The 115343-nt window shown below is 59.1% G+C and carries 93 protein-coding genes and 1 pseudogene (1 of these 94 running past the window's edge); 54 read left to right on the top strand and 40 right to left on the bottom strand.

The genetic code is table 11. The features are described from left to right. Together GTU76_RS20570 and GTU76_RS20565 are read left to right on the top strand one after the other, a co-directional pair. Positions 1 to 1488, top strand: partial view of an LTA synthase family protein gene (locus GTU76_RS20570; protein ID WP_180699453.1) — the 3' portion only. The gene continues 462 nt to the left of window position 1, outside the view; the window shows 1488 of its 1950 coding nt (coding positions 463-1950); its start codon lies off the left edge, out of view; its stop codon occupies positions 1486 to 1488. A 54-nt stretch (positions 1489 to 1542) separates the two neighbouring features. Continuing rightward, on the top strand, positions 1543 to 2286 hold the full coding sequence (locus GTU76_RS20565; protein ID WP_180699452.1) for a phosphatase PAP2 family protein: 744 nt from the start codon (positions 1543 to 1545) through the stop codon (positions 2284 to 2286). Between the two features lie 13 nt (positions 2287 to 2299). Here GTU76_RS20565 and GTU76_RS30435 read toward each other — a convergent pair. The 5 genes and pseudogenes from GTU76_RS30435 to GTU76_RS20545 all read right to left on the bottom strand — a co-directional run. Then, positions 2300 to 2422 (bottom strand): annotated as a pseudogene (locus tag GTU76_RS30435) (metal ABC transporter ATP-binding protein); the annotation flags it as partial. A 56-nt stretch (positions 2423 to 2478) separates the two neighbouring features. After that, positions 2479 to 4125, bottom strand: coding sequence for a chaperonin GroEL (gene groL / locus GTU76_RS20560; RefSeq protein WP_175553332.1), 1647 nt, complete (start codon positions 4123 to 4125; stop codon positions 2479 to 2481). A 50-nt stretch (positions 4126 to 4175) separates the two neighbouring features. Beyond that, positions 4176 to 4469, bottom strand: a complete 294-nt coding sequence (locus GTU76_RS20555; protein ID WP_007916610.1) for a co-chaperone GroES — start codon at positions 4467 to 4469, stop codon at positions 4176 to 4178. Positions 4470 to 4717: 248 nt separating this feature from the next. Then, positions 4718 to 5194: an FxsA family protein gene (locus GTU76_RS20550; protein ID WP_016986669.1), complete on the bottom strand. Its 477-nt coding sequence runs from the start codon at positions 5192 to 5194 to the stop codon at positions 4718 to 4720. A 65-nt stretch (positions 5195 to 5259) separates the two neighbouring features. Beyond that, a complete protein-coding gene (locus tag GTU76_RS20545; RefSeq protein WP_180699451.1) occupies positions 5260 to 5991 on the bottom strand; it encodes a HugZ family pyridoxamine 5'-phosphate oxidase in 732 nt (243 codons plus the stop codon). A gap of 163 nt (positions 5992 to 6154) precedes the next feature. On the opposite strand from GTU76_RS20545, the gene GTU76_RS20540 reads away from it, so the two are divergent. After that, positions 6155 to 6913: an SDR family oxidoreductase gene (locus GTU76_RS20540; protein WP_180699450.1), complete on the top strand. Its 759-nt coding sequence runs from the start codon at positions 6155 to 6157 to the stop codon at positions 6911 to 6913. 131 nt (positions 6914 to 7044) lie between these two features. On the opposite strand, the gene apbC is transcribed toward GTU76_RS20540, so the two are convergent. Continuing rightward, positions 7045 to 8139 carry an iron-sulfur cluster carrier protein ApbC gene (gene apbC, locus GTU76_RS20535; protein WP_180699449.1) on the bottom strand — a complete coding sequence of 365 codons (1095 nt, stop codon included), beginning with the start codon at positions 8137 to 8139 and terminating at the stop codon, positions 7045 to 7047. Between the two features lie 155 nt (positions 8140 to 8294). On the opposite strand from apbC, the gene metG reads away from it, so the two are divergent. From metG to GTU76_RS20495, 8 genes are all read left to right on the top strand, one after another. Next, positions 8295 to 10346, top strand: a complete 2052-nt coding sequence (gene metG / locus GTU76_RS20530) for a methionine--tRNA ligase (RefSeq protein ID WP_180699448.1) — start codon at positions 8295 to 8297, stop codon at positions 10344 to 10346. Positions 10347 to 10460: 114 nt separating this feature from the next. Further along, a complete protein-coding gene (locus GTU76_RS20525) occupies positions 10461 to 11030 on the top strand; it encodes an electron transport complex protein RnfA (protein WP_180699447.1) in 570 nt (189 codons plus the stop codon). Next, positions 11027 to 12235: an electron transport complex subunit RsxB gene (gene rsxB / locus GTU76_RS20520; RefSeq protein WP_016986664.1), complete on the top strand. Its 1209-nt coding sequence runs from the start codon at positions 11027 to 11029 to the stop codon at positions 12233 to 12235. The genes GTU76_RS20525 and rsxB overlap by 4 nt, the downstream gene beginning before the upstream one ends. Further along, entirely contained in the window at positions 12222 to 13205 is a 984-nt protein-coding gene (locus tag GTU76_RS20515) for an RnfABCDGE type electron transport complex subunit D (protein ID WP_016986663.1), read from the top strand. The genes rsxB and GTU76_RS20515 overlap by 14 nt, the downstream gene beginning before the upstream one ends. Further along, the gene (locus tag GTU76_RS20510; protein WP_180699446.1) at positions 13202 to 13807 is read left to right on the top strand and encodes an RnfABCDGE type electron transport complex subunit G; all 606 of its coding nucleotides are present in this window, start codon (positions 13202 to 13204) and stop codon (positions 13805 to 13807) included. The genes GTU76_RS20515 and GTU76_RS20510 overlap by 4 nt, the downstream gene beginning before the upstream one ends. Next, positions 13804 to 14385: an Rnf-Nqr domain containing protein gene (locus tag GTU76_RS20505; RefSeq protein WP_180699445.1), complete on the top strand. Its 582-nt coding sequence runs from the start codon at positions 13804 to 13806 to the stop codon at positions 14383 to 14385. Before GTU76_RS20510 ends, GTU76_RS20505 begins: the two co-directional genes overlap by 4 nt. Further along, positions 14382 to 15020, top strand: a complete 639-nt coding sequence (gene nth, locus GTU76_RS20500) for an endonuclease III (protein ID WP_016986660.1) — start codon at positions 14382 to 14384, stop codon at positions 15018 to 15020. Before GTU76_RS20505 ends, nth begins: the two co-directional genes overlap by 4 nt. A 106-nt stretch (positions 15021 to 15126) precedes the next feature. After that, entirely contained in the window at positions 15127 to 15300 is a 174-nt protein-coding gene (locus GTU76_RS20495; protein WP_175553325.1) for a PA3496 family putative envelope integrity protein, read from the top strand. 89 nt (positions 15301 to 15389) lie between these two features. Here GTU76_RS20495 and GTU76_RS20490 read toward each other — a convergent pair whose 3' ends face one another. Then, positions 15390 to 16016, bottom strand: a complete 627-nt coding sequence (locus tag GTU76_RS20490) for a response regulator transcription factor (protein ID WP_016986658.1) — start codon at positions 16014 to 16016, stop codon at positions 15390 to 15392. A gap of 440 nt (positions 16017 to 16456) precedes the next feature. On the opposite strand from GTU76_RS20490, the gene GTU76_RS20485 reads away from it, so the two are divergent. Further along, positions 16457 to 17173 carry a hypothetical protein gene (locus tag GTU76_RS20485; RefSeq protein ID WP_180699465.1) on the top strand — a complete coding sequence of 239 codons (717 nt, stop codon included), beginning with the start codon at positions 16457 to 16459 and terminating at the stop codon, positions 17171 to 17173. A 132-nt stretch (positions 17174 to 17305) separates the two neighbouring features. On the opposite strand, the gene GTU76_RS20480 is transcribed toward GTU76_RS20485, so the two are convergent. Both GTU76_RS20480 and GTU76_RS20475 read right to left on the bottom strand, forming a co-directional pair. Then, positions 17306 to 18523 (bottom strand): argininosuccinate synthase, encoded by a 1218-nt coding sequence (locus tag GTU76_RS20480; RefSeq protein ID WP_016986656.1) that lies wholly within the window; start codon positions 18521 to 18523, stop codon positions 17306 to 17308. Between the two features lie 129 nt (positions 18524 to 18652). Continuing rightward, the gene (locus GTU76_RS20475) at positions 18653 to 19564 is read right to left on the bottom strand and encodes a flagellar protein MotY (protein WP_175553324.1); all 912 of its coding nucleotides are present in this window, start codon (positions 19562 to 19564) and stop codon (positions 18653 to 18655) included. Between the two features lie 160 nt (positions 19565 to 19724). Here GTU76_RS20475 and pyrC point away from each other — a divergent pair, with 160 nt between their 5' ends. Together pyrC and rnt are read left to right on the top strand one after the other, a co-directional pair. Next, on the top strand, positions 19725 to 20771 hold the full coding sequence (gene pyrC / locus GTU76_RS20470; RefSeq protein ID WP_180699444.1) for a dihydroorotase: 1047 nt from the start codon (positions 19725 to 19727) through the stop codon (positions 20769 to 20771). Further along, positions 20768 to 21445 (top strand): ribonuclease T, encoded by a 678-nt coding sequence (rnt, locus tag GTU76_RS20465; protein WP_007916667.1) that lies wholly within the window; start codon positions 20768 to 20770, stop codon positions 21443 to 21445. Before pyrC ends, rnt begins: the two co-directional genes overlap by 4 nt. 78 nt (positions 21446 to 21523) lie before the next feature. Here rnt and GTU76_RS20460 read toward each other — a convergent pair whose 3' ends face one another. Then, positions 21524 to 22126: a peroxiredoxin gene (locus tag GTU76_RS20460; protein ID WP_003227723.1), complete on the bottom strand. Its 603-nt coding sequence runs from the start codon at positions 22124 to 22126 to the stop codon at positions 21524 to 21526. 314 nt (positions 22127 to 22440) lie between these two features. Between GTU76_RS20460 and GTU76_RS20455 the strand changes: the two genes are divergently transcribed. Further along, on the top strand, positions 22441 to 22659 hold the full coding sequence (locus tag GTU76_RS20455) for a bacterioferritin-associated ferredoxin (protein WP_003227725.1): 219 nt from the start codon (positions 22441 to 22443) through the stop codon (positions 22657 to 22659). 201 nt (positions 22660 to 22860) lie between these two features. Further along, on the top strand, positions 22861 to 23334 hold the full coding sequence (gene bfr / locus GTU76_RS20450; protein ID WP_016986653.1) for a bacterioferritin: 474 nt from the start codon (positions 22861 to 22863) through the stop codon (positions 23332 to 23334). Positions 23335 to 23466: 132 nt separating this feature from the next. Here bfr and grxD read toward each other — a convergent pair whose 3' ends face one another. The 3 genes from grxD to GTU76_RS20435 form a co-directional block, all read right to left on the bottom strand. After that, positions 23467 to 23808: a Grx4 family monothiol glutaredoxin gene (gene grxD, locus GTU76_RS20445; protein WP_016986652.1), complete on the bottom strand. Its 342-nt coding sequence runs from the start codon at positions 23806 to 23808 to the stop codon at positions 23467 to 23469. A 97-nt stretch (positions 23809 to 23905) separates the two neighbouring features. Beyond that, positions 23906 to 26011: a molybdopterin oxidoreductase family protein gene (locus GTU76_RS20440; RefSeq protein WP_180699443.1), complete on the bottom strand. Its 2106-nt coding sequence runs from the start codon at positions 26009 to 26011 to the stop codon at positions 23906 to 23908. Between the two features lie 134 nt (positions 26012 to 26145). Continuing rightward, entirely contained in the window at positions 26146 to 26436 is a 291-nt protein-coding gene (locus GTU76_RS20435; protein WP_016986650.1) for a hypothetical protein, read from the bottom strand. A gap of 403 nt (positions 26437 to 26839) precedes the next feature. Between GTU76_RS20435 and argF the strand changes: the two genes are divergently transcribed. Then, on the top strand, positions 26840 to 27760 hold the full coding sequence (argF, locus tag GTU76_RS20430; RefSeq protein WP_026000713.1) for an ornithine carbamoyltransferase: 921 nt from the start codon (positions 26840 to 26842) through the stop codon (positions 27758 to 27760). Next, positions 27757 to 28866 (top strand): ABC transporter ATP-binding protein, encoded by a 1110-nt coding sequence (locus GTU76_RS20425; protein ID WP_102901027.1) that lies wholly within the window; start codon positions 27757 to 27759, stop codon positions 28864 to 28866. The genes argF and GTU76_RS20425 overlap by 4 nt, the downstream gene beginning before the upstream one ends. Before the next feature lie 78 nt (positions 28867 to 28944). Here the strand turns inward: GTU76_RS20425 and GTU76_RS20420 are convergent, their stop codons facing one another. Further along, positions 28945 to 29727, bottom strand: a complete 783-nt coding sequence (locus tag GTU76_RS20420) for a PhzF family phenazine biosynthesis protein (RefSeq protein ID WP_180699442.1) — start codon at positions 29725 to 29727, stop codon at positions 28945 to 28947. 95 nt (positions 29728 to 29822) lie between these two features. Then, positions 29823 to 30293 carry a Cys-tRNA(Pro) deacylase gene (gene ybaK / locus GTU76_RS20415; RefSeq protein WP_003227741.1) on the bottom strand — a complete coding sequence of 157 codons (471 nt, stop codon included), beginning with the start codon at positions 30291 to 30293 and terminating at the stop codon, positions 29823 to 29825. Positions 30294 to 30655: 362 nt separating this feature from the next. On the opposite strand from ybaK, the gene GTU76_RS20410 reads away from it, so the two are divergent. The 4 genes from GTU76_RS20410 to glpD all read left to right on the top strand — a co-directional run bounded on the left by GTU76_RS20410 (position 30656) and on the right by glpD (position 35718). Then, positions 30656 to 31507: an MIP/aquaporin family protein gene (locus tag GTU76_RS20410; RefSeq protein WP_016986645.1), complete on the top strand. Its 852-nt coding sequence runs from the start codon at positions 30656 to 30658 to the stop codon at positions 31505 to 31507. Positions 31508 to 31584: 77 nt separating this feature from the next. Beyond that, on the top strand, positions 31585 to 33087 hold the full coding sequence (gene glpK, locus GTU76_RS20405; RefSeq protein ID WP_122606844.1) for a glycerol kinase GlpK: 1503 nt from the start codon (positions 31585 to 31587) through the stop codon (positions 33085 to 33087). Positions 33088 to 33182: 95 nt separating this feature from the next. Beyond that, complete coding sequence (locus tag GTU76_RS20400) at positions 33183 to 33938, top strand: DeoR/GlpR family transcriptional regulator (RefSeq protein WP_016986643.1); 756 nt, start codon at positions 33183 to 33185, stop codon at positions 33936 to 33938. A gap of 244 nt (positions 33939 to 34182) precedes the next feature. After that, positions 34183 to 35718, top strand: coding sequence for a glycerol-3-phosphate dehydrogenase (glpD, locus tag GTU76_RS20395; RefSeq protein WP_180699441.1), 1536 nt, complete (start codon positions 34183 to 34185; stop codon positions 35716 to 35718). A 255-nt stretch (positions 35719 to 35973) separates the two neighbouring features. On the opposite strand, the gene GTU76_RS20390 is transcribed toward glpD, so the two are convergent. Further along, positions 35974 to 36861 carry a LysR family transcriptional regulator gene (locus GTU76_RS20390; protein ID WP_026000712.1) on the bottom strand — a complete coding sequence of 296 codons (888 nt, stop codon included), beginning with the start codon at positions 36859 to 36861 and terminating at the stop codon, positions 35974 to 35976. Between the two features lie 105 nt (positions 36862 to 36966). Here GTU76_RS20390 and GTU76_RS20385 point away from each other — a divergent pair, with 105 nt between their 5' ends. The 15 genes from GTU76_RS20385 to GTU76_RS20315 all read left to right on the top strand — a co-directional run bounded on the left by GTU76_RS20385 (position 36967) and on the right by GTU76_RS20315 (position 53203). Then, positions 36967 to 38334, top strand: coding sequence for an MFS transporter (locus GTU76_RS20385; protein ID WP_016986639.1), 1368 nt, complete (start codon positions 36967 to 36969; stop codon positions 38332 to 38334). Then, on the top strand, positions 38315 to 38731 hold the full coding sequence (locus GTU76_RS20380; RefSeq protein WP_016986638.1) for a hypothetical protein: 417 nt from the start codon (positions 38315 to 38317) through the stop codon (positions 38729 to 38731). The genes GTU76_RS20385 and GTU76_RS20380 overlap by 20 nt, the downstream gene beginning before the upstream one ends. Beyond that, positions 38728 to 39660, top strand: a complete 933-nt coding sequence (locus tag GTU76_RS20375) for a flavin reductase family protein (protein WP_016986637.1) — start codon at positions 38728 to 38730, stop codon at positions 39658 to 39660. Before GTU76_RS20380 ends, GTU76_RS20375 begins: the two co-directional genes overlap by 4 nt. Positions 39661 to 39674: 14 nt before the next feature. Beyond that, on the top strand, positions 39675 to 40973 hold the full coding sequence (locus GTU76_RS20370; protein ID WP_180699440.1) for a Rieske 2Fe-2S domain-containing protein: 1299 nt from the start codon (positions 39675 to 39677) through the stop codon (positions 40971 to 40973). Beyond that, positions 40954 to 41439: an aromatic-ring-hydroxylating dioxygenase subunit beta gene (locus GTU76_RS20365; RefSeq protein WP_016986635.1), complete on the top strand. Its 486-nt coding sequence runs from the start codon at positions 40954 to 40956 to the stop codon at positions 41437 to 41439. Before GTU76_RS20370 ends, GTU76_RS20365 begins: the two co-directional genes overlap by 20 nt. Positions 41440 to 41459: 20 nt before the next feature. Then, positions 41460 to 43169: an FAD-dependent oxidoreductase gene (locus tag GTU76_RS20360; RefSeq protein ID WP_016986634.1), complete on the top strand. Its 1710-nt coding sequence runs from the start codon at positions 41460 to 41462 to the stop codon at positions 43167 to 43169. 30 nt (positions 43170 to 43199) lie between these two features. Next, positions 43200 to 44528: an amidase family protein gene (locus GTU76_RS20355; protein WP_016986633.1), complete on the top strand. Its 1329-nt coding sequence runs from the start codon at positions 43200 to 43202 to the stop codon at positions 44526 to 44528. 149 nt (positions 44529 to 44677) lie between these two features. Beyond that, on the top strand, positions 44678 to 45937 hold the full coding sequence (gene mtr, locus GTU76_RS20350) for a tryptophan permease (protein ID WP_175553313.1): 1260 nt from the start codon (positions 44678 to 44680) through the stop codon (positions 45935 to 45937). Between the two features lie 262 nt (positions 45938 to 46199). After that, entirely contained in the window at positions 46200 to 47126 is a 927-nt protein-coding gene (locus GTU76_RS20345) for a glutamate/aspartate ABC transporter substrate-binding protein (RefSeq protein ID WP_016986631.1), read from the top strand. A gap of 193 nt (positions 47127 to 47319) precedes the next feature. After that, entirely contained in the window at positions 47320 to 48066 is a 747-nt protein-coding gene (locus tag GTU76_RS20340) for an amino acid ABC transporter permease (RefSeq protein WP_016986630.1), read from the top strand. Further along, a complete protein-coding gene (locus tag GTU76_RS20335) occupies positions 48066 to 48737 on the top strand; it encodes an amino acid ABC transporter permease (RefSeq protein ID WP_003227756.1) in 672 nt (223 codons plus the stop codon). The genes GTU76_RS20340 and GTU76_RS20335 overlap by 1 nt, the downstream gene beginning before the upstream one ends. After that, positions 48734 to 49468 (top strand): amino acid ABC transporter ATP-binding protein, encoded by a 735-nt coding sequence (locus GTU76_RS20330; protein WP_007963947.1) that lies wholly within the window; start codon positions 48734 to 48736, stop codon positions 49466 to 49468. Before GTU76_RS20335 ends, GTU76_RS20330 begins: the two co-directional genes overlap by 4 nt. A 170-nt stretch (positions 49469 to 49638) precedes the next feature. Beyond that, positions 49639 to 51540 carry a two-component sensor histidine kinase AauS gene (gene aauS, locus GTU76_RS20325; protein ID WP_016986629.1) on the top strand — a complete coding sequence of 634 codons (1902 nt, stop codon included), beginning with the start codon at positions 49639 to 49641 and terminating at the stop codon, positions 51538 to 51540. Beyond that, a complete protein-coding gene (aauR, locus tag GTU76_RS20320) occupies positions 51537 to 52865 on the top strand; it encodes a two-component response regulator AauR (protein WP_016986628.1) in 1329 nt (442 codons plus the stop codon). The genes aauS and aauR overlap by 4 nt, the downstream gene beginning before the upstream one ends. Next, a complete protein-coding gene (locus tag GTU76_RS20315; protein WP_016986627.1) occupies positions 52865 to 53203 on the top strand; it encodes a GlpM family protein in 339 nt (112 codons plus the stop codon). Before aauR ends, GTU76_RS20315 begins: the two co-directional genes overlap by 1 nt. 214 nt (positions 53204 to 53417) lie before the next feature. On the opposite strand, the gene GTU76_RS20310 is transcribed toward GTU76_RS20315, so the two are convergent. Together GTU76_RS20310 and GTU76_RS20305 are read right to left on the bottom strand one after the other, a co-directional pair. Next, positions 53418 to 54083, bottom strand: a complete 666-nt coding sequence (locus tag GTU76_RS20310; protein WP_016986626.1) for a DsbA family oxidoreductase — start codon at positions 54081 to 54083, stop codon at positions 53418 to 53420. Positions 54084 to 54260: 177 nt separating this feature from the next. Continuing rightward, positions 54261 to 55295, bottom strand: a complete 1035-nt coding sequence (locus tag GTU76_RS20305) for an alpha/beta fold hydrolase (RefSeq protein WP_175553311.1) — start codon at positions 55293 to 55295, stop codon at positions 54261 to 54263. A 207-nt stretch (positions 55296 to 55502) separates the two neighbouring features. Here GTU76_RS20305 and GTU76_RS20300 point away from each other — a divergent pair, with 207 nt between their 5' ends. Continuing rightward, positions 55503 to 61061 carry a hypothetical protein gene (locus GTU76_RS20300; RefSeq protein WP_246376092.1) on the top strand — a complete coding sequence of 1853 codons (5559 nt, stop codon included), beginning with the start codon at positions 55503 to 55505 and terminating at the stop codon, positions 61059 to 61061. Between the two features lie 63 nt (positions 61062 to 61124). On the opposite strand, the gene metE is transcribed toward GTU76_RS20300, so the two are convergent. After that, positions 61125 to 63437: a 5-methyltetrahydropteroyltriglutamate--homocysteine S-methyltransferase gene (gene metE, locus GTU76_RS20295; protein WP_180699438.1), complete on the bottom strand. Its 2313-nt coding sequence runs from the start codon at positions 63435 to 63437 to the stop codon at positions 61125 to 61127. A 112-nt stretch (positions 63438 to 63549) separates the two neighbouring features. On the opposite strand from metE, the gene metR reads away from it, so the two are divergent. Continuing rightward, positions 63550 to 64467 carry a transcriptional regulator MetR gene (gene metR / locus GTU76_RS20290; protein ID WP_016984735.1) on the top strand — a complete coding sequence of 306 codons (918 nt, stop codon included), beginning with the start codon at positions 63550 to 63552 and terminating at the stop codon, positions 64465 to 64467. 110 nt (positions 64468 to 64577) lie between these two features. Here metR and GTU76_RS20285 read toward each other — a convergent pair whose 3' ends face one another. From GTU76_RS20285 to nosR, 4 genes are all read right to left on the bottom strand, one after another. Then, entirely contained in the window at positions 64578 to 65075 is a 498-nt protein-coding gene (locus tag GTU76_RS20285; RefSeq protein ID WP_016984734.1) for a GNAT family N-acetyltransferase, read from the bottom strand. Positions 65076 to 65077: 2 nt separating this feature from the next. Then, positions 65078 to 65716 carry a LysE family translocator gene (locus tag GTU76_RS20280; protein ID WP_016984733.1) on the bottom strand — a complete coding sequence of 213 codons (639 nt, stop codon included), beginning with the start codon at positions 65714 to 65716 and terminating at the stop codon, positions 65078 to 65080. Positions 65717 to 65739: 23 nt separating this feature from the next. Beyond that, positions 65740 to 66174 (bottom strand): NUDIX hydrolase, encoded by a 435-nt coding sequence (locus GTU76_RS20275; protein WP_016984732.1) that lies wholly within the window; start codon positions 66172 to 66174, stop codon positions 65740 to 65742. A gap of 67 nt (positions 66175 to 66241) precedes the next feature. Further along, on the bottom strand, positions 66242 to 67603 hold the full coding sequence (gene nosR / locus GTU76_RS20270; RefSeq protein WP_180699437.1) for a response regulator c-di-GMP phosphodiesterase, NosR family: 1362 nt from the start codon (positions 67601 to 67603) through the stop codon (positions 66242 to 66244). Between the two features lie 251 nt (positions 67604 to 67854). Between nosR and GTU76_RS20265 the strand changes: the two genes are divergently transcribed. From GTU76_RS20265 to GTU76_RS20245, 5 genes are read left to right on the top strand one after another with little or no spacing between them, the layout of a single operon-like run. Further along, complete coding sequence (locus GTU76_RS20265; RefSeq protein ID WP_180699436.1) at positions 67855 to 70113, top strand: GGDEF/EAL domain-containing response regulator; 2259 nt, start codon at positions 67855 to 67857, stop codon at positions 70111 to 70113. After that, positions 70110 to 71984, top strand: a complete 1875-nt coding sequence (locus GTU76_RS20260) for a putative bifunctional diguanylate cyclase/phosphodiesterase (RefSeq protein ID WP_180699435.1) — start codon at positions 70110 to 70112, stop codon at positions 71982 to 71984. Before GTU76_RS20265 ends, GTU76_RS20260 begins: the two co-directional genes overlap by 4 nt. Before the next feature lie 40 nt (positions 71985 to 72024). Beyond that, on the top strand, positions 72025 to 72978 hold the full coding sequence (locus tag GTU76_RS20255; RefSeq protein WP_180699434.1) for a cytochrome-c peroxidase: 954 nt from the start codon (positions 72025 to 72027) through the stop codon (positions 72976 to 72978). Then, positions 72975 to 74789, top strand: coding sequence for a DAHL domain-containing protein (locus GTU76_RS20250; protein ID WP_180699433.1), 1815 nt, complete (start codon positions 72975 to 72977; stop codon positions 74787 to 74789). The genes GTU76_RS20255 and GTU76_RS20250 overlap by 4 nt, the downstream gene beginning before the upstream one ends. Further along, positions 74786 to 76189, top strand: coding sequence for an ATP-binding protein (locus tag GTU76_RS20245; RefSeq protein WP_180699432.1), 1404 nt, complete (start codon positions 74786 to 74788; stop codon positions 76187 to 76189). The genes GTU76_RS20250 and GTU76_RS20245 overlap by 4 nt, the downstream gene beginning before the upstream one ends. A gap of 7 nt (positions 76190 to 76196) precedes the next feature. Here the strand turns inward: GTU76_RS20245 and GTU76_RS20240 are convergent, their stop codons facing one another. After that, complete coding sequence (locus GTU76_RS20240; RefSeq protein ID WP_180699431.1) at positions 76197 to 77522, bottom strand: APC family permease; 1326 nt, start codon at positions 77520 to 77522, stop codon at positions 76197 to 76199. 341 nt (positions 77523 to 77863) lie between these two features. Continuing rightward, positions 77864 to 78685, bottom strand: coding sequence for a carbon-nitrogen hydrolase family protein (locus GTU76_RS20235; RefSeq protein ID WP_180699430.1), 822 nt, complete (start codon positions 78683 to 78685; stop codon positions 77864 to 77866). A 126-nt stretch (positions 78686 to 78811) separates the two neighbouring features. On the opposite strand from GTU76_RS20235, the gene GTU76_RS20230 reads away from it, so the two are divergent. Beyond that, positions 78812 to 79612, top strand: a complete 801-nt coding sequence (locus GTU76_RS20230) for a helix-turn-helix transcriptional regulator (RefSeq protein WP_175553299.1) — start codon at positions 78812 to 78814, stop codon at positions 79610 to 79612. A gap of 171 nt (positions 79613 to 79783) precedes the next feature. Next, complete coding sequence (locus GTU76_RS20225) at positions 79784 to 81403, top strand: FMN-binding glutamate synthase family protein (protein ID WP_016987559.1); 1620 nt, start codon at positions 79784 to 79786, stop codon at positions 81401 to 81403. Positions 81404 to 81433: 30 nt separating this feature from the next. On the opposite strand, the gene GTU76_RS20220 is transcribed toward GTU76_RS20225, so the two are convergent. From GTU76_RS20220 to GTU76_RS20205, 4 genes are all read right to left on the bottom strand, one after another. Continuing rightward, complete coding sequence (locus GTU76_RS20220) at positions 81434 to 82948, bottom strand: glycosyltransferase family 39 protein (RefSeq protein WP_016987558.1); 1515 nt, start codon at positions 82946 to 82948, stop codon at positions 81434 to 81436. After that, positions 82945 to 83307 (bottom strand): GtrA family protein, encoded by a 363-nt coding sequence (locus tag GTU76_RS20215; protein ID WP_026000789.1) that lies wholly within the window; start codon positions 83305 to 83307, stop codon positions 82945 to 82947. Before GTU76_RS20215 ends, GTU76_RS20220 begins: the two co-directional genes overlap by 4 nt. 236 nt (positions 83308 to 83543) lie before the next feature. Further along, on the bottom strand, positions 83544 to 84965 hold the full coding sequence (locus GTU76_RS20210; protein WP_016987556.1) for an amino acid permease: 1422 nt from the start codon (positions 84963 to 84965) through the stop codon (positions 83544 to 83546). A 338-nt stretch (positions 84966 to 85303) separates the two neighbouring features. Then, entirely contained in the window at positions 85304 to 88429 is a 3126-nt protein-coding gene (locus GTU76_RS20205; RefSeq protein WP_180699429.1) for a dermonecrotic toxin domain-containing protein, read from the bottom strand. A 292-nt stretch (positions 88430 to 88721) separates the two neighbouring features. Between GTU76_RS20205 and GTU76_RS20200 the strand changes: the two genes are divergently transcribed. After that, positions 88722 to 91868, top strand: coding sequence for a transglycosylase domain-containing protein (locus GTU76_RS20200; protein ID WP_180699428.1), 3147 nt, complete (start codon positions 88722 to 88724; stop codon positions 91866 to 91868). Positions 91869 to 92061: 193 nt separating this feature from the next. Further along, the gene (locus GTU76_RS20195; protein ID WP_180699427.1) at positions 92062 to 97203 is read left to right on the top strand and encodes a dermonecrotic toxin domain-containing protein; all 5142 of its coding nucleotides are present in this window, start codon (positions 92062 to 92064) and stop codon (positions 97201 to 97203) included. A gap of 41 nt (positions 97204 to 97244) precedes the next feature. Here GTU76_RS20195 and GTU76_RS20190 read toward each other — a convergent pair whose 3' ends face one another. The 8 genes from GTU76_RS20190 to GTU76_RS20155 all read right to left on the bottom strand — a co-directional run bounded on the left by GTU76_RS20190 (position 97245) and on the right by GTU76_RS20155 (position 105911). After that, positions 97245 to 98504, bottom strand: coding sequence for a hypothetical protein (locus tag GTU76_RS20190; protein ID WP_150729678.1), 1260 nt, complete (start codon positions 98502 to 98504; stop codon positions 97245 to 97247). A 69-nt stretch (positions 98505 to 98573) separates the two neighbouring features. After that, entirely contained in the window at positions 98574 to 99815 is a 1242-nt protein-coding gene (locus tag GTU76_RS20185; RefSeq protein ID WP_180699426.1) for a hypothetical protein, read from the bottom strand. Between the two features lie 46 nt (positions 99816 to 99861). Continuing rightward, positions 99862 to 100362, bottom strand: coding sequence for a hypothetical protein (locus GTU76_RS20180; RefSeq protein WP_016987551.1), 501 nt, complete (start codon positions 100360 to 100362; stop codon positions 99862 to 99864). Between the two features lie 34 nt (positions 100363 to 100396). After that, positions 100397 to 101140 (bottom strand): molecular chaperone, encoded by a 744-nt coding sequence (locus GTU76_RS20175; protein ID WP_180699425.1) that lies wholly within the window; start codon positions 101138 to 101140, stop codon positions 100397 to 100399. Positions 101141 to 101186: 46 nt separating this feature from the next. After that, positions 101187 to 102401 (bottom strand): hypothetical protein, encoded by a 1215-nt coding sequence (locus GTU76_RS20170; protein WP_175553289.1) that lies wholly within the window; start codon positions 102399 to 102401, stop codon positions 101187 to 101189. Positions 102402 to 102405: 4 nt separating this feature from the next. Continuing rightward, the gene (locus GTU76_RS20165) at positions 102406 to 104928 is read right to left on the bottom strand and encodes a TcfC E-set like domain-containing protein (protein ID WP_180699424.1); all 2523 of its coding nucleotides are present in this window, start codon (positions 104926 to 104928) and stop codon (positions 102406 to 102408) included. A 104-nt stretch (positions 104929 to 105032) separates the two neighbouring features. Beyond that, the gene (locus tag GTU76_RS20160; protein WP_016987547.1) at positions 105033 to 105524 is read right to left on the bottom strand and encodes a CS1 type fimbrial major subunit; all 492 of its coding nucleotides are present in this window, start codon (positions 105522 to 105524) and stop codon (positions 105033 to 105035) included. Between the two features lie 57 nt (positions 105525 to 105581). Beyond that, positions 105582 to 105911: a hypothetical protein gene (locus tag GTU76_RS20155; RefSeq protein ID WP_180699423.1), complete on the bottom strand. Its 330-nt coding sequence runs from the start codon at positions 105909 to 105911 to the stop codon at positions 105582 to 105584. Between the two features lie 112 nt (positions 105912 to 106023). Here GTU76_RS20155 and GTU76_RS20150 point away from each other — a divergent pair, with 112 nt between their 5' ends. Together GTU76_RS20150 and GTU76_RS20145 are read left to right on the top strand one after the other, a co-directional pair. Further along, the gene (locus GTU76_RS20150; protein ID WP_180699422.1) at positions 106024 to 106599 is read left to right on the top strand and encodes a PadR family transcriptional regulator; all 576 of its coding nucleotides are present in this window, start codon (positions 106024 to 106026) and stop codon (positions 106597 to 106599) included. Continuing rightward, positions 106596 to 107381 (top strand): siderophore-interacting protein, encoded by a 786-nt coding sequence (locus GTU76_RS20145; RefSeq protein WP_093430617.1) that lies wholly within the window; start codon positions 106596 to 106598, stop codon positions 107379 to 107381. The genes GTU76_RS20150 and GTU76_RS20145 overlap by 4 nt, the downstream gene beginning before the upstream one ends. A gap of 102 nt (positions 107382 to 107483) precedes the next feature. Here the strand turns inward: GTU76_RS20145 and GTU76_RS20140 are convergent, their stop codons facing one another. Together GTU76_RS20140 and GTU76_RS20135 are read right to left on the bottom strand one after the other, a co-directional pair. Continuing rightward, positions 107484 to 108125: a Pr6Pr family membrane protein gene (locus GTU76_RS20140; protein WP_175553285.1), complete on the bottom strand. Its 642-nt coding sequence runs from the start codon at positions 108123 to 108125 to the stop codon at positions 107484 to 107486. Between the two features lies 1 nt (position 108126). Beyond that, positions 108127 to 108357, bottom strand: a complete 231-nt coding sequence (locus GTU76_RS20135; protein ID WP_016987543.1) for a VF530 family protein — start codon at positions 108355 to 108357, stop codon at positions 108127 to 108129. Between the two features lie 300 nt (positions 108358 to 108657). Here GTU76_RS20135 and GTU76_RS20130 point away from each other — a divergent pair, with 300 nt between their 5' ends. The 3 genes from GTU76_RS20130 (at position 108658) to GTU76_RS20120 (ending at position 113534) form a co-directional block, all read left to right on the top strand. Next, positions 108658 to 110019: a carbohydrate porin gene (locus GTU76_RS20130; RefSeq protein ID WP_180699421.1), complete on the top strand. Its 1362-nt coding sequence runs from the start codon at positions 108658 to 108660 to the stop codon at positions 110017 to 110019. A 217-nt stretch (positions 110020 to 110236) separates the two neighbouring features. Continuing rightward, positions 110237 to 112648: a glucose/quinate/shikimate family membrane-bound PQQ-dependent dehydrogenase gene (locus GTU76_RS20125; RefSeq protein ID WP_180699420.1), complete on the top strand. Its 2412-nt coding sequence runs from the start codon at positions 110237 to 110239 to the stop codon at positions 112646 to 112648. A gap of 520 nt (positions 112649 to 113168) precedes the next feature. After that, on the top strand, positions 113169 to 113534 hold the full coding sequence (locus tag GTU76_RS20120) for a DUF6124 family protein (protein WP_180699419.1): 366 nt from the start codon (positions 113169 to 113171) through the stop codon (positions 113532 to 113534). Positions 113535 to 113629: 95 nt separating this feature from the next. Here the strand turns inward: GTU76_RS20120 and GTU76_RS20115 are convergent, their stop codons facing one another. Further along, on the bottom strand, positions 113630 to 114028 hold the full coding sequence (locus GTU76_RS20115; RefSeq protein WP_180699418.1) for a hypothetical protein: 399 nt from the start codon (positions 114026 to 114028) through the stop codon (positions 113630 to 113632). Between the two features lie 292 nt (positions 114029 to 114320). Here GTU76_RS20115 and GTU76_RS20110 point away from each other — a divergent pair, with 292 nt between their 5' ends. Continuing rightward, positions 114321 to 114773, top strand: coding sequence for a hypothetical protein (locus tag GTU76_RS20110; protein ID WP_095122458.1), 453 nt, complete (start codon positions 114321 to 114323; stop codon positions 114771 to 114773). The last annotated feature ends 570 nt before the right edge of the window (positions 114774 to 115343 follow it).

Here is a 115343-nt window from a genome sequence, read left to right as displayed (position 1 = left end):
GCCCTGCGCAAGCCGTTCAACTCTGCGCTGGACGCTCCGCTGCCGCCGTTACGTGGACGTCTGCTCAATGCATTGGCGTTGCTGGTGGTCGCCGGCCTGAGCCTGCAACTGCTCAGTCAGGATGCGCCACGTGCGCAGGGCGGCAACGCCTATCAGAACGAACTGGCGAGCAATGGCCCGTATCAGTTCTTCGCCGCGTTCCGGAACAACGAACTGGACTACACGCAGTTTTACGGCAGCCTGGCGCCGGAAAAAGTCGCCCAGCAGATTCGTGCCGAACTGAATGAACCCCACGCGCAGTTCATCGGCAAGGACCCGCAGGACATCCGCCGGATGATCGACAACCCCGGCACCCCACGCAAACCGAACATCGTGCTGGTAACCATCGAAAGCCTCAGCGCCAAGTACCTGGGCAGCAATGGCGACGAGCGTAACCTGACACCGAATCTGGATGCCTTGCGCAAACAGAGCCTGTACTTCAACAACTTCTACGCCACCGGTACCCGTACCGACCGCGGCCTGGAAGCCATCACCCTGGCCATTCCACCGACCCCGGGCCGTTCGATCGTCAAACGCATCGGTCGTGAAAGCGGTTTCGCCAGCCTCGGTCAGCAACTCAGCGCGGTGGGCTACGACAGCGTGTTTGTCTATGGCGGGCGCGGCTACTTCGACAACATGAACGCGTTTTTCAGTGGCAATGGTTACCGCGTGGTCGATCAGAGCAGCGTTGACGAAGCCGAGATTCATTTCAAGAACGCTTGGGGCATGGCCGACGAGGACCTGTACAAACAGACCCTGAAACTGGCCGATGCCGACTATGCCAAGCAGCAACCGTTTCTGTTGCAGTTGATGACCACCTCCAACCATCGCCCCTACACCTATCCGGACGACCGGATCGACATCAAATCCGGTAACGGTCGTGATGGCGCGGTGAAATACACCGACTACGCGATTGGCCAGTTCCTTGAGCAGGCGCGGCAGAAACCGTGGTTCGACAACACGATCTTCATCTTCGTCGCCGACCACACAGCCGGTAGCGCCGGTAAAGAAGACTTGCCGATCGCCAACTATCAAATCCCACTGTTTATCTATGCGCCGAAACTGGTCGAGCCGCGTGAAAGTGGCCAACTGGCCAGCCAGATCGATCTTGCGCCGACGCTGCTGGGCCTGTTGAACATGGATTACCAATCGACGTTCTTCGGTCGCAACCTGTTGCAGGACAACCCACTGCCACCGCGCGTGGTGGTCGGCAACTACCAGCATCTGGGCCTGTTCGACGGTAAGGATCTGGCGATACTCAGCCCGCGCCAAGGCTTGCGTCGACATGACGATGCGCTGACCGAGAGCCGCGAATCCCGCGCAACCAGCGATGACCCGCTGATCAGCCGCGCCATCACCTATTACCAAACCGCCAGTTATGGCTTCAAGCAACAGCTGCTTGGCTGGAAAGCACCCAAGGAGGGTGCTCCGCAAGTCAGCGAACGTTAATCGAAGCGCCCCGGGCTGATGCCCCGGGGCGTGTTCTTTTATTCAGGAACCAACATGTCATCAAGTGTTGTACGCCCCACCCCTCGCCCGCTGAATCTGTGGCTGTATCTGGGCATTCCCCTCATCGCGGCGATCAGCCTGATTCTGCTGGAAATGACTGACCTGGACATGGTGCTGGCGCGGTTGTTCTATGACCCGGTGGCTGGCGACTTTATCGGACGCCACAGTTTTTTCCTTGAAGACATCCTTCACGACCGTGCCAAACAGGTGGTGATCGGCTTCTCGGTGTTTGCGGTACTGGGCTTTATCGGCTCGTTTTTTATCGCAAGACTGAAGCCATTCAAGCGTGAGCTGGGCTGCCTGGTGCTTTCGCTGGGCCTGGCGACCTCGTTCGTCACCCCAGTCAAAGCCGTGACGGCGGTGCAATGCCCCTGGAGCCTGGAACAATTCGGCGGCCATGAAACCTACAGCAAACTGATGGAACATCGTCCACAGACCAACAAGCCCGGCCGTTGCTGGCCCGGTGGCCATGCGGCGACGGGGTTCACCTTGTTTGCTTTGTTCTTTGTCTTGCGTGATCGGCGGCCGCGCCTGGCGCGTCAGGCTTTCATCTTTGCCTTTGCACTCGGCTCGGTGTTTTCGATCAGCCGGATGATGCAGGGCGCGCACTTCTTCTCGCACAACGTGTGGACGGCGATTTTCTGCTGGCTGATTTGTCTGGGCTCGTATTACTGGGTGCTGTATCGCCCGGCGGTGAAAACCGAGGCCGTCATCAAGGCACAACCGGTCAGCGCCTGAAATATAGATCTCATTGTGGGAGCGAGCCTGCTCGCGAATGCGGTGTGTCATTCAACATTAATGTTGGCTGATCCGGCGCCTTCGCGAGCAGGCTCGCTCCCACAGGGGATTGGTGTACCGCTGAAATACAGGCAATAAAAAACCCCGCTGACTTTCGCCAGCGGGGTTTTGCGTTACAGGGACAAGGCTGGCTTACATCATGCCGCCCATGCCACCCATGCCGCCCATGTCTGGCATACCGCCGCCAGCGCCGCCGTCTTTCTTCGGCGCGTCAGCTACAGCTGCTTCGGTGGTCAGGATCAGACCGCCGATCGACGAGGCCGCTTGCAGAGCGGAACGGGTTACCTTGGTTGGGTCCAGGATGCCCATTTCGATCATGTCGCCGTATTCGCCAGTCGCAGCGTTGTAACCGAAGTTACCTTTGCCGTTCTTGACTTCGTTGACCACAACGCTTGGCTCGTCGCCGCTGTTGGCAGCGATCTGACGCAGCGGCGCTTCAACAGCGCGACGCAGAACTGCGATACCGACGTCCTGATCAGCGTTGTCGCCTTTCAGGTCAACCAGGGTTTGCAGAGCGCGAATCAGCGCAACGCCACCGCCAGGTACCACGCCTTCTTCAACGGCTGCGCGAGTTGCGTGCAGGGCGTCTTCAACGCGGGCTTTCTTCTCTTTCATTTCTACTTCGGAACCAGCGCCAACCTTGATCACTGCAACGCCGCCGGACAGCTTGGCCAGACGCTCTTGCAGTTTTTCACGGTCGTAGTCGGACGAAGTCTCGGCAACCTGAGCACGGATCTGAGTGATGCGCGCCTGGATGTCGGATTCTGCACCGGCACCGTCAACGATGATGGTGTTTTCCTTGGAGATGGTCACACGCTTGGCGCTGCCCAGGTTTTCCAGGGTAGCGGCTTCCAGGCTCAGGCCGATCTCTTCGGAGATAACGGTACCGCCGGTCAGAACAGCGATGTCCTGCAGCATGGCCTTGCGACGGTCGCCGAAGCCTGGTGCCTTGACGGCTGCGACTTTAACGATGCCACGCATGTTGTTCACGACCAGAGTCGCCAGGGCTTCGCCTTCAACGTCTTCGGAAACGATCAGCAGTGGACGGCCGGCTTTGGCAACGGCTTCCAGCACTGGCAGCATTTCGCGGATGTTCGAGATCTTTTTGTCGACCAGCAGGATCAGCGGGCTGTCCAGCTCGGCAACCATGGTCTCTGGCTTGTTGACGAAGTACGGAGACAGGTAGCCACGGTCGAACTGCATGCCTTCAACAACCGACAGTTCGTTTTCCAGGCCAGTGCCTTCTTCAACGGTGATCACGCCTTCTTTGCCGACTTTTTCCATGGCTTCGGCAATGATGTCGCCGATGGAGTTGTCGGAGTTGGCCGAGATGGTGCCGACCTGAGCGATGGCCTTGGTGTCAGCGCATGGCTTGGACAGGTTCTTCAGCTCTTTGACGATAGCGATGGTCGCTTTGTCGATACCGCGCTTCAGGTCCATCGGGTTCATGCCGGCAGCGACGGCTTTCAGGCCTTCGTTGACGATCGACTGAGCCAGAACGGTAGCGGTAGTAGTACCGTCACCAGCGTCATCGTTGGCACGGGAGGCAACGTCTTTGACCAGCTGCGCGCCCATGTTTTCGAAACGGTCTTCGAGTTCGATTTCTTTGGCGACGGAAACGCCGTCCTTGGTGATGGTCGGAGCGCCGAAGCTCTTCTCGATGATCACGTTACGGCCTTTCGGGCCCAGGGTCGCTTTTACTGCGTCAGCCAGGACGTTGACGCCCTTGAGCATTTTTTTACGGGCGGAATCGCCAAACAGAACTTCTTTAGCAGCCATGATCGATATTCCTTAAATACTTTGTAGTAGCGGGAAAATGAACGGGGGAATCAGCCTTCGATAACAGCGAGGATTTCGTTCTCGCTCATTACCAGCAGGTCTTCGCCGTCGACTTTCACAGTGTTGCTGCCGGAGTAAGGACCGAACACAACCTTGTCGCCTTCTTTAACGGACAGTGCGCGCACTTCGCCGTTTTCCAGAGCTTTGCCCGGGCCTACAGCGAGAATCACACCGTGGTTGGCTTTTTCAGCAGCCGAACCTGGCAGGACGATACCGCCAGCGGTTTTCTTTTCTTCTTCGCTGCGACGGATTACGACGCGGTCATGCAGAGGACGAAGCTTCATTGTCGATCTCTCCTAATTGTGGTTTTCATCGGCCGGTGTAGTCCCGGCGGGTTTAACAAATCCGGCCTGCGCCGGTTGCGGATCGTCAAGCGAGCCGCGGAAGTCTGACTGGCTCAAATGCCAGAAACCTTTCGGTGACCGATACATAAGGGCGCATAAGCTTATTACAAGGGCGCGGGCAGAAAATTTTTCACTTCAGCACCCCGAAAATGAACACGGCACCCGAAGGTGCCGTGCAGACAGTGCAGTTACTTGGTGTCGCGGTGTTCGAACTCGCCTTCGATCACATCACCCTCGCGGCCCAGAGGCTGACGCGGCGCAGGACCGCCACGGGGTTGCAGGTCATCGGCGAACGCACGCTGGCGCATGGCCTGTTCTTCGGCGCGCTGGCGCATTTTGTTCGCCAGCAGTCGACGACTGAACGGCAGCAGCATGACCAGACCGACCACGTCGCTGATAAAGCCCGGCAGAATCAGCAGGCCACCGGCCAGAGCCAGCATCAGCCCTTCGAGCATGGTTTGCGCGGGCAATTCGCCGCGGTTCAGGCTTTCACGGGCACGCAGTGCCGTGGCCAGACCGGCGACGCGCAGCACGAACACGCCGAACATCGAGCCGAGAATGATCAGCAGCAGGGCCGGGAAAAACCCGATGGAACCTGCCACTTTGACGAATACGAACAGCTCCAGCACTGGAAACAGCAGAAAGAGCAACAGAAAAGGGCGCATCAAAGTTTCCTCAACGCAAGAAATGCCTTGCAGTAAGCCTTAGATGACGTCGCCCTTTCGTGAATTCAAGCGTCGACCACTGCATTTTTTGGCCAGACCTGTGCGTGAGCCAATGAAACCAAGGCTTCGCGCACTTGTGTCGGCGTATGACAAGGGGCTTGAAACGGCAACCAGTACAGCGCCTGACCGATGCGCAGGTGCATGCCCTCAGTATCGATCCCGGCCAGTTGCGCAGGTACGTTTTTCGGCAGACCGGCGAGATCGACGTAGTGCGCGATGGCTTTGGCGTGGTCACTGTTCATGTGCTCGACCATGCTGATTTCAGCCTCGCCGGCGAACGGGTTGGCCAGGGTCAGTTGATCGACCCAGTGGATCGCGCCGAAACCGCCGATGTAGCGGTGACGCACCGGGGTCAGCACCCAGAAATCGAAATCGTGGGCCTTGTGGTAGTTCTGCGAATCCGGGAAATAACGGTAGTAGCGCTCGGCAGCGGCGTCGATGACTGCCGCGTCTTCAAGCTTTTGCGCTTGCGCCAGATAGGTCAGGCGACCAACGGCTTGCACGTCATCGGCTTCGCGCTCCCCCACCAACATCGAGCATTTCGGATCTTTTTGCAGGTTGTGGGTGTGCTGGGCGATGCGGCTGATCAGGATCAGCGGCCGGCCCTGCTCGTCGAGGCAGTACGGCACCACGGAGCCAAAGGGAAAACCGGGCATCGATTTGGAGTGGGTCGACAGCACTCCGCGGTATTCCTTGAGAAGCAATTCTCGGGCATTCTTCGCCACTTCAACGCTCAATTTATGACTCCTTAAATAGAATCCGTCGAAAAAACGGACAGGCGCCGGGGATCAAGTCCCGGTCAGCCGGCGGGCAATTCTCATGTGCAACCCAGCCACGGCCGGTGCAGATCGGGAGTCGCTGAAAACAAAAACTACTCAGACCTGCTATCGGGGCATGCGAATGCAACTCAACGACAAAGTAATCATTATCACTGGCGGTTGCCAGGGTTTGGGCCGCTCGATGGCCGAGTATTTCGCCGGCAAAGGCGCGAAGCTCGCCCTCGTCGACCTCAATCAGGAAAAGCTCGACGACGCGGTCGCGGCTTGCAAGGCCAAGGGCGTCGAGGCGCGCAGCTATCTGTGCAACGTCGCCAATGAAGAGCAGGTCGAGCACATGGTCGCTCAGGTCGCCGCCGATTTCGGTGCCATTCATGGCCTGATCAACAACGCCGGGATCCTCCGTGATGGCCTGCTGCTCAAGATCAAGGACGGCGAAATGACCAAGATGAGCCTGGCACAGTGGCAGGCTGTCATCGACGTCAACCTGACCGGCGTCTTCCTCTGCACCCGTGAAGTGGCGGCGAAAATGGTCGAGCTGAAGAACACTGGGGCGATCATCAACATCTCGTCGATCTCGCGGGCGGGCAACGTTGGCCAGACCAACTATTCGGCGGCCAAGGCCGGTGTTGCCGCAGCCACCGTGACTTGGGCCAAGGAACTGGCGCGTTATGGTATTCGTGTAGCGGGAATTGCACCGGGTTTCATCGAAACCGAGATGACTCTGGGCATGAAGCCGGAAGCGCTGGAGAAGATGACTTCGGGGATTCCGCTCAAGCGCATGGGCAAGCCGGAAGAGATTGCGCATTCGGCGGCGTATATCTTCGAAAACGACTACTACACCGGGCGGATTCTGGAGATGGATGGCGGGTTGCGCATCTGACTGCCAACACAAAACAAATGTAGGAGTGAGCCTGCTCGCGATAGCGGATTAACATTCAACAAATGAGTTGAATGATCGACCGTTATCGCGAGCAGGCTCACTCCTACAGGGTTATCGGTATTGCTGATTGATCAATCGTCGCTGATGGTGATGTTAGGCATCGCCGGGGTAGCGGCTTCCTGCAACACGATCCGTGCGCCGACGTGACGGGCCAGTTCCTGATAGACCATGGCAATCTGGCTGTCAGGCTCGGCGATCACCGTTGGCTTGCCGCCATCGGCCTGCTCGCGGATCAGCATCGACAGCGGCAGCGAAGCCAGCAGCTCTACGCCGTATTGGGTCGCGAGTTTCTCACCACCGCCCTCACCGAACAGATGCTCGGCATGCCCGCAGTTCGAGCAGATGTGCACGGCCATGTTTTCCACCACGCCCAACACCGGAATGTTGACCTTGCGGAACATTTCCACGCCTTTGCGCGCGTCGAGCAATGCGAGATCCTGTGGCGTGGTGACGATCACCGCGCCGGCCACCGGGACTTTCTGCGCCAGGGTCAGCTGGATATCGCCAGTGCCTGGCGGCATGTCGATCACCAGATAATCGAGATCGCCCCACGCGGTTTGCGTGACCAGTTGCAGCAAGGCGCCCGAGACCATCGGCCCGCGCCAGACCATCGGCGTGTTGTCGTCGGTCAGGAACGCCATCGACATGACTTCTACGCCGTGCGCCTTGAGCGGCACGAACCACTTCTGATCCTTGACCTCCGGGCGGGTGCGCTCGGGGATGCCGAACATGATGCCTTGGCTCGGGCCGTAGATATCGGCGTCGAGAATACCGACCTTGGCGCCTTCACGGGCCAGGGCCAGAGCGAGGTTGGCGGCGGTGGTCGACTTGCCCACACCGCCCTTGCCCGACGCCACGGCGACCACGTTCTTGACGTTGGCCAGCCCCGGAATCTGCGCCTGCGCCTTGTGTGCGGCGATCACGGTGTTGATCTCGACTTTCGCCGCGGTCACGCCATCGAGGTTTTCGATGGCCAGTTGCAGCAGTTGCGCCCAGCCGCTCTTGAACAGACCGGCGGCGTAACCGATTTCCAGCTGCACGTTGACGCGATCACCGACGATCTCGATGTTCTTCACGCAACCGGCGCTGACCGGATCCTGGTTCAGGTAAGGGTCGGTGTATTGGCTGAGGACGGCTTCCACCGCTGCGCGAGTGACGGCACTCATGGGCAACTCCGATAACAAGACTGGGAAAAGATGGCGGGTATCCTACCCCTTCTATCCTCCGGACGGCATGCCTGGCAACGATTTGCAGAGGTGAAATATCTTGCCCGGCGCTTTATAGTGGCCGACCTCCGTTTCATCAAGTAGCGAAGCCCCACATGTCCGAACCACGCAAGATCCTCGTCACCAGCGCCCTGCCCTACGCCAACGGTTCGATTCACCTTGGCCATATGCTGGAATACATCCAGACCGATATGTGGGTGCGCTTCCAGAAGCATCGCGGCAATCAATGCATTTACGTCTGCGCCGACGACGCCCACGGTTCGGCGATCATGCTGCGCGCGGAAAAGGAAGGCATCACCCCGGAACAACTGATCGCCAATGTGCAGGCTGAACACAGCGCCGACTTTGCCGAGTTCCTGGTCGATTTCGACAACTTCCACTCCACTCACGCCGAAGAAAACCGTGAGCTGTCGAGCCAGATCTACATCAAGCTGCGTGACGCCGGGCACATCGCCCAACGTTCGATCACCCAGTATTTCGACCCGGAAAAGAAAATGTTCCTGGCCGACCGCTTCATCAAGGGCACCTGCCCGAAATGTGGCACTGAAGACCAGTACGGCGACAACTGCGAAAAATGCGGCGCGACCTACGCACCGACCGATCTGAAGGATCCGAAGTCGGCCATCTCCGGCGCCACCCCGGTGCTCAAGGATTCCCAGCACTTCTTCTTCAAACTGCCAGACTTTCAGCAAATGCTGCAGACCTGGACCCGCAGCGGCACCCTGCAAGACGCCGTCGCCAACAAGATCGCCGAATGGCTGGACGCCGGCCTGCAGCAGTGGGACATCTCCCGCGATGCGCCGTACTTCGGTTTCGAGATTCCGGGCGAGCCGGGCAAGTATTTCTACGTGTGGCTGGATGCGCCGATCGGCTACATGGCCAGCTTCAAGAACCTCTGCGACCGTACGCCGGAGCTGGACTTCGACGCGTTCTGGGGCAAGGACTCCACCGCCGAGCTGTACCACTTCATCGGCAAGGACATCGTCAACTTCCACGCGCTGTTCTGGCCAGCGATGCTCGAAGGCGCGGGCTACCGCAAGCCGACCGGCATCAACGTGCACGGCTACCTGACCGTCAACGGCCAGAAGATGTCCAAGTCGCGCGGCACATTCATCAAGGCGCGTACGTATCTGGATCACCTGTCGCCGGAATACCTGCGCTACTACTACGCGGCCAAACTCGGTCGTGGCGTTGATGACCTCGACCTGAACCTCGAAGACTTCGTGCAGAAGGTCAACTCCGACCTGGTCGGCAAAGTGGTCAACATCGCCAGCCGTTGCGCCGGTTTCATTCAAAAAGGCAACGCCGGCCTGCTGGTCGACACCAATGCCGCGCCAGAGCTGACCGAGGCGTTCATCGCCGCCGCGCCAAGCATTGCCGACGCCTATGAAGCCCGCGACTTCGCCCGCGCCATGCGTGAAACCATGGCCCTCGCCGACCGCGCCAACGCCTGGATCGCCGACAAGGCGCCATGGTCGTTGAACAAGCAGGAAGGCAAGCAGGATGAAGTCCAGGCGATCTGCGCCACCGCCATCAACCTGTTCCGCCAACTGGTGATCTTCCTCAAACCGGTGCTGCCGCTGCTGGCCGCCGATGCCGAGGCGTTCCTCAACGTCGCCCCGCTGACCTGGAACGACCACACCACGCTGCTGGCCAACCACCAGTTGAACGAATTCAAGCCGTTGATGACCCGCATCGACCCGGTAAAAGTGCAAGCCATGAGCGACGCCTCGAAAGAAGACCTCACCGCCAGCCAGACCGACACCGGTGCCGCTGCTCCGGCCGGCAATGGCGAACTGGCCAAGGATCCGCTGTCGCCGGAAATCGACTTCGACGCCTTTGCCGCAATCGACCTGCGCGTCGCGCTGATCGTCAAGGCCGAACATGTCGAAGGTGCTGACAAGCTGCTGCGCCTGACACTGGATATCGGTGACGAGCAACGCAACGTGTTCTCGGGCATCAAGAGCGCCTACCCGGATCCGTCCAAGCTCGATGGTCGCCTGACCATGATGATCGCCAACCTCAAGCCACGGAAAATGAAGTTTGGTATCTCCGAAGGCATGGTGATGGCGGCCGGTCCTGGAGGTGAAGAAATCTACCTGCTGAGCCCGGACAGCGGCGCCAAGCCGGGTCAGCGCATCAAGTAACAGCTGGCGGTCAATTGATCCCACAGGCGTGCCCGGCATGCCTGTGGGATTTTTCATATCTGGCCGGATAATGCCTAACCTTATGAGACACCCACCCGTTTCACCGGCAGAACCATGACCGAACTCGTGCTAACGCTTGTCAGTGCTGCGCTGCTCAACAACTTCGTGTTGCACTGGCCGCTGGGCGTCGATCCGCTGTTGGCGGGCAGTCGTCGACAGGTGCATGCGCTGGGGCTGGCGACGTTGTGTCTGATGCTGGTTGTCGGTGTGGCTGGTTATGCGATCTGGCATTGGCTGTTGGTGCCGTTGCAAATTGAGGCGCTGCGCCTGTTTGTGTTTCTGCCGTTGAGCGTCTTGCTGATTGCGCCGCTGCTGAAACTGTTGACACGCTGGCTGCCGGGTCTGCCGTTCGACGGTCTATGGCCATTGTTGCTGGGCAACGCCGGTGTGCTCGGGCTGGCACTGATCAACGCGCAAAACGATCGGGGCCTGCTGCAGGCGACAGCGCTGAGTCTCGGTGCCGGGCTGGGTTTCTGGCTGGTGCTGAGCCTGTTCCTGGATTTGCGTGACCGTACGGCCGACAACGATATTCCCCTGCCCTTTCGCGGCTTGCCGATCGATCTGATCAGCGCCGGTTTGATCGCAGTGATTTTTCTCGGATTCAGTGGACTGATCAAAACATGAGTCTGATTCAACGCATCGATGCCCTTCTGCCGCAGACCCAGTGCGGCAAATGCGGCCATCCCGGATGCAAGCCGTATGCGCAGGGCATCGTCGCAGGCGAGCCGATCAACAAGTGCCCGCCGGGCGGTGACGAAACCATCGCCGCCCTGGCTGAACTGTTGAAAGTGCCGGTGCTGGAACTGGACATCAGTCGCGGCGCAGCGCCGCCGCAAGTGGCGTTCATCCGCGAAGCCGAATGCATCGGCTGCACCAAGTGCATCCAGGCCTGCCCGATCGACGCGATTGTCGGCGCGGCGAAACTGATGCACACGGTGATCATTGACGAATGCACCGGTTGCGACTTGTGTGTTGCGCCGTGCCCGGTGGATTGCATTGAAATGCACCCGCTGCCGCTCGGCACATTGCCGGTGGTGGGAGGTCTGGCCTTCAATCTCGACGAGCAACGCGCTCGCGCCGTTAAACGTGATCACGCACGTCAACGCTTTGAGCGACGCAATGACCGTCTTCAACGCGAAGAACAACAGAAACAGGCTGAGCGTGAAACCCGAGCGAAACGGGCGGCGCAACCTGAAGTGACTGCAAGCAATCCGGTGCAGGCTGCGCTCGAGCGGGTGCGTGCACAGAAAGCGGCGACTGCGGATGCGGCGCTGAAGAAAGCCAAGATCGATGTGGCCATGAGCCGTGCGCAACTGCACAAATCGCTGAAGGCCTTCGGCCATCCGCCGACCTTCGAGCAGCAGGCGCAATTAATCGTGTTGCAGCAGCAATTCGAAGCGGCCGAGCGGGCTTTGGCGGCCGTTGAAAGCAGCGCTCCGCCAGCACCCACAGTGCCTGCCCCTGCCAAAGACGCCGATCTGAAACGGGCGAAGATCCAGTTGGCCATGCGCCGCGCCGAACTGAAAAAAGCCCAAACCGCCGAAGCGGCGCCGGAGCAGATCGCCGCGCTGGAACGAGCATTAAGCGATGCCGAGCAGGCCCTTCACGCCGCCGAAGCCACAAGCGATCAGCCGTTGCCTGACCTGGTGCGTGTCGAAAAACGTCCGATCGACAGCCAGCTTCGCCAGTTGAAAACCGAATTGGCCTACGCCCGCGCGGACCTCAACAAACTTGAACGGCGCGCCGACACGCCCACAGAAATGCTCGACAAGGCCCGCGCCCGCCTGCAAGACGCCGAGCGCCAGGTGCAAGATCATGTCGCCCCTTGAGGCGCCGGACGATCGCCTGCAACAGGCGATGAAGCTGGTACTGCTGGCGACGTTGCCGGGGCTGCTGGCGCTGTTCTGGTTTTACGGTTGGGGCTTGTTGATCAATCTGATCCTGTCCGCCAGTACTGCGTTGGTGGTCGAGGCCGGTATCACCCGCCTGCGCCGGCAACCGTTGCGGCTCACCCTGAGCGACGGCAGCGCGCTGGTCAGTGCAACGCTGCTTGCCGCAGCCTTGCCGCCATATTGCCCTTGGTGGCTGACAGTGGTCGCGATCGCTTCGGGCCTGCTGTTTGGCAAACACCTGTACGGCGGCGTAGGCAAAAATCCGTTCAACCCGGCCATGCTCGGTTTTGCCCTGGCGATCGTGATGTTCTCGCAGCCGATGACGCAATGGCCTGCTCACGGAATGAATCTGCTCGACGCCGTCCAGCAGGTATTCAACCCACGGCAGGCCCCGGATGCCTGGGTGCAGGCCACGGCGCTGGACACCCTGCGCATCAACAAAAGCCTGACCATCGATGAACTCTTCGCCGCCAACCCGGCCTTCGGCCAATTCGGCGGACATGGCGTGGAATGGGCGAATCTGGCGTTTCTGGTTGGCGGGCTGTTTTTGCTGCAACGGCGAGTGTTCGGCTGGCACGCGCCGGTCGGTATGCTCGCCAGCCTGTTGGTGGTCAGTCTGCTGTGCTGGAATGGCTCAGGCTCCGACTCTCACGGCTCGCCAGTGTTTCACCTGCTGAGCGGCGCAACCATGCTCGGCGCATTTTTCATCATCACTGAACCAGTGTCCGGCGCCAGAAGCGCGCTCGCCCGGCTGCTTTTCGGTGTTGGCGTCGGTTTGCTGACTTATCTGATTCGTACGTGGGGTGGGTACCCGGACGGTGTTGCGTTTGCGGTATTGCTGATGAATCTCTGCGTACCGGCACTGGAACGTTTTGCCGTGAGCCGGCAAGCACGGACGACGCCATGAACCGATTGACGAGTACACTCACCCTGCTGCTGCTGACCATTGTCGGCACCGGTACGACGTATCTGGTACAACGCAGCAATGCCCCGCAGATTGCCGCCGAGCAACGCCTGATCGACAGCGACAAACTGCTCGATGTGCTCGCAATCAATAGTTACGACAATCAACCGCTGGAGCAGCCGCTGCCATTGGCGGATATTGCCTTGCCCCATAGCACGCTGACCGGTGGCTATCGCGCGACCCAGGCTGGGCAACCGGTAGCTGTGTTGCTGCGTAGCCAGTCCCAAGGTTATACGGGTACTGTCGAGTTACTGATCGCCATTGATGCCCAGGGAAGACTGCTGGGTGTAAAGCCCCTCAAGCAAAATGAAACACCAGCGCTCGGCGGACATCTGGGTGACTGGCCGAATGCCTGGCTTGGGGCATTCACCGGCAAATCCAGTAATGAGCCGACGGATACCGGTTGGGCTCTGAAAAAGGATCAAGGCCAATTCGATCAGATAGCCGGGGCGACGATTACGTCCCGCGCGGCGATCAACGCGATCCATGACGCGTTGCGCTACTTCGATGCCCATCGGACGGCGTTGCTGGGGAGCGAACCATGAAGCGGATGGCAAACCTGTCGCACTCATTGACGCTGGTAATCCTGCTGGGCACAACCAGCTCACTGGCGGGTGCGCTGGTAGCCGCTTTGATGTTCATCACTGTGGCCGGTGCATATGGCTTTTGCATGGCACCGTTGCGAGGGCACGTCTCGAGGGCAAGTACATTGCTGGCGAGTTTGTTGCTCGCGGCCACGTTGACCAGTTGTGCAGAGATCTTCGTGCAACGCTGGTTCTTGCCATGGCACCAGGCGTTTGGTCTATACGCTGGCCTGATCGGGCTGCAGTGCATGGTGCTGGAGCACCATGGATTTTTCCGCCAGACGCTGACCGAGCGCCTCAGACTCGGCGCCGGACTTGGCGTTTTGATGCTGATACTTGCCGGGCTACGAGAACTCGCGGGCCGGGGAACCCTCGGGCAAGGCCTGTTTGAACACTGGCAAGGTCTGGTCTTTTTCAGTGACGGGCTGCATTTGGCAGCCCTGGTTCCCGGCGCTTTGATTTTGTTGGGGTTGCTGCTCGCAGCTCGTCAGGCGTGGACCGGTTCGAACTCTATTTTCAAGGAAACGCATCGCCCATGAATGCCGCAAAACGTCTTGAGATTTTTCGTCGACTGCACGAGGACAACCCCGAGCCGAAAACCGAACTGGCCTATACCTCGCCTTTCGAACTGCTGATTGCGGTGATTCTTTCAGCGCAATCGACCGACGTCGGTGTCAACAAAGCGACAGCGAAGCTGTTTCCGGTCGCCAACACGCCTTCAGCGATCCATGCGCTGGGCGTCGAAGGGCTGTCCGAGTACATCAAGACCATCGGCCTCTACAACAGCAAGGCCAAGAACGTCATCGAGACCTGCCGCTTGCTGGTCGAACGTCACGGCGGTGCAGTGCCACAAACGCGTGAAGAGCTTGAGGCCTTGCCTGGCGTCGGTCGCAAAACTGCCAATGTGGTACTCAATACAGCCTTTCGCCAGTTGACCATGGCCGTCGACACGCACATCTTCCGCGTCAGCAACCGGACCGGCATCGCTCCCGGCAAGAACGTGGTCGAAGTGGAAAACAAGCTGATGAAGTTTGTACCCAGACAATTTCTGCTCGACTCTCATCACTGGCTGATTCTCCATGGGCGCTATGTGTGCCTGGCCCGCAAGCCGCGGTGCGGTAGCTGCCGAATTGAAGACCTGTGCGAGTACAAACACAAAACATCGGACGATTGACCGGCTATTGGAATTATTGAATGGTCGATTGAAAAAATCTTTTTTACCCGCCGCGGGAATGTCGATATAAGGAGCGCCAAAGGCAGTCTTAGTGTGGGAGTGATTTATGAGTACTGACAAAGAGGAACTGGAGCTGGATGACGACACCACGGAGGCAGATGACGCCGAACCGGCGGTTGAAGTTGCCAAGACCAATCTGAGCAAGCGCCGCACTATCGACAACCTGCTTGAGGAGCGCCGACTGCTAAAGCAGTTGGCCGATTACGATTTTGATCTATGAACCTTGAAAGCCTCCCGAACCGGAGGCTTTTTACTTTCTGCGACTCACTGAATTCGATCGGCCCATGACCCCGTCAGCGACTGAAAGATTCAGACGAGCCCATTGCGCTGAGCCAACTCGATCAGATCTACCAAAGAGCGCGCATTGAGTTTCAGCAACAAGCGGGTCTTGTAAGTGCTCACGGTCTTGTTGCTCAGGAACATGCCATCGGCGATTTCCTTGTTCGTCTTGCCCCGCGCCAACTGCTGCAACACCATCATTTCGCGACCGGAAAGGCGATCCACCATATCGGCTTCACTGGCGTTGCCCAAACTGGTCCGCACTGTGTGGAGTGCCTGATTGGGAAAGTAACTGTATCCGGATAAAACCGCCTTTATCGCACTCAACAACTCGGTGAGATCCTGCTGTTTACAGACATAACCCGCCGCCCCTGATTGCATGCAGCGCATCGAAAAGTGCCCTGGGGCCTGGGAAGTCAATACCAGGACTTTAATAGGCATGGTTGTCGACGTCAGGCGCGCAATAACCTCAAGCCCATCAAGTTTCGGTATTCCAATATCCAGAATGACTATATCCGGCATTTGATCACGAGCAAGTTGTAGTGCATCTACACCATTATCAGTTTCTGCAATGACTTCGTAGCCATGACGTTCCATCAGCATACGTACCGCGAGACGAATGACGGGGTGGTCATCCACGATCAGCACTTTATTCATGGGCAAGTCCAGTTTCGCTGTTCGAGTTTTTAGAACACGCACAATAGCCCAGTCACTTGCTCCTTAGTATGCCAAGCCTTTCATGGACTCGCATCGAAGGACATCCCCTACAATGATTGAGGATAATTCCTACAAAAAATCACTGTCCTCCTAAAAATCCGACGACATACCGCTTTAGATACTGCGCAGCCTGTGCGTTGCTGCTTTGTAACTGCGTGCGCCTGCAAAGACCGAAAAGCCTACCAAAGCCCATCGCAACCGCATGACAAGCGTACGGACCGGATCAATACTCGCCCCACTAGTCCATAAACACTGAAACAAGATATTTACTTCCAGACAAATACTTTTTGCTATAAATACAAACTCCAATCAACCACTTTACTAACAACCAAACAAAACGACCCTATCAAATGAGAAAACCAAAACAGAAGAACAAGACCATGTTAAGGATAAAAAACAAGATCAATAATCCAATGACAGTCATCGCAATATTCGCTGGACTCTCCGAGGCCTCGGCCGCTATTTCTTTACCATTCCTCAACAATGAGGACCGGGCCGTATACGTGTGGTTTTTGATCAGCTTTCCGTTTTACTTGTTATTTCTTTTTTTTATAACTCTCAACTTCAACTACCGTTCCCTCTATTCGCCTTCCGACTTCGGTAAAGACGAGAGTTTTTTAAAAGCAATGGACAGCAATGATCATGACAACAAACGAAACACGTTAGCGCAAGAACCAGGCACACTCGATACGTTTGAAATATCAAGCTATATCGTGCCCTGCGAGAACGCGACTGCACTGTGCAAGGATTCGTGCAAAATCCATAACGCCCCCGATCCTCCGCCGCGCGTCGGTACTAACCAAAACCTTACTGTTCAACACAATATTCGCTTACCCGCATCCATCAGTAATCTTCATATTGTTGATGCTCGCAATATTGGGGCGTCGAGAGAGTTCGCCACGATTCTGGAAAAAATCCGAAACTCCGACAAAAACACCGATCGGGTCATCGTATTTCTTTCCAATCATGTGTCGGACGCTTCACTGACTAAAAATGCACTTCTGCAGATCAAACACGCAAAGAAAGGTACGAGCACAACGCTTTGCATCGTTTACAACCTGTGCTCACAAACGGTGATGCTGCTGGGTCGAAATTGAACAGTCTGTCCTTGCCGCACATGCAGCCAGGCACTGGCATCACTCGACAACAAACTGACAAAGAATTAAAAAAAGGGCGGCCTTGTCTCGAAGACAAGGCCGCCCTTTCATTGCGCGTCAGTCTGAAAAATCTCAGAACAGCTTGCGGCCCTTGTTGGCAGCAATGCGCATGCGCAGCGCGTTGAGCTTGATGAAGCCCGCCGCGTCGGCCTGGTTGTAAGCTCCGCCGTCTTCTTCGAAGGTCGCGATGTTGGCATCGAACAGCGAATCGTCGGACTTGCGGCCAGTGACGATGACGTTGCCTTTGTACAGCTTCAGGCGCACAACGCCGTTCACGTTGACCTGCGAAGCGTCGATCATCTGTTGCAGCATCAGACGCTCAGGGCTCCACCAGTAACCGGTGTAGATCAGGCTGGCGTACTTCGGCATCAGCTCGTCTTTGAGGTGAGCGACTTCGCGGTCCAGGGTGATCGACTCGATGGCGCGGTGCGCGCGCAGCATGATGGTGCCGCCCGGGGTTTCGTAGCAACCACGGGACTTCATGCCGACGTAACGGTTTTCAACGATATCGAGACGGCCGATACCGTGAGCACCACCGATCTTGTTCAGCGTCGCCAGCACGGTGGCCGGGGTCATTTCGACGCCGTCCAGTGCAACGATGTCGCCGTTGCGGTAGGTCAGTTCCAGGTACTGTGGTTTGTCAGGAGCGTTCTCCGGGGAGACGGTCCATTTCCACATGTCTTCTTCGTGCTCGGTCCAGGTGTCTTCCAGCACGCCGCCTTCATAGGAGATGTGCAGCAGGTTGGCGTCCATCGAGTACGGGGACTTCTTCTTGCCGTGACGCTCGATCGGGATCGCGTGCTTCTCGGCGTAGTCCATCAGCTTCTCGCGGGACAGCAGGTCCCACTCACGCCAAGGCGCGATCACTTTTACGCCTGGCTTGAGCGCGTAGGCACCCAGTTCGAAACGCACCTGGTCGTTGCCCTTGCCGGTGGCGCCATGGGAAATGGCGTCAGCGCCGGTTTCGTTGGCGATTTCAATCAGACGTTTGGCGATCAGCGGACGTGCGATGGAAGTACCCAGCAGGTACTCGCCCTCGTAAACGGTGTTGGCGCGGAACATCGGGTACACGAAATCACGCACGAACTCTTCGCGCAGATCGTCGATGTAGATTTCTTTGACGCCCATGGCCTGAGCCTTGGCGCGGGCCGGCTCGACCTCTTCGCCTTGACCGAGATCAGCGGTGAAAGTCACCACTTCACAGTTATAAGTATCCTGCAGCCACTTGAGGATCACCGAAGTGTCCAGGCCGCCGGAATACGCCAGAACGACCTTGTTTACGTCCGCCATGCCATCACTCCACGGGGTTCTACGGAAAGCCGAGGAGTCTACCGCTCAAACGCGATAATTTACAGAGGCGCGACAGCTTAAGACGACAAAGCGACAGAATCTGTCGAGAGCGCGACGATGACCGGCGGGTCAGGAAGTCGCTGCAGTGCTGGCTGGCGTGCTCGCTTGAGGCGCAGGTGCTGGGCTGACCGGCGCCACGCGCGCCAGTTTGACATTGACCCTACGGTTCTTCGCACGATTGGCCGCATTGGTGTTTGGCACGATCGGATATTGCTCACCATGGAAACGCACGGTGATCTGCGATTCCTGAATGCCATTGGCCTTGAAGAAGTCGACCACTGCCAGCGCCCTGCGCCGCGACAGTTCACGGTTGGTCAGGCGATTACCGCTGTTGTCGGAGTGGCCATCGAGTTCGATGTGATTGACCGTCGGATCGGCCTTCATGAATTCGAGCATCACTTGCAGCTTGGCCTTGGCGGCGGCGTCCAGATCAACGCCTTCGCCGGGGAAACCGATCTGCGACTGCTTGATCTGGTCGAAATTCTGCGGCAGCAATTTCGCTACACAAGTCTGATAGTCGTTAAACGCCTTGCTGAATTTCACCGGCAATAAACGCACTTCCGACACGCGGCCATCGCCAGACGCGCGACGTACAACCGGGCTGCGACCGTCCAGCAAACCACTGATCAGACCGCCGGCCTGCGACTGTGAGCTGCTGAACAGCACGTTGCCACTGCCGAGCCTCACGGAGCCCAGATTGATGTCACCACGACCCGGCTGCCAAGGTGCAGCCGCCGCGAGCAACGTCGCCGAACCACCGCCAAGCATGGCGTTGTAGGCATTCAGACGGAAGATCGCCTGTTCGCCGGCCTTGCGCACGAACTCGCCCGAGCCGAAATCAGTGATCGGCTGGGTCAGACGACATTCGAACTTGTCGCCGGCGACCGTCCACTCAATGTTCTCCAGACGGGTCTGGTACGTGAGCGCCATCGCCGGAAGGCTGGCAAACACACTGAGCAAGGCTAAATAACGCTGGCGCACGGGAGGCTCCATTGGCTTCTGAAACACAAAGACCGATTCACACTATGTTTACGGCATACCTACGGGATATCGGAAGGTTCCTGCAAAACTTGATAGCGAGTGCCTGCAAGAGTCTTTTCCGGTAGCATTCGCCTCAGTTTGACCCGCCTGGAATCCCCTCATGTCCGACCGCCTGACCCTGCTGCGTCCCGACGACTGGCACATTCATCTTCGCGATGGTGCCGTGTTGACCAATACCGTTGCCGATGTTGCGCGCACGTTTGGCCGCGCCATCATCATGCCCAACCTGGTACCTCCGGTGCGCAACGCCGCTGAAGCCGACGGCTATCGCCAGCGGATTCTCGCTGCTCGCCCGGCCGGCAGTCGCTTTGAGCCGCTGATGGTGCTGTACCTCACCGACCGCACCCAGCCCGAAGAAATTCGTGAGGCCAAGGCCAGCGGTTTTGTCTATGCCGCCAAGCTGTACCCGGCCGGCGCGACCACCAACTCCGATTCCGGCGTGACCAGCATCGACAAGATTCTGCCGGCGATCGAAGCCATGGCAGAGGTCGGCATGCCGCTGTTGATCCACGGTGAAGTCACCCGTAGCGACGTCGACGTGTTCGACCGCGAAAAGATTTTCATCGATGAGCACATGCGTCGAGTGGTCGAGCGCTTCCCGACCCTGAAAGTGGTGTTTGAACACATCACCACTGCCGACGCCGTGCAGTTCGTCAACGAGGCTTCGGCCAACGTCGGCGCAACTATCACCGCGCATCACCTGCTCTACAACCGCAACCACATGCTGGTGGGTGGGATTCGGCCGCACTTCTATTGCCTGCCGATCCTCAAGCGCAATACGCACCAGGAAGCCCTGCTCGACGCCGCCACCAGTGGCAGCGCGAAGTTCTTCCTCGGCACCGATTCGGCACCGCACGCTCAGCACGCCAAGGAAGCCGCCTGCGGCTGCGCCGGCTGCTACACCGCGTACGCCGCCATCGAGATGTACGCCGAAGCCTTTGAACAGCGTAACGCGCTGGACAAGCTCGAGGCCTTCGCCAGCCTCAACGGTCCGCGTTTCTACGGCCTGCCGGCAAACACCGATCGCATCACCCTGGTCCGTGAAGAATGGACCGCCCCGACCAGCCTGCCGTTTGGCGAGCTGACCGTTATCCCGCTGCGCGCCGGTGAAAAACTGCGCTGGCGCCTGCTGGAGGAACACGCGTGAGTGAAGACCATTTCGACGACGAACTGGACGGTCAAAGTGGCGGCGGCGGTTCCCGTCACCCGATGGCAGCACGCTTTCGCGGCTACCTGCCGGTTGTCGTCGACGTAGAAACCGGCGGCTTCAACTCGGCCACCGATGCGTTGCTGGAGATTGCCGCGACCACCATCGCCATGGATGAAAAGGGTTTCGTTTACCCCGATCACACCTACTTCTTCCGCGTTGAGCCGTTCGAAGGCGCCAACATCGAAGCAGCAGCGCTGGAGTTCACCGGGATCAAGCTCGATCACCCGCTGCGCATGGCCGTCAGCGAAGAAACCGCGTTGACTGACATTTTCCGTGGCATCCGCAAAGCGCTGAAGGCCAACGGCTGCAAGCGCGCGATTCTGGTCGGCCACAACAGCAGCTTCGACCTCGGCTTCCTCAACGCCGCAGTTGCGCGACTGGACATGAAGCGCAACCCGTTCCACCCGTTCTCCAGCTTCGACACCGCGACGCTGGCCGGTCTTGCCTACGGTCAAACCGTACTGGCAAAAGCCTGCCAGGCTGCCGACATCGATTTCGACGGCCGTGAAGCGCACTCCGCGCGTTACGACACCGAGAAAACCGCTGAGCTGTTCTGTGGCATCGTCAACCGCTGGAAACAGATGGGTGGCTGGGAAGACTTCGACGACTGATTGATCGTCGTCGGGTAAATCCCGCGCATAAAAAAACCGGCCACGTGGGCCGGTTTTTTTGTACCTCGACGTTGCGCCTTACAGGGCCGCAGCGTTCTCGGTCAGGTAAGCCGCAACGCCTTCTGGCGAAGCGTTCATGCCTTTGTCGCCTTTTTTCCAGTTGGCAGGGCAGACTTCGCCGTGCTCTTCGTGGAATTGCAGAGCGTCAACCAGACGGATCAGCTCTTCCATGTTACGGCCCAGCGGCAGGTCGTTGATGATCTGCGAGCGGACAACGCCTTTGTCGTCGATCAGGAACGCGCCACGGAAAGCCACGCCGCCTTCAGACTCAACGTCGTAAGCCTTGGCGATGTCGTGCTTCATGTCGGCAGCCATGGTGTATTTCACCTGGCCGATGCCGCCATTGTTCACTGGAGTGTTGCGCCATGCGTTGTGAGTGAAGTGCGAGTCGATCGACACAGCGATCACTTCAACGTTGCGTGCCTTGAAGTCGGCCATGCGGTTGTCCAGAGCGATCAGCTCGGACGGGCAGACGAAAGTGAAGTCCAGTGGGTAGAAGAACACCAGGCCGTATTTGCCTTTGATGGCCGAGGACAGGGTGAAGCTGTCAACGATCTCGCCATTGCCGAGTACGGCCGGGACGGTGAAGTCAGGGGCTTGTTTGCCTACGAGTACGCTCATTGATATCTCCTGGTGTAAAAACTTGAAGTTCAGGGTCCGCGCCAGCCTGCCACCCTCAGGCGACAGCCCTGTGACACGAACCCCCTTCGCAAGGGCCGACCATCATACACTGCGAATTTGGCCTGTCCTTAACGGTTTTTCAAAGCAGTCGCAGAACGGCGCTGCATTTACGGGGCCAGGCAAATCGCCAGCAAATACCGTTCGTCAGTCATGGCTGATAATCAGCTGAAGCCTTCCGAAAGCACTTTGACAATCATTCTCGTTAACATTAAGATCCATCGCAATTGAGTCACAACCAGCGACGGTTCTCACTTATGTATGTTTGTCTCTGCACTGGCGTCACCGACGGACAGATCCGCGAAGCGATCTATGAAGGTTGCTGCAGCTATAAAGAAGTCCGCCAGGCCACCGGCGTCGCCAGCCAATGCGGCAAATGTGCCTGCCTTGCCAAGGAAGTGGTCCGCGAAACCCTGACCAAGCTGCAAACCGCCCAGGCCGCGATCCCCTATCCGGTAGAATTTACTGCTGCGTAATAACACCCCATTTCAAAGAACCGGACTTATGTCCGGTTTTTTTATGCCTGTAAATCAATTGCTTAGGCTCCAGACGCGGAACACAAACATTCTTATTCCGATTAATTTTCATATATTATTCAATAACTTAGGTTTGACACTTATAAGTGCGAAGCTCAAACTCTGGCGTATATACAGCGAATACAGGGCAGGACTCCGATCATGAAAGGCGACATTACAGTCATCCAGCATCTCAACAAGATCCTTGCCAATGAGCTGGTCGCGATCAATCAGTACTTCCTGCATGCGCGCATGTATGAAGATTGGGGTCTGAACAAGCTCGGCAAGCACGAATACAAAGAATCCATCGACGAGATGAAGCACGCGGACAAGCTGATCAAGCGCATCCTGTTCCTCGAAGGCCTGCCGAACGTGCAGGATCTGGGCAAGCTGCACATTGGCGAGCACACCCAGGAAATGCTGGAGTGCGACCTGCGTATCGAGAAGACCGGCCACGCTGACCTGAAGACCGCGATCGCGCATTGCGAAACCGTTGGCGACTTCGGCAGCCGTGAACTGCTCGAAGACATTCTCGAATCCGAAGAAGAACACATCGACTGGCTGGAAACCCAACTGGGCCTGATCGATAAAGTCGGTCTTGAGAACTATCTGCAATCACAGATGGGCGAAGAGTAAGTTAGCGCCCGCTGAACTCGAGACACTAAAAAGCCCCGCCCTCTTTCGAGGCGCGGGGCTTTTTATTGCCCGGATTTCAGTCACTGCTGAAACCCATGTGGGAGCGAGCAAGCTCTCTTCCACAAAAGCGGATCAGGCTTCGGACTTGTTCGTCGCTGCTGCTTCAACAGCTGCCTTGATGGTGCTTTGCAGCGAACCGTCTGCCGCCATCTCGGTCATGATGTCGCTACCGCCGACCAGCTCACCGCCGACCCACAGTTGCGGGAAGGTCGGCCAGTTGGCGTACTTCGGCAGGTTGGCGCGGATTTCCGGGTTCTGCAGGATGTCCACGTACGCAAACTTTTCGCCACAAGCCATCACAGCCTGCGCAGCTTTCGCGGAGAAGCCACACTGTGGGGCATTCGGCGAACCTTTCATGTAAAGCAGAATGGTGTTGTTGGCAATCTGCTCTTTAATCGTTTCGATGATATCCATGGAGCACCTCGGCTGAACTTTCCGACTCATCGGTCGGCACGGTGGCGCATTGTAACGGAATCCCGAGCGCCATGCTCGGTCTCCCCGACAGACTAGATCAAGCCGCCGCCACCGTCACCGGTACACCATTCAGCGCCGCGTTACCGGACAACTCGTCGAGCTGGCATTCATCGGTCAGGTCATTGGCGCTCGAACCCGGCTGGCCACTGGCAATTCCCATCTGTACGCCCGGGCGCGCATGGCCCCAGCCGTGCGGCAGGCTGACCACGCCTTTCATCATGTCCAGACTGCCGATTACCTCGACTTCAATCTGCCCGACCCGCGAACTGACGCGCACCAACTGACCATCGTTGAGACCACGACTGGCAAGGTCATCCGGGTGCATCAACAACTGGTGGCGAGGCTTGCCTTTCACCAGACGGTGATAGTTGTGCATCCAGGAATTGTTGCTGCGTACGTGGCGGCGGCCAATCATCAGCAACTCGTCGGCGGCCGGCGCCTGCAATGCAGCGAAGCGTGCGAGGTCAGCAAGGATCTCTGGCGGAGCGGCCTGCACACGCTGATTCGGTGTTTTCAGACGCGCAGCCAGGTTAGGCTTCAACGCGCCTAGATCGATCCCGTGCGGATGATCGAACAACGTCGCCAAGGAGAGTTTCTGCTCGGAAGCGTCACCGTACATGCCCATGCGCAGGCCCATGTCGATCATCTTCGCCGGTGGCATGGTCGGTTTCAGTTCCTTGCCGGTCTTTTCGGCAAAGGCCTTGGCCAGGCCCACGAAGATCTCCCAGTCATGCAAGGCGCCCTCGGGCTTGGCGAGGAGCGCGCGGTTGAAGCGAGTGACGTTACGCACTGCGAACAGATTGAACGTGGTGTCGTAGTGATCATTCTCCAGCGCCGAGGTCGACGGCAGGATCAGGTCGGCGTAGCGCGTGGTTTCGTTGATGTACAGGTCAATGCTGACCATGAATTCCAGGCCGTCCAAAGCCTGCTCCAGTTGCCGTCCGTTCGGCGTCGACAGCACCGGGTTGCCGGCCACAGTGATCAGCGCACGAATCTGCCCCTCGCCTTCGGTGAGCATCTCTTCGGCCAGCGCCGATACCGGCAACTCGCCGCCGTATTCAGGACGCCCAGAGACGCGGCTCTGCCATTTGTTGAAATGCCCGCCCGAGGTCGACGCCACCAGATCTACCGCAGGTTCGGTGCACAGCGCGCCGCCAACCCGGTCGAGGTTGCCGGTGAGCAGATTGATCAACTGCACCACCCAGTGGCAAAGGGTACCGAAGGCCTGGGTTGAAACGCCCATCCGACCATAGCAAACCGCACTCGGCGCTGCGGCGAAGTCTCGCGCCAGTTGGCGGATCTGCTCGGCAGGCACGGCGCACAACGGACTCATGGTTTCAGCGGTAAACGCGGCGACTGCCGCGCGCACTTCGTCCAGACCATCGACCGGCAGATGACTGTCGCGGGTCAGGCCTTCACTGAACAACGTGTTGAGCATGCCAAACAACAGGGCTGCATCGCCACCGGGACGAACGAACAGGTGCTGGTCAGCCATGGCCGCCGTTTCGCTGCGCCGTGGATCGACCACCACGACCTTACCACCGCGAGCCTGAATAGCTTTTAAACGTTTTTCGACATCCGGCACGGTCATGATGCTGCCGTTGGAGGCCAGCGGATTGCCGCCGAGGATCAGCATGAAGTCGGTGTGATCGATGTCCGGGATCGGCAGCAGCAAACCATGGCCGTACATCAGATAACTGCTCAGGTGATGCGGCAACTGATCGACCGAGGTCGCCGAGAAGCGATTGCGCGTCTTCAGCAAACCGAGGAAATAATTGCTGTGGGTCATCAGCCCGTAGTTATGCACACTCGGGTTGCCCTGATAGACCGCGACGGCGTTCTGGCCATGACGCTCCTGAATCGCCGCCAGCTTCTCGGCAACCAGCGCAAACGCTTCGTCCCACTCGATCGGCAGCCATTCACTGCCCACACGGCGCATTGGCTGGCGCAGGCGATCCGGATCGTTCTGGATATCTTGCAGGGCCACAGCCTTGGGGCAGATGTGGCCACGACTGAACGTGTCGAGCGCATCGCCCTTGATTGAGGTGATCGCGACATTGCCATCCGTTTCAGTGGTTTCGATGGTCAGACCGCAAATGGCTTCACACAGGTGGCAGGCACGGTGATGGAGAGTCTTGGTCATGGCCAGTCTCTGTCTTGTTCTGGGCAGGCAATCAGGCCCGCGGGAACAAAACTATGGCCCCGGCGCAGGTCAGGCGCCAGCGACGTTCGTCTTGTGAATCGACGGTTATCAGGCGAGCCGATAAACCGCCATGATCAGTTCGACGGCAACTGCGGCGGCGCGGCCAGCTGAATTTCCTGGATGGTTTCGATCTGCTCGTGGGCGACGTGCACGCCGGTGAGTTCACCGATGAGACGCCAATGCTCATCGAGCCCGGCGCTGATGGTCGCCATGCGGTCGATCATGTGGCGGCCAGCGCTCTTCACCACTTCGTCTTCGCTGCGCAGCAGTTCGAAGGACATTGAGGTGACCGATGCAGTGAGGTGAGTCAGAGAGCGAGCCGTGTGGCCCAGCAATTCCATTAACAGTTTTTCTTTCGATTCCATGCGGAGGCTTCCTGCGTCGCTCGAAACTTATTTATAACCCAGCACTTTGCTTTAGCAAATGTTTCAGCCTGAGCATCCGACCAAGTGATGGCATGGCGCCACGGTGGTAAACCGACCCAAGCGATGCGATCCCCGCCACGCCGCATTGCCAACCCCTGCGAGGCCAGTGTACAAAGAGGCTCGCTGCTGTCCTGAACCCGGCTTCAAATACGCGACTGCAACGCCAGTGCGTCCTCCGAATCCCACAAAAACCGTAGCCTATTGGAAAAACGCGACATTTAATGTCAATATCGCGCCTTCCCCTATTTCGTCGCCCCGTGCGGCTTACGCCGCAGGTCTCGCCCGTTGTTCCGTTAAACAAGGCTTTGAGCATCTGCGGTTTGTAGCAAAAAGGTAGTCAATGATGAGCGCAAGGCACTTTCTCTCCCTGATGGATTGCACGCCCGAAGAGCTGGTCAGCGTGATCCGTCGAGGCGTTGAGCTCAAGGACCTGCGTAACCGCGGTGTACTGTTCGAGCCTCTGAAAAACCGCGTGCTGGGCATGATCTTCGAAAAGTCCTCGACCCGCACGAGGATCTCCTTCGAGGCCGGCATGATCCAGCTCGGCGGCCAGGCGATCTTTCTGTCGCCACGCGACACCCAGCTGGGCCGTGGCGAGCCGATCGGCGACTGCGCCATCGTCATGTCGAGCATGCTCGATGCGGTGATGATCCGTACCTTTGCCCACAGCACCCTGACCGAATTCGCCGCCAACTCGCGCGTGCCGGTGATCAACGGCCTGTCCGATGACCTGCACCCGTGCCAGTTGCTGGCCGACATGCAGACGTTCCTTGAGCACCGTGGCTCGATTCAGGGCAAGACCGTGGCCTGGATCGGTGACGGCAACAACATGTGCAACAGCTATATAGAAGCGGCGATGCAGTTCGACTTCCAGTTGCGCGTTGCCTGCCCGGAAGGCTACGAGCCAAACCCTGAATTCGTCGCCAAGGCCGGTGATCGCGTGACCATCGTTCGCGACCCGCTGGACGCCGTGCGCGGCGCGCACCTGGTGAGCACCGATGTCTGGACTTCGATGGGCCAGGAAGAGGAAACTGCCAAGCGCCTCAAGCTGTTCGCGCCGTTCCAGGTCAACCGTGCCCTGCTCGACCTCGCTGCCGAGGACGTGCTGTTCATGCATTGCCTGCCGGCGCACCGTGGCGAAGAAATCAGCCTCGACCTGCTTGATGACCCGCGCTCCGTCGCCTGGGATCAGGCAGAAAACCGTCTCCACGCACAGAAGGCCCTGCTCGAGTTCCTCGTTGAACCGGCATATCACCACGCATGAGCCATGAATTACTGCTGAACCTGCGCAACCTCGCTTGCGGCTATCAAGATCAACGCGTGGTGCAGAACCTCAATCTGCACCTCAACGCCGGTGACATCGGCTGCCTGCTCGGCTCGTCCGGCTGCGGCAAGACCACCACCCTGCGCGCCATCGCCGGTTTCGAACCGGTGCATGAAGGAGAGATCACCCTCGGCGGTGAGACCATTTCCAGCGCCGGCTTCACCCTGGCGCCGGAAAAACGCCGGATCGGCATGGTGTTCCAGGATTACGCGTTGTTCCCGCACCTGAGCGTCGCCGACAATATTGCCTTCGGTATCCGCAAGCATCCGAACAAGGAGCGCGTCACCGAAGAGCTGCTCGAACTGGTCAACCTGAAAAATCTCGGCAAGCGTTTCCCCCACGAGTTGTCCGGCGGCCAGCAGCAACGTGTCGCCCTCGCCCGCGCCTTGGCGCCGGAACCGCAATTGCTGCTGCTCGACGAGCCGTTCTCCAACCTTGATGGCGAACTGCGGCGCAAGCTCAGCCATGAAGTGCGCGACATCCTCAAGGCCCGTGGCACCAGCGCGATTCTGGTGACCCACGACCAGGAAGAAGCCTTCGCCGTCAGCGATCACGTCGGCGTGTTCAAGGAAGGTCGACTGGAGCAGTGGGACACGCCGTACAACCTCTATCACGAACCCGCAACGCCGTATGTGGCCAGCTTCATCGGCCAGGGTTATTTCATTCGCGGCCAACTCGGCAGCCCGGAATCGGTGCAGACCGAGCTGGGCGAGTTGCGTGGCAATCGTGCTTATACATGGCCGATTGGCGGCGCCGTGGATGTATTGCTGCGCCCGGATGACATTGTTTATGCACCGGACAGTGGCTTGAAAGCACGGATTGTCGGCAAGACCTTTCTGGGCGCTTCGACGCTGTATCGCCTGCAACTACCGACGGGTGCGCAGCTGGAATCGATTTTCCCCAGCCATGCGGATCATCAGGTTGGCGCGGAAGTCGGGATTCGTGTCGCCGCCGAACACCTCGTACTGTTCCAGGCATCGGGCAGCACCGCCGCACAGATCCCGGCAGTGGAAAACGGCGTCCGCCGCTACAGCACCGCGCTTTAAAGATCAAAAGATCGCAGCCTTCGGCAGCTCCTACAGGGATCAATGTAGGAGCTGCCGAAGGCTGCGATCTTTTAGCTTTTAACCGAGGATCAGGGTTCCGCTGGCAACCAGCGTCGCATTGCCGCCGATTTTTACTCGCTCTCCCTCTAGCCGACAGAACAACTCCCCACCCCGTGCCGAACGCTGATACGCCGTCAGGCTCGACTTGCCCAGTCGCTTCGACCAATACGGAATCAGGCTGCAATGTGTCGATCCGGTGACCGGATCTTCATTGATGCCAATCGCCGGTGCGAAATAGCGCGAGACGAAGTCGTGCTGATTGCCCCGCGCCGTGACGATCGCGCCCAGCCACGGCAGCTTGGCGAGTGCAACCATGTCCGGCTTGCAATCAAGCACCGCCTGCTCCGACTCCAGCACCACAAACAGTTCGTTTGAGCCGAGCACATCAACGGCTTCAACGCCCAATGCACGTTCGACATCCAGCGTTACACCAATCTCTGACGGCACAATCGAAGGGAAATCCAGCCACAAGCGGCCATCTTCACGGCTGACACTCAATGGCCCGGACTTGCTGGTGAAGTCGATACGCTCGGCGGTTTCTTTGTAGATCTCGAACAACACATAAGCACTGGCCAGTGTCGCGTGCCCGCACAGCGGCACTTCAGTGGTCGGGGTAAACCAACGAATGTGCCAGGCCTGACCTTCGCGGACCAGAAACGCGGTTTCCGCCAGATTGTGCTCGGCGGCAATCTTCTGCATCAGCTCATCCGCAAGCCACGCATCCAGCCGATAAACCATTGCCGGATTGCCACTGAACGGCCGATCACTGAACGCGTCGACCTGATGAAACTCGAGCTGCATAACCTTCTCCCTAAGTCAGTCGGCAGAGCATGCCGCCACGACACGATCAGCGCCAGTGACAGAACCGGGCAATTTTCTGCATACAGCGATAACGATTACGCACGGCCAATATCGGCAAATTTCGCCTGGGTGTGTTCGGCGAGCACGGCGGGTGCCAGTTCCACCTCAAGGCCTCGCCGGCCGGCGCTGACATAAATAGTCGCAAAACCCTGAGCCGAGTTATCAATGAACGTACGCAGGCGCTTCTTCTGCCCCAACGGACTGATACCACCCAACAGATAACCGGTGGAGCGCTGTGCGGCCGCCGGGTCAGCCATCTCGACTTTTTTCACGCCTGCCGCATGCGCCAGACCTTTGAGGTCGAGGCTTCCGACGACCGGCACCACCGCCACCAGCAACTCGCCTTTTTCGCTGGCCGCCAGCAGGGTTTTAAACACCTGCGCCGGTTCCAGTGCCAGTTTCTCTGCGGCCTCCAGCCCATAGGACGCGGCCTTTGGGTCATGTTCGTAACTGTGCACGCGATGTTCGGCACGAACTTTTTTCAACAAGTCCAACGCAGGGGTCATGGCAGCTCCAGGCTCGGCAGTGACAGAAAAACACTGCGTCGGATTCTAGGCGATCACATCTCAAAAGGCTCTAGTCCAAGCCGCGATTGCCGTGGCTTACAGCCGTTTCAAGCGATCCAGTCTGCGAGAACCGCGAAGGATCATTCACGCAGCGAATAGTTTTATTGTGACCGACGGTTCACTTTCGACCTTTGACAGGTTTGTTTCTTGTCTATATTTTTTCGAATCTGAATAATGTAAGAATTATCATCACCGCAGCATTTAGCAGTAAACCGGGAAAGGAATGGGGATTCCTGACCGGGGAAAATCGCGCCCTGCCCTGACGGCATCGCGCCAGACAACAACAAAAACCGAGGTTTTCAATGACAACTGCTTTACAGCAACCAACGCTCTCAAGCCAATGCATGGCCGAGTTTCTGGGTACTGCTCTCCTGATCTTTTTCGGCACCGGTTGTGTCGCCGCGCTCAAAGTCGCGGGCGCCAGCTTCGGCCTGTGGGAAATCAGCATCATCTGGGGCGTCGGCGTGAGCATGGCGATCTACCTCACTGCCGGGGTTTCCGGCGCGCACCTGAACCCGGCCGTGAGCATCGCGTTGGCGATCTTCGCCGACTTCGAAAAGCGCAAACTGCCGTTCTATATTCTTGCCCAGATCGCCGGCGCCTTCTGCGGAGCGCTGCTGGTTTACACGCTGTACAGCAATCTTTTCTTCGATTACGAACAAACTCATCAAATGGTTCGTGGCTCAGCCGCCAGCCTTGAGTTGGCCTCGGTGTTCTCGACCTTCCCGAACCCGGTACTGTCGACCGCGCAGGCGTTCCTGGTCGAGATGATCATTACCGCGATCCTGATGGGCGTGATCATGTCGCTGACCGACGACAATAACGGCCTGCCGAAAGGCCCGCTGGCACCGCTGCTGATCGGCTTGCTGATCGCGGTGATCGGCAGCTCGATGGGGCCGTTGACCGGTTTTGCGATGAACCCGGCGCGTGACTTCGGTCCGAAACTGATGACTTTCTTCGCCGGCTGGGGTGAAATTTCCTTCACTGGCGGTCGCGATATTCCGTACTTCCTGATTCCGATTTTTGCACCGATTGTCGGTGCCTGCCTCGGCGCTGCCGGGTATCGCGGGCTTATCGCCCGTCACCTGACCGGCGCTACACCTGCTACAAAGGATGCAGAACCGGCCATTGACGGCAAACCAAGAACTTCTTGAAACAGTCGGCGCGGGTTCCTGCCCTATAGAGCCTGCGCCACGGCCCACTCTCCCTTATTTCGTCCAAGGCAATCGACATGACCGACATTCAGAATAAGAACTACATCATTGCCCTCGATCAGGGTACGACCAGCTCCCGCGCGATCATTTTCGACCGCGATGCGAACGTGGTCTGCACCGCGCAGCGCGAATTCGCCCAGCATTACCCACAGGCCGGTTGGGTCGAACACGATCCGATGGAAATCTTCGCCACCCAGAGCGCGGTGATGGTTGAAGCCCTGGCCCAGGCCGGTCTGCATCACGACCAGGTTGCCGCCATCGGCATCACCAACCAGCGCGAAACCACCGTGGTCTGGGACAAGACCACCGGCCGTCCGGTGTACAACGCCATCGTTTGGCAGTGCCGCCGCAGCACCGAGATCTGCCAGCAGCTCAAGCGTGATGGCCACGAAGACTACATCCGCGACAACACCGGTCTGGTTACCGACCCGTACTTCTCCGGCACCAAACTGAAGTGGATCCTCGACAACGTCGAGGGCAGCCGCGAACGTGCGCGCAACGGCGAACTGCTGTTCGGCACCGTCGATAGCTGGCTGATCTGGAAATTCACCGGCGGCAAGGTGCACGTCACCGACTACACCAACGCTTCGCGCACTATGCTCTTCAACATCCACTCGCTGGAGTGGGATTCGAAGATGCTGGAGATCCTCGACATCCCGCGCGAAATGCTCCCGGAAGTGAAGGCGTCTTCGGAAATCTACGGTCGCACCAAGAGCGGCATCGCCATCGGCGGTATTGCCGGCGACCAGCAAGCGGCGTTGTTCGGGCAGATGTGCGTCGAGCCGGGCCAGGCGAAAAACACTTACGGCACTGGCTGCTTCCTGCTGATGAACACCGGCGACAAAGCGGTGAAATCCCAGCACGGCATGCTCACCACCATCGCTTGCGGCCCGCGCGGCGAAGTCGCTTATGCACTGGAAGGCGCGGTGTTCAACGGCGGTTCCACCGTGCAATGGCTGCGTGATGAACTGAAGATCATCAACGACGCCCACGACACCGAGTACTTCGCCAATAAAGTGAAGGACAGCAACGGCGTATACCTGGTGCCGGCATTCACCGGTCTCGGTGCTCCGTACTGGGACCCGTATGCCCGTGGCGCGCTGTTCGGCCTGACGCGCGGCGTGCGCGTGGATCACATCATCCGCGCCGCGCTGGAATCGATCGCCTACCAGACCCGCGACGTACTCGACGCCATGCAGCAGGACTCCGGCGAACGCCTCAAAGCCCTGCGCGTGGACGGCGGCGCGGTAGCGAACAACTTCCTCATGCAGTTCCAGGCCGACATCCTCGGCACGCAGGTTGAGCGTCCGCAAATGCGCGAGACCACGGCACTCGGCGCGGCGTATCTGGCCGGTCTGGCGTGCGGCTTCTGGGGCAGCCTGGAAGAACTGCGCGGCAAAGCGGTGATCGAGCGCGAGTTCGAGCCGAGCCTGGACGAAGTGGAGAAAGAGAAGCTGTACAAAGGCTGGAAAAAAGCCGTCAGCCGCACCCGTGACTGGGCGCGTGAGGACGCTGAATAAGCCAACCTGAGTACTCGTATCTGTATGTAACTGGTCGGGAGGAGATTCCTGCGGCATCATGGGCAAATTTTGCACGGCAGCCCAAAGGAAGCCCCATGAATCTGCCTCCCCGTCAGCAGCAAATCCTCGAACTGGTCCGCGAACGCGGCTATGTGAGCATCGAGGAAATGGCCACGCTGTTCGTTGTTACCCCGCAAACCATCCGCCGCGATATCAATCAGCTCGCGGAAGCCAATCTGCTCCGTCGCTACCATGGCGGCGCGGCCTATGATTCCAGCGTTGAAAACACTGCCTATGCGATGCGCGCCGATCAGATGCGCGATGAAAAACAACGCATCGGTGAAGCCATCGCCGCACAGATTCCCGATCACGCCTCGCTGTTTATCAATATCGGTACCACGACCGAATCGATTGCCCGCGCCCTGCTCAATCACAATCATCTGAAGATCATCACCAACAACCTGCACGTGGCGTCGATGCTCAGTGCCAAGGATGATTTCGATGTGCTGCTAACCGGTGGCAACGTGCGTCGTGATGGCGGTGTGGTCGGTCAGGCCAGTGTGGATTTCATCAATCAGTTCAAGGTTGATTTCGCCCTGGTCGGGATCAGCGGCATCGATGAAGACGGCAGTTTGCTGGATTTTGATTATCAGGAAGTGCGGGTTTCGCAGGCGATCATTGCCAATGCGCGGCAAGTGATTCTGGCGGCGGATTCGAGCAAGTTCGGGCGTAATGCGATGATTCGGTTAGGGCCGATCAGCCTGATTGATTGCCTGGTGACCGATCAGCAGCCGGTGCCGGCGCTGGCGCAGTTGTTGACTCAGCACAAGATTCGCCTGGAAGTCGTTTAACCCCCAAACATCAAAAGATCGCAGCCTTCGGCAGCTCCTACATGGGTTCATCTGACCTGTAGGAGCTGCCGAAGGCTGCGATCTTTTGCTTTAATGTTCGAAAATTTTCCTTTCTCTGCCCTTCGATGAGTTTTTTCAATCGAACGTGACTGGCTGTGCGCGTCTTTATGGGCTACCATTTTCGCAAATGAACATTCATGTTCGATTTCCAATATAGAAAATCAAAAGAACCCGAGGCCAGCCGATGTCCACCTCTACCTTGCGTACGCCCCCACTCTCCGAGATCTACGACCTCGCCGTTATTGGCGGCGGGATCAATGGCGTGGGGATCGCAGCGGATGCCGCCGGTCGCGGGCTTTCGGTGTTCCTTTGTGAAAAAGACGATCTGGCCAGCCACACCTCGTCGGCCAGCAGCAAACTGATCCACGGCGGCCTGCGCTACCTCGAGCATTACGAGTTCCGTCTGGTGCGTGAAGCGCTGGCCGAACGCGAAGTACTGCTGGCCAAGGCGCCGCACATCGTCAAACCGATGCGCTTCGTGCTGCCGCACCGTCCGCACCTGCGTCCGGCGTGGATGATCCGCGCAGGCCTGTTCCTCTATGACAACCTCGGCAAACGCGAAAAACTGCCAGGCTCGAAAAGTCTGAAGTTCGGCGCCGACAGCGCGCTGAAAAGCGAAATAAAGAATGGCTTCGAATACTCCGACTGCTGGGTCGACGACGCCCGCCTCGTGGTGCTCAACGCCATGGCCGCCCGCGAAAAAGGCGCCCACGTGCACACCCAGACCCGTTGCGTCAGCGCCCGTCGTGCCAAAGGCTTGTGGCACCTGAATCTGGAGCGCGCCGACGGCAGCCTGTTTTCGATCACCGCCAAAGCACTGGTGAACGCCGCCGGCCCATGGGTGGCCAAGTTCATCCGTGACGACCTGAAGATGGAATCGCCATACGGCATCCGTTTGATTCAGGGTAGCCACATCATCGTGCCGAAGCTGTACGAAGGTGATCATGCGCACATTCTGCAAAACGAAGATCAGCGCATCGTTTTCACCATTCCGTACCTGAATCACTTCACCCTGATCGGCACCACCGACCGCGAGTACACCGGCGATCCGGCGAAAGTCGCCATCACTGAAGGCGAAACCGATTACCTGTTGAAAGTAGTCAATGCTCACTTCAAAAAGCAGATCAGTCGCGACGACATCCAGCACAGCTATTCCGGTGTGCGTCCGCTGTGTAACGACGAATCCGACAATCCTTCGGCGGTGACCCGCGATTACACTCTGGCGTTGTCGGCTGGCGGCGAAGAAGCGCCATTGCTGTCAGTGTTCGGCGGCAAGCTGACTACCTACCGCAAACTGGCTGAATCGGCGATGGCGCAACTGATGCCGTTCTTCACGCAGATGCGCCCGAGCTGGACAGCTACAGCCACGCTGCCCGGTGGCGAAGACATGACCACCCCACAAGCCTTGTGCGCGCAGATTCGCGACAAGTTCGATTTCGTGCCGACGGAAATCGCGCGCCGCTGGGCCACCACCTACGGCAGCCGCACCTGGCGCATGCTTGAAGGCGTGGAAACCCTGGCCGACATGGGCGAACACCTGGGCGGCGGGCTTTACACCCGTGAGGTTGATTACCTGTGCAGCGAAGAGTGGGCGACCACTGCCCACGACATTCTGTGGCGCCGCAGCAAACTGGGCTTGTTCACCACCCCGGCGGAGCAGGAAAAACTGGCGGCTTATCTGGGCAAGGTTGAACAGAACCGCAAGATCGAAGCGGCCTGATCTTCGGATCAACGCTTAAACGAAAGCCCCTGAATTGTGAGATTCAGGGGCTTTTTGTTGTGCCAACAAGATCCAGCCCCCCCTCACCCCAGCCCTCTCCCCCCAAGGGGGGCGAGGGGGAAAGGGAGCCGATCGGGGCTTTTCCAATCCTGAGCTCGACTCGATATTTCAGGTCGGCGTCACTCGCAAGGACCACGCGATCAATTCCCCTCTCCCTCCGGGAGAGGGCTAGGGTGAGGGGCTTTTGGGCCGGCATCACTGCGCCAGGTGCAACAACAGAAAATCAATGAACGCCCGCGACTTGTGCGGCAGATGCGGGGTGTTGGGAAATACCACATTGATCGACTGCGAAGGCAGCGAATACTCCGGCAGCAAGCGCACCAGACGCCCGGCGGCAATGTCATCGGCCACCACCCATGCAGGCAGAACCGACACGCCCAGCGACGACAACGTCATCGAGCGAATGGCCGTCGACGAGTTCGATTCGAAGTGGCTGGTGCCGCCGACCTCAACGCCCTGCCCTTGCCCAAGGCGCAATGTCCACTGGGTCGGCGCCTGCAAATTGCTGTTGGCGATCCACGGCACGCTGTTCAGATCCTGCGGTTCCCGCACCGGATGCCGGGCGAGAAAGGCCTTGCTGGCGACCAGCACGATTTCATAATCGGCCAACTTGCGGCTCTTGAATGCCGAATCCGCCAAGTTGCCCAGACGAATCACCAAATCAAGCTTCTCCGCCACCAGATCATTCAATGAAGAGTTGAAGTTGTAGCACAGGCGAATTTCCGGATAACGCTCGGAGAACAGTGGAATCAACGGCAGAATATACTTTTCACCGTATTCACTGGTTGAACTAATCCGTAACTTTCCGGATACCCGATTATTACCCTTGAGGACATTATCAAAGGCATTGTCGATGTCCGCGACAATACCCTTGAACTCTTCATAAAACTCCTGACCTATTTCGGTCAGCGATATATTGCGGGTATTGCGGATCAACAGCGTCGCCGACAAAACTTCTTCCAGTGCCTTGACATGCAGGCTGGCCATGGCTTTGCTGATACTCAGATAATTCGCAGCCTTGGTGTAAGAACCAAAATCCACCACCGCAAGGAACGTCTGAACCCGATTAAGATGAGAATGCATGGCGCTGTGGCTCACTGTTAAATCCTGTCAAACATTGTTTTAAGCATAGTCGTATCGACACTTCAAGTCCATCGCCCCTATGCTGCGCGGCAAAGGGGATACAACATGAACTATCGCTATAAGATCGCGCTGATCTTTCTGATCGGCTTTTTTATTGACTGTATAAATATATTTATGTCGGCTGTGGCTTTGCCGAGTATATCGGCAACTTTGCAGGTCAGTACTTCATCGGTGGCGTGGGTCGCCAATGCTTATATTCTTGGCCTGACCCTGATTATTCCGGTCAGCACCTGGCTGGCCGGGCGTTTTGGCAGTCGCGAGATTCTCACCGCTTCGATGCTGGTGTTCACCGGCTCGGTGTGGATGTGCGGCATGGCCGACAGTTTCCACGAACTGGTGATCTGGCGGTTCGTTCAGGGCGTCGGTGGCGGACTGCTGATTCCGGTCGGTCAGGCGCTGACCTTCAATCTGTTTCAGGGCGAGCAACGGGCCAAGATCTCCACACTGGTGATGGCGGTCGCGCTGATTGCCCCGGCCATTTCGCCGACGGTCGGCGGCATCATCGTCGACAGCAGTTCCTGGCGCTGGGTGTTCTACAGCAACATTCCGTTCTCGCTGATCGCCGCCGGGCTGTCGTGGTTGTGGATCAAGGAAAGCAAACCAGCGGACCTGCCACGTCCGGACATCAAAGGCCTGCTGTTGGTCAGCGCCGCACTCGCCAGTCTGCTGATGGGCATGTCGCTGTACGGCGGCGACTACCCGGCGCTGGCCGCGTTGAGCTGTGTTGCGGCGGGCTTGCTGTTCATCGCGCTGTACCTGCTGCACTACCGCCGCTGCAACAACGCGATCATCGAATTGAGCCTGCTCAAGAGCAAGAAACTCAGCACCTCGATCCTCATCTATTACGCGATTCCCGGCGTGTTCACCGGGGTCAACCTGATGAGCATTTTCTTCCTGCAAAACACCCTGCACTTCAGCGCCCGGCTGACCGGGATGTTCATGATCCTCTACGCCATCGGCGCGTTCATTGCGATGACGATATGCGGCCGGGTCTACAACCGCGTCGGCGCCAAACGCCTGTTCACCCTCGGCATGCTGCTGCACAGCGCCGGCATCGCCACGCTGATGCTGGTCAACGCGCCGACGGACCTGTGGGTGATCGTCATCGCCTACAGCTTGATGGGCATCGGCGGAGGCATCGGCGCCAACACCGCGCAAACCACCTCGCTGATGGATTTCGCCGGTGGCGATACGCACAAGGCCAGCGTGATCTGGAACATCAATCGGCAGATGTCGTTCAGCCTCGGTGCCGCGTTGTTTCTGATGATCTTCAATGTGCTGCTCAAGCAGTTCGACACCACGCAGGCCTACCACGCGACGTTCGCGATTGCGGCACTGGTCGGGCTGTTCCCGCTGTTTCAGATGAGTCAATTGAACCCTCCAAAGGAATGCCATGAACAACAACCTGGTTGAACGAGCGCAACACAGTATTCACCACGTGCACGAACTGATTCACCGCGTCTTCACCGATGCCGACGGTGCCGGCGCAGACGCCATCGCCCCGCTGATGGCGGTGTTCGCCGAACACTTCAGCATGGTCACCACGTCGGCCGCCGTGGTCGGTCGGGCACAAGTCGAGCAACTGTTCAGCGGCGCCGTCGGTGCCCGCAAAGGTCTGGAGATTCTGATCAGCGACCTGCACACGGTCTGGCACGAAGGCTCGACCGTGGCCCTGCGCTACAAGGAAACCCATCGCCTGAATCAGAGCGAAACCTCGCGCCTGTCGGTGGCGATCCTTCGCGTCCAGCACCACGATGTCCAGTGGTTGTACCTGCACGAAACACCGTTGAGCCAGGAAAAACCTGCATGAAATTCACCGTCACCCACTGCCGGATGCTCTCGGCATCGATCAAGGAAGTCACCGTCAGCGGTCCGGCCTCCCTGTCGGACATGACCCATGCCGGTGCGCACTTCAAATGGCTGATTCCGGGGCTGGACGACTGTCGGCATTACTCGACGGTGCACGTGGACGAGATTGCGGATGGCCGGTTCACCTTCGCTATCCGCCTCTCGCCAGACTCCGTCAGTAGCCAGTACATCCGCACCTTGGCGGTCAATGACAGCGTGGAACTCGAAGGCCCGCTGAACACCTTCAACTATCCGCTCGACGCGGACAGCGGACGTGATATCGCGATTGCCGGTGGCATCGGCATCACGCCGCTGACCGGCATCCTGCGCCACCTCGACGCGTTGAACCGCCCTGCGCACCTGCATTACTTCGCCAAGAGCGCCGACGACGCGGTCTACGCCCGGCACCTGCAAGAACAGCTGCAAGAACGCCTGCAACTGCACCTCTCCGGCAGTCGCCCGGCGATCAGCGAAGTGCTTGCCGACCTGACCGCCGATGACCGTCTGTATGTCTGCGGCCCGGCGGCGATGCTCAGCGCGGTACTCAGCCACGCCGAAAGCGTTGGCCTGGCGCGGGAGCAGATCCATCTGGAAGTGTTCAACGTTGCCCGCGATGACGCCGCACAAGGCTTTGTCATCGAGGCAGCCGACTCTGGCGTCAGCGTCACCGTCAGCGCTGAGCAATCGCTGCTCGAAGCCCTCGAAGCGGCCGGACTCGACCCCCTCTACGACTGCCGTCGCGGTGAATGCGGAGTCTGTGCGCTGGACGTACTGGAAGGCGAAGTCGACCACCGCGATTTCATCATGAGCGAACAGGAAGCTGCCTGCAGCGCACGAATCTACCCCTGCGTTTCACGGGCGAAAAGCCCGCGCCTGAAACTGGCGATCTGAGAGAGGACACCCCGTTGGACAACTATTTCAATGGCAGAGAAGTGCATAAATCTCTGTTCCTTGATCAGGCGCTTTTCGAACAGGAACAGCAGCGCGTATTTGCCGCGAGCTGGTGCTACCTGGGTCATGACAGCCTGATCCCCGAGACCGGTGACTACTTCACCACCACCCTCGCCCAACAGCCGCTGGCGATGGTGCGGCAGAAGAATGGCGCCATCGTCGTCCTGCACAACCGCTGCCCGCACAAAGGCGTGAAAGTGCTGGCCGAAGCCCGCGGCAATGTCGGCCGCTTCATGCGTTGCCCGTATCACGCCTGGACGTTCAAGACTGACGGCGAACTGCTGAGCATTCCGGTGAAAAAGGAATACGACGACTGCGACCTCAGCAGTTGTTCTGCGCACAAAGGCATGCGCCCGGTGAACGCGGTGCACAACTATCGCGGCTTCGTCTTTGTTCGTTTGACGGAAGAAGGCATCGGCTTCGAGGCGTTTTTTGGTGAGTCGCTGTCGACCCTTGACAACATGGTCATGCGCTCGCCGCAGGGTCAGTTGAAAGTGATCGGCCAGCCACTGCTGCACCGCCATCGCTGCAACTGGAAAATGGTCGTCGACAACCAGACCGACACCTGCCACCCGATGATCGCCCACGAGTCCTCGGCCGGCGAAGCCATCCGCCTGTGGCAGGAAACCGGTGATCAGGGCAAGCCACCGATGGCCGTCGAACTGTTCTCGCCGTTCATGGCCTCCTACGAGTTTTTCGCCGGCATGGGCATTCGGGTCTGGCCCAATGGCCATGGGCACACCGGGGTGAGTAATTCGATCCACAAGGCCTACACCGACATCCCCGGTTACTGGGACTTGATGGTCGAAAGCTACGGTGAAGAGCAGGCCCGGGCGATCCTCGACGACACCCGCCACAACACCGTGTATTTCCCCAACCTGATGGTCAAGGGACCGATCCAGACCTTGCGCGTGATCAAACCGGTCAGCGCCCGCGAAACCATCGTCGAGTCGTGGATCTTCGAACTGCAAGGTGCGCCCGTGCAGTTGCTGGAAAGAACCGTGCAGTACAACAACCTGATCAACTCGCCGTGCTCGATGGTCGCCCACGACGACGTGGAAATGTACGAACGGGCCATGGAAGGCCTGGGCAGCGACGCCAACGAATGGGTCAACGTCGCCCGCCTGTTCAGCCCGAACGAATCCTATGCGCAGACCCAAGTGGTGTCCGGCACCAGCGAAATGGCCATGCGTAATTTCTATAACAGTTGGCAGCACTTGATGCGGGACGACCATGCAACACGACCAATCTAATCACCACGCCATCGAGCAACTGATCGAGACCGAACTGCACTTGCTCGACCAGCAGGATTTCGACGCCTGGCAACAGCTGCTCAGCGATGACTACCACTACTGGATTCCCAGGACCCGTGAGCAGGTCAGCCCGTTGCACGAATCGTCGCTGGTGTATGAAGACCGCTTTCTGACCACGCTGCGGATCAACCGCCTGGCCAACGCACGCAACTTTTCCCAGCAACCGAAGAGTCGCAGCCTGCACATCGCCCAGCGCCCGCACATCACCCTCGACGCGGCCTCGTTCAGCGCCTTCGCCAGCTCGAACATGCTCTATTGCGAAGCGCGCGGCGACAACGAATGGCACTACCCGGTAACCGTTGAACATCAACTGATCAACATCGATGGCACGTGGAAAATTCACGGCAAGAAGATCCTGTTGCTCAACCCCGCACGCGCCCTTGAAAGCCTGCAGCTCATTATCTGATCGATCGAGAATTCCCCCCTGTGAAGCCTATTCCCCATGATTGCAGTCAGGCGTCCGCGTGCCTGTCTTTTCCCTACGTCGATCTGCTGTATGACTACGGCCAGTTCCTGCGCAGTGCCGATGAAGCCATCGGTTACCTGCCGGCGGAAACCGCCGAGAAACACATCGGCATCGTTGGCGCAGGCCTCAGCGGGCTGGTCGCCGCTTACGAATTGCTGCGCGCCGGTGCGCGTCGCGTGACGTTGTTTGAAGCCGAACCTGAGCATGTCGGCGGGCGCCTGCTGACCCAATGTTTTGACGAAGAGCAGCCGCAATTCATTGCCGAAATGGGCGCCATGCGCTTTCCGCCGAGTGAGGTCGGGCTGTTTCACTACCTCAATCGTTTCGGCATCCAGACCACCGAAGCATTTCCCGACCCGGGCGTCGTCGACACCGAAATCCACTACCGTGGCGAGGCCCATCACTGGGCAGCCATGCAGCCGCCGCCGGCGTTGTTCAGCACCGTGCACCAGGGCTGGATCGCCTTTCTCAGCGAAGGCGTGACCCTTGATGACGGCACATGCCTGGCACCGCCACTGCTGATCACCGAATTGCTCAAGCAGCACAATTACTGCGAAGTGCAGCCCGAGTGGCAACGCTATCTGGACTGCTTCGGTGACAGCTCGTTTTACTCGGCGATGGTGCGCATCTTCACCGGCAAAAAACCGCCGGGTGGCAAACCGTGGCGCAAGCCCGAAGACTTCCACCTGTTTGGCTCGCTGGGCATTGGCTCCGGCGGTTTCCAGTCGGTGTACCGCGCCTCGTTCACCGAGATCCTGCGCCTGGTGGTGAATGCGCTGGAGGTCAATCAGCGTCTGGTGCCCAACGGTATTTCCTCGCTGGCCGAACGGATTGCCGAGACCGAGTTCAACGGTATTCAGGTGCGCGACATGATTTGCCGCACGCGCATCGAATCGATCAACAAAGGGGCGAAGGGCGAAATTCTGCTCGCTGGCAGCAACGGCGAAACCTATGCCTGCGACCGCGTCATCACCACCACCACGACCCGCGCCCTGCAAGTGAACCTCAAGCTCACGCAGAACCAGGCCTTCGTCAGTCGCGACGTCGCGCGGGCGATCAATGAAACGCACATGGTCGGCTCATCCAAGCTGTTCATCCTGACCAAGGACAAGTTCTGGCTCAAACATGGCCTGGCGCACAACATCCAGACCGACACCCTGGTCAAGGGCGTGTATTGCCTCGACTACGCACCGCACGATGCGGATTCCTGGGGCGTGGTGCTGATCAGTTACACCTGGGAAGACGACTCGCACAAGATGGTTTCGATGACCGACAAGGTGCAGCGCTGCCTGCGGCTGGTCGACGAGTTGGCGATGAGCGCCCCGGAGTTTGCCAGCCATCTGCTCCCGCTCAATGGCGACTACCAGCGCTACGTTCTGGAATACGACTGGCTGACCGACAAGCATGCGTTGGGCGCTTTCAAGCTGAATTTCCCCGGCGACGATATTTACTCCGAGCGCCTGTTCTATCAGTTCCGCACCGCACTCGATCCGCAACAGGACACCGGTTTATACCTGGCCGGTTGCGGCGCCTCGTTCACTGGCGGCTGGGCCGAAGGCGCGATTCAAACCGCGCTGAATGGTGCGTGCGCGGTGATCAGCAGTCTGGGCGGCGACCTGATTGCCGGCAACCCGCTCGACGACCTGCACTCGCAGTACCGCTACTGCTGACCCAGTCCCTTTCCACGCCGAGAATCATCCATGTACAGCCAGCTTTCAATTGAACAGCTCGTCAACGGCTTTCGCAGTGGTCAACACTGCCCGGACACCTGGCAGCACGCCCTGCGCGAGCGTCATGTGCAGATGCAGCACCTGAACAGTTTCATCACTTTCGACCCGTCAGCGTTCAAGGCAAATGCCGCCGAACGCGAGAGCGCGCTGTATGGCCTGCCGGTGTCGTTCAAGGACAACATCAACGTCAGCGGCATGCCGACCACCGCCGGCACCCCCGGCCTGGCCGACTATGTGCCGCAGTTCGATGCCGGCATCGTCGAGCGCTTTCGGCAATTGGGCGCGCAGATTGTCGGCAAGAACAACATGCACGAATTGTCGTTCGGCGTGACCTCGGCCAACCATTCTCATGGCGCCGTGATCAACCCCGCCAACGAACGCTACAGTGCCGGCGGCAGCAGCGGTGGTTGCGCAGCGGCCGTCGCCGCCGGGCTGGTGCCCTGCGCAGTCGGCACCGACACCGGCGGTTCGGTGCGGATACCGGCGGCGTTCTGCGGCACCGTCGGGTTTCGCCCGACCACCGGCGTGTATCCGGTCGACGGCATCGTCCCGGTGTCACAAACCAAAGACACCCCCGGCCTGCTGACCCGCACCGTGGAAGACTGTCAGTTCGTTCACGCGCAACTGACCGGCAGCCTGCATCAGCCTGAAACCAGGCCGTTGCGCATTGGCATTCCCGAGCGTTTTCTCTGGGCCGACCTCGCCGACAATGTGCAGCGAGATTGCCGCGCGGCCGTCGATGGCCTGGCCGATCGCGGAATGATCATTGTGCCGGTCGACGATGCAATGATTGGCGAGATCAACGAGAGCATCCAGTTTCCGCTGCCGATCTATGAGTTCTTTATCGACTTTCCACGCTTCCTGATGAAAGCCGGGCGCGGCGAACAGTTCCTCGACATCCTCGCGCAAATTCGCGATCCGGCGATCAAGAAAATCCTCACTGCGCAACTGGAAAGTCCGGCGATTTCCTACACGGATTACGTGCAGGCATTGATGAGCAAACTGCGTCTGGAGAAGGAATACCGCGCCCTCTTCAGCCACCATCAACTGGATCTGCTGGCTTACCCGACAGTGACTTGCAGCGCGCCACTGCTCAGCGCTTGCGCGGATGAGAGCAACTTCGAAACCTTCGTGCGCAACACCGACCCGGCGAGCAACCTGGCGGCGCCGAGTATCAGCGTTCCGGTGGCGGCGGCGGGTGAGTTGCCAGTGGGTTTGTCGTTCGATGCGTTGCCCGGGCAGGACAGCTTTTTGCTGGCGAATGTGCGGCATCTGACGCACCTGCTCAACATCGGTTAACCACGATCCCTGTGGGAGCGAGCCTGCTCGCGAAGGCGTCGTGTCAGTCGACATCAGCTTTGTCTGCCACACCGCTATCGCGAGCAGACTCGCTCTCACAAGGGCTCTGAGTCGATGCACCTACAACAATTCAGATTGCAGGCCTTGCCATGCGCGTCACCTCAATATCCTCCATTCCCGCGGTCGAACGCTCGCCGTCGATCCTCGGCGGCGCCATGATCATCGGCGGTACCATCGTCGGTGCCGGCATGTTCTCGCTGCCAGTGGTCATGTCCGGGCTGTGGTTCTACGGCTCGGTCGCCGTGCTGCTGTTCGCCTGGTTCTGCACCTTGCACTCGGGCCTGATGATCCTCGAAGCCAACCTGAACTACCGTGAAGGCGCGAGTTTTTCCACCATCACCCGGGATCTGCTCGGCCGTCACTGGAGCCGGATCAATGGCTTGAGCATCGTGTTCGTGCTCTACATCCTGACCTACGCGTACATTTCGGCCAGCGGTTCGGTGATTCATCACACAGCACAATCACTCGGATTTGCACTGTCGTCGCGAGCCGGCGGTTTGTATTTCACCCTGGTGGTGGCGTTCATCGTCTGGCTCAGCACCACGGCGGTGAGCCGCATGACCACGCTGGTGTTCGGGGCAAAAATCCTCGCGTTCTTTCTGACCTTCGGCGGCCTGCTCGGGCATGTGCAAGGCCCCACACTGTTCAACCTTGATGCCGCGGACAGCCATTACTGGCCTTATCTGCTGGTGACCCTACCCTTCTGCCTGACCTCGTTCGGTTTTCACGGCAACGTGCCGAGCCTGATGAAGCATTACGGCAAGGACCCGCAGCGGATCCGTGCCTGTCTGCTCGGTGGCACCCTGCTTGCGCTGGCTCTGTACCTGGTATGGATGCTGTGCAGCATGGGCAATATTCCCCGCGACACGTTCAAGGACATCGCTCAGCGCGGTGGCAACATCGATGTGCTGATCAGCGCGCTGGGTTCACGACTCAACAGCGCCAACGTCGATCTGCTGCTGACGTTTTTCTCCAATTTCGCAGTAGCCTGTTCGTTTCTCGGGGTGACCCTTGGCCTGTTCGATTACCTGGCCGATGTGCTGGGTTTCGATGACAGCCCCCTCGGTCGCTTGCAAACCGCCGTCGTGACCTTCGTGCCGCCGATGCTTTGCGGCTTTCTCTGGCCGGAAGGCTTTCTGCATGCCATCGGCTTTGCCGGTCTGGCGGCGACGTTGTGGGCGGTGATCACCCCGGCGCTGCTGGCACGCGCTTCGCGCAAACGCTTTGGCAGCCCGCGCTATCGCGTGTGGGGCGGCACGCCGATGATCGCGCTGGTGCTGTTTTTCGGAGTGCTTTGCGCGGTGTCCCATTTATTGTTCGTATTTGATTGTTTGCCGGTGTGGCGCTGAAGCATCGTGTTCGGTTTTCCGAATGCGACTTCACGGTCGATTCGGTTAACCGGATCAATCAGGGAGGAAAATACCGCCACAAAACTTTAATAACGTTATAAATCACCAGGTTAGCTATAAGCGACTGGTCTGGCACGAGTCATGCTCTACACTCTCTCGACGAATGCCTGTTGCGCCAACACTTCAGGAGCCGTCAGGCATTCGAAGCACAAAAGGGCCGACAAACTGGCTCCATAAAAAAAACAATGTCGAGGAAAATTTGATGCGCATCGTTCCCCATATCCTGGGCGCAGCCATTGCTGCCGCTCTGATCAGCACGCCAGTTTTCGCCGCCGAACTCACCGGCACCCTGAAGAAGATCAACGATTCGGGCACCATCACGCTCGCTCACCGCGACAGCTCCATTCCGTTTTCCTACATTGCCGATGCTTCCGGCAAGCCAGTGGGCTACTCCCACGACATTCAAGTGGCCATCGTTGAAGCCCTGAAAAAAGACCTGAACAAGCCAGACCTGCAGGTCAAATACAACCTGGTGACCTCGCAAACCCGTATCCCGCTGATCCAGAACGGCACCGCGGATATCGAGTGCGGCTCGACCACCAACAACGCCGAACGCGCCCAGCAAGTCGACTTCACCGTCAACATCTTCGAAATCGGCACCCGTCTGCTGGTCAAGAAAGACAAGGATGGCAAGCCGTCCTACGCTGACTTTGCCGACCTCAAAGGCAAAAACGTCGTGACCACGGCTGGCACCACGTCCGAGCGCATCATCAAAGCGATGAACGCCGACAAGCAGATGGGCATGAACATCATCTCCGCCAAAGACCACGGCGAATCCTTCAACATGCTGGAAAGCGGTCGCGCCGTTGCCTTCATGATGGACGACGCCCTGCTGGCCGGCGAAGAAGCCAAGGCCAAAAAGCCGACTGACTGGATCATCACCGGTACGCCACAGTCGTTCGAAGCCTACGCGTGCATGGTTCGCAAAGACGATCCGGCCTTCAAGAAGGCTGTCGATGACGCCATCGTCGCCCTGTACAAGTCTGGCGAGATCAACAAGATCTACAGCAAGTGGTTCGAGAGCCCGATTCCACCAAAAGGCCTGAACCTGAACTTCCCGATGAGCGACAAGGTAAAAGATCTGATCGCCACCCCGAGCGACAAGCCGGCGCCTGACGTAAAAATCTGATTCCTGACTAACCTTACTGCCTGAGGGGGCGACCCTCCCTCAGGCGTCTGTTACTACCTGCGGGCTTTACTGTGGAACACTCGACCTGGCGGTTTTCGAGCCGATCGCGTGTGCCTGACGTTCAACGTCAGGCGGGAAAGGATCTTCCCCAAGCGGGTGCTTGTACATCGATCGATCTCGAGGGGAGACCCTAATGAATTACAACTGGGACTGGGGCGTGTTCTTCAAGTCCACCGGCGTCGGCAGCGAGACTTATCTCGACTGGTACGTCACCGGTTTGGGCTGGACCATTGCCATCGCCATCGTGGCCTGGATCATCGCTTTGCTGCTGGGCTCCATTCTGGGGGTCATGCGCACGGTGCCGAACCGCATCGTATCGGGCATCGCCACCTGCTACGTCGAGCTGTTTCGCAACGTGCCGCTGCTGGTTCAGCTGTTCATCTGGTACTTCCTGGTACCCGACCTGCTGCCGCAAAACCTGCAGGACTGGTACAAACAGGATCTCAACCCGACCACCTCGGCTTACCTCAGCGTTGTCGTCTGCCTGGGCCTGTTCACCGCCGCCCGCGTCTGTGAACAAGTGCGCACCGGCATCCAGGCGTTGCCACGCGGCCAGGAATCCGCCGCTCGCGCCATGGGTTTCAAGCTGCCGCAGATCTACTGGAACGTGCTGTTGCCCCAGGCCTACCGCATCATCATTCCACCGCTCACCTCGGAATTCCTCAACGTCTTCAAGAACTCCTCCGTGGCGTCCTTGATCGGTTTGATGGAATTGCTGGCGCAAACCAAACAGACCGCTGAGTTCTCGGCCAACCTGTTTGAAGCCTTCACCCTGGCCACGCTGATCTACTTCACCCTGAACATGAGCCTGATGTTGCTGATGCGCATGGTCGAGAAGAAAGTCGCAGTGCCCGGCCTGATCTCCGTGGGGGGTAAATAATGGACTTCGATTTCAGCGGCATTATCCCCGCCATCCCGGGCCTGTGGAACGGCATGGTCATGACCTTGCAGTTGATGGTCATGGGCGTGGTCGGCGGCATCGTGCTGGGGACGATCCTCGCGCTGATGCGCCTGTCGTCGAGCAAACTGCTGTCGCGGGTGGCCGGCGCCTATGTGAACTACTTCCGTTCGATCCCGCTGCTGCTGGTGATCACCTGGTTCTATCTGGCGGTGCCGTTCGTGCTGCGCTGGATCACCGGCGAAGACACGCCGATCGGTGCGTTCACCTCCTGCGTCGTGGCGTTCATGATGTTCGAGGCGGCGTACTTCTGCGAAATCGTCCGGGCCGGTGTGCAGTCGATCCCCAAAGGTCAGATGGCCGCCGCACAGGCGATGGGCATGACCTATGGCCAGACCATGCGCCTGATCATCCTGCCCCAGGCGTTCCGCAAGATGACGCCGTTGCTGCTGCAACAGTCGATCATCCTGTTCCAGGACACCTCGCTGGTTTACACCGTGGGCCTGGTGGACTTCCTCAACTCCGCCCGCTCCAGCGGCGACATCATCGGTCGTTCCAACGAGTTCCTGATCTTCGCCGGTGTCGTCTACTTCATCATCAGCTTTTCCGCCTCGCTGCTGGTCAAGCGTCTGCAAAAAAGGTTCGCCGTATGATCTCTATCAAGAACATCAACAAGTGGTATGGGGACTTCCAGGTGCTGACTGATTGCAGCACCGAGGTCAAAAAAGGCGAAGTGATCGTGGTCTGCGGCCCGTCGGGTTCCGGCAAATCGACCCTGATCAAATGCGTCAACGCGCTGGAGCCGTTCCAGAAAGGCGACATCGTCGTCGACGGCACCTCGATTGCCGACTCGAAGACCAACCTGCCGAAACTGCGTTCGCGCGTCGGCATGGTATTCCAGCACTTCGAACTCTTCCCGCACCTGACCATCACCGAAAACCTGACCATCGCGCAGATCAAGGTGTTGGGCCGCAGCAAGGAAGAGGCGACCAAAAAAGGTCTACAACTGCTCGAGCGCGTCGGTCTGTCGGCGCACGCCCACAAGCATCCGGGGCAACTCTCCGGTGGCCAGCAACAGCGTGTGGCGATTGCCCGGGCGCTGGCGATGGACCCGATCGTCATGCTGTTCGACGAACCGACTTCGGCGCTTGACCCGGAGATGGTCAACGAAGTGCTCGACGTGATGGTGCAACTGGCCCACGAAGGCATGACCATGATGTGCGTGACCCACGAAATGGGCTTCGCCCGCAAAGTGGCCGACCGCGTAATCTTCATGGACGCCGGCAAGATCATCGAAGACTGCCCGAAAGAGGAATTCTTCGGCGATATCAGCGCCCGCTCCGAACGCGCGCAGCACTTCCTCGAGAAAATCCTGCAGCACTAAAACCGAGTACTTGCGCCATCACACTGATCCCTGTGGGAGCGAGCTTGCTCGCGAAAGCGGACTGACATTCAACATCAATGTTGACTGATCCAACCTCTTCGCGAGCAAGCTCGCTCCCACAGGGGCAGCGGTGAGCCTGCAAGTGTGGTGGTTGACCCAAGGCAACTGTGATGAAATGCGACCCCAATCTCTATCGCGCCGCGCCGCCATCACTTGCCGTGAAGCCTCGTCTGATTCGTCATTTGTTCCTGCCGCCGCTGGTCATCATCCTGATGATCGGCTTGGGTTTTATCGGCTTCTGGACCAGTGAGCATTTCGGCATTCGCAGCCTCGGCGAAAACGGCCAGCGTCAGCTGGAACTGCATGCCCGCGCGGTCGAAAGCGAGATCAGCAAATACACCTACCTGCCTAGCCTGCTGGAACTCGAAACGAGTGTGTCGCAGTTGCTGGCCGACCCGACTCCGGAATACCGGGAAACGGTCAACGCTTACCTCGAAGGCCTGAACCGGCGCAGTCGCAGTCGGGCCATCTACGTCATGGACACCACCGGCCGCGTCATGGCCACCAGCAACTGGCGCGATGTCGACAGTTACCTCGGTGAAGACCTGTCCTTCCGCGCCTATTTTCAGAAAGCCGTACGCGGCGAACCCGGGCGTTTCTATGGCATCGGCAGCACCAACGGCGAACCCGGTTACTACCTCGCCCACGGCCTCGAAGAGCACGGCAAGATCATCGGCGTCGCCGTGGTCAAAGTGCGTCTGGAAGCCATGGAAGAACGTTGGCAACGGGCGCGCCTGGAAGCCTTCGTCAGCGATGAAAACGGCATCATCATTCTCTCCAGCGACCCGGCCCGGCGCCTGAAAGCAGTGATTCCCTTGAGTGAAGCCACCAAGGAAAAACTCGCCCGCAGCCTGCAGTACTACTGGTTCCCGCTCAACGAACTGCAACCGTTGGCTCGCGAAACCTTGTCCGAAGGCGTGGAGAAACTCACCTTCCCGGCCAACAGCGAAGTGCAGTCCGGCGAGGATGACATCAGCTATCTGGCGCAGACCCGACCGCTGAGCGACACACCGTGGAATTTCACTCTGCTCACACCATTGCAGGACCTGCGCCGCGAAGCCATCAACCAGGGAATTCTCGTCGCCGTCGCATTCGCGTTGGTGGCCTTCCTGCTGATCGCCTGGAACGAGCGGCGCAAGGTCATCGCCACTCGCCTCGCCGCCCGCGAAGCCTTGCAGGAAGCCAACAATCAACTGGAGCGTCGGATTACCGAACGCACCACTGATCTGCGCGCCAGTAATGATCGGTTGAAAAGTCAGATACGCGAGCGCCGTCAGGCCGAAGAGACCTTGCGTCGTGCCCAGGATGAACTGGTCCAGGCCGGAAAACTCGCAGCCATCGGGCAGATGTCGACCAGCATTGCCCATGAATTGAACCAGCCGCTGGCCGCGATGCGCACGCTGTCGGGCAACACCATACGCTTCCTCGAACGCGGTCAGCTCGACGTCGCCAGCACCAACCTGAAGACTATCAATGACCTGATCGACCGCATGGGCCGGATCACCGCCAGCCTGCGCTCGTTCGCCCGCCGTGGGGACGATCAGGGCCAGGCCAGTCTTGGCAAAGCGGTCGATGCCGCGTTGCAAGTGCTCGGCGCGCGGGTGGAAACCTCGGGGCTGGACGTGCATCGTCAGTTCGTCGACGTACAGGTGCAGATCGACCAGACCCGCCTCGAACAGATTCTGGTCAACCTGATCGGCAACGCCCTCGACGCCATGCAGGCGCAACCACAGCCCGAACTGTGGCTGGAGGGCGAAGAGTTCAACGCCAAGTATCGCCTGCGCGTACGCGACAACGGCCACGGCATCGACGCCGAAGCGCGCAAGCATCTGTTCGAACCGTTCTTCACCACCAAGCCCGGCGAACAAGGCCTGGGCCTGGGCCTGACCCTTTCCGCCAGCCTCGCGGCCGCCACCGGCGGGCATCTGGGTGTCGAACACCCGGCCAGCGGTGGCACCACCTTCGTCCTCAGTTTACCGTTGGTAAGCCCTACTCCTGCCGAGCCAATATGAACCACGACCTTAGTGTGCTGATCGTCGAAGACGACCCCCATGTGCTGCTCGGTTGCCAGCAGGCGCTGACCCTGGAAGACATTCCCTGCGTCGGCGTCGGCAGTGCCGAGGAAGCGCTGGAGCGTGTCGGCGACAATTTTGCCGGCATCGTCATCAGCGACATTCGCTTGCCGGGCATCGATGGCCTGGAACTGCTGACCCGCCTCAAGCAGCGCGATCGCAGCCTGCCGGTGGTGTTGATCACCGGCCACGGCGACATTTCCATGGCCGTGGGCGCGATGCAGAAAGGCGCTTATGACTTCATGGAAAAACCATTCTCGCCGGAACGTCTGGTCGACGTCGCGCGTCGGGCGCTGGAGCAACGCAGCCTCGCCCGCGAAGTGTCGTCGCTGCGTCGGCAACTGGCCGAACGAGATTCCCTCGAAGGACGGATCATCGGTCGCTCGCCGGCGATGCAGAACCTGCGTGAACTGATCGCCAACGTCGCCGATACCTCGGCCAACGTGTTGATCGAAGGCGAGACCGGCACCGGTAAGGAACTGGTCGCCCGTTGCCTGCACGACTTCAGTCGCCGCCACAGCAAACAATTTGTTGCGCTGAACTGCGGCGGCCTGCCGGAAAACCTCTTCGAAAGCGAGATCTTCGGCCATGAGGCCAACGCCTTCACCGGCGCCGGTAAACGCCGGATCGGCAAGATCGAACACGCTGATGGCGGCACATTGTTCCTCGATGAAGTGGAGAGCATGCCGCTGCCGTTGCAGATCAAACTGCTGCGTGTGTTGCAGGAACGTACCCTCGAACGCCTCGGCTCGAACCAGAGCGTGGCGGTGGATTGCCGAGTGATCGCGGCGACCAAGTCCGACCTCGACGAAGCGAGCAAGGCCGGCGAATTTCGCAGCGACTTGTACTACCGCCTCAACGTGGTGACCCTGGAATTGCCGCCACTGCGCGAGCGCCGTGAAGACATCCTGCAACTGTTCGAACACTTCACCCAACAGTCAGCCCTGCGCTTCGACCGCGCACTGCCGGAACTGGACAACCAGACCCTGTCGAACCTGATGAGCCACGACTGGCCGGGCAACGTGCGTGAACTGCGCAACGTTGCCGAACGTTTTGCCCTCGGTCTGCCGGCGTTCAAAAAGTCCGGCGCCGGCAGCGCTGGCCAAGGCCTGGCGTTTGCCGAAGCGGTGGAAGCGTTCGAACGCAACCTGCTCAGCGACGCCCTGCAACGCAGCGGTGGCAACCTGACTCAGGCGAGTCTTGAGCTGGGCATGGCCAAGACCACGCTGTTCGACAAAGTGAAAAAGTACGGGTTGAGCCACTGATGGATCTGTTTTTCAAAGCCCTGTTGGGCGCCGCGGTAGTACTGATCATCGCGGCGCTGTCGAAAACCAGAAACTATTACATCGCCGGGCTGGTGCCGCTGTTTCCGACGTTTGCGCTGATTGCGCATTACATCGTCGGCAAGGGGCGTTCGATTGAGGATTTGAAGACCACGATCGTGTTCGGCATGTGGTCGATCATTCCGTACTTTGTGTATCTGGCGACGTTGTATGTGATGGTGGATCGGTTGCGGCTGGAGGCTTCGCTCGCCGTCGCGGCGGTGGCCTGGTTGATGGCTGCCACTGTTTTGGTGACTGTTTGGGTGCGCATCCACAGCTAAGTGCAAAAGCCACCCTCATCGGAACGCCGCCCGCCCAGCCCTCTCCCGGAGGGAGAGGGGGCCGACCGCAGTGTCTCGCGTCCGACATCGACCTGAAAAACCGAGTCGATTATGGATTCGGTACAACACGCTCAGGTCGGCGTATCACTCCAACAACCCCCCAATCAGTCCCCTCTCCCTCTGGGAGAGGGCTAGGGTGAGGGGCTTTTGCTCTTCAGTTGACGGTACCGCCCTTGGACTCCGCCATAATCTGCCGAATCGCCCCGACAAACGTTTCCACCGGTTGCCCACCCGTCACCGCATACTGCCCGTTGAACACTACCGTCGGCACCGAACTCACCCCACGCTGTAGCCACTGCTGCTCTTCTTCGCGCACCTCATCGGCAAACTCGTCGGACGCCAGAACGGCCTCGGCCCGCTGGCGATCCAGGCCGACGTTTTCCGCAATCTGCACCAGTTGCCGGTGATCCGACGGATTGCCGCCATCACTGAAATACGCCTTGAACAGCGCCTCTTTCAACGGTAGCTGCACACCTTCAAGCCCCGCCCAATGCAGCAAGCGGTGTGCATCAAAGGTGTTGTAGATGCGGCTGTTGCCATCGGTGCGAAAGGCAAAACCCAATTCAGCACCACGGGCACGAATGGCTTCGCGATTCTTCTGCGACTGCTCCGGCGTCGAGCCGTATTTCTCTTGAATATGCTCGGTGATGTTTTGCCCTTCGGCGCCCATCTTCGGATTCAGCTCAAACGGCTGGAAACGGATCTCGGCCTGCACTTCGTTGCGCAGGATCTCCAACGCTTCGAGCAAGCCATACAAACCGACGACGCACCAAGGGCAGGACACGTCGCTGACAAAGTCGATTTTCAGAGCGGAACTCATCAAATACCTCGCAGGGGAAATCGTGCGGAAAAGTTTGCACGATACACCTGCTCCAGATTTTTTGGTGACCATAACGGCCCCTTCGCGAGCAGGCTCGCTACCACCCTTGGAATGCGTTCTCCTGTGGGGGCGAGCCTGCTCGCGAAGAGGCCCGCTCAGACAACACAAAGACCTCGGTTACAGCAGATTCCCGCCCACCGCCGGCTCAATCTGCGCCCAGTGCGAAGTGTCTTCACGATGCGCCTGCAAATACGGCAACACCGCCGCCAGTAACGGCTCTTTGAACGCTTCCTGAAAACGATGCGCCAGGCCAGGAATCAACTTCAACTGGCTGCCACGAATATGCGCCGCCAGATGGACACCGTGCATCACAGGCAACAATGGATCTGCCGTGCCATGCACCACCAGCGTCGGCACACGCAATTGGTTGAGCAAGGCCACCCGACTTGGCTCGGCGAGGATCGCCATGATCTGACGCTTCACACCTTCCGGGTTGAACGCTCGGTCATACGACAGCGCCGCCTGATGCAGCAAGGCCTGGCGATCATCGGTAACCGCCGGGCTGCCCAGTGCCGCCAGCAGATCAGCCTGTTGCTCCAGCGCCACCTGACGATTCGGTGCACCGCGTCGCGATAAAAGCTGCACTAGCGCCGCACTCGGTGCCGGCAAACCTTCGGCGCCAGAGGTGGTCATGATCAACGTCAGGCTCTCGACCCGCTGCGGCGCCATGGCCGCCATGTGTTGGGCGATCATCCCGCCCATGCTCGCGCCCAGGACGTGGAACTGCTCGATGTGCAACGCGTCCATCAAACCCAGTGCGTCGTCGGCCATGTCCGTCAGGCTGTACGGTGCCGCTACCGGCAGACCGAGCTTGTAGCGCAGCACTTCGAACGTCAGATTGGCTTCCACCGGCGCCTGACGCCAGGTTGACAGGCCGACATCGCGGTTGTCATAGCGAATCACCCGAAAGCCTTGCTGACATAGCGCGACCACCACTTCGTCCGGCCAGTGGATCAACTGCCCACCCAGGCCCATGACCAGTAACAACGCAGGATCCGACGCACGACCGATGCTCTGGTAAGCCAGGCTCACCTGTGGCAGGTCGGCATGCTCGGTCGGCACATTCACATCGCAGCGCGCCGCCGCCCATGCCGACGATCCGAAAAAAATCGCGGCCAACAAAGCCGCGACCGATAAAAAACCCTTAGCCATGAAAAACACCGAAACGCAGAACCCCAGTAGAGCGCGAGTCTGATGAAGTTTGTACAAGTGCGCTGCCACAGTTCGATGACAGTTTGATGAAGAGTGCCGAGCGGTCGTGCAGCGATAACTATGTACCGCCATGGGTTCGCGGGTTTTCAGTTCAATGGTGGCGTCAAGAAGCGGATCCGCCGCTTCACAACTCGAGCCATCGTTGCCATGCCCGACCGTTTTTTGTCCGAACTCTTAGATCCCGGCCCGACGGCCTCATCGTCCTGGGCTCATCTGCCCGGCAATCCTGACACCGCGCTGGCGCTGAGTGCCGCGAACCGATGGCGCGACAGTAGCCAGGCACTGCGTGAACTGGTCGCCGGGGTGCCGACCACTCGAGAGGCCCTCACTCGGTTGCTCGAGCAGAAGCTGGATCTGGGCGAGCCTGATATCGGTTTCCACTTTGCGGCGACCCCGCAACGTCCCGAACATTTCATGGCGATTGTGCAGGCCTGTGCCTTCGCTTTTCAGCAGCCGTTACCGGCGGACACGCTTGACCAGCAATGCCGTGTGACCGGCCTGCCCGCCAGCCATCGACTGTTTGCCCTCACGCCATTGCAATTGCTTGAACGGCTCAAGGGTCTGGACCTGGTCAAGGCGCTGGACGAGGACTGGAATCAATATTGGCAGGCGCGGGCACCCGGTACTCCGGTATCGCGGCGCGAACGCGCCAACCAACTGTATCGCCAGCATTTCGAGGCGACCGTCCTGAGCGCCGTTGCCCAGCGTCGTGTGACGGCTGAACAGCGCATTTCGCTGTTCGCGTTGATGGATGCGACCAGCCATGAGGCGACGGTCACCTGTGAACAGGTTTCGCTGGTGCTGAGCAACGGCAGCAAAGTGAAATTCCCTGCGGCCTGGGTCATCAGCTTTGGTGACCAGCCGCCATTGCACTGGCTGTACCTGCCGCTGCGCCCCGAAGCATTCAAAGGTTTTACCCAACGCAGCGACCTTGAGGCCTGGATGTCCGCTCAGTCGCTGATTCCCAGCGGTTTGCCGCAAACCGGTCTGAGCTTTGAATACGCCCGTAGAGACTTGCCACTGTCCACCGGCATGAGCGACCTGCTGACGCACTTTCGCCAGGCTCGAGTCGATGCCCTGCGTAACGGTAGCGCGGGCAAGTCCGGATTCGCCGAACACGCCAGCAACGCCCTTGATTTCGCCGACCGCGCAGATCGCCAGCGCCAAACCGCTGCCGTGTTCGGTTCCCCCGCCATTACTGACGCCGTCATGGTCGAGGACGCTGAACAGTCGCTGTTCGGCAGTCTTTATGCCGACATTCCCTTGGCCCTGCGTCAGGCCGCTCTCAATCGCCAGCGTGATGCCCTGGAAGCGCGACTGGGTGCATCGGGCGACAGCGCCGCCCTGCAATCGATCGAGACGTTGCAACTGACGCTGGAAACCGCCGAGCAAGCAGCAGACAACGCCGCAATAGCCCTGTTGGGGCGCACACGGCCCCTTGACCTGCTGACGTTTAATCGTCAGTTCACCGCTTTGCATCAGGCGCACAAGACCGGCCTGCAAGCCGAAGCCGACTTGCAACGAGAGCTTGAACAGATCAGCAGCGAAGACCACCAACTGCTCAAGGTTCTGCTCGACCCTGCCACCGCCCTGCACAGCGACTGCGTGGCGGCCAGCCTGGAGCTTTCAATGGGCGAACCGGCTGACGGCAGCATGAATGAGACCCTCAACGGTCCGTTTGTCATGACCCGCGCCGCTACGTTGCTCGACCGGACGTCGCCCCACAGCCTGTTGCTTTACTGGCCCGGCACAGGTGGCGGACTGCAGCACTTTGCCAATCGTCAGGCGCTGGAAAGCCAGATGTTCGCGATTACCGAGCCGGCCACCTCGCTGACCCTGCGCTTGAAAAAAATCAGTGGTGACCCACTGCATTTCGCGCTGGATCAACTGACCAGTGAGTTCGAAGTGCAGGCCGGCGAAATCCGTGCGCGCTATCCCGAGTCGACAGCGCCCTCCGAGCGCGGCAGCCAACTACAGGCCTTGGGTACACGCTTCAGGGGCCTGCTGCAGGTGCCATTACACGCCGCACGAAACCTGGCTTTTACCCACCTGCTGGAGCAGCACCGCAGCGGCACGCTGGCTACCCTTCTGCCGGCCTGGCAACGCAAGATGTCCACTGACGAGCGCAGTCACCTGAAGGCACAGATACAGGCCTACATCACTGCCATGCACCGCAGCCACTCGTTGCTGACGCTGGCCGTGCCGCCGCGTGATGACTTCACCCGTCAGCATCTGTACCAACGCCTGCGTGAGGACTTCTCGGTTGAGGGGACCTTCTCGGTGCTGATCGATCTGCCGGACTCAGCCAGGCTGCAAAAGCAACTGAGCGATGGCTCCACCATGACCACCCCGCAAAAACTGGTGGCGGTCCCCAGCGCAACTCGCAGCAAGATCCCCCTTGAAGAGCTGGCGCAATCGAACATCGACAACACCCCCTCCATGCGCCTGGGATCGGAGTCCTTGCGCCTGCTGTTCATGAAGGTCGAGGTCAACGCTGCCAATGACCACACACGAGAAGCCTTGAAAAGCGGCATTACCCATGAATACCTGCGCACGATCCTGCCGGATATGGACTTGCCCAAAGCCTACGAGCAAACGATCCGTGACGCCTTCATGGGCGGGCCCGGCGAAGCCACATTCGTACGCGAACATCGCCGCGAATGCCTGCTCGAACCATGGCAACTGATGCTCAAGATGCAGGGCGAATGCGCACGCCTGCAACAGCGGATCAACGACCACGAGTGGCAAATATTCAACATCGCCATTACCGCCGACACCACACAGGCCTGGAACAACGGCACCAGGCGCATTGTGTTGTTGCCGGCCTTCCTCAGAGCCGGTGGCAACGACACGCCCAATCAAGGTCCCGTGACGTTGTCCGGTGTAACCTTTATCCAGGAGCAGATCAGCGGGACAACCTTGCTGTATTTGCCGGACGGTCCCGACGACCAGGTCTTGCGTCGTTACGACAGTCTGGAAGATGCCCGCATCGCACTGTTCAGACTGTGCCAGCAAGACTCATGGATCAGCTATCTGTCCGGCCGGGCCCTGCAGGGTGATGTGCGCGCCCATGCACTGCGCCTCGGTCAGGCGATCGAGAAGAAAAATAACGCCATGATTGGTGTCGGCATACCGTGGCCTTCAACCACGTCATTGACCCAGCACCTGCTCAACGTCCACATGGGACGGCTGATCGAGGCGCATCGGGGCACGTCGCGCTCCAACGATGCGCTATACATGGAGCGCTATGCGCTCAAGGGGCCCAGGGCCTTCAACTACTTGAAAATGGCGCTGGGATTACTGCCCCTCATCGGCACCGCGTTTGCCCTTTACGATGCCTGGAGCAGCGCCAATCAGGCCGTGGCGGCCTTTTTGCGCGGCGATGTGGGGGATGGCCTGGCGGAGGTTGAGTCCGTACTGTTGTCACTGATCGACGCGGCCATGGACCTGCTGCCGGGCGAAGCGGCGGTCTCGGCGGTGTCCCGAACGGCCCGCTCGCTGACCCGTGCCCGCCAACTGCGCACGCTGGCACGAAGCGCCGGCGCACTGCATGTGCCCAGTCGACGTCAGGCGCAGAATCTGGCGGCGCGCTTCTCCGGCTACGAATACGAAAAGCCGATTTCGCTGTCCGGGCAGGAACCTGCCGCCGATGGGCCCTATCGCGGCATCTACCGGCATGCCGACGGCGACTTCATCCTGAGTCACGGGCGGATCTTCGAAGTTCACCGCAACCATAAAGCCGACGAATGGCGTTTACGCGGCACAAGTACCAAGACCTATAAACAACCCATTGCTCTGGATGAAAACGGGCAGTGGGATACCTGGTTCGGCGTCTACGGCACCGCTGTCGGCGGGTTGCCTGGTGGCGGAAATGTCGCCGGGTATCTGGTCGATACCGCTGATTCATTCTGGCCGCAGGCGATCCGGCAGCGATTGCCTCGCTGGTTGGTGGCCAGTGACACGGCTCGTCAGCTGCGCTTGACCCGCGAAGCCGACAACCTGGCCGATCAGCTCCAGGCCAGGGGCGTGGCGAGCGATGCCGCTATCAACCGCTATGGCAGTGCCTCGCCGCAGGACAGGCGGGCCAGGTTGCCGGCGTCCGAAGCCGCCTGTGCCGGCGATATCCAGCTGGCTACCCGACAATACGAAAAACTGGCGGAGTTGACGCCCCTGACCAAGGGCAACAAAAAACGAACCCTGCTCGAAATACAAAGCAAGTGCGCCTCGTTGCTGACCGATCGCTACTGGCGCCGCGCCTACCACCTCTCCCAAAGCAGCGTCGATGTGATCAACCGGATTGACGAGCTGATGCAGGCGCTCGACAACCTGCCGAGCGATACGCTCGTCCAGCAGTTGGAAATGCTCGAAGGCATTCGCTCATTGCGTGTCGATTACCTGCGTCAGCTCAATCAAATGGAACAGCTCAAGGCCGATGCCAATTACTGGTATGAACGCATCCGCGTCAAAGCGCACAAAGAAACCAGAACAGCACTGATCGAAGACATCAACACCAAGCACAGTTATGCCAACCTGCTGTATCTGAAAACCGGGCAACGCCTGGAAATCATCAAGCGACATGGCCGAACCGACGATGTTTCCTGGTTTTACCTGATGGAGCAGGCTCACGAGCTTCGTGCCAATGTCGATCGGGCCCTGTACACGCAATACAACCTGCGCAACAGCAACGCGAGCCGGGTTCAGCGCAGTCAGATTCTGCAGAACTGCGTTGAGCTGTACACCCGCTTCCTTCGCGAGATGAAGATCTGGACCTCCACGTATCCGCAACACTTTCACCTGGAGGAAGTGCCGGCGTTGCTGAGCGGGATCGAATGGCTCGCGGATCGGGCCCGCAAAGGCATCATCGAAGAGCCCGCGCCCGTGCCGGTAGGGCAGGCGGTACCAAGCGTGTTCACCACCGCCGACAACCAACTGCTGCACGGTGCCGAACGCTGGGAACCGACAACGCACAAACATCAATACGTTTCGACCACGCGCGGCGGCTACGAGGAAGTCTGGGAGCAAGGCAGCGATGGCAGCTACCGACTGTTGAACCCGCGAAACACAGAGCCACCGGCCCCCGCATCAATCAGCCTGGCCGCGTTAATGGTCGATGCGCAACGGCGCCTGGATGCCCAGACGGATTACCAGATCAGGGTCGAGTCCTACGCCGAGCAGGACATGCTGCCGGTCGACCTTCAGCACATGATGGACAGCGAAGCGACCGAGCTCAATCGGCGCGCCGCCCGCATCGAGACGCTGGCAGCGCAAAACCCGATCATTGCGCAGTTGCGCAACAAGGCCAGCGAACTGACCCTTACCGGCCGGGCTCTGCGTACCCGCCAATCGCTGACCAGCCAAAGACCCACCGATGGCATGCTCGAAGACCTGATCACGCAGAAGGCCGTGGAGATCCGTAAGACCAGTCCGCTGAAAAACCTCGGCAAACGCCACGGCCGCACTGATTACCTGCAAGAGTATGAGATCTGGGATGTAACGCTGTCGCCGGCAGAGCTGCTTTGGTATGCCCACTTCCATTACCGCAGCGCGACCCGAACGTTCAGGGGTTTCGAGAAAGCCCATTTGAAACTGCCTGGCCACCGCTTCCTGACCCATGCGGACGACGCCACCCTGCCCTATGCCGATATTGGCACGCAGTCGGCGGTGCTTGTGCACTTCGAGGCGATCCTGGCTAACGAAGCGATCTAAACCCTGGCTCATCAACCACTAAAAAAGCCAGCCTCACTCGTGAGGCTGGCTTTTTTGCAGGCGTTAGGCCAACTGACTGCGCAACTGCCGCGCCGCCGCCACCATGTTGACCAATGCCGCCTCCGTCTCCGGCCATGCCCGAGTCTTCAAGCCGCAATCGGGGTTGACCCACAGTCGCCCGGCTGGAATCCGTTTGACCGCTTTGCTCATCAGCTTGACCATCTCGGCAGTGTCCGGCACCCGTGGCGAGTGGATGTCATAGACGCCGGGGCCGATGTCGTTCGGGTAGTCGAACGCCTCGAACGCATCGAGCAGCTCCATGTCCGAACGCGAGGTTTCAATGGTGATGACGTCGGCGTCCATGTCGGCAATCGCCTTGATCACGTCGTTGAATTCGCTGTAGCACATGTGGGTGTGGATCTGAGTGTCGTCCTTGACACCGGATGCCGTCAGGCGGAACGCCTCGACCGCCCAGTCCAGGTATTCCTGCCATTGCGCGCGGCGCAGAGGCAAGCCTTCGCGGAACGCGGCTTCGTCGATCTGCACGATCTTGATTCCGGCGCGTTCCAGATCCACCACTTCGTCACGCAGGGCCAGCGCCAGTTGTTGCGCCTGGACTTGGCGCGAGACGTCTTCGCGGGGGAACGACCACATCAGCATGGTCACAGGGCCGGTGAGCATGCCTTTCATGACCTTCTCGGTCAGGCTCTGTGCGTAGGTGATCCAGTCCACCGTCATCGCCTGCGGACGGCTCAGGTCACCGTAAATCACTGCCGGTTTGACACAGCGCGAACCGTAGCTTTGCACCCAGCCGAACCGGGTGAACAGGTAACCATCGAGCTGTTCGGCGAAATACTCGACCATGTCGTTGCGCTCGGCTTCACCATGCACCAGCACGTCCAGCCCCAGACGTTCCTGCACCTGTACGGCGTGGCGGATTTCACTGCGCATGGCGTCGTGGTAATCGTTGGCCGACAGCTTGCCCTGCCTGAACGCCTGACGCGCCAGACGGATGGAACCGGTCTGCGGGAACGAGCCAATGGTTGTGGTCGGAAACGTCGGCAATTGCAGACGCGCCTGTTGTTGGGCGATGCGTGTGGCAAACGGTGAATGACGCTGACTGTCACTGGCATTGACTGCGTTGATGCGGGCCTGCACCTGGGCTTTATGAATGCGTGGCGATTGCGCACGGTTGCGCGCAATGGTGCGACTGGCCTGCAGCGCGGTGCGTACGGTGGCCGCTTGCGGATCATTCAGCGCATCACGCAGAACGGCGATCTCGCCGCACTTCTGCACGGCAAAGGCCAGCCAGCTTTTCAGTTCCGGATCGAGTTTGTATTCACGCTCGACATCCACCGGGCTGTGCAGCAACGAACAGGAACTGCTGACCCACAGGTTGTCGCCGAACCGCTCTTGCGCCGGTTGCAATTGCGCCAGCGCCTGCTCCAGTTCGCAGCGCCAGACGTTGCGCCCATTGACCAGACCGACCGAGAGAATCTTGTAAGCAGGCAGACGATCAAGCACCTGCCCCAATTGCTCCGGCGCCCGCACCGCGTCGATATGCAGCCCCTGCACCGGCAGACCTACAGCCAGGCCGAGGTTGTCTTCAAGGCCACTGAAATACGTCGCTACCAGTTTTTTCAACGGCGAGTACTGCAGGATGTGATAGGCGCGTTCAAAGGCATTTTTCCATGCCTGAGGCAGGTCCAGGGTGAGGATCGGCTCGTCGATCTGCACCCATTCCACGCCTTGCCCGGCAAGACGAACAAGGATTTCGTTGTAGACCGGCAGCAAGCGCTCAAGCAGCTCGAGTTTGTCGAAATCTTCGCCTTTCGCCTTGCCCAGCCACAGGTAAGTCAGCGGGCCGATGATCACCGGTTTGACGTTGTGGCCCAGCGCCCTGGCTTCTTCGACTTCGTCGAACAACTGCTCCCAACTCAGCTTGAACTGTTGGTCAGCACTGAACTCCGGGACCAGGTAGTGGTAGTTGGTGTCGAACCATTTGGTCAGCTCTTGCGCATATTGCGTCTGGCCGTGCTCGCCACCGCAGCACCTGGTCGTCGCGCCTCGGGCCATGGCGAACAGGGTGTCGAGGCTCGGCTGACCATGCTCGTCGCGCACGCTGGCGAAACGCTCAGGGATCACGCCGAAGGTCAGCGAGTGGGTCAGCACCTGGTCATACCAGGCGAAGTCGCCGACCGGCAGCAAATCGATGCCCGCATCCTTTTGCAATTGCCAGTGAGTGGCGCGCAGATCACGGCCGACCTTGTTCAAGGCAGCCTGATCGAGATCGCCTTTCCAGAAGGCTTCGAGGGTTTTTTTCAGTTCGCGGTCGGCGCCAATGCGCGGGAAACCAAGGGTGTGGGCCACGGCCATGTCGAATGTGCTCCATTGAGTAAAAGATGGCGCCATTGTCGACAGCCAAGCCAACATGAGACAAACTCAACCTTTTCGTGTTGATCACAAGTTTTACTCATGGAGCCAATCGGTGCTTGAAATACGTCACCTGAAAACACTGCACGCACTGCGCGAAGCCGACAGTCTGGTGGATGCTGCCGACCGTTTGCACCTGACCCAATCGGCGCTGTCCCACCAGTTCAAGGAACTGGAAGAGCGCATGGGCATGCAATTGTTCGTGCGCAAAACCAAACCGGTACGTTTCACCAGCGCCGGTCTGCGTCTGTTGCAACTGGCCGACGCGACACTGCCACTGCTGCGCGCCGCCGAACGTGACATCGCTCGACTGGCCGGTGGCACCGCCGGTCGTTTGCACATGGCCATCGAATGCCACAGCTGTTTCCAGTGGCTGATGCCAACCATCGACCAGTTCCGCGATGCCTGGCCGGAGGTTGAACTCGACCTCGCTTCGGGTTTCTCTTTCGCACCGCTGCCGGCCCTGGCCCGTGGCGACCTGGATCTGGTGGTGACCTCCGACCCACTGGAAATCGCCGGCATTACCTATGTACCGCTGTTCACCTACGAAGCGATGCTGGCAGTGGCCAACCAGCATGCACTGGCAAGCAAACCGTACATCGTTCCCGAAGATTTGCTGACGGAAACATTGATCACCTACCCGGTGGAACGTGACCGTCTCGACATCTTCACGCGCTTCCTGGAACCAGCCGACATCGAGCCGGCGCAGGTGCGCACCTCAGAACTGACGGTGATGATGATGCAACTGGTCGCCAGCGGCCGTGGCGTCTGCGGCATGCCGCACTGGGCACTGCACGAATACAGCTCGCGCGGTTATGTGAAGGGCAAACGCTTGGGGGAAAAAGGCTTGTTTGCAACGTTGTACGCGGCGATCCGCACCGACATGCTCGATGCACCGTACATGCGCGATTTTCTGCTGACAGCGAAGGACACGTCGTTCTCGACCCTTGATGGTGTCAGCGCGGTTCGCTGAGTCACATGTGGGAGCGAGCCTGCTCGCGAAAGCGATGTATCAGACACACAAATAGTGACTGTCAGATTGCCTTCGCGAGCAGGCTCGCTCCCACAGGGATCAGCGCAATATCAGAGTTGACGCCACATGTGGATCTTGTCGAAATAGTCTTCGCCCACCCGCACTGCCAGCGGTTCGAGGCCGAACTGGATAAAGCCGCAGCGCTGGTAGAGATTGAACGCGGCTTCATTGCCAGCCGTGACGGTCAATTGGATGAGTTTTAACGCCGGATGGGTTTGCGCCTCCGCAATGGCCGCTTGCACCAGTTCGAAGCCCAGACCTTGCTGACGAAAACCGGCCGAGACATACATGCCGAACAGGGTCGCCTTATGGCGGGCCTTTTCACGCGGTTCGAAGGCCAGGCCAACGATACCGGCCAGCGCTCCGGCGTCGAAGGCACCGAGCACCACGTCGAGCTTGCCGGTCAGACGCCCTTCCCACCAACTCAGCGGCATCACCGCACGCTCGCGTACGCTGGAGGTGAAGGCCTGCGGATGACGGTCATAGGCTTCAAGCATCAGTTCCCGGTAGGCCAGCGCATGGCTGGCGTCCAGCCGTTCGATCCACATGTTCAGGCCGTCCTGCGTTGCTCAAGCATCAGCCGTACGGCGAGGCCGCCGAGGACAAAGCCCATGAAGTAACGCTGCAACGCCAGCCATGTCGGGTTACGCACGAACCACGACGCTATGCCCGCCGCGAACAACGCGATCAGCAGGTTGACGCTGAAACTGACACTGATCTGCGTCAGGCCGAGGAGGATGCTTTGCATGAATACGGAACCGTGCTCAGGCGTGATGAACTGCGGAAACACCGAGAGGTAAAACACCGCAATTTTTGGGTTCAGTGCGCTGGTGAGAAAGCCCATGGTGATCAGCTTGCGCGACGAGTCCGGCGGCAATTGCTGCGCCTCGAACGGCGAGCGCGCGCCAGGTTTTACCGCTTGCCAGGCCAGCCACAGCAGGTACAGCGCACCGGCCCATTTCAACACTTCATAGGCCATCGGCACCGCGAGAAACACCGCGGTCAACCCGGCCGCCGCGGCAAACATATGCACAAAGAAACCAGCGACCACGCCCAATAACGAGATGATCCCGGCCTTGCGTCCCTGACAGATCGAACGCGAGATCAGGTAGATCATGTTCGGCCCCGGTGTCAGCACCATCAACAAGGCTGCAGCGGCGAAGATCAGCAAGTCTTGAAGCGGGATCATGGCAAAGTCCTTTGCGTGGATGATCAGGCGATGGCCGTCAATGACTGGCGATAAAACGGCAGGATCAGGTCGCGTGTCAATGGCGCCAGCTCGACGACTGGATCAGTGGCAGGATCGACCCAGATCACCTCTTCGATTTCCGCTGCCGGCATGACTTCAGTATCGATCGTCAATTGAAAGATCTGCGCCTGAACGACAAACCCCGGTTCGTTGGCGGCAGGCGCCGAGAACTGCCCGAGAAATGCAGCCTGCGCCGGGTCGATCTGCAAACCCAGCTCTTCTTCCAGCTCACGCGCCAGTGCGTGCACCGGCAACTCGTGCGCTTCGATCTTGCCGCCCGGTTGCATGAACGCCGTGGTGCCGCGCTTGCGCACCAACAGAGTCTGGCCTGCGGGATCGAGCACCAGCGCGGCGGCGATACGAATGAGGTTTGCAGAGACAACGGATGCAGAGGTCATGGGTCAGCCACCGGCCTGGAAAAACCGCAAGGATCCCATGCCCGGCCCAATGACGTCACCTCACCGATCATTCGCCCAGCGCCTTGAGCGTGGCTTCAACCTCCTCCGGCACCTTGACGAAAATCGTGTACTTGCCACCCTCCATGGCTTCGAACGCAATCAGTTTTTCCACCAGCAGCGCACTGAGCACCTTGCCGGCGTTGAGCAGTAGCATGCCGTTATCGGCATTGAGGTTGCGCGCCAGAATCATCCCCGCCGCCAGATCCCGAGTGGAGAGCACCTTGACCGACGGATCGGCCAGCGTCACGTCGCTGAGGAACGCCGCGCACACCAGAATGAAGTCTTCGACCAGATCGGGATCGTATAAACGCCCGGCGTACTGGCGCAGGTACAACAGCGCTTCATCGCTGTTCATCTGCCGCTCGAGGATCAGCCCGCGCTGCAACTCGACGAAATCCACCGCCAGTTTCAGCAAGCGTGAGCCGAACGGAATGCCCTCGCCCTTGAGCCGGTCGGGAAAGCCGCTGCCGTCCCAGCGCTCCTGATGATGCAGGATCAGACGCGCCGCATCCTTCATCGGGTCCAGGGTCATGAGCAACGATTCGCTCTGCTTCGGATAACCGCGATAGCGCTCGCGTTCGGTATGGCGCAGCAGATCCGAGGGCGTGGTCATCATCGCGTCGGTCCAGCTCAGCTTGCCGACGTTGTACAGCGCTGCCGCCATGGTCAGGTCGCGGCTGGTGGCCTCGTCCAGCCCGTGCTGTTTGCAGTAGCTGCGCACCAGTTCGATGATCTGCCGGTTGGTCTGCTTGGCAGGTGGCAAGCGCAGATTGGCCAGCAGCGAAAACACTTCGGTGCCGGTGACATAGCTGTGTTTGAGCTCTTCGTACGCCAGATCGAGCATGTCGGCGGTTTGCTGCAGTTCGGCGGTGCGCGCCGCGACATGCTTTTCCAGGGTGCTGTTGAGCAGTCTGAGCTGCTCGTTCTGCACCTGGTTCAAGCGTTCCAGACGCTCGCGCTCCTGCTCGGAATGCTGGTGTTCGAGGGACTGGCGCAGAATCAGCTGCAACTCTTCGTCATTCCACGGTTTGCTGATGTAACGGTGAATCTGCCCGTCATTGATGGCTTTGATGATCGCCGCCGGGTCGGCATAGCCAGTGAGCATGATCCGCGCAGTCGCCGGATAGCGCTCACGGACATGCGCCAGCAACGACGCACCGTCCATGCCCGGCATGCGCGCATCGCTCACCACCAGATTCACCGGCTGCTGCGCGAGGATCTCCAGCGCCTGGACGCCGCTGGTGGCCAACAGCAGATCGTAGGGTTGGCCGCGTAACAGACGACGCAGGCTGTTGAGGATCGATTCCTCGTCATCGACCAGCAGCACTGTGGGTCGATGCGCCGGCATCGGCGCGGATAGCTCTTCCATGGCATGGCCTCAGCAAACAGGGAAATAACGACGCACCGAGCCAACTCTTCGCCGGTCCGCGCCTGAGTCCAAGGCTAGATGATTTTGGCCGGCCTTCACGCCGATCTTTGTCCGCGGCCGAAAGCGCAGTACCGGGGAGCCGACTATGCTCAAGACAGCGCAAGACTCCATCGGCTGATACAAACAGGCAAATGGCGAGGGAAAAGGATGCCCCGGATCACCACAGCATGCCTCCCCACGGGTGGCGCGGCATGACAGCGCCAACCGTGCACATCAATCGCCGCGTGCTGATCGTTGACGACAGCCCGGCGATCCATGGCGATTTCGCCAAGATTCTCAGCCCGGTCATCCCCGGTGATGATGGCTTGGGCGAAACCGAGAGCCTGCTGTTCGGCACCCCGTCCGCCAGGCAATCCCAGCACTTTGAACTGGATTCGGCGTTTCAGGGCCGCGAAGCCCTGGAAAAACTCGAGGCCGCGCTGGCGCAAAACCGCCCTTACGCCATGGCCTTCATCGACATGCGCATGCCGCCGGGCTGGGATGGCCTGGAGACCATTGAACGGCTGTGGCAGGTCGATCCCAAGCTGCAAGTTGCGCTGTGCACGGCCTATTCCGATTATTCCTGGGAAGACATCGACCGGCGTCTGGCACTGAACGACCGGTTACTGATTCTGAAAAAGCCCTTCGACGCCATCGAAATCCGCCAGATGGCCAGCGCCCTCACGGTCAAATGGCAGATGACCGAAGACGCCGAACTGAAGATGAACCTGCTCGAGCAAGCGGTGCAGGAACGCACCCGGGAGCTGTCGGACGCCAACGTGATCGTGCAGAACAGCCCGACCATTCTTTACCGTTTGCGCGGCGAACCCTCGTTTGCGCTGATGTACATCTCCCACAACATCACCCGTTACGGCCATGTCGCCGCCGACCTAGTGGGGTCGCCCGACTGGGCACAGGCACTGATTCATCCGGACGATCAGGCGAACGTCGATGCGGCCATGGCCCGGGTGCTGGATCGGCATGCGTCGGGCGCTTCGATCGAATTCCGCATGCGCACAGGTCAAGGCACCTGGCGCTGGGTGGAGAACCGCTACATCCCGGTGCGCGATCAGGACGGCCGTCTGCTGGAAGTCGAAGGCATCATTCTCGACATCACCGAACGTCGTCTGGCCGAAGAAAAACTGGCCTTGCTCGCGCGCTCCGACGGCCTGACAGGCCTGGCCAATCGCGCCACGTTGATCGAACGCCTGCATCAGGCGTTTGCCGCCGCACGACGGGGGGCCATGCCGTTCGCGGTGTTCTATCTGGATCTCGACCACTTCAAGCGGATCAATGACACCCTGGGCCACCCGGTGGGCGATCTGCTGCTGCAGGAAGTCGCCCGGCGCATCAAGTGCGGCGTACGGGAAAGCGACGTGGTGGCGCGCCTGGGCGGCGACGAATTTGCGATCCTGCAACTGGACGTCAGCGATCCGACCCAATCCGCCGCGATGGCTGCCAATATCCGCGACGCGCTGCTGGCGCCTTACCAACTGGCCGGCAATGCGCTGCATATTTCGGTGAGCATCGGCATCAGCAGTTACAGCGACCTCAGCCTCGATGCCGACACGCTGCTGGGACAGGCCGACATGGCGCTGTACCGCGCCAAGGAAATGGGCCGCAACCAGTACCACTTCCATTCCGAGGAAATCTCCCGGGAAGTGGCCGAACGCATGACCCTTGTCGGTGAATTGATGACCGCCCTCGAGGGCAATGATCTGATGCTGCGGTATGCGCCGGATGTCGATCTGCACAGTGGCAGGATTCTCGGCATGGAGGCACAAGTCCTCTGGCAGCATCCCCGTCGCGGCCTGCTGCCGGCCGCCGACTTCGTGCCGATCGCGGAGAAAACCGGCGCGATCATTCCGCTCGGGCGCTGGGTGCTGGATCACGCCTGCCACCAGATGCATCTGTGGCGTAACGAAGGCGTCGCGCCGCCGGTGATGGCGATCAAACTCTCGCTGGCCCAACTCAAGAGCGGCCCCGAGCTGATCTACAACGTGCTGCGCACCACCGCCCGCTGGGAACTCGCCCCCTGGGACCTGCGCTTCGATGTCACCGAGGCCACACTGGCCCAGACCAAGTGGACACACAACGACGCGTTGCCGCGCCTGCGTGAACTGGGCGTGAGCATCGCCATCGATGATTTCGGCACCGAATATTCCTCGTTCGACTACCTGAAAACCTACCGGGTCAATCACCTCAAACTGGCGCAGAGTTTTGTCAACAGTGCCGCCCACGATGTCGCCGGTGCCAATGCCCTGCGCGCGATCGTCAACTTCGCCCGGGACCTGGACATCGGCATCATCGCTGAAGGCCAGCCGTCGTCGGATCAGCCTTGCACACCACCCGCCGCGCCCCCGCTGCCGAGCGCCCGAGGCATGTATTTCAGTGCAGCGGTCAGCGCCGAACAGGCCGGGAATTTGCTCAAGGACAGTGCCCGTCTGACACTAAAGGAGGACGAGGCATGAAAACACCTTTTCCCCAGACCAACCGGCGCATCCTGATCATCGACGACACGCCGGCGATCCACGATGACTTTCGCAAGATCCTCGCCCCGCAGGTGGCGGACGCCGTCGATTTGCAGCAACTGGAACAGACATTGTTCGGTAACCAGCAGACGCCGCACCTGAGCTTCCAGCTCGACTCCGCCTATCAGGGACAGGAAGCGCTGGCACTGGTCAACCGCGCACTGGCCAGTGGCAATCCCTACGCCCTCGCCTTTATCGACATGCGCATGCCGCCCGGCTGGGATGGCCTGGAAACCATCGAGCAACTGTGGCGGGTCGACCCGAATCTGCAAATCGCCTTGTGCACGGCGTACAGCGACTACAGCTGGGAAGCGATGGCCGAACGGCTGGAGTTCGGCGATCAGTTGCTGATCCTGAAAAAACCGTTCGACAGTCTGGAAATCCGTCAGATGGCCAACGCCCTGACCTGGAAATGGCAACTGGCGCAGGACGCGGCACTGAAGATGCTCAGCCTTGAGCGGACCATCGAGGCGCGGGTGCACGAACTGCTCAAGGTCTCGCACCTGCTGCAATACGACAGCCTCACGGAACTGCCCAACAGCACCCTGCTCGGTGATCGCCTGAGCCAGGCCATGGCGGTGTGCCGCCGGCATGACAAACAACTGGTGGTAATGTTTCTCGGCCTCGATCGCTTCAAGCGTATCAACAACGCGCTGGGTCATCCGGCGGGTGACGAAATGCTCAAGCGGGTCGCCCGGCAACTGTTGTCCTGCGTACGCGATTCGGACTCGGTGTTTCGCTACGGCTCCGACGAGTTCGTAGTGATCCTCGGCGACATCAACCACCCTCAGCAAACCCACGGCATCGCGGAAAAACTCCTCGCCGCCATTCGCCTGCCGCAGATGATTGCCGGCCACGACGTCAGCGTCACCGCCAGCCTTGGCATCAGCGTCTACCCCGATGACGGCCTCGAAGCCACCGAGCTGATCAAGAAGGCCGAGACCGCGATGCGCAACGTCAAGGAACAGGGCCCCGACAGCATCGGCTTCTTCATCGAAGCCATGAACCAGCACGCCCGCGAACAGCACAGCATCGAGTCGGGCATTCGCCACGCCCTGCAGGAACATGAATTCGTCCTGCACTATCAGCCGAAAATCGACCTGCGCACGGCCGCCGTAGTGGGTGCCGAAGCACTGGTGCGCTGGCAAAAACCGGGGCATGGCTGGGTCTATCCGGCGGACTTCATCCCGGTGGCCGAGGACAGTGGCCTGATCGTGCCGTTGAGCAAATGGGTGCTGGCTGAGGCCTGTCGGCAGACCCGCACCTGGCAACTGGCCGGACTGCCGCCGATCCGCATGTCGGTCAACACCTCGCCGATCGACTTACGCCAGCGTGATTTCGTCGCCGGCATCGAACGTGTGCTGGAACAGACAGGTCTGGCCCCCGAGTGGCTGGAACTGGAAATCACCGAGGGCGTACTGATGCAAAACGTCGAGGCGACGATGACGGCGCTCAATCGCCTGAAGACGCTGGGCACGCGTCTGGCCATCGACGACTTCGGCACCGGCTATTCCAGCCTGAGCTACCTGCGGCGATTTCCTATCGACGTGCTGAAGATCGACCAATCGTTCATTCGCAACCTGTGCAACGACCGCAGCGATGCCGCGCTGGTCAGCGCGATCATCAACCTGGGCAAGAGCCTGGGCCTGGACGTCATCGCCGAGGGCATCGAAACCGCCGAACAACTGGCGTTTCTCAAGGCCCATCACTGCGAAGAAGGCCAAGGTTACTTTTTCAGCAAAGCGCTGCCGGCAGACACGTTTGCGCGTTTGCTCGCCGGTACGCACCCCACGCCCTGGACGATTGGATGAGCACTGTGAAAGCGGCCTTGAGTCAGGGAGACAATTGCCGATGAGCCTTATTCACCACACGATGACGTTGCTGCTGTGCGGACTCTGTGTCGGGGCCAGTGCCGAGCCGCTGGACGAGCCGCTGAAACCGTTGCCCGCAGTGCCGCCGCAGGATGCCCGGCACGTGGAACTCGGTCGACGGCTATTCCACGAGCAACGCTTGTCGATCAACAACACGCTGTCCTGCGCCAGCTGCCACCAACTGGACAAGAACGGTGCCGACAGCCGCGCCTTGTCCTTGGGCTTCGACGGTAAACCGGTGGCCGTCAACACACCGACCGTGTTCAACGCGGCCCTCAACTTCCGCCAGTTCTGGGATGGCCGCGTCGAAACGCTGGTGGAACAAAGCGCCGTCGTCATCACCAGCCCCCATGAAATGGGCAGCGACTGGCACACCGTGATCGAACGCATCGGCAACGACCCCGACTACCGTCGCGATTTCGCCGCTGCCTACCCGGACGGCGTGACCCAGGCCAATGTCCAGCAGGCGCTGGCCAGTTTTGAACGTACCCTGTTGACGCCCGATTCGCGCTTCGATCAATACCTGCAGGGCAATACCGACATCCTCACCCTGGAAGAAAAGTACGGTTACCAGCGCTTCAAGGAGTACGGCTGCATTGCCTGCCATCAGGGGGTGAACATCGGCGGCAATATGTTCCAGAAGTTCGGTGTGTTCGGCGATTACATTGCCGATCGCGGCAACCCGACCGTGGCCGACCAGGGCCGCTTCAACGTGACCGGTGACGAAGCGGACCGGGCCGTGTTCAAGGTGCCGAGCCTGCGCAACGTCGCGATCACCGCGCCGTACTTTCACGACGGTTCGGCACCCACCCTCGAACGCGCCGTGGATGTGATGTTCCAGTACCAGTTGGGTCGCATGCCAAGCGCTGAGGACAAGCGGCTGATCATGCTGTTTCTTACAACCCTGACCGGCCAACGGGAAGACAAGCCATGATCAACATCTCGCGGCGACGCAGCCTGCTGTTGCTGACCCTGGTCGCCCTGGCGCTGGCGTCGATCCTGCTGTTCCTGTACATCAAATCCAGCTCCGACCAAACCATGACCTACACCGAATCGCGGGATCTGATCCGGCAGATCAAACAGCAGAACTCGCTGTGGGAAAACGAGCTCCTCAAGGCGCGAGTGGCGCTCACCCACAACTACGATCCGCTGGTATCACCGATGAACGAGATGAACCGGCTCTGGGCGCGCTTCGACGCGATCGAGTCCGGGCATGGGCGCAACAACTCGGCGCAATGGAACGAGGCTCACGAAAGTTTCCTGCAGGCGATGCAGGAAAAGACCCGTCTGGTCGAGCAGTTCAAATCGCACAACGCGCTGTTGCGCAACTCTCTGGCCTTTTTGCCCACCGCTGAAGACGACATCCAACAGCAACTGGCCAGCCTGTCGGACTTCGATAAATTGCAGCTGCAAAACATCACCACCGACACCTACGACCTGCTGCTCAGCGCCCTCGAATTCGCCCAGGTCACCTCCGAGGACCGGGCCGCCGACATCGAGGTCGGCCTGAACAAGCTGAAGGTCAACGCGCAACGCCTGCCACCGGTGTTTCAGACCCCGATCAAAATCATGAGCAGCCATATCTCACTGATTGCGCGCGAGCAGCCAGTGGTCAATCAGTTGCTCGAAAGCATCGAAGGCATTCCCGTGGCCGACAGCCTCGACAACATCACCACCATGCTCGATCGCGATCAGCAGCGCGCCGATGAGGTCGACCGGCAGTACCACTTCTACCTGCTGCTGTTTTCGGTGCTGCTGATGTTGTCGCTGGTGTGGCTGGCCATCCGTTTGATCGGCAGTTTCGCCGAGATCAACCGGGTCAATAACGCCCTGCAAACGGCCAACGATGCGCTGGAACAAAGAGTCGAAGAACGCACCCGGGAACTGCGGGACGCCCAGAGCGAACTGCTCGACGCGGCACGTCAGGCGGGCATGGCGGAAATCGCCACCAATGTGCTGCACAACGTTGGCAACGTGCTCAACAGCGTAAACATCTCCAGCGACCTGATCACGCGCAAGCTGCGCAGCAGCAAGGCCCAGGGGCTGGGCAAGGCCATGCAACTGTTCAACGAACACCCGGATGACCTCGGCGGGTTCCTCAGCGAAGACGCCAAAGGCAAATTGCTCCCCGGCTACCTCAACCAACTGGTGGTCGCGATTGCCCAGGAACAGCAGGAAATGCTCGACGAGTTGCACCAGATGAATAAAAGCGTCGACCACATCAAGGACATCGTCGCCACCCAGCAATCCTATGCCGGCGCCAATAGCATGACCGAACCGCTTTTCATCAACGAACTGCTCGAAGACGCGTTGCGCATGAACGCCGGCGCCCTGACCCGGCACCACGTCACGGTGGTCCGGGAATACGCCGACGTGCCGCAGGTGATGGGCGACAAACACCGGTTGCTGCTGATCCTGATCAACCTGATCAGCAACGCCAAATACGCCATGTCCGACCTCAGCAACCGCCCCCGGACCATGACCCTGGCGGTCAAAATTGTCGATGACAATTTCCTTGAAATCAGCGTCAAGGATGACGGCGAAGGCATCGCCCCGGAAAACATGACGCGGATCTTTGCCCACGGTTTCACCACCCGCAAGGAAGGCCACGGCTTCGGTCTGCACAGCTGCGCCCTGGCGGCCATCGAGATGAGCGGCCACCTCACGGCGCACAGCGACGGCCCCGGCCAAGGTGCGTTGTTCACCTTGCAGATCCCCCTGATCAGCGTCACGGAGAACGCATGAGCGAGCTGTCGAACCGCCGCATTCTGCTGATCGACGACATGCCGTCGATCCATGAAGACTTTCGCAAGATTCTCGCGCCACCGGCGGCGCAGTCGGTGGAACTGGACGAGATGGAAGCGGCACTGTTTGGCGCTCAGCTGCGCGCCGAACGTCCGCCGTTCGAGCTGGACTCGGCCTACGGCGGCGAGGAAGGTCTGGGCAAGCTGGTCCGGGCCTTGGCGGAACAACGCCCCTACGCGCTGGCCTTTGTCGACATGCGCATGCCCGACGGCTGGGACGGCGCGAAAACCATCGAACATCTGTGGCAGCAGGATCCGCAGTTGCAAGTGGTGGTCTGTACTGCCTATTCGGATTATTCCTGGGATGAACTGTTGGAGCGTCTGCAGGCGCATGACCGCTTGCTGATTCTGAAAAAGCCGTTCGACAACATCGAAGTGCAGCAGATGGCCAACACCCTGCTGACCAAGTGGCAGATGACCGAACGCGCGTCATTGCAGATGCATCACCTGGAACATCTGGTCGATCAACGCACCGCCCAGTTCAAGCAGGCCAGTGAAGAACTGCAACGGGAAATCGATGAGCGCAAGCAACTGGAAAGTCAGTTGGTGCAGTCGGAAAAACTTGCGTCACTGGGGCAAATGGCGGCGGGCGTGGCCCATGAGATCAATAACCCGATCGGCTTTATCTCTTCCAATCTCGGCACCCTCGACGGCTATTTCAAACAATTGCTCAGCGTACTCGATGCCTGGCAGACGCTTGGGCCCACGCCAGCCCCCGAGTCCGTGGCACAGCTTGAGCAATTGCGCAAAGACGCCGAGCTGGATTTTCTCCTCGAAGACATCCCGGTGCTGATCCGCGAATCCAAGGAAGGCATTGGCCGCGTCGGGCAGATCGTCAAGGACCTGAAAGACTTCTCCCGGGTCGATAGCCATCAGCAATGGCAGTGGGCCAATCTGCAACAAGGCATCGAGTCGACCCTGAACATCGTCGCCAGCGAACTCAAGTACAAGGCCGACCTGATCAAGGAGTATCAGCCCCTGCCGGACATCGAATGCCTGCCGTCGCAGATCAATCAGGTGATCATGAACCTGGTGGTCAATGCGGCGCAGGCCATGGGCCCCGAACGCGGCACCATCACCTTGCGCACCGGGCAACAACAAGACACAGCCTGGGTGGAAGTCGCCGACACCGGCGCGGGGATTGCGCCGGATATCCTGCAGAAAATCTTCGATCCGTTTTTCACCACCAAACCGATCGGCCAAGGCACTGGGCTTGGCCTGTCCCTGTCGTACGGCATTGTGAAAAAGCACGGTGGCGATATTTCGGTACGCAGCGAACCGGGGGTAGGCACGACCTTTCGCGTCGAGTTACCGATGCGTCAGAGCCGGCCCGCTGCGTGAAGGCGCCTCAGGTCGCTTCCTGGAAATCCATTTCCGGCGGCTGCCGACGGAAGCCACCGGTGAGCACCGCCAGGTACACCACGCCGATCGCCAGCCAGCTCAAGCCCAGATAAATCGCCAGATGATCGAGGCTGACCATCAGCCACAAATCCGCGACCAGACCAATAAATGGAAAGACCAGAAACAGCACCAGTTCACGCAGGCCTTTTTTCTCGCCGCCGATCCAGTAATGGAAGATCACCGAGAGGTTGACCAGACTGAATGCCAGGAACGCGCCGAAGTTGATGAACGACGTTGAAGTGGTGACATCGAGTTTCAGCGCCAGCAATGCCACCACGGCGCAGAGCAGGATGCTGTTGACCGGTGTGCCGAAGCGCGCGTGCAGCGTGCCGAAAAACGACTTTGGCAGAACGCCGTCACGGCCCATGGCGAACAGCAGTCGCGAGCCACTGGCCTGTGCCGACAGCCCCGAAGCGAACTGGCCGACAATCAGACCGATGAGGAAGATCGAGACGAACAGATCACCGCCGATGTTGCGGGCGATTTCATAAGCCGCCGAATCGACGCTGTCGAACTGGAACGACGGGTGCGCGATCTGCACAAAATAGGAAACGCCGACGAAGATCAGCCCGCCGATCAAGGTGATCAACATGATCGCCCGCGGGATGGTGCGGCGTGGGTCGCGGGTTTCTTCGGTCAAGGTACTGACCGCATCGAAGCCGAGAAACGAATAGCAGGCAATCGCCGCGCCGCTCATGATCAGCGGCATCTGCATGTCGCCGTTGAAGAACGGTTTGATCGACCACAACGGCGTGCCCGCATCGCCACCGATGTAGTGCACGCACAGCGCGACGAAAGCGATCAGCACCAGAAACTGCACCAGCATCAGCAAGGCGTTGATGCCGTTGGCCAGTTTCAGACCGATGATGTTGATTGCGCTGGTGATGCCGATAAACGCCAGCACCCAGATCCATTGCGGGATCGACGGGAACGCCGAGGCCAGATAAGCCGCGCCGATCAGCCAGATCGCCATCGGTAGAAACAGGTAATCGAGCAACACCGCCCAACCGGCGATGAAACCGAGCTTGGGGCTGATCGCCTTGCGCACGTAGCTGTAGGCGGAACCGGCGACCGGGAATGCGGCGGCCATGCGCCCGTAGCTCATCGCGGTGAAGAACATTGCGATCAGTGCCGCCAGATACGCGGCGGGGACCATGCCGGCGGTGGATTGGGCGAGGATGCCGAAGGTGCCGAGGACAATGATCGGCGTCATGTAGGCGATGCCGAACAGCACCACCGACCCTAATGAAAGGGTGCGTTGCAAACGAGCCATGGGCGACTTACTCCGAATGTTATTGGATTTATGGCAGAGCCGGGTTCGGCGAATGTTTTCGGCTTGGTTTTGTTGTTCTGGTGTGGCTTGAGTTTTTTGTTCGGCTTGAAATCTTTTCCCCCTCACCCCAGCCCTCTCCCCCAAGGGGGAGAGGGGAAAGGGAGCAGATCTCCATGGCTTTCAAATCCTGAGTTCGACTTGAATTCGCAGTTCCAAATCCTGAGTTCGATTCGCAGTTCCAAATCCTGAGTGCGACTCGGTATTTCAGGTCGGCGAACCTCGGACAATCAACTCGGTCAGTCCCCTCTCCCTCCGGGAGAGGGCTAGGGTGAGGGCAGCGGTCAACGGCATGGAATCAACAATTCACGAACACCATCGCCGTGCTCCACCACCTCCCCCGGCAACTTCAAGCGCTGATCATCCAGATAGCGGTAATCCCTGCGCGCAATCTCCAACCGCGCGAAATCCAGCTCAACGCAGAACGTCCCTTCTTCGCGTCCGGCCTCGAACAGCAGCGTCCCCAGTGGATCCACCAGCGCACTGCCACCGGCAAACATCAAGCCGTCATCCCCCGCCTCCACACGATTGACCATCAACGCAAACGCCTGATTCTCCTGCGCGCGGGCCATGATCGCGGTGCGGTGAGTCGGCGCGTACGGATCCATGTTGCCGTTGGTCACGATGAGCAGTTCCACACCCAGTTGCGCCAGGGCGCGGGCCGACTCCGGGAATTCAATGTCGTAGCAGATCAATAAACCAACGCGCACACCGTTCCACTCGCAGGTGGCGTAGCGGTCGCCGGCCTCGAACACGCCGCGATCCGACGCCCACAAATGCGTCTTGCGGTATTTCAGGGCGATGCCTGCCGGGGTGATCAGCAGCGTGGTGTTGTAGAAGCGCCCGTTGTCGTTCTCGGCCATACCGATCACCACGGCAATGTTGCGTTCGCGCGCGGCGGCCAGCACGGCGCTGACGGTCGGGCCGTCGACGGATTCGGCGGTGTGCGCGACGGTTTCGGCCGTCGGAAAGCCCATCAGGTGGGTTTCCGGGAACACGATCAGTTGCGTGTCGGCAGCGCACGCGGCAATCGCTGCAAGTGCGCGTTCGAGGTTATATGCCGTGGCATTGTCACGGCCCGCCAGTTGGGCGAGTTCGACTTTCATGGGGATTCCCTTGTTATGAGCATCGGGCGCTGAAAGATTGCCCGGTGGCTGTCTGTGGGCCAGTATGCGCAGCAAGCGAGCGGCCAGGGAATCACGCGGCCGGGGTAACCCGATAGGGGTAGATCGATGACACTTTCGTTTGACGACATCACCTGGCACCGCGCCGTCGGGCAATTGATCGACGCGCTGGACAAGCCGAACTTCTGGGCGCAAATGGTGCGTTTGCTCGACCAGTACGTACCGTTCGATAGCTGGGTGGTGCTGCTGTTCAGCGCCGATCAACACCCGCAAGTCTTCGCCGAATGCCCCGGCGAAGACGGCAGCCCTGACCCGTTGTTTCAGGATTATCTGCGCGGCCTGTACCTGCTCGACCCGTTCTACATCGCCTGTCGCGAGCAAACGCGCACCGGTCTGTATCGCTTGTCCGAGGTCGCGCCGGAGCATTTCGAGCTGACCGAGTATTACCAGCGATACTTTCGTCTGAATGTCGTGGCCGACGAAATCCAGTTCAATTGTCAGCTCGAAGGTGACCGCACGCTGTGTCTGTCATTGGGCAGTGAAAAACGTTTCACTGGCGAACATATCGCTCTGCTGTCATTGATCCAGCCTTGGGTGCTGGGCCTGCTGCGCCAACGACTACCCTATGAAATCAACGAAACCGTGGCCCTCGCCGCCGCCCCCGCACAAGCCGATTGGCGCGTGCAACTGGAGGCGTCGGTGCAACAACTCAAGGGCGCACAACTAACGGCCCGGGAGCTGGATGTAGGGCGTTTGATGCTCAGCGGTTGCTCCAGCAAAGAAATCGCCCGTAAGCTGGAAATCTCCGTAGAAACCGTGAAAGTCCATAAGAAACACATGTACAGCAAGCTGGGAATCAAATCCCAGTCCGAGCTGTTTTCGATTTTTCTTCAGGCACAAAACGCCTGATCGTTTGGTGAAGTGGCTTTTTGTGGGAGTGAGCCTGCTCGCGATGGCGTCGGGTCAGTCAAATCATTTGTAGCTGATATACCGCTATCGCGAGCAGGCTCACTCCTACAGGGGAATGTGTTTATCCCTGAATCTTCGCTGATTATTCCGAGTCCGAACCAAGGAAACCGTATGAGCCTGTCACTCCTGAGCCGCTACGCCTTCTTTGCCGTCTGCGTGATTTTCACCCTCGCCAGCCTGCCTTTCCTCGAACATGACTGGTTGTGGCCGATCACCGCCGTCACCGGCGTATTGAGCCTGATCGGTCTGTTCGACCTGCTGCAGAGCCCGCACGCGGTGCGCCGCAATTACCCGATCCTCGGCAACATCCGCTATCTGGTCGAAGGCATCCGCCCGGAGATCCGCCAGTACCTGCTGGAATCCGACAGCGACGCCCTGCCCTTCTCCCGCGCGCAACGTTCGCTGGTCTATTCGCGAGCGAAAAACGAAACCGCCGACAAACCGTTCGGCACACTGATCGATGTCTATCAATCGGGTTTCGAATTTATCGGCCACTCGATGCGCCCGGCCCCCCTGAGCGACCCGAGCAGTTTCCGCGTCACCGTCGGCGGCCCGCAGTGCAGTCAGCCGTACTCGGCCTCGGTGTTCAACATCTCGGCGATGAGCTTCGGCTCGCTCAGCGCCAATGCCATTCGCGCACTCAACCAAGGCGCGAAACTCGGCAACTTCGCCCACGACACCGGTGAAGGCAGCATCAGCCCGTATCACCGCGAACACGGCGGCGACCTGACCTGGGAGCTGGGCAGTGGCTACTTCGGTTGCCGCACCAGCGATGGCCGTTTCGACCCGGAACGCTTCGCTGTCCAGGCACAGAACCCGCAAGTGCGGATGATCGAAATCAAGATGAGCCAAGGCGCCAAACCCGGCCACGGCGGGATCCTGCCCAAGCACAAAGTCACCAGGGAAATCGCCGAAACCCGCGGCATCCTGATGGGTGAAGACTGCGTGTCACCGTCGCGCCACAGCGCGTTTTCCACGCCGCTGGAAATGATGCATTTCATTCAGCAACTGCGTGAACTGTCTGGCGGCAAACCGGTGGGTTTCAAGTTCTGCCTCGGCCACCCGTGGGAGTTCATGGGCATCGCCAAAGCCATGCTGGAAACCGGCATTCTTCCGGACTTCATTGTCGTCGATGGCAAGGAAGGCGGCACCGGCGCTGCACCGGTCGAGTTCACCGATCACATCGGTGTGCCGATGCGCGAAGGCCTATTGTTCGTGCACAACACGTTGGTGGGTCTGAACCTGCGCGACAAGATCAAACTCGGCGCCAGCGGCAAGATTGTCAGCGCCTTCGACATCGCCAGCGTGCTGGCCATCGGCGCCGACTGGGCCAACTCGGCACGCGGCTTCATGTTCGCCATCGGCTGCATCCAGTCGCAAAGCTGCCACACCAACAAATGCCCGACCGGCGTGGCGACTCAGGACGCCCTGCGTCAGCGCGCACTGGTGGTGCCGGACAAGGCGCAACGCGTATTCAACTTCCACCGCAATACCCTCAAGGCGTTGGCGGAAATGCTCGCGGCGGCCGGGCTTGAACATCCATCACAACTGTCGGCCAAGCATCTGGTGCGGCGCATGTCGGCGACCGAGATCAAACTGTTCTCGCAGTTGCATGTGTTCCTGAAACCGGGGGAATTGCTCACCGGGGAAGTGAACGGCGAGTTCTATTCGCGGATGTGGCAGATGGCGCGGGCGGACAGTTTTGAGCCGCAGGAAGTCGCGGCGGCCTGACCGCTCCAACCTGGTCATTGATACTGGCGCTCATTCTTCAATGTACAGGCGGGCCTCCATCCTCCCGCCTTCAAGGGTTAACTGTCTTTTCCATCGCTGTGAAATGAATGAAATATCCTCAGCTTTTGATTTTTTAGTAATCCACCAGACCCTCTTGGCAGCGAGATGCATAAGCGCTTCGTCATCTCGCACATTCAGTTCAACTGGTTGAGGAATTAGCGCCCACGCGCCGTACTTCGGGTAACCCCAAATTTTCGTAGTAAACCTTCCGATATAAATCGTGGGGGCGCTCTGCGCTTTCAGGTAATAACTCAACGGCAAGTAATAGAACATGCTGTCGACCACAATCTCATCGCCCAGTTGAACTTGCGTTTGCAGATTGGCAGCGAGGAGGTCCAGACGAGCCTCCCCAGGGGGTGTTCTCGTCATGGCATAAAGACTGTGTATCTCATGAAGCACAACTGCTAGCAGTACGACTGTGACCAACATCCGGCGACGCCGCCAGTAGGCATCAAGTGCCACAGCGACGATTAAAGGTATGGCCATGGCCGCAAAGTAAAAATACCTGTACACGATAACCGGCTTGAATAAAGCCAACAGCATCAGTGCAATCACCGGCACAAAGATATATCCAACCAACAGCCAGCTATATCGAGACTCACTGCGATCTTTAAGGACAACGACGACTGCACAGAACACGACAACAGCCGCCGGCCACTGTTGCCACAATGAAGCGTTGTTTGCCATTGCGCTGCCAAAAGATAGAGTTCGGTTCAGCTCCAATGCAGACTCCAGACTCAGTGGAGGTATCCATCCAAAGTCGGGGTTGATGGCAAGCTGCCCAAGTAAGAATGGGCCCCATGGGAGGAAGAGAAGCACAATTGCAACATTGACTTTGAGCCAGCCCTGCAACGAAATTCCGGTTTTTTGGCGAGCTTGCATCTGCAACCAGAACAACCAATGAGTCAAGACACACAAGGCAGCGAAGTAATGCGTGTAGAACGCCATGGACATCAGTAAAACGTACATGAGCGGATAGCGTTTTCTCTCCGGCATTTCATTCCAGCACACCAATACTACGGTTGCAGCCATCAGCCACAGACCGAGCAGTGGATACATCCGTGCCTCGTGGCTTGCCCCCACGGAAAACGGAAACAATGCAAGTAACAATGCCGCGATGCAGGACGCTCTCGACGTCGAGACAAGGCTAAGAAGTTTCAGACAGAACAGCAGGGCTCCGGTATCGGCCAAGGCCCCAAGAGACCTCACAGACGCTACGCTGTCGCCAAACCAGTGCATCCAATAGTGAAGGATCAAGTAGTAAAGAGGTGGATGAACATCCTTGCCTGCAATGGCCAGAATCTGCGTAGGCGCTTCATGAGCAATTCGGATACTAAAGGCTTCGTCGTACCAGATCGGACTCCAATCGATAGTGTAGAACCGCACGCTCAAAGCCAATGCCAAAAACGCCAACAGCGCCCATCGGTCACTGTGCTTTGAACCTGGCACATTAGTGAAAAATGCAAAGTGCGCTAGAGCGCTCATGCTGCATTCCCGCGAAACAACACAAACCTGAAAAAGCAGTAACCCAACAGCAGATTGACCAGCGTAAATACCCCCACCGTCAGCAACCCGGGCAGACTATGCGCATCGGCAATCGCGCCGATGGCAAAACTGAGCGCGCTCATCACTACGAGAAACAATAGGTAACCAAGCACCGACGTTCGGCCGTCGAAGGTGTACAGCATGTTCACGTAAAACGAGAATGCGGCCGCTACGCAAAATGCAGCGAAGTTGCTGGCGGCCTGAGTCAGTCCGGCGGCCGTGAACAGAACGAAGAAAATCTGCCAATGGATCAACCCATCGGCGAACCCGATAACCGTCAATGCAGAGAGTCCTTTCATACCGGTACCTTGCCCTTGTCTCGTTTGGCGAGGTTTCAACCTAGGGCATGGAACGTGCCCGGTCTACTGACAGAAATAACAGGTGCAGGGCTACTTCCGACGAGCGGTCATCACGCTGCAGCAAGTGGCAAAGTGGCAAAGTGGCAAAGTGGCTCAGCCTTGCGTGAAGATCTGTGGCACGGGCAATAAAAAACCCCGATCTCGCGACCGGGGCTTCGTTTTTCAGCAGCGACGACTTAAGAAACCGAACGCACCGCGCCTTGCGCTGCGTTGGTCGGTTGCAACTTGAACACGTAGAACAACACCGTCAGTAGCACCAGGAACGCCGGCCCCACATACAGCGCCACGCGCGTGTCCGGGAAGTACGCCATCAGGCCGACCACCAGCACCAGAAACGCCAGCGCAAAATACGAGCTGACCGGGTACAGCCACATCTTGTATTTCAGTGCCGCACGTTCGCTGGCGCTCAGGCCTTTGCGGAATTTCAGCTGTGCCAGCAGGATCATCACCCAGGTCCAGATCGCACCGAAGGTAGCAATCGAGGTCACCCAGACGAAGACTTTCTCCGGCACCAGATAGTTGAGCATGACGCCCAAGAGCAACACCGCAATCGACAGCAACAGCGCTCGACGCGGTACACCGTTATTCGAGGTTTTGGCAAAACCGGCCGGTGCCTGGCCGTTCTGCGCCAGGCTGTAGAGCATGCGCCCGGTGCTGAAGATGCCGCCGTTGCACGACGACAGCGCGGCGGTGATCACCACGAAGTTGATGATGCCGGCGGCGGTCTTGATGCCCAGACGCTCGAAGGTCATCACGAACGGGCTGCCCTGGGTGCCGATTTCGTTCCACGGGTAGATCGACAGAATCACGAACAGTGCACCGACGTAGAACAGCAGAATCCGCCAGAACACCGAGCCGATCGCATCGGGAATGGTCTTCTGCGGGTTCTTCGCTTCACCGGCGGTGAGGCCGATCATCTCGACGCCAAGGTAGGCGAACATGACCATTTGCAGCGACATCAGCACGCCGGTCACGCCGTTGGGCATAAAGCCGCCGTGGGCCCAGAGATTGGAAATCCCCAGCGCCACACCGTCATTACCGAAACCGAACGCGATGACGCCGATGCCGCCGATGACCATGGCGATAATCGTGACGATCTTGATCAGGGCGAACCAGAATTCGAATTCACCGAAGGCCTTCACCGCGATCAGGTTGATCGAGCCCATGCTGATCAGCGCCGCGAGGGCCCAGATCCAGCGCGGCACATCGGGAAACCAGATGCCCATGTAGACGGCCACCGCGGTGATTTCCGCGACGCAGGTCACCAGCCACAGGAACCAGTAGTTCCAGCCGGTGAGAAAGCCCGCCAATGGGCCAAGGTAGTCTTGCGCGTAACGACTGAACGAACCGGCCACCGGATTGTGCACGGCCATTTCGCCGAGCGCGCGCATGATTACCAGGATCGCCAGACCGCCCAGGATGTACGACAGCATGATTGCCGGGCCGGCCATTTCGATGGCCTTGGCCGAACCTAAAAACAGACCGACGCCGATACAGGCACCGAGCGCCATCAGGCGAATATGCCGTTCGCCGAGTTCGCGTTTGAGCGGACCGCCCTGAGCGGTGTCGCCGTGAGGCAGTTGATTGCCGACTGGCATAGGGGTGCAACCTCGTCTTGTTATTGGATATGACCACCGAGTGTCGAAGCGTCGGCCGGTAGGCCTTGGCTGCTGTGAAACCGCGTCAGCTTCGTGGGCAAACGCGTCTTGCAAGACAACCTGCAAGATCAGCGGGACGTGCAGTATAAAAACCTTGTTGCAGGTCTTTTCACTCTATAAACCACAAGATTCAGCGGGAGTTGCCACAAATGCGCAAGCTGGTCGGGAAGATCAACTGGTAGCTATAGGAAAACTCGCCACTAAAAACGGCGGCGAGTATTGCACAACCTTGGTGCGTCGTCTTTTCAACGCGCGTTTTTATCCCCAGGAATCTGCCATCAAGCTGCGTTACTTTGCCGTGTCGGGGTGACCACGGTTTTCACGACTTTGGAACCGGTTCTGATGACCTTATCCTGAAAAAAAGCCTTGGCCACTCGGGTTGGCTTGTCAAAGAAACCGGGATCTTTAACGGAATATTGTGCAATGGTCGGGGCACCATACTGGGCTTGGTAGTGAAGCACCCATTCACCCGTAGTCCGCTCATATTTCATGTAAGCAAACCCCGTCAGAATCATGTACGCGTTGCCGTTTTCATCATTACGCAAGCCGTAATCCGGAAACTCCATGGCGGCACTCAATCCCCAACCATGTTCGTGGCCGGGCAGATCGTTGTATTGAGCAGCTTCTTTGCCAGCTTCCACGTGTCTTACGCGCAGGACGTTTTCCCCCATCTGATCGACGATAAAAGAGCAGCCGCTGAACCCAGGTGTAAACACATGATCGGGCTCACCCCATCGAGGGTGAACGGGAATGTCGACATATCCTCCCTGAGGCGCCCAATACCCCGATAACGCATTGGTCTGATGTGGCAGTTCGTCAGGAGTGCTCCACACGCTGATAGCGTTGAATTCGCCTTCAACCACGCCGGAAGTTGTCATCCTTTGCATGGAAAAAATCATCTGCCCTCCTCCTTCGGCATGGGTCATTTGCGGATCTATCTTGCGGATATCCGACCAGAACTGGGACTTGAAAAGATCAGTGCTGATAGAAAGATTATCGAATTGCGGGGCCGCCAGTGCCTGATGAATATTCGTCGGCCTGCTGGTGAAAGGGACAAATTCAAACGGCCCCCAGTCGTAGGAAAGATGGCGAACATCGTTGAGCGTGACCACTTCGATCCGAGGCTCCCACAGACCGTTGGGCAAACGCTCGCGCTGGAAAGGCGGGCGCACCCAGACCGGCCTGCCAGAGGTACCTGGCAGCGGTTCGCCGGCGATGTCCGTCTCATGCGGATCACCGGTGATATTGCCGCCGAACAGCGACTGCGGTTGCCATTGATCCGGGGCCACTTGCCGATACCGGCGAGCCGCAAGTTCATTGAAAGCGGAATCGACAAGGATGACGTCGACAACCTCCGCGTTAAGGGTGAAATCATTCTTGATGCGGTACACCGCGACCTTGCCACGTTCATCGATATTGCGAATATAGCGGCGCTGTCCGTCAGCACTTTGCAAGATCCCTTTGCCTGCCGGGCTGAGGCGGGACACTTCGGACGGCCTGACGGCATAGCGACGAAACTGCCTGTTACCGAACCCGGCAGGTGTCGGTTCAACTTTTGTCGAAGGAGATGGCAACGCATGTTGCCATTCGCCAGCCCCGTCTTGCTCAACCAGCGGTTGGTAAGCCCGCGGTTTGTGCGGATGAAGAATTCTCGATTGCCCGGTGGCCGGTTCGATGACTGTCTCGAAGACGCCGTCCTCGACCTTCACATAGTGCTTGGTGCCGAGCGCAAATTGATTCTGTGGATCAGGTTTCACGTCTGCCAACGAGACGTCGCTTCGATAAGGTGCGAGGTCAGGCTTCCACAAACGCTTCTGTCCAGCAGGCGTTTCAATCGGCGTGAACTCCGAATGAACGCCGGCCAACAACGGAAGAGACGCCACACCAATACCGATATTTTCCAGCACGTCGGTGATGTGTTGCCAACCGGCTTCCTTATCGCCCTTGCTGAGTTCCTCAAGCCCTTCCAGTACTTCGTCCATCATTTGCACGGCCGACACCCCGAGCATGACCAACCCCAATGGCGGGACGGCAAAAGACAGCACATTGAGTGCGGCCAGGCCGACTTCGAGGAATACCGAGAGCAAGGACTGCTCATCCCGCACGTCGGCATCGGCATTGGACACAGCAGCATCGCGGGCATCGCTGAAAATCCGCTGGTTGAACTCGCGCTGCAATGTTGTCCAGATGTCATAGTGCTGGGCCCATGGATCACCCGATGGGTCCATCACCCTGAGCTGCAAAAGAAAATCGGGCTGATGTTTTTGCCGACGGGTTTCGTGATCCCACAGCCGTGGCTTGCCTGACGCCGTTGGAACCTCTTCGGTAAAGCTGTAGTAGAACGTCGAACGATCCTTGTAACGCATGAACCGGCTGAAGAACTGTTGATAGGCCGTTGGCGCTTTGGGCGAGTCACTTTCAGCGCGACGCACGAACTGTTCGATCAAACGGGCCTTGAGTGCCGTCACTGTTGCGTAGTGCTTGACGGGATGATCGGGATCGTCAGGAATGTAAGCGATGAAACCGTTATTGGCGTAACCGTCAACGGTCGGCAGCAGGTCGTCCAGAATGCTTTCATCGTCCGGGTCGGCGATCTCGAAAATGATACAGCTGTGCACGGGCAACTCATTGAAACTCAAGCTGCGATACCACAGCGTCTTACCGTCTACGTGAACGGGTTCCTTCCCTTCGACACTCGACATCAACGCTTCAAAATGTTCCCGGCGAATATCACCCTTACATAAAGCAATGTAACTCGCTGCCTTCAGCGCTGCTTTCTGGTAGTTGACGAACAGTTTATTCAGCTTGTCCCGAGCACTGCTGTCATCCCAGCGCAGTGCAGTATGCAAATGGGCCTGATACTGTTTGCCGATATCAAGCAGCCTGCACAACTCAATAAACTCATGAACACCAAGTCCGACCTCGACAGTCCCCCTTCCAGACGCCGTCATATAGCAATTAGGCTTGAAGAAGAACATTGCCTTTTTTTCAGCCGGACAGTTATGCAGGGCGGCGTCAAGCAGCGAAGCGGGCGCAACTTGCGAGGTGTGAAAATCACTTTTACCGGACAAATCCACCTGCACCCGATTGACGTCCAGATCCAGGCCGGACCTTTCCTTGATGGCCCTTGTCAGCAATGGTGCGGCGAATTCATGAGGTGTTTTCACCGATGCCATGGCGTTATTCAGCAACGTGTGCGCCGTCACACTTTCTTCTATCAGGCGTTGAGCTTCTTCGCGTTGTTTCGGCGACGCACTCTTTAACCATTGCGGTGCATTGGCATCAAAACCTTTTAACATCTCCAGATTTTCTTTTGACATTTTCAACAGTGGTGAAGGCGTTGCGGCGGCAACAATATCAACATGTTCGGCAATACTAAAAACCTGACCACGAAATTCAAACATGGCGTCATCCCAGACAAATAAAATTGAGCGCCGAGTTAACACCAAAACATTCAACAGCCGAAGTTCTCGAGTACTACCAGACTTTAGCAACTTGAATACATAAAAATAACCGCTGCTAAAAAGTTACACGTGTGTTTTTTTGATGCGAAGTCTCTCGACCCGCCCACATCGCATCGCATGTTCCGTGCCGTACCTCCCGGCCGCCCGCGACCGCACATTTTTTTCACCAGCGCCAACCACCGTCTAAGCTTCAGACAAGTCCGATCAATCTGCGTGAATGGATCAATCGACTATGGGCGCTTTGTGGCAAACCGATTCGAGTAAAGCCGTGGTTCCGACTGAACGTGTGGATGATCAAGCGCCTGTCCCTGAAAAACCTCGCCGCAGCCGGCACGGGTGGAAGGCTTTCTGGTTATTGCTGCTGATTATCGCAATCGTGGTAGGGCTGGCGGCTGCCAAGGAGATGCGTACCTCTCGTTTCCAGTCCCGCGAACTCAGCCAGTATGCGGCGTCCCTGACTTACAAGCTTGAGCCGGGGCCCAGCGAAGCGATCCGTTATCCGGGTAACGGGCCGTTCGATATGCGCCTGGGTTACAGCGCTCTCGATGAATTTTTGCCGCGTCTGCTCAAGCGCAACTATGTCGTGACCGAGCAGACGCGTTTTTCGCCCGCCCTGCTCAGCTACACCGACAAAGGCCTGTTCGTGCCGTATTCGGAGAAGATCCAGGCCGGACTGTCGATCACCGATTGCCGCGCCGCGCCGCTGTACAAGTACAACTATCCGCAACAACTGTATTCGAATTTCGCGGCCATCCCGCCGGTGGTGGTCAGTAGCCTGTTGTTCATCGAAAACCGCTTTCTGCTCGACACCAAACAGCCGTTGGCCAACCCGGCCGTGGACTGGCCGCGGTTCGGTATGGCCGCGTGGTCGCAAGTGGCCAAGTTGCTGCACCTGCCGGGGCAGTCGGCCGGCGGCAGTACTCTGGCGACACAGCTGGAGAAATATCGGCATTCACCGGATGGCCTGACCGTGTCCGGTGCCGAGAAGATTCGCCAGATGATTTCCGCCAGCGTTCGCGCTTATCAACCTGGCCCGCAAACCCTCGGTGCACGGCAAAACATCATTCGTGACTACCTCAACAGCGTGCCGCTGTCGGCAGTGCCGGGTCACGGTGAAGTGCATGGCATGGCCGAAGGCTTGCGCGTCTGGTACGGCACCGACTTCAATAAAGCCAACGAACAGCTGAACAGCCCGGCGAGCGACCCGAAAACCATGGCGGAGAAAGGCCTGGCCTTGCGCGAAATGCTCTCGCTGATGATCGCCCAGCGTCGGCCGTCGCATTACCTGACCAAGGGCCGCGAAGAACTCGTCGACCTCACCGACAGCCACTTGCGCCTGCTCAAGCAGAACGGCGTGATCGACACAGCCCTCGCCGATGCCGCCCTGGCCAGCACCGTCAGCTATCGCGACTGGCAGACCCAGCCGACCCTCCAGCCAATTGAAACCAACAAAGGCATCAGTGTTGCCCGCAGTCGTCTGGCAAGCATGCTCAACCGCCCGCTGTACGACCTCGATCGCCTCGATCTTTCGGCCACCAGCACCCTGCAAGGTGACCTGCAAACCCAGGCCACCGCTTACCTGAAAAAACTCGCCGACCCGGCCTACGCTGGCGAAATCGGTCTGCTCGGTGAACGCCTGCTGACACCCACCAGCACCACTCAGGTTCGTTACAGCTTCACCCTGTTCGAACTGACCCCGGACGGCTCGCGCGTGCGGGTGCAGACCGACAGTACCGATCAGCCTTTCGATATCAACGAAGGCAGCAAGCTCGAACTGGGCTCCACGGCAAAGATGCGCGTGCTCACCACTTACCTGCAAATCATCGCCGAGTTGCACGACAAGTACGGCGCCATGAGCGTGCCGGAACTGAAAAAAGTCGATGTACCGGATCAGGACCGCCTCAGCCAATGGGTCATCGATTACCTGATCCAGAACAAGGATCACGACCTGTCGAAGATGCTCGGCGCCGCACTGGACCGCAAATACTCGGCCAGCCCCGGCGAGGCGTTTTTTACCGGCGGCGGACTGCACGTATTCCACAACTTTCGCAAAGAAGACAACGGCCGCCTGCCGACCCTGCGTGATGCCCTGCGTGAGTCGATCAACCTGCCGTTCATTCGCCTGATGCGCGATGTCGTGCGCTACGTCACCTATTCCGGCCCCAACAGCAGCGCCGAACTGCTCAAGGACGACCGCGACCCGCGGCGTCAGGAATACCTGGCGAATTTCGCCGACCGCGAAGGCACCTCATTCCTGCTCAAATTCTGGAAAAAGTACAAAAACAAAGACACCCAGGCGCGTCTCGAAACCTTCCTCGACAGCATGCGCCCGACGCCGATCCGCATGGCCGCCGTACACCGCTACCTGCTGCCCAATGCCAGCCAGGAAGACTTCAACAGTTTCGTGCGCTCGCACCTAAAAGGCGCCAAGCTCACCGAGAAGCTGACCGACGACCGCCTGATCAGGCTCTACGACGCCTACGGCCCGGGTACCTACGACTTGCCGGATCAGGGCTTCATCGCCAAGGTGCACCCGCTCGACCTGTGGCTGATGGGCTATCTGCTGAGCAACCCGGACGCGACGTTCACGCAGATCGTCAAGGCCAGTCACTTCGAACGTCAGGAAGTCTACAGCTGGCTGTTCAAGAGCAAACACAAGGGTGCTCGCGACAGCCGCATCCGCACCATGCTCGAGATCGAGGCATTTCTGGAAATCCATCAGCGCTGGCAGCAAGTCGGCTACCCCTTCGATCATCTGGTGCCTTCGCTGGCCACCGCCATCGGCAGCTCCGGCGACCGTCCGGCCGCACTCGCCGAGCTGATCGGCACCATCCTCAACGACGGCGTGCGCATGCCGACCCTGCGCATCGACAGCCTGCACTTCGCTGCCGACACACCGTACGAAACCCGTCTGGTGAATGACCCGCATGTCGGCAAACGGGTAATGCCATCGGCAGTCGCCAATGCCATGCGCGAAGCACTGTCGCAGGTGGTGGACGCCGGTACGGCGAAACGTGTTTCCGGCAGTTTCAAACTGGCCGATGGCAGTCCGCTGGCCATGGGTGGCAAGACCGGCACCGGCGACAACCGGATCGAAGCCATCGGTTCGGGTGGACGTATCCTCAGTTCGAAGTCGATCAACCGCACCGCGACCTTTGTGTTCTACATCGGCGATCACCATTTCGGCACCCTCACCGCGTTCGTTCCGGGACGCTCGGCGGAGAACTTCAAATTCACCTCGGCCCTGCCGGTGCAGGTGCTCAAGGGCATGGCGCCGATTCTGACGCCTTACCTGCAACCGGGCAGCGACTCGCAATGCCGTCCGGTGGAGGCACCCCGCGTCGCCATGACCGGCCCGTTGCAGCCGTTAGCGAGGTAACAATTCGTGTCAGGCATTTCTGATTCAGGGTGACGTTTTTTCTCGCTGGCGGGTGGTATTCATGTATTTTTCAGATTCGAATTTTCGTCGGGTTAGCACCCCGTAGCGCCATTTGCCCGCTGATCTTTGAACTTTTGTTTTACCCCCTCGCAGGTAGGCTGATCATTCCTCCAACAATCAAGGATGATTGGCCATGTCTGATTCCCCCGTGCCTGCAGCAACACCGGACAAAGGGCGGCACTACGACTTTATCGCCAGCGCAATCGATGACAACTTCAAGACCGCCACGGTCGCTCGAGGCGAGGCACTGGCGGCGACACCACTGAACGCCCAAGCCTGGTACGCCAGCGCGCCGACTGCCTATCTGGAAAAGCTCAGAGTCGCCAATATCAAAGCCTGGGGTTCGCAAAACGAGGTCGACCGCTTGCTGGCCAGGATCGACCTGACCGCCTTCGCCACCCCATTGCTGCAGGCCAGGCTCAAGGAACGCTACGGCATTGAATTGACCAGCGACACCGACAGCGATAGCGACATCGAGCGAACGTGGCTGCACCTGTACATGCCAAAAAGCAGTCCCTGGTATGCGTTCAACCTCTCCGACGGCGTCACCGCCCGGCAGGTATCGCTGCTGCAAGCCGCCCTGCACAACTTCGCCAGCAACGAGCAGGTCGCGGACGGTTCGGACTTCATCAGCAAACCCGACAAGCTCGGCAACTTTGATGTGCTGCCGATCAGACAGACGATGAGCATCCGTCAGTTCCAGGCGCTGTGCCGGGAACTGGACATCGGCGCACGGTACAAAAAGCACCTCGAAAGCTACCTGCTGCCGGATGAACCGGTCGCGAAGGCGGTGCTGCAACACAAAGTGACGCAAAGCCAGAAAGATGCCCTGGCGGTCGCCGCGCACATTGCGTTGCTCACCCACGACATCGAGTACGACGCCTACAAAACGCTGCTCGCGCTGGCCGAGGGGCAGACCCGGCTGATGCTCAACGGCCGACGGCAGCAATGCTGCGACCTGTCGATGCTCGGTACGCGCCTGACCGGCATCCTGCTGCTGATCCCGGCAGTGCGCGACAGCCGCGGGATCAATCGATTGATTGCCTACCTGCCCAACGACCCCGATCATCCGCTCAAGGAATATCCGTCGCCGCAGGCTTTCCAGGCCGAGCTGGCGCGCCAGTTGCGCGAAAACAAAGTCAGCGCCGTGACCAGGCAAAGCTACCAGCAGTACTTCAGCCAGTTTGTCGACCAGCAGCAGCGCGGACACTTTTTTGCCGAACTTGAGCAACGCCTGTTTATCGTCAGGTATCACCAAAAAGAGTATCCCGACGACAGCCGCCCGGCATGGCGCAAGGACGATGTGGCCAAGCCGCAACTGCGGTTGCAGCACGTGCCGCTGGCACCCGACTACTGGACACACGCCTACCAGAAGAAACTCGACAAGATCCTCAACGATGCCCGCGAACTGGCCGTGTCCACCGCCGATGCCGACAGCAAGGCACGCTGGGCCTGGTGGGACAACTTCAAGAAGATCGTCTCGGACATCTTCAATGCCGCACTGTTGATCGCCACACCGTTCGTGCCGGGGCTGGGCGAGTTGATGATGGTTTACACGGCTTACCAGCTCACCACCGACGTCATCGAAGGGTTGGTCGACCTCGCGCAAGGGCTCTGGCAGGAGATGGGCGAACACATCATCAGTGTGGTCACCAACGTCATTCAACTGGCGGCATTCGGCGCCGGCAGCCAGATCGGCGACGCTTTCAAGTTGAAGCTGTCACCGCTGGTCGAAGGCATGAAACCGGTGAAACTGCCCAATGGCAAACCGGCGCTGTGGCACCCGGATCTGGCCCCTTACGAACAAACGAAACTGATGCTGCCGGCCGCTTCGAAACCCGACGGGCATGGCCTGCATCAGATGGGCCGCGAAACCCTGCTGCCATTGGAAGGCAAACTCTACAGCGTCGAAAAAGCCTCGACACAACCGACCTCGAAAACGCACCGGATCAAACACCCGTCACGCCCCAACGCCTACCGGCCGAAGATCGAGCACAACGAGCATGGTGCCTGGCTGCACGAAGCCGAAAGTCCGCACGACTGGGCGGATCAGACCCTGATGCAGCGCCTGGGCCACAACGTCGAACGGTTCACGCCCACTGAGCTTGAGCAGATCCGCATCAGCAGCGGCACCGCCACCGATGCATTGCGCCAGATGCATGACCACAACAGCCCGCCGCCACCCTTGCTGGCCGACACCATCAAGCGCTTTGGCACGTATGACGACGTCCAGCGATCAAGCACCCACATTCGCGACGGCCAGCCGCTTGCCCCCGACGCCGTCTGGTTTGAACCCATTACCACCGGCTTGCCCGGATGGCCTCGCGAGCGGGCGTTGCGAGTGTATGAACATGCCGATTTGCGCGGGCACTCACGCCAATACGGCAACCCCGCCGCGACGGAGGCGAACACCCTGAACATCAGCCACGCAGAGCTTAACAACGGCGAATTGCCCGAACGCCTCGCAGGCTTTCTCGATGATGCCGAGTGCAAGGCCCTGCTCGGTCGTGACGTGGCGGCTGCGCAACGTCCCCAGGCCCTGCGCGATCTTTTGGCCGAGGCGGTGCTAGCCCGTCGGGGCGAGGTGGCCGAGCGCCTGTACCAGGCTGGCGAGCGCTCGAACAAGGCCGATATCCGCGTGGTGCAACAGACATTCCCTCAAATGCCGCTGACGCTGGCGGAAAAACTCCTGACCCAGGCCAGTCCTGCTGAAGTGCAGCGTATCGTCGATGACAATCGCTTGCCGCTGCGGATCAAGGCACAAGCCCGGGAACTGAATTTCGAAGCCTCCACTGCTCGTGCCTATGAGGGTTTTTATCGCGACGACAGCGTGGTGCCCGACACCGAACGTCTGGCGCTGAACGCACTCAAGGTGCACACCGATACCTTTGCCGATCTGCGCATTGAAGTGCGCGATGGCGTCCATGATGGTCCGTTGCGTTGCAGCGCGGGGGCGGATGACGCCACCCTTGTGCGGCGGCTCGTCCGCAATGAGCACGGCCAGTACGAGGTGCTGGATGGCAACAACCGCGCCCTCCATGAACCCAGTGATTTTTATCAGGCCACGCTCGATGCCCTGCCCGAGGGCAAACGCACGGCACTGGGCGAAAAAGGCGCCGATGCTGGCCGGTTCAAGTCGTGGATCATGGAAACCACCGCAGCGCCGAGCGAGCGCAGAACCTTGTTGGCCGAACCGCCCATTCGCCGGGTAGCGACAGTTGAAACAGAAACGCTGGTGCGCGGCTGGCCGACATTCTTCGGTGAGCTAACGCCAGAGCAGAGGATCAAAAAGCTGTACCCAAAGATGAACGAAAGGCAGGTCGAGACGTTCATCAAGGTGCTCAAGCGCAACGGCGGTCACGAAGAGGCCATCCAGCGACTGGAGAACGATCGCAAGTCACTGAAAGACATCTTGCAGCGGTGGCGTGACAGCTATCGTCAGGACACCGACAGTTACGGAGAAACCATTCCAGGACCACCCGGAGAATACCTGCACAATGGCGGACGGTATCTCGAGGAGCGCTTGCTCCAGTGTTTCGAACGCCAAAGCGAGATATTCGGTGAACGCCGCAACCACCCGGAACAGGGTTACGCCCTGGACCTGTCCGCCGATTTTTCCGGCCCCGACCTTGAAAAATGGTGGCGGGCGCTGCGCCAGCAACCGGGCATCGACCTGCACCTGGCCCGGATCAGAGCCCTGAACCTCGACAACGCAAACTTTTCCAAAGCCGCCGATGGCTTGCTGAGCAGCTTCCCGCATCTGAATCAACTGAGCGCTCGCCAGTGCGGGCTGACCCAAGTGATACCGGCGATTGGCAAGATGCGTCAGCTTCGGGAGCTGGATCTGGCCGATAACAAAATCAGCCTGACCAGCCCTTCCGACGAGCCGTTCGGTGAGCTGACACAGCTGCAAACGTTGAACCTGAACGGCAACCCCTTGCGCCATCCACCCGATATCGGGCGGATGGATCGGTTGAATGAGCTGAGTCTGGCCAACACCGATATCCAGACCTGGCCCCAAGGTCTGTTCAAGGTCGGTGATATGGACACACCGCGTCTGCGCAGTTTCATGCTGGACATGCGCCAGGCGCCGATCGATACCCTGCCGCAGGTCACGCCCGGCTCCGACCAGGCGTTCATCCTCAGCCGGGCGCGATTCGATCCGGGCAGGCTTGCCGCTCTCGACCGGATCCGTTACGGCGACTACCGTGAGTCCACGGGTTTGACCGCGCAGCAAGTGATATCACCCGCAGCCAGCAATGAGCTTTCCTATTGGCGAGATCTGCCCAAAGACCATGGGTTCAGCCCCTCGGCGCAACTCGCAAAGTACCGCGAGGAGTCCTGGCATGACGTGTGGGCAGAGCCCGGCTCCGAAGGTTTTTTTGCTGTCATCGCCTACCAGAAAAAAAACGGGTTCTACCAGAACGCAGCGTCACGTCCCTACCTGACCAGGCGGGTCTGGGAAATGATCGATGCAGTCGCCGTTGATTCGCGACTGCGCGAAAAACTGTTCAGCGAAATCACCTCGCCACAAGACATCAACAATGCCGGCGCCCAGCTTTTCAACGCCATGGGCATCGATGTGTTGGTGGCCAAAGCCTACGCCGAGTCGCCATCGGTCGAGGTGCTGGACGACACACTGGTCCGGTTGGCCCATGGCGCTGCGCGTCTTGACCGAATGAGCGACCTGGCCAACGAGGAGGTCAGCCGCCAGGCACAAAGAACCCGGCTGGACCCGACGCAACCGCCACCGCATGAAATGGACGTGCATATCGCATTCGAGACAGGACTGGCCGAACGTCTGGAATTGCCCTGGCATGCCGAAAGCATTCCATTTCAACCGGCCTCGGGTGTCAGCAAAAAGACCATCGATGCTGCCTACGACGCAATCATCAAACGTGAAGCCGGCGATGGATTGGTCAACGGCATGATCGACTTGTACGGCGATGCCTTCTGGGAGCGTCATTTGCGCAACACCCACCCGGATCGTTACGCGACAAACGACATGCATGCCGCGAACAAGATCAGTCTGCTCGATGAATTGCGCCAGGCGCAGGCGCAATGGGTCGACGAAAGTGATCTGTCGCGCCTGAACCCGCTCGCCCGCCGAATCATGCTTCTGGCAGATCAATTGCAGCTCGCCCACGTTGAGGTCTTCAGCGGCGAAAAAATGAGCCAGGCCCGTTACGACAGACTGGTGAAGGACATCGGTTATGCCCGCAACGACTTATCCCGACAATTGACCCGCCAGGCGCTGAGCCGGGCCGGACTCTGAATCTCGAACCAGGCCAGCCCCTTCCCCGGGGGCTGGTGACCTCAGCCAACCTCCGAATCCCAGATCACCATGACGTTGCCCGAATAGCGGCGCGATGTTCCCTCCTTGATCATTTCATCCACCGCGTCACGGGCCACTTCGAAATGCAGCGTGCCGACCTTGCGATCCAGATAGAACCCGGGCTGAAACAACTCGGTGCCACTGCCATCGCGCAGCAACCGGCGGCGATTGACCGGCTGCCCCGCGCCATCGGTCAACCCGTTGGGCAGGCTGACGCTGACTTCCAGCGGTGCCTCATGGCCGGCGTTCGCTTCCCACAGCGCGCAGTTGTTGCCCATGACGTACTGGCATTCGATGCTCATCTTGAAGCGGCTCGATGCCGAAATCGTGAACGACTGGTCGCGCATCAGCCGGGTCGGCTTGCGCCCCTGATTCAGCCAGGACTGCCAGCCCCCGAGCGGTTCCAGCACCACGCGGTTGCCGCCGGGAGGAATATCGACCTTCATGGTGTGTGTCACCTTCAGATTGAAATTGAGGGTCAGCATCGAGTCGGACGGGATCATCACATCGCCCATGTCGAAATCCAGGTTCGGGCCAACGGTATAGGTGATGGAACCGGTGTAGTCGCCCGACTCCATCTTCAGCGGATCCGGTGTGCGCAGTTCGTAGGCATAACCGAAATACAGGTAGCGCATGGCCTGCGGAATGTCGAACAGCGCCTTTTTCGCACAGGTCCCGGCCCCTTCCGGTACTCTCCAGAAACTGTTGTAGCCCGAGGGGCCGGCGCTGTTCCATCCGACGCCCTGGCAGGGTGGCGGAGCATACGTCCAGCCACCGCCTTCCCACAGCTCGTCCCACCAGCCGCCTCCGGTCAATTCGTTTACCGGTCGCGGCAACGCCAGTTCGTGACCGATCCCGGCAATCCTGATCTGCAATTTGTGCGTATCGCCTGACGAATGGGTGACTTGCACATCCCGCCAATCCGACGGAATCCGCGCCATGCCGCCCTGACGCGGATCGGTATGGTTGGCCAGAATCGGCGCATTGGCCGCGAACGGAATGCGCGCGATCAGACTGAACAGACCGATCGGTTCACAAGCCTGCGGGATCTGACGACAGAACCCTTCGGACGGCGTCTGGTTCTTGAACTGATTTCGTTGCGGGTTGGCAAAGTCCGGTTCAAAAGTCGCGTCAATATCATGCACTTCAGCCGATGCCGCACCGGCCACCAGCGTCAGCACCAGACTGCTCCACGCGCTGCGCTTTGTCAGGCGCAGACACCTTGTGAACACATTACCCATGGTCGTTCTCCATAATGACCTCGGAACATCCGAAGCTTCCCTGTCAACACGGCACAATCGCCAATTCGCCTAGCTCACTTCCGAATCCCAGATCACCGTGACATTGCCCGAATAGCTGCGGGCATACCCGTCCTTGAGCATTTCATCCACCGCATCACGAGCCACCTCGAAATGCAGCGTGCCAACCTTGCGATCGAGATAGAAACCCGGCTGAAACAACTCGGTACCACTGCCATCGCGCCACAACCGCCGGCGCTTGACCGGCTGCCCGGCGCTGTCAGTCAGGCCGTTGGGCAACGTGACGCTGACTTCCAGCGGGACACCATGGCCAGCGGTCGATTCCCATAGCGCGCAGTTGTTGCCCATGACGTACTCGCATTCGATGTTCATCCTGAAACGGCTCGACGCCGAGATATTGAACGTCTGATCGCGCATCAGCCGGGTCGGCTTGCGCCCCTGGTTCAGCCAGGACTGCCAGCCCCCGAGCGGCTCCAGCACCACGCGGTTGCCGCCGGGAGGAATATCGACCTTCATGGTGTGCGTGACCTTCAGATTGAAATTGAGGGTCAGCATCGAGTCGGACGGAATCATCACATCGCCCATGTCGAAATCCATGTTCGGGCCGACGGTGTAGGTGATGGAACCGGTGTAGTCGCCTGCATCCATCTTCAGCGGATCCGGTGTGCGCAGTTCGTAGGCGTAGACGAAATACTGATAGTTCATGCCAACAGGAATATCGAACAATGCCTTTTTGGCGCAGGTACCCGCCCCCTCCGGAACTCTCCAGAAGCTGTTGTAACCATGGTGGCCCGCCGTAACGGTACCGACCCCCAGGCACGGTGGCGGAGCATAAACCCAGGCGCCACCCTCCCACAGGTCATCCCACCAGCCGCCTCCGGTCAATTCACCGACCGACAACGGGAACCCTGCTTCGTGACCAATACCGGCAATTCTCACCTCGACAATGTGTGTATCACCGGAAGCGTTCGTCACCGAAACCGTGCTCCAGTTGGACGGCACTTTGGCCATGCCGCCCCGACGCGGATCAGCATGATTGGCCTGAATCGGTGCATTGGCCGCGAACGGAATACGCGCGATCAGGCTGAACAGACCAATCGGCTCACAAGCGCCCGGCGCTTGCCGGCAAAAACCCTCGGACTGTGTCTGATTCTTGAACTGATTCTTTTGCGGATTGGCAAAGTCAGGCTCGAAGGTCGCGTCAATGTTGTGCACTTCGGCCGCTGCCGCGATGCTGAACAACGTCAGCAAACCAATCCATGGCCGGATGCCCGGGGCGCTAAAAAAACTCAAGGGCGTTCTCCAAAAACATACCGATACCAGCGCTACACGCGCCGGTTCACTCGCCCGGCGCTCGGGCACTGAACAACAGCAACACGTTGCCGGCGTAATCTCCGGCGCGGTAGCCGCCCTCCGGTCTGATCGGGTCGATTTGCAACAACACCCGACTGCCCGCGGCGGCTTCGGCCTGCGACACCACCTGACGCGGCGCCATCTCAGCGCTCAACTCCACCTCGTTGAAGGTCACGCGCAGTCTGATATCGTCCGCCGGCCGACCGTTGGAAAGGTAGGGCGCGGACTCCAGGCGCGCCTCAATCGCTCCGCTGTCGTGGCGCACGTCAAAGTATTTGCGCACACTGCTCAGGCTTGAGGTCGGGTGGTTCCAGTGGAGCTGCTGCGGCCGGTGAATCCAGTCCGGCTCCGCTGGAATGATGTAGAACGCTCGGCTGGGGACGTTCAGTGTCACTTCGAAGGTGTGTTCTTCCCGAGCCGCCCAGGCCGCGTCGCTGGTCAAAGCCGCCGCGGCAATCAGCGCGACGACGGTGCATTGCTTGATCATGTTGGTTACCCGTAGCGTTCAATGAAAAGCAGACCTAGCGGCTGCTGACCGTCAGGTTCTTCTTCTCGCTGCCCTCGATCAGAAAGAAGCGGTACGCACGGCCCTTCTCCTTATCGAAAGCGAAGGTTTTGCCCGCCAGCACATGGTGTTTGGTGGTCGCGCCGCAGTCGGTTTCGTTACTCAGCGAACAGCTTTTGAACTCGTCGACGATCACCACGGTATTGCCGTCATTGCGCAGTTCGTAGCGACTGGCGGTTTCATTGATCGCCGTGGCGAAGCGTGCTTCCTTGGGGCGGACAAAGAACACCGTGCCAAAACCGGTCATCACGTTGACCCCGGCCGTGAGTGCCTTTTTGTAGTCTTCACGCTCTTCCTGGCTGACTGCGAACTCGTCTTCTTTTTCCGGCACCACCGGCACGAACCGCACGCGGAAGTAACGCTCGCGATCGCGTTCGCCCATGTACAGCAAGCGGGTGCCCTGCATTCCCTGAGCCGGCACGATCAGCCGCGCCGGACTGGCCATCAAGCCGTTGCGCGAGGTGCCGTCGGCAGCGTTCTGAACCGGGATTTCCGTCGGTGTGCCGTCGGCACCGTAGACAATCTCCAGCACGTTGACCTTGACGAACGCAGTGGCGTCACCGCTGTTGAACACCCGTTTCAGGTAGGTACTTTTATCGGCATCCAGATAGTCGTACACCGTACCGACATTGATCTGCGGCCCGGCCTGCGCCGTCAGGCAAAACACGCTGAGCACGCCCAGCAAAAAACCACGGTTCATCGTCTTCAACTCCATGAAAAAAGGAAAAAGGCCCCGGCCTGCACGTTCACACGTCCGAGTCCCAGATAACGGTGATATTGCCGCTGAGCGTGTCGGTGAAACCCGGCCGCAAAAGAAAGTCGATGGCATCCCTGGGCATCTCGAAACGCAATGAACCGGCCTTGCGGTCCACATAAAAACCCGGTTGAAAAGGACCGACCCACGTGTTGTAAAGCAGCTTGAGCTGGCTCACCGTGCGCCCCATGGGCCCATCGATGCCGGCGGGCAGCGTGAGATAGGTTTCCACCTCGGTGACATTGCCTCTGGGGCTGCGCAATTTGCAGCGCGTGCCGCCCGTGGAGTCGCACAGGATCATGACCTTGAAGCGCGATGAGGCGGAGATGTAGAACAGTTGATCGCGAAAGATGCGTGTCGGCGGGCGGCCATTGTCGACCCAGCGCATCCAGCCGCCCTCGGGTTCGAGCAGCACTTTGTTGCCGCCCGGCGGCAGATCGACCTTGAGGGTGTGCTGCACGTCGAGCACGAAATCCAGATTCAGGCTGCCATCGTCCGGCGCCATCAACGGCCCCAGATCGAAATCGCCGCCGTTGCCGATGGAATACGCCAGCGAACCGGTGTAAAGGCCCGATGACATGCCTAACGGATTGGGCGTGCGCAACTCGTAGGCGAAATCCAGATTGTTGAAGTACATCGATGGAATGGTGAACGCGGCAATCTTGGTGCAGGCCGTTTCCACCGGCGTTTTCCAGAAAAACCGGTAGTAATTGGGCGTAAAGAAACCGACACCGCTATAGATACAGGGGGCAGGAGCATAGACCCAGCTGCTGCCGGTCCAGAGTTTCTGATGGCCATCAAGCGGGTCGCTCACGCCCACCAGATTGGCCGCGGTGTCGCTCAACACAAATGTCGAACCGATGCCGATGATGCGGATTTCGACGGTTTCGGTTTCCTGTGTCTCGGCATTGGTCACCGTCAGTTGCCGCCAATTGGCCGGTGCCTTGACCGTCACAGCGTCACCGGGCTGGAGAGTGCGGGTGGACTCGAAACGAATCGGAAATTGAATACTGAACATGCGGTTATCGGCGCACTCGCTCGGGGCAGCCTCGCAATACCCGCTGTTCGGCGTTTGGTTGATGAACACGTTTTTGCTCGGCTGCGACGGATCAGGCTGAAACAACGCGCGGATCTCCTGGCTCGCCGCCTCGGCGGCCGGCATCGCCAATGCCAGACAGAGGCCCAGGCCATACGTGGATCTGTTCATCGATTCAACCCGCCTTCTGTGCGGTGGCACTGACGTCAGCCACGGTGTCCGGCGTACAGCGCAGATCGCCGATCATCAGTACATTGTTTTCACTGCGGTACTGGTTGGCGTCGAGGCGGAACTGACACAGCAACCGATTATCGCGACGGATTTCGAGGGTCGGCGAACCGGCGTTCATTTCCATTGAAAAGAACCCGTCGACCTCGGTCACGCCACGGCTGGCGTGGTTGATCACGTGATGGCCCTTGAGCGGCTGCCCTGTTTCATCGATCAGTCGACCGAGCACTGTCAGGGTTTTCATCACACGGATCTTGCGATACTCCACCCCGCCTTTGTTCAGGTGATAGCGAGTGCGCGCCGGCTCGATCGTGGCCGCCGGTACGTGATTGCCTTCGAAATCGAAGCTCACCGAGCTGTTCTGATACGCGGTGATCGGGATGAAATTGCGCCCCGGTTTCAAGGCCGCACTGCCGCCGCTGTAATCGTCGGCACGCAAGGCGATATCGTCGATGTCCGACTCCACATCGACGATCATTCCGGCGCCGCGCATTTCGTACTGACTGGTCATCAACATCTGCTGACCGCCGACCACCAGCGTGCTGTCGAGGTTCAGGCCACCGGTGAAATTGCCGTTGTAGGACGAGCGCTGGATAAAGCCATCGCCATTGACCGAATCGGTGCGGAAATTCGCCAGGCTGGACATGCCGACACCGTAGGTATCGGTCAACGCCGTGACCGAGACGTTTTGCAGCACATGATCCTTGAAGTCCTTGCGCCAGCCGATCGATCCGTTGTTGTCGCGGCTGCCGTCGCGAGCGGTGCGCGAGCCGATGCTGCCGGTAATCTGCTGGCCGGGGGCGCCAAGCGCCATATTGACGCTCAGGTCGACCCCGCGGTTGCGCGCATCGCCACTGCTGTAGCTGCCCGGCCGATCAAACAGTGACAAGCGCCAGCTGGCATCGCTGCCAAACAGTTGGGTGCGTTGGGTCCACCCCAGATCCATGCCCAGGCCTTCGACATTGCCTTCGCTGTGCGACACCCGGGCGTTGAGGGTGTTCTTGCTGTTGATGCGATGGTTGAGCGCCAGCGACGAGTTGCTGGTCTGGCCGATGAACACGTTGCGCGGGCGAACCCGGGTGCCGTCGGGCAAGGTGTCATAGGTGTTGGTGGTATCGAGCCAGCTGCGGTTGTGGCTGATCACCACACTGCCGGATCCGTAGTTGTAGAGGCTTTGCAGATCCAGACCGGTGCCGTAATCCTCGGTCTTGTAGACGTTGGCGTAGAGACTCATGTGATTGGCCAGCGTCCAGTCGATGGACGTACCGTATTGCAGTTTTTCGCGGATCTGGCGCGCCGACAACCCGAGAATCACCCGCGGGTGCAACAAGTAATTGACCGCCGCCCCGGCGGTGGGGCTACCACTGGACTGCGTGTCCCAGTTGCTCAGCAGTTTGCTTTCCTCGCCGGCAAACACGTTGTAGCGCCAGCGCTCGTCGAGGTTGCGCCAGTTACTGGGCTTGTACACCAGCTCCTGGGTGGTCGAGGTGATCTGGCCGTCTTCGATCAGGCGCACCTCCACTTCATAAATACCGCCGGGCAAAGGCCGAGTGTCGAGGGTCTGCAAACCGGCAGGCACCGACTGGGTGTTGATCAACAGACCGTCACGCCAGATCTCCACCGAACCCTGACGGTTGGCAGTGACATAAATCGGATAAACGCTGGGCATCGGGCTGTTGATCGCCAGGCTGTCGGAGCTGCCGTACATGACCCCGACCGCCGTATCCGGGCTGGTGCCGAACGTGCGCGGCTGACGGGTCAGCCCCTCGGAATTGGGAGTGAAATAGCCCAGGCGAAAAAAACTGCCCTGCAGTTCACGCTGGGTATGCAGTTCGTGTACAGCGTGATAAAGCTTGTCGTCCGGCCCGCCAAGACGTGCCAGTTGCAGGTTCAGTGTCTGGCTCCAGTTACCCAGGCTGCCGCTGGCCTCAAGGCCAAAGCGTCCGCCCAGATCCTGATCCTGGCCGCCGTTGAGGTTCAGTTGATTGCGCACCATCAAGCCATGGCTGCCACCTTCGGGCTGCTCGTAATAGCGCTTGGCTTCAAGGTCACGCTCAGCGTTTGCGGTGAGAATCGAAACCAGAGAACTTTCCAGGTTGTAATGCACGGCCAGCACCTGATCCGGACAGGAACCGGTGCAGTTGCCCAGTGGCACGCCGGGCTTGAGATAAGCCGCCCATTTCTCGCGATCAGCAGGGCCGTAGCGGTTTTCGCTGGTGTCGGTGAATTCGAGCAGGGTGATGCGATCATCGCGGGACAACACCACCATGGCCTCGCCCAGGGGCTGATGATCGAGTTCGACCCGAACCGCCAGAGGCACATCAAAGAAGTGCTCCTCGAAATCTGCCGGCAGGCCTTTGGCCTGGGCCAACAGACTGCGCGGCGTAGTGCCGGCAGAGTTGGAAGCCACGGCAGCGCTGGCACAAAACAACAGCGCAAGCGCAGCCGCGATGGGTGTCATCGGGAACATGAACTCTCACTCTGATTAGAACGGTGGAAGTCCGCCGGGACAGACTGTGCTGCCCCCGCGGTGAACGCTGACAGAACGTCAGCGTTTGTTGCCGGATCAATCGATCAAGGCGTACCGACCGGTGGAACGGCGTCGAAGGTCAGCGCTACAACACCGGTGTAATCACCCGGCTGAAAGTTGGAACCGATGGCACTGATCTTCAGTGGCGCGCGGAAGTTAACGTCGGATTCAGACTCGCCTACGACTTCCTGAGGGGTGGTGGTGAGGGCTTTGTTGTTGATCGCGACCTGGAGATCGATGCTGTTGGCACCCGAGATCAGTTTTGGCGCACTGTCCACGCTGGCATGGACCGAACCGTTGTTGTTGCGCACATCGAAGAAACCGTTGACTTCGCCCATCCTGCCGGTGGCCGGCTGGTAGCTCATGTCCTGATCCTTGTTGACCAGATCGGGATCGGTCGGCACCACGTAGAAGCCGTTGGTCGGCACGTGAGCGACGATGCTGATCGAGTGAGCGGCTTCACCCGCGGCGAACGCTCCCGAAGAGCCCAGCGCCAGAAGTGCCAAAGGAGCAGCGATTGCGATTTTCTTGAACATCGTTCAGTACCTTGTTTTCTTTATTGAGAAGGAGTGCATTGAAAGTTCAAGAAGCGGTCAGGGGAGTTGAGCCAGATCAACTTGTACTTTCAATGCCGGGGCATCATCGACTGTTACCTCTGGAAAGTAAGCAAGTAACTTCCTATAAGCTCGTAGTTCAACAACCCTATGACCCGCAAGAAAAAAGAACAAAAAATCGATATTCAAAACATTGACTGTAAGTTCTGCCCTACATACAGATAAAGTTAAAAAACCATACAGCACTTGCACCCTTGCACGGCAAGGGATCAGTTGAAACTTTAGAATACTTGCTCGAATAAATAGAGTGATGACTTTAACTTCAAAGTTATTCTTCGCCAGACATTCGCCGAAAAAGACCTGTTGCATTCGCGCAAGATAGCGCCGCTCGTCTGCTGGTCGAGGATCGGAGAAAAAACGCCTTGCACCCTCGTTAAGATATATCTTAAGTTGTATCTAAACACGACGAGAGAAGATCGAAATGAGAGACCATCATTCCCCCCACCGCAATCACGCCGACGGCCGTGACGGTTTTGAAAAGCGTCCCGGTCGCGAACGCGGCGGCCGTGGCCCCCGGGTATTTGCCCCTGGGGATCTGAAGTTATTGTTGCTGGCGCTGGTCGCCGAACAGCCGTGCCACGGCTATGACCTGATCCGTCAGATCGAAGGCATGTTCGACGGCGCGTACAGCCCCAGCCCCGGCGTGATCTATCCGACCCTGACCTTTCTCGAAGAAAGCGAAATGATCAGCGGCGACGCCGAGGGCGGCAAAAAACGCTACAGCGTGACCGAGGCCGGTCGTTTGTCTTTAAGCGAACAAGCCGTGGCGCTGGATGGCGTGCGCATGCGCATCGATGTGAGCAAACGCTCGTTGCGCGGCCATGATCGGCCGCCGGAAATCCACGAGGCGGTGCACAACCTGCGCCATGCCCTGCAATTGCACCACGGCCGCTGGAGTCCGGAAGAAATTCTGCGCGTGCGCGACCTGCTCAATGACACCGCCAAAGCCATCGTCGACGGCCCTGCCGTTCAACCTGTTCCGGAGAAAGCCGAATGACTGCAGTCGATACCCAAACCATTCACCGCGTGATGCACGAAATCAAACGCCGCAAACTGGAAGTCCTGCGCGTGGTCGACCTGACGCCGCGCATGCGCCGCATCACCCTCGGCGGGCCGGAGCTGGCCGGGTTTATCAGCCTGGGCACTGACGATCACGTCAAACTGTTGTTCCCGCAGAACGCCGAACAGGCGGCGGCGCTGGAGACGATGGTGCTCGGCGCCGGCAAGGACGACGGACCGAAGCCGGAAATGCGCGACTACACCCCGCGTCGTTATGACCTCGATGCGCTGGAACTGGACATCGATTTCGTTCTGCACGGTGACGGCCCTGCGTCGACCTGGGCGGAACAAGCCAAACCGGGGCAATTCCTGCACATCGGCGGGCCGCGCGGTTCGATGATCGTCCCGGATATTTTCGACAGCTATTTGCTGATCGGCGATGAAACCGCCCTGCCCGCCATCGCCCGCCGCCTCGAAGGCCTGGCGGCCAATCGCAAGGCGCTGGTGGTGATCGAAGTGGAAAACGGCGCCGAGCAGCAAGTGCTGGAGAGTGCGGCGCAGGTCAATGTGATCTGGGTGTTGCGCGAAGGCAGCAAGGACAACCTGCTGGCGACGGTGAAACAATTGCAGGTGCCCAAGGGCAATCTGTATGCCTGGGTCGCGACCGAAACGAAAGTCTCGCGGCAGATTCGCCGGGTGCTGATCGATGAGCATGGGCTGGATGAACAACTGATCAAAGCCGTCGGCTACTGGCGCGCCGAGGGATCTGAAGAAGAGTGATATACCTGTGGGAGCGAGCTTGCTCGCGAATGCGGCGGATCAGTCGCCTCAATACTGACTGACAAACCGAATTCGCGAGCAAGCTCGCTCCCACATAGAACTTTAACTTCGTACGGCTTGCCAGCGGTCGAGGCCGATGACCAACAACCCAATCAGCACAAACCCCGCCAGTATCCCCCCCGCATTGACCAACACCTGTGGATAACCCAACACCGCCACATCAATGAACGGGTACGCATACGCGCCGAGCAAATGCCCGCGCAGCAACGCGTAGATGAAATACACCAGCGGATAAATCAGCCACACCGGCAGATGCCACCAGCGCAAAGTGCCCTTGGGCACGTACAACCACCAATAGCCAAGAAACAGCAGCGGCATCACGTCGTGCAGCAACTCGTCAGCGATCAATTGCCAGCCTTCCGGGTGCCACAAATGCCGCAGCAAAATGCTGTAGGCGAGACCCACCACAGCGATGCTCACGGCAATCCCACTGCTGACCCACGGTCGTAAAAACCAGCGGCGCGCAGCAGACTCACGCGTGGTCACCGCGCAGGTCAACACCGTCGCCACCAGCGTATTGGTCAGAATCGTGAAGTAACTGAAAAAGCTCACCAGCCCGCCCAACAGGCTGGCGCCGACGCTCAAACGCGCGAAAAAAATCAGGTACAGCTGAATGCCCAGCCCCGCCCAGCCCAACACGGCTGCGCAGGTGATCAGGCGACGGCGCCAACAACCGGCATCCATGTCAGAGCGGTCGCTTGGTGCGCATCAACTTCACGTACAGACGCTCGACCTTCTCCCGTGCCCATGGAGTTTTGCGCAGGAATGTCAGGCTCGACTTGATGCTCGGATCACTCTTGAAGCAGCGAATATCGATGCGCTCGGCCAGCCCCGACCATTCGTAATGAGTGACCAGGGCGTTGAGGATCTGTTCAAGGGTCACGCCGTGCAGCGGATCGGGGGTTTGTTCGTTCATGCCAGGCCTTTGGGCGAAGTGAAAATGCAGAAGCCGCGCACCTTAGCCGAGGGGGTGATCGGGTGGAAGGCCTACCTTCAAATGTAGGCCAACCTGAGAAGATCGCAGGCCACAACACGGGCCACAATGCGCCCGTTTGCCGCACTGTTACCGAATCCGAAACGCTGCATGTTCACAAAAGGCCTTTGTCTTTTTGTAACAGATCATTATCCTGCCGCCCTTCCGCTGAATCGCTTCACTGCCTGCGACATATTGAAGCGCTCGAATTGCACCCCGAAAACACCAAAAAAAGACTTAGCCATGCCCGATTTTTCCTTCTCCCGAGACAGCGCTATCTCAGCCCTGCGCACCCTTGGCGGCTGCACCGCCCTCGGCCTCGCCACCTGTGTTCAAGCGGCGCCCGCGTTCGACAGTGACTCACCGTACATGCTCGGTGACTGGAACGGCACGCGCACCGAACTCTCGGAAAAAGGCTACGACTTCAAACTCGATTACACCGGCGAAATGGGCAGCAACCTGCACGGTGGATACGATCATGACCGCACCGCGCGTTACAGCGATCAGTTCGGCCTGGGCACACACCTCGACCTGCAAAAGATCCTCGGCTGGGACGACGCCGAGTTTCAACTGACCATCACCAAGCGCAGCGGCAACAACATCAGCAACGACCGCATCAACGACCCGCGCGTTGGCGGCTTCACCTCAGCCCAGGAAGTCTGGGGCCGTGGCCAGACCACGCGCCTGACGCAGATGTGGTACCAGCAGAAATTCTTCGATCAGAAACTCGACATCAAGGTCGGCCGTTTCGGCGAAGGCGAAGACTTCAACAGCTTCCCGTGCGACTTCCAGAACCTCGCGTTCTGCGGCTCGCAGGTCGGCAACTGGGTCGGTGGCATCTGGTACAACTGGCCGGTCAGCCAATGGGCGTTGCGCGTCAAATATCACCTGACCCCAGAGCTGTATGCACAGGTCGGCGCCTACGAGCAGAACCCGTCGAACCTTGATCGCGGCAACGGTTTCAAACTCAGCGGCAGCGGCACCCAGGGCGCGATCCTGCCGATCGAGCTGGTGTGGACGCCGAAGCTCAACGGCCTGCCGGGCGAATACCGCGCCGGTTACTACTACAGCAACGCCAAGGCCAGCGACGTCTATAAAGACAGCCACGGCCAACCGGCCGCCCTCAGCGGCGAAGCCTATCGCAGCGCGTCGAGCAAACACGGCGTATGGCTGGGCATCCAGCAGCAGATCACCAGCATGGCCAGCGATAACAGTCGCGGCTTGAGCGTGTTCGCCAACGGCACGATGCACGACAAGAAAACCAACGCGATCGACAACTACGTGCAGGCCGGCATCACCTATAAAGGCCCGTTCGATGCCCGCGCCAAGGATGACATCGGTTTCGCCCTCGCCCGCGTGCACGTCAACCCGGCCTTCCGCAAAAACGCCGAAGCGAGCAACCGTGCGAATGCGGTCTACGACTATGACGATCCGTCCTTTCTGCCACCGCAAGACACCGAATACAGCGCCGAACTGTATTACGGCGTGCACGTGACCAACTGGCTGACCGTACGCCCGAACCTGCAATACATCCGCCACCCCGGTGGCGTGAACAACGTCGACGACGCCCTGATCGGCGGGATCAAGATCCAGTCCTCGTTCTAAAGATTTACGTAAATCCATTGTAGGAGTGAGCCTGCTCGCGATAGCGGTGTTTCAGGCGACATCTCCAGTGACTGACACACCGCTTTCGCGAGCAAGCTCACTCCTACAGATGAAATTCGTTAGCTAGACAAGTTTTTATCTGAACCATGCCTGTGCCAAATCGTCATCTAAAGTGACTACAGCGCGGGACTACATAAACGTCACGGAGAATCACACTATGAGCACCGAAAGTGCTTCGAGTCGGGGCCGTTTGCTACCGAGCCTGCTCGGCATTCTGCTTCTACTGATGGGCCTGGCCATGTTGGCCGGAGGGGTCAAGCTGAGCATGCTCGGCGGCTCGCTGTACTACCTGCTGGCCGGTATCGGCATCGCGCTGAGCGGCATTCTGCTGCTGATGCGCCGTCGCGCGGCGCTGGGCCTGTACGCCATCGTTCTGTTTGCCAGCACCGTTTGGGCGCTGTGGGAAGTCGGTCTGGACTGGTGGCAACTGGTGCCACGTCTGGCCCTGTGGTTTGTCCTCGGCTTCGTGATGTTGCTGCCGTGGTTCCGTCGTCCACTGCTGCTTAACGGCCCGGCGCCGATGGGCACTGGCGGTCTGACCGTCGCCGTGGTGCTGGCCGGCGTCACCGCTCTGGCCAGCCTGTTCACCCACCCGGGCGAAACCTTCGGCGAACTGGGCCGCGACACTGCGGACACCACCAGCACCGCGCCAGCCATGCCCGATGGCGACTGGCAGGCCTATGGCCGCACCGAGTTCGGTGACCGTTACTCGCCGCTGAAGCAGATTACCCCGGCCAACGTCGGCAAGCTGCAAGAAGCCTGGCGCATTCAGACCGGCGACCTGCCAACCGCGGATGACCCGGTCGAGCTGACCAACGAAAACACCCCGCTGAAAGCCAACGGCATGATCTACGCCTGCACCGCGCACAGCAAAGTGTTGGCCCTGGACCCGGACACCGGCAAAGAACTGTGGCGCTTCGACCCGCAGATCAAGAGCCCGGTCGGCTTCAAAGGCTTTGCGCACATGACTTGCCGTGGCGTGTCGTACTACGACGAAGCCGCTTATGCCAAATCTGAAAACGCTGCCTCGGCGGTGATTTCCGAGGCTGGCAAAGCCGTTGCGCAGGCTTGCCCGCGTCGTCTGTACCTGCCAACCGCTGATGCCCGTCTGATCGCACTGAACGCCGACACCGGCAAGATCTGCGAAGGCTTCGGCAACAAAGGCGTGGTTGACCTGACCCAAGGTATCGGCCCGTTCACCGCTGGCGGCTACTACTCCACCTCGCCAGCGGCGATTACCCGTGATCTGGTGATCATGGGCGGTCACGTGACCGACAACGAATCGACCAACGAGCCATCGGGCGTAATCCGCGCCTTCGACGTGCGCGACGGTCACCTTGTGTGGAACTGGGACAGCGACAAGCCAGACGCCACCGAGCCTTTGGCACCGGGCGAAACCTACAGCCGCAACTCGGCCAACATGTGGTCGCTGGCCAGTGTCGACGAAAAACTCGGCATGGTGTACCTGCCACTGGGCAACCAGACCCCAGACCAGTGGGGCGCTGATCGCACCCCGGGCGCCGAGAAATTCAGCGCCGGCGTTGTAGCCTTGGACCTGGCCACCGGTAAAGTGCGCTGGAACTACCAGTTCACCCACCACGACCTGTGGGACATGGACGTTGGCAGCCAGCCAACCCTGCTCGACATGAAAACCGCCGACGGCGTGAAACCTGCGCTGATCGCTCCGACCAAACAGGGCAGCCTGTACGTCCTCGACCGTCGTGACGGCACGCCGATCATCCCGATCAAGGAAATCCCGGTCCCGCAAGGCGCCGTCAAAGGCGACCACACCGCCCCGACCCAGGCCCGTTCGGACCTCAACCTGCTGGCCCCGGAACTGACCGAAAAAGCCATGTGGGGCGCGAGCCCGTTCGACCAGATGCTGTGCCGCATCCAGTTCAAAGAACTGCGTTACGAAGGCCAGTACACCCCGCCGTCGGAACAGGGCAGCCTGATCTACCCGGGTAACGTCGGCGTGTTCAACTGGGGCGGCGTTTCGGTCGATCCGGTTCGCCAAATGTTGTTCACCAGCCCGAACTACATGGCCTTCGTTTCGAAAATGGTGCCACGCGAGCAAGTCGCCGCCGGCAGCAAACGCGAAAGCGAAACCGCTGGCGTGCAGCCAAACACCGGCGCGCCATACGCCGTGATCATGCACCCGTTCATGTCGCCACTGGGCGTACCGTGCCAGGCCCCGGCCTGGGGCTACGTTGCCGGTATCGACCTGACCACCGGCAAAGTCGTATGGAAACGCAAGAACGGCACCAGCCGCGACAGCTCGCCAATCCCGATCGGCTTCACCCTCGGCGTCCCAAGCATGGGCGGCTCGATGGTCACGGCTGGCGGCGTCGGCTTCCTCAGCGGCACCCTCGACCAGTACCTGCGCGCGTATGACGTGAACAGCGGTAAAGAGCTGTGGAAATCGCGTCTGCCGGCTGGCGGCCAAGCGACCCCGATGACCTACACCGGCAAGGACGGCAAGCAATACGTGCTGCTGGTTGTCGGCGGTCACGGCTCGCTGGGCACCAAGATGGGTGACTACGTGATTGCGTACAAACTGCCGGAATAAGTTTTATCGGCGGTAAAAATGAAGGCGATGTCCCGCAAGGGGCATCGCCTTTTTTGTGCACACCATTTTTGCATCCGCAGGAAGACCCTGTGGGAGCGAGCTTGCTCGCGAAGGCGTCAGCACATTCAACATCTACGGTGCCTGACACACCGCTTTCGCGAGCAGGCTCGCTCCCACAGGTTGAAAAGTGTTTATCTGTGGGAAATGTGCTCGTCCTACAGACGTTGAAAATTGCGCGGAGTTTTCCGACAAGTCGCGTCGGTTGTGCCTCGGAAATTGGCTGGATAGGCTCGGGGGGTCGCTGCAAATTCAGCGAACGGGCGTCGCGGCCCGACTTCTGGGGCATAATTGCCGCCGCTTAACAGCAGCACCCCGAGTGCTTGTTTTATGGTGGCTGTACGCGGGATACCTTCGGGTATGCCGAATGCCTCAGGTCGGTCCGCGAACCCGCGTACAGCTGCCACCCCTCTTTTTGCGTCGCGGCAATTAGAGGAATGGCCCAATTCCTGAGGAGCAATAAATGAAAAAGCCAACACCCAATCCGCCAGAAACCGACGACACCTCGCCCTACGAATCCCCCGATTCCAAGAAATTCCACGAAGCCGCCGAACGCGCCCTCGACCACTACCTCAAACCCAACGCATTAACCCTGCGCTTCCACAAACCCAGCACCATGTTCCAGGTCGCCCCCGAACAGGACAGCGAAAGCCTGCTGGTCCACGCCTGCGAATCCCTGGCCCAAGCCAGCCTCATGACCAGCGACATCGCCGCCTACATCGACCTGCCGCAGCGGAGGACGATTCTGGCGATCCAGCAAATCATCATGCTCGCCGAACTGGCCGTGAATCGCGTGCTGGATAATGTCGAGATAACAACGCAAAACTGATGGATGATGCGCTGTGCGCGTGTGGGTTCGTTCATAGGTTGCCCAACCCGACACGCGCACGACCTCCTCGCCAAAGAGCGGAAGAGGCATTTACATCATTCGTTACGCAAATCAAAGCACCCGAGAATATCTATGCTGCCGGCGTACGGATCATTAACCACTACATGGAAAGACATCTTGTAGTGCTGAGCTGCCGTATCAAAATCGATAGTAAACGTACCGTCCTTGGCTGTAGCTTTTTCCAGGTCATGGCCTGATTGGGCGATATACAACATCTCATGGAACGTCGCTGGCTCGGTTGATGGATTGCGCCTCACATTAAAGTACAGAGTTCTGAAAACGTCGGGATCCACGCCCGCCTCTGACCCCGAACAGTGATAATACTCGCCATCGAAATAGACATTAACCCTAGTCGGAGCGAAGTCAGGGCGCCCCTGAATCCTGGCAGTAAACGTGCCCGTCGTACTGGAAGTTACAACCTTCTCGATCGTCATACTCAGTTCCATTGAATTTCGAAGTTGAAGGACGATCGTCTCGGAAAATCGATAAATACGTAACTGTCAGACCTGACAGGTATCTAGATCAAATAGAGATAATGCAGCGAAGCTGCTATAGCCGCAGTGCCGAAGCCTCCGATCTTTGATCAAAATCGTGGCTCCTATATAACCCGTATCAAGAGACGTCATCGCGAACAAGCATAAAACCCTGTCAGATATGACAGGTCACCGTTTTTAACTTTTCTCTCAGACTTCCTTCTCCAACCAAATCAATAAAAGGAAGCTCCCCATGACCAATCCAAACGCATCCCCAGCCGTATGGGTAAACGGTATTCTTAACGTCGATGTCAAAGGCACCATTGGCGACACGCCAGTCAAGCTGACCAGCTTCCTGACGACCAGCCTTAGTACGTCTTTCAACCAGCTTGGCGGTTACAATTTTTCTTTCGAAGATAACCACAGTTCATCGAGCCGACGATCACTCACCATCTCGCTTCGCAAGCTGCTGGATCCTTCAATCGCTGGCTACTTTGAATATGTCGTGACCGAACGAGGTCTTCAGCCTTATGACTATGAAGTGACATCCTCTTCCGGCATTGCTGTAAGTCAACTCAATAGCGGCCTGTACTTATACTCCCTCGACAACTTGCAAATTTCCGCCAAGGCAGTCCACGGTGATGAAACGCGTGAGCTCACCGGTAACGGATACTTTTTTCTCCAAGAGCTGACTTACCCTATCTAACAAGCCGGTCAGGACTTCAGTCATCGGGTTAATCGTGCGTCTGCCTTTCCGTTACATGGAGGGAACTGACGGAGGACGCACGCCGACATGAATACCGAGTCGAACTCAGACTCTGAATCAGATCAAAAGCCCCTCACCCTAGCCCTCTCCCAGAGGGAGAGGGGACTGATCGCGGTGTTTGGGAGAGCTACGCCGACGTGCGATAGCGCGTTGAACTCAGATCCTGAATCAGATCAAAAGCCCCTCACCCTAGCCCTCTCCCAGAGGGAGAGGGGACTGATCGCGGTGTTTGGGAGAGCTACGCCGACGTGCGATAGCGCGTTGGACTCAGACTCTGAATCAGATCAAAGCCCCTCACCCTAGCCCTCTCACGGAGGGAGAGGGGACTGATCGCGGTGTTTGGGAGAGCTACGCCGACGTGCGATGCCGAGTTGAACTCGGACTTTGAAAAGCCCACAATGATCTGGTCAAACGATACTGGACACGGTTATAGGGTTTTACCCTTTTTCATGCCGCCAGGGCCTCCATGTCCACCGGAGTTCGGTAGCCATTGTGACTGTGCAGCCTGAT

The sequence above is a fragment of the Pseudomonas crudilactis genome, from assembly GCF_013433315.1.
Lineage (GTDB): Bacteria > Pseudomonadota > Gammaproteobacteria > Pseudomonadales > Pseudomonadaceae > Aquipseudomonas > Aquipseudomonas crudilactis.
The sequence above is the reverse complement of the archived record's forward strand: the minus strand, read 5'-3'. Positions and strand labels throughout refer to the sequence as shown.

Coding starts and splice junctions, on each gene's coding strand:
- GTU76_RS20385 (WP_016986639.1), top strand. CDS start 36,967: ATGAACTATCGCTATAAGATCGCGCTGATCTTTCTGATCGGCTTTTTT.
- GTU76_RS20200 (WP_180699428.1), top strand. CDS start 88,722: ATGGGCGCTTTGTGGCAAACCGATTCGAGTAAAGCCGTGGTTCCGACT.
- ybaK (WP_003227741.1), bottom strand. CDS start 30,293: ATGACCCCTGCGTTGGACTTGTTGAAAAAAGTTCGTGCCGAACATCGC.
- GTU76_RS20335 (WP_003227756.1), top strand. CDS start 48,066: ATGGACTTCGATTTCAGCGGCATTATCCCCGCCATCCCGGGCCTGTGG.
- GTU76_RS20300 (WP_246376092.1), top strand. CDS start 55,503: ATGCCCGACCGTTTTTTGTCCGAACTCTTAGATCCCGGCCCGACGGCC.
- GTU76_RS20410 (WP_016986645.1), top strand. CDS start 30,656: ATGACAACTGCTTTACAGCAACCAACGCTCTCAAGCCAATGCATGGCC.
- GTU76_RS20485 (WP_180699465.1), top strand. CDS start 16,457: ATGTTAAGGATAAAAAACAAGATCAATAATCCAATGACAGTCATCGCA.
- GTU76_RS20195 (WP_180699427.1), top strand. CDS start 92,062: ATGTCTGATTCCCCCGTGCCTGCAGCAACACCGGACAAAGGGCGGCAC.
- GTU76_RS20215 (WP_026000789.1), bottom strand. CDS start 83,307: ATGAAAGGACTCTCTGCATTGACGGTTATCGGGTTCGCCGATGGGTTG.
- GTU76_RS20440 (WP_180699443.1), bottom strand. CDS start 26,011: ATGACCAAGACTCTCCATCACCGTGCCTGCCACCTGTGTGAAGCCATT.
- GTU76_RS20515 (WP_016986663.1), top strand. CDS start 12,222: ATGTCGCCCCTTGAGGCGCCGGACGATCGCCTGCAACAGGCGATGAAG.
- GTU76_RS20310 (WP_016986626.1), bottom strand. CDS start 54,083: ATGAGTTCCGCTCTGAAAATCGACTTTGTCAGCGACGTGTCCTGCCCT.
- mtr (WP_175553313.1), top strand. CDS start 44,678: ATGCGCGTCACCTCAATATCCTCCATTCCCGCGGTCGAACGCTCGCCG.
- GTU76_RS20540 (WP_180699450.1), top strand. CDS start 6,155: ATGCAACTCAACGACAAAGTAATCATTATCACTGGCGGTTGCCAGGGT.
- groL (WP_175553332.1), bottom strand. CDS start 4,125: ATGGCTGCTAAAGAAGTTCTGTTTGGCGATTCCGCCCGTAAAAAAATG.
- GTU76_RS20220 (WP_016987558.1), bottom strand. CDS start 82,948: ATGAGCGCTCTAGCGCACTTTGCATTTTTCACTAATGTGCCAGGTTCA.
- GTU76_RS20170 (WP_175553289.1), bottom strand. CDS start 102,401: ATGAACAGATCCACGTATGGCCTGGGCCTCTGTCTGGCATTGGCGATG.
- GTU76_RS20340 (WP_016986630.1), top strand. CDS start 47,320: ATGAATTACAACTGGGACTGGGGCGTGTTCTTCAAGTCCACCGGCGTC.
- GTU76_RS20130 (WP_180699421.1), top strand. CDS start 108,658: ATGCCCGATTTTTCCTTCTCCCGAGACAGCGCTATCTCAGCCCTGCGC.
- GTU76_RS20155 (WP_180699423.1), bottom strand. CDS start 105,911: ATGCAACAGGTCTTTTTCGGCGAATGTCTGGCGAAGAATAACTTTGAA.
- GTU76_RS20510 (WP_180699446.1), top strand. CDS start 13,202: ATGAACCGATTGACGAGTACACTCACCCTGCTGCTGCTGACCATTGTC.
- GTU76_RS20275 (WP_016984732.1), bottom strand. CDS start 66,174: ATGACCTCTGCATCCGTTGTCTCTGCAAACCTCATTCGTATCGCCGCC.
- GTU76_RS20525 (WP_180699447.1), top strand. CDS start 10,461: ATGACCGAACTCGTGCTAACGCTTGTCAGTGCTGCGCTGCTCAACAAC.
- GTU76_RS20190 (WP_150729678.1), bottom strand. CDS start 98,504: ATGGGTAATGTGTTCACAAGGTGTCTGCGCCTGACAAAGCGCAGCGCG.
- GTU76_RS20120 (WP_180699419.1), top strand. CDS start 113,169: ATGAAAAAGCCAACACCCAATCCGCCAGAAACCGACGACACCTCGCCC.
- GTU76_RS20230 (WP_175553299.1), top strand. CDS start 78,812: ATGACACTTTCGTTTGACGACATCACCTGGCACCGCGCCGTCGGGCAA.
- GTU76_RS20205 (WP_180699429.1), bottom strand. CDS start 88,429: ATGTTTGAATTTCGTGGTCAGGTTTTTAGTATTGCCGAACATGTTGAT.
- GTU76_RS20400 (WP_016986643.1), top strand. CDS start 33,183: ATGAATCTGCCTCCCCGTCAGCAGCAAATCCTCGAACTGGTCCGCGAA.
- GTU76_RS20305 (WP_175553311.1), bottom strand. CDS start 55,295: ATGGCTAAGGGTTTTTTATCGGTCGCGGCTTTGTTGGCCGCGATTTTT.
- GTU76_RS20330 (WP_007963947.1), top strand. CDS start 48,734: ATGATCTCTATCAAGAACATCAACAAGTGGTATGGGGACTTCCAGGTG.
- GTU76_RS20255 (WP_180699434.1), top strand. CDS start 72,025: ATGAGCCTTATTCACCACACGATGACGTTGCTGCTGTGCGGACTCTGT.
- GTU76_RS20115 (WP_180699418.1), bottom strand. CDS start 114,028: ATGACGATCGAGAAGGTTGTAACTTCCAGTACGACGGGCACGTTTACT.
- GTU76_RS20355 (WP_016986633.1), top strand. CDS start 43,200: ATGTACAGCCAGCTTTCAATTGAACAGCTCGTCAACGGCTTTCGCAGT.
- rsxB (WP_016986664.1), top strand. CDS start 11,027: ATGAGTCTGATTCAACGCATCGATGCCCTTCTGCCGCAGACCCAGTGC.
- GTU76_RS20235 (WP_180699430.1), bottom strand. CDS start 78,685: ATGAAAGTCGAACTCGCCCAACTGGCGGGCCGTGACAATGCCACGGCA.
- GTU76_RS20150 (WP_180699422.1), top strand. CDS start 106,024: ATGAGAGACCATCATTCCCCCCACCGCAATCACGCCGACGGCCGTGAC.
- argF (WP_026000713.1), top strand. CDS start 26,840: ATGAGCGCAAGGCACTTTCTCTCCCTGATGGATTGCACGCCCGAAGAG.
- GTU76_RS20480 (WP_016986656.1), bottom strand. CDS start 18,523: ATGGCGGACGTAAACAAGGTCGTTCTGGCGTATTCCGGCGGCCTGGAC.
- GTU76_RS20250 (WP_180699433.1), top strand. CDS start 72,975: ATGATCAACATCTCGCGGCGACGCAGCCTGCTGTTGCTGACCCTGGTC.
- GTU76_RS20495 (WP_175553325.1), top strand. CDS start 15,127: ATGAGTACTGACAAAGAGGAACTGGAGCTGGATGACGACACCACGGAG.
- GTU76_RS20225 (WP_016987559.1), top strand. CDS start 79,784: ATGAGCCTGTCACTCCTGAGCCGCTACGCCTTCTTTGCCGTCTGCGTG.
- GTU76_RS20210 (WP_016987556.1), bottom strand. CDS start 84,965: ATGCCAGTCGGCAATCAACTGCCTCACGGCGACACCGCTCAGGGCGGT.
- GTU76_RS20550 (WP_016986669.1), bottom strand. CDS start 5,194: ATGCGCCCTTTTCTGTTGCTCTTTCTGCTGTTTCCAGTGCTGGAGCTG.
- nth (WP_016986660.1), top strand. CDS start 14,382: ATGAATGCCGCAAAACGTCTTGAGATTTTTCGTCGACTGCACGAGGAC.
- bfr (WP_016986653.1), top strand. CDS start 22,861: ATGAAAGGCGACATTACAGTCATCCAGCATCTCAACAAGATCCTTGCC.
- GTU76_RS20165 (WP_180699424.1), bottom strand. CDS start 104,928: ATGTTCCCGATGACACCCATCGCGGCTGCGCTTGCGCTGTTGTTTTGT.
- GTU76_RS20240 (WP_180699431.1), bottom strand. CDS start 77,522: ATGGCTCGTTTGCAACGCACCCTTTCATTAGGGTCGGTGGTGCTGTTC.
- GTU76_RS20365 (WP_016986635.1), top strand. CDS start 40,954: ATGCAACACGACCAATCTAATCACCACGCCATCGAGCAACTGATCGAG.
- GTU76_RS20380 (WP_016986638.1), top strand. CDS start 38,315: ATGAACAACAACCTGGTTGAACGAGCGCAACACAGTATTCACCACGTG.
- GTU76_RS20145 (WP_093430617.1), top strand. CDS start 106,596: ATGACTGCAGTCGATACCCAAACCATTCACCGCGTGATGCACGAAATC.
- apbC (WP_180699449.1), bottom strand. CDS start 8,139: ATGAGTGCCGTCACTCGCGCAGCGGTGGAAGCCGTCCTCAGCCAATAC.
- GTU76_RS20505 (WP_180699445.1), top strand. CDS start 13,804: ATGAAGCGGATGGCAAACCTGTCGCACTCATTGACGCTGGTAATCCTG.
- GTU76_RS20175 (WP_180699425.1), bottom strand. CDS start 101,140: ATGAACCGTGGTTTTTTGCTGGGCGTGCTCAGCGTGTTTTGCCTGACG.
- pyrC (WP_180699444.1), top strand. CDS start 19,725: ATGTCCGACCGCCTGACCCTGCTGCGTCCCGACGACTGGCACATTCAT.
- metG (WP_180699448.1), top strand. CDS start 8,295: ATGTCCGAACCACGCAAGATCCTCGTCACCAGCGCCCTGCCCTACGCC.
- GTU76_RS20280 (WP_016984733.1), bottom strand. CDS start 65,716: ATGATCCCGCTTCAAGACTTGCTGATCTTCGCCGCTGCAGCCTTGTTG.
- GTU76_RS20125 (WP_180699420.1), top strand. CDS start 110,237: ATGAGCACCGAAAGTGCTTCGAGTCGGGGCCGTTTGCTACCGAGCCTG.
- GTU76_RS20140 (WP_175553285.1), bottom strand. CDS start 108,125: ATGGATGCCGGTTGTTGGCGCCGTCGCCTGATCACCTGCGCAGCCGTG.
- GTU76_RS20565 (WP_180699452.1), top strand. CDS start 1,543: ATGTCATCAAGTGTTGTACGCCCCACCCCTCGCCCGCTGAATCTGTGG.
- GTU76_RS20160 (WP_016987547.1), bottom strand. CDS start 105,524: ATGTTCAAGAAAATCGCAATCGCTGCTCCTTTGGCACTTCTGGCGCTG.
- GTU76_RS20490 (WP_016986658.1), bottom strand. CDS start 16,016: ATGAATAAAGTGCTGATCGTGGATGACCACCCCGTCATTCGTCTCGCG.
- GTU76_RS20455 (WP_003227725.1), top strand. CDS start 22,441: ATGTATGTTTGTCTCTGCACTGGCGTCACCGACGGACAGATCCGCGAA.
- GTU76_RS20420 (WP_180699442.1), bottom strand. CDS start 29,727: ATGCAGCTCGAGTTTCATCAGGTCGACGCGTTCAGTGATCGGCCGTTC.
- GTU76_RS20390 (WP_026000712.1), bottom strand. CDS start 36,861: ATGCATTCTCATCTTAATCGGGTTCAGACGTTCCTTGCGGTGGTGGAT.
- aauS (WP_016986629.1), top strand. CDS start 49,639: ATGAAATGCGACCCCAATCTCTATCGCGCCGCGCCGCCATCACTTGCC.
- GTU76_RS20435 (WP_016986650.1), bottom strand. CDS start 26,436: ATGGAATCGAAAGAAAAACTGTTAATGGAATTGCTGGGCCACACGGCT.
- GTU76_RS20315 (WP_016986627.1), top strand. CDS start 52,865: ATGGATCTGTTTTTCAAAGCCCTGTTGGGCGCCGCGGTAGTACTGATC.
- GTU76_RS20555 (WP_007916610.1), bottom strand. CDS start 4,469: ATGAAGCTTCGTCCTCTGCATGACCGCGTCGTAATCCGTCGCAGCGAA.
- aauR (WP_016986628.1), top strand. CDS start 51,537: ATGAACCACGACCTTAGTGTGCTGATCGTCGAAGACGACCCCCATGTG.
- GTU76_RS20260 (WP_180699435.1), top strand. CDS start 70,110: ATGAAAACACCTTTTCCCCAGACCAACCGGCGCATCCTGATCATCGAC.
- glpK (WP_122606844.1), top strand. CDS start 31,585: ATGACCGACATTCAGAATAAGAACTACATCATTGCCCTCGATCAGGGT.
- GTU76_RS20460 (WP_003227723.1), bottom strand. CDS start 22,126: ATGAGCGTACTCGTAGGCAAACAAGCCCCTGACTTCACCGTCCCGGCC.
- GTU76_RS20285 (WP_016984734.1), bottom strand. CDS start 65,075: ATGTGGATCGAACGGCTGGACGCCAGCCATGCGCTGGCCTACCGGGAA.
- GTU76_RS20375 (WP_016986637.1), top strand. CDS start 38,728: ATGAAATTCACCGTCACCCACTGCCGGATGCTCTCGGCATCGATCAAG.
- GTU76_RS20345 (WP_016986631.1), top strand. CDS start 46,200: ATGCGCATCGTTCCCCATATCCTGGGCGCAGCCATTGCTGCCGCTCTG.
- GTU76_RS20110 (WP_095122458.1), top strand. CDS start 114,321: ATGACCAATCCAAACGCATCCCCAGCCGTATGGGTAAACGGTATTCTT.
- grxD (WP_016986652.1), bottom strand. CDS start 23,808: ATGGATATCATCGAAACGATTAAAGAGCAGATTGCCAACAACACCATT.
- GTU76_RS20265 (WP_180699436.1), top strand. CDS start 67,855: ATGACAGCGCCAACCGTGCACATCAATCGCCGCGTGCTGATCGTTGAC.
- GTU76_RS20180 (WP_016987551.1), bottom strand. CDS start 100,362: ATGATCAAGCAATGCACCGTCGTCGCGCTGATTGCCGCGGCGGCTTTG.
- metE (WP_180699438.1), bottom strand. CDS start 63,437: ATGGCCGTGGCCCACACCCTTGGTTTCCCGCGCATTGGCGCCGACCGC.
- GTU76_RS20425 (WP_102901027.1), top strand. CDS start 27,757: ATGAGCCATGAATTACTGCTGAACCTGCGCAACCTCGCTTGCGGCTAT.
- nosR (WP_180699437.1), bottom strand. CDS start 67,603: ATGGAAGAGCTATCCGCGCCGATGCCGGCGCATCGACCCACAGTGCTG.
- glpD (WP_180699441.1), top strand. CDS start 34,183: ATGTCCACCTCTACCTTGCGTACGCCCCCACTCTCCGAGATCTACGAC.
- GTU76_RS20135 (WP_016987543.1), bottom strand. CDS start 108,357: ATGAACGAACAAACCCCCGATCCGCTGCACGGCGTGACCCTTGAACAG.
- GTU76_RS20245 (WP_180699432.1), top strand. CDS start 74,786: ATGAGCGAGCTGTCGAACCGCCGCATTCTGCTGATCGACGACATGCCG.